At 71.4% G+C, this 112,184-nt stretch carries 101 protein-coding genes and 8 tRNA genes (1 of these 109 cut by a window edge); 51 read left to right on the forward strand and 58 right to left on the reverse strand.

Annotated features, from left to right (window positions below; all coding sequences use genetic code 11):
- Positions 1–31: 31 nt before the first annotated feature.
- Complete coding sequence (locus M503_RS0101610; RefSeq protein WP_028919501.1) at positions 32–934, reverse strand: M48 family metallopeptidase; 903 nt, start codon at positions 932–934, stop codon at positions 32–34.
- A 13-nt stretch (positions 935–947) separates the two neighbouring features.
- Positions 948–2,831: a formylglycine-generating enzyme family protein gene (locus M503_RS0101615; RefSeq protein WP_028919502.1), complete on the reverse strand. Its 1,884-nt coding sequence runs from the start codon at positions 2,829–2,831 to the stop codon at positions 948–950.
- A gap of 99 nt (positions 2,832–2,930) precedes the next feature.
- On the opposite strand from M503_RS0101615, the gene rnd reads away from it, so the two are divergent.
- The 7 genes from rnd (at position 2,931) to M503_RS0101650 (ending at position 8,456) form a co-directional block, all read left to right on the forward strand.
- Entirely contained in the window at positions 2,931–4,025 is a 1,095-nt protein-coding gene (rnd, locus tag M503_RS0101620; protein ID WP_028919503.1) for a ribonuclease D, read from the forward strand.
- A gap of 36 nt (positions 4,026–4,061) precedes the next feature.
- Positions 4,062–4,137 (forward strand) — tRNA-Ala (locus tag M503_RS0101625).
- Positions 4,138–4,443: 306 nt separating this feature from the next.
- Positions 4,444–5,457: an SGNH/GDSL hydrolase family protein gene (locus tag M503_RS15415; RefSeq protein ID WP_051414107.1), complete on the forward strand. Its 1,014-nt coding sequence runs from the start codon at positions 4,444–4,446 to the stop codon at positions 5,455–5,457.
- Between the two features lie 286 nt (positions 5,458–5,743).
- The gene (locus M503_RS0101635) at positions 5,744–6,499 is read left to right on the forward strand and encodes a hypothetical protein (protein ID WP_028919504.1); all 756 of its coding nucleotides are present in this window, start codon (positions 5,744–5,746) and stop codon (positions 6,497–6,499) included.
- A gap of 33 nt (positions 6,500–6,532) precedes the next feature.
- A complete protein-coding gene (locus tag M503_RS15420; RefSeq protein WP_037060160.1) occupies positions 6,533–7,366 on the forward strand; it encodes a hypothetical protein in 834 nt (277 codons plus the stop codon).
- A complete protein-coding gene (locus M503_RS17260) occupies positions 7,363–7,713 on the forward strand; it encodes a hypothetical protein (protein WP_028919505.1) in 351 nt (116 codons plus the stop codon). Before M503_RS15420 ends, M503_RS17260 begins: the two co-directional genes overlap by 4 nt.
- A gap of 38 nt (positions 7,714–7,751) precedes the next feature.
- Complete coding sequence (locus M503_RS0101650) at positions 7,752–8,456, forward strand: hypothetical protein (protein ID WP_028919506.1); 705 nt, start codon at positions 7,752–7,754, stop codon at positions 8,454–8,456.
- Between the two features lie 58 nt (positions 8,457–8,514).
- Here M503_RS0101650 and M503_RS15425 read toward each other — a convergent pair whose 3' ends face one another.
- The 3 genes from M503_RS15425 to M503_RS15430 form a co-directional block, all read right to left on the reverse strand.
- Entirely contained in the window at positions 8,515–9,201 is a 687-nt protein-coding gene (locus M503_RS15425; RefSeq protein ID WP_037060163.1) for a phosphatase PAP2 family protein, read from the reverse strand.
- On the reverse strand, positions 9,182–10,450 hold the full coding sequence (gene ispG, locus M503_RS0101660; protein ID WP_028919507.1) for a flavodoxin-dependent (E)-4-hydroxy-3-methylbut-2-enyl-diphosphate synthase: 1,269 nt from the start codon (positions 10,448–10,450) through the stop codon (positions 9,182–9,184). The genes M503_RS15425 and ispG overlap by 20 nt, the downstream gene beginning before the upstream one ends.
- Positions 10,451–10,517: 67 nt before the next feature.
- Complete coding sequence (locus M503_RS15430) at positions 10,518–13,424, reverse strand: bifunctional diguanylate cyclase/phosphodiesterase (RefSeq protein WP_037060165.1); 2,907 nt, start codon at positions 13,422–13,424, stop codon at positions 10,518–10,520.
- A gap of 197 nt (positions 13,425–13,621) precedes the next feature.
- Here M503_RS15430 and M503_RS0101670 point away from each other — a divergent pair, with 197 nt between their 5' ends.
- The 4 genes from M503_RS0101670 (at position 13,622) to M503_RS0101685 (ending at position 17,627) form a co-directional block, all read left to right on the forward strand.
- Positions 13,622–14,176, forward strand: a complete 555-nt coding sequence (locus tag M503_RS0101670; protein ID WP_028919508.1) for an RNA polymerase sigma factor — start codon at positions 13,622–13,624, stop codon at positions 14,174–14,176.
- Positions 14,173–15,201: a hypothetical protein gene (locus M503_RS0101675; protein ID WP_028919509.1), complete on the forward strand. Its 1,029-nt coding sequence runs from the start codon at positions 14,173–14,175 to the stop codon at positions 15,199–15,201. The genes M503_RS0101670 and M503_RS0101675 overlap by 4 nt, the downstream gene beginning before the upstream one ends.
- A gap of 63 nt (positions 15,202–15,264) precedes the next feature.
- Positions 15,265–15,870 carry an IMPACT family protein gene (locus M503_RS0101680; RefSeq protein WP_028919510.1) on the forward strand — a complete coding sequence of 202 codons (606 nt, stop codon included), beginning with the start codon at positions 15,265–15,267 and terminating at the stop codon, positions 15,868–15,870.
- Positions 15,870–17,627 carry an ABC transporter transmembrane domain-containing protein gene (locus M503_RS0101685; protein ID WP_028919511.1) on the forward strand — a complete coding sequence of 586 codons (1,758 nt, stop codon included), beginning with the start codon at positions 15,870–15,872 and terminating at the stop codon, positions 17,625–17,627. Before M503_RS0101680 ends, M503_RS0101685 begins: the two co-directional genes overlap by 1 nt.
- A 9-nt stretch (positions 17,628–17,636) precedes the next feature.
- Here the strand turns inward: M503_RS0101685 and M503_RS0101690 are convergent, their stop codons facing one another.
- Positions 17,637–19,268, reverse strand: coding sequence for an acyl-CoA dehydrogenase family protein (locus M503_RS0101690; protein WP_028919512.1), 1,632 nt, complete (start codon positions 19,266–19,268; stop codon positions 17,637–17,639).
- Positions 19,269–19,329: 61 nt separating this feature from the next.
- The gene (locus tag M503_RS0101695; protein WP_028919513.1) at positions 19,330–21,396 is read right to left on the reverse strand and encodes a GGDEF/EAL domain-containing response regulator; all 2,067 of its coding nucleotides are present in this window, start codon (positions 21,394–21,396) and stop codon (positions 19,330–19,332) included.
- 166 nt (positions 21,397–21,562) lie between these two features.
- On the opposite strand from M503_RS0101695, the gene M503_RS0101700 reads away from it, so the two are divergent.
- The 6 genes from M503_RS0101700 (at position 21,563) to M503_RS0101725 (ending at position 25,664) form a co-directional block, all read left to right on the forward strand.
- The gene (locus M503_RS0101700; RefSeq protein ID WP_028919514.1) at positions 21,563–22,072 is read left to right on the forward strand and encodes a CYTH domain-containing protein; all 510 of its coding nucleotides are present in this window, start codon (positions 21,563–21,565) and stop codon (positions 22,070–22,072) included.
- 48 nt (positions 22,073–22,120) lie between these two features.
- Complete coding sequence (locus M503_RS0101705) at positions 22,121–22,810, forward strand: DsbA family oxidoreductase (protein ID WP_028919515.1); 690 nt, start codon at positions 22,121–22,123, stop codon at positions 22,808–22,810.
- A gap of 126 nt (positions 22,811–22,936) precedes the next feature.
- Entirely contained in the window at positions 22,937–23,938 is a 1,002-nt protein-coding gene (gene nagZ / locus M503_RS0101710; RefSeq protein WP_028919516.1) for a beta-N-acetylhexosaminidase, read from the forward strand.
- Positions 23,939–23,986: 48 nt separating this feature from the next.
- Positions 23,987–24,571, forward strand: a complete 585-nt coding sequence (locus tag M503_RS0101715; RefSeq protein WP_024868020.1) for a hypoxanthine-guanine phosphoribosyltransferase — start codon at positions 23,987–23,989, stop codon at positions 24,569–24,571.
- The gene (locus M503_RS0101720; protein ID WP_028919517.1) at positions 24,568–25,317 is read left to right on the forward strand and encodes an S-methyl-5'-thioinosine phosphorylase; all 750 of its coding nucleotides are present in this window, start codon (positions 24,568–24,570) and stop codon (positions 25,315–25,317) included. The genes M503_RS0101715 and M503_RS0101720 overlap by 4 nt, the downstream gene beginning before the upstream one ends.
- Before the next feature lie 140 nt (positions 25,318–25,457).
- Positions 25,458–25,664, forward strand: coding sequence for a cold-shock protein (locus M503_RS0101725; protein WP_013535008.1), 207 nt, complete (start codon positions 25,458–25,460; stop codon positions 25,662–25,664).
- A gap of 89 nt (positions 25,665–25,753) precedes the next feature.
- Here M503_RS0101725 and M503_RS0101730 read toward each other — a convergent pair whose 3' ends face one another.
- From M503_RS0101730 to M503_RS0101755, 6 genes are all read right to left on the reverse strand, one after another.
- Complete coding sequence (locus M503_RS0101730) at positions 25,754–30,679, reverse strand: alpha-2-macroglobulin family protein (protein ID WP_028919518.1); 4,926 nt, start codon at positions 30,677–30,679, stop codon at positions 25,754–25,756.
- 121 nt (positions 30,680–30,800) lie between these two features.
- Positions 30,801–32,312 (reverse strand): ATP-binding protein, encoded by a 1,512-nt coding sequence (locus M503_RS0101735; RefSeq protein ID WP_028919519.1) that lies wholly within the window; start codon positions 32,310–32,312, stop codon positions 30,801–30,803.
- A 3-nt stretch (positions 32,313–32,315) separates the two neighbouring features.
- Entirely contained in the window at positions 32,316–32,756 is a 441-nt protein-coding gene (locus tag M503_RS0101740) for a response regulator (RefSeq protein ID WP_024868024.1), read from the reverse strand.
- 1 nt (position 32,757) lies between these two features.
- Positions 32,758–34,539: an ATP-binding protein gene (locus M503_RS15435; RefSeq protein WP_051414111.1), complete on the reverse strand. Its 1,782-nt coding sequence runs from the start codon at positions 34,537–34,539 to the stop codon at positions 32,758–32,760.
- Positions 34,540–34,765: 226 nt separating this feature from the next.
- Positions 34,766–34,840 (reverse strand) — tRNA-Val (locus M503_RS0101750).
- 139 nt (positions 34,841–34,979) lie between these two features.
- Complete coding sequence (locus M503_RS0101755) at positions 34,980–36,602, reverse strand: FMN-binding glutamate synthase family protein (RefSeq protein ID WP_028919520.1); 1,623 nt, start codon at positions 36,600–36,602, stop codon at positions 34,980–34,982.
- A gap of 104 nt (positions 36,603–36,706) precedes the next feature.
- Between M503_RS0101755 and M503_RS0101760 the strand changes: the two genes are divergently transcribed.
- Positions 36,707–36,790: transfer RNA gene (locus M503_RS0101760), tRNA-Leu, on the forward strand.
- A gap of 62 nt (positions 36,791–36,852) precedes the next feature.
- Positions 36,853–37,869 (forward strand): LacI family DNA-binding transcriptional regulator, encoded by a 1,017-nt coding sequence (locus M503_RS15440; RefSeq protein WP_037060175.1) that lies wholly within the window; start codon positions 36,853–36,855, stop codon positions 37,867–37,869.
- 62 nt (positions 37,870–37,931) lie between these two features.
- Here the strand turns inward: M503_RS15440 and M503_RS0101770 are convergent.
- The 14 genes from M503_RS0101770 to M503_RS0101835 all read right to left on the reverse strand — a co-directional run bounded on the left by M503_RS0101770 (position 37,932) and on the right by M503_RS0101835 (position 50,315).
- Positions 37,932–38,005 (reverse strand) — tRNA-Cys (locus M503_RS0101770).
- Positions 38,006–38,110: 105 nt separating this feature from the next.
- A tRNA-Gly gene (locus M503_RS0101775) sits at positions 38,111–38,186 on the reverse strand.
- A gap of 2 nt (positions 38,187–38,188) precedes the next feature.
- Positions 38,189–38,264 (reverse strand) — tRNA-Gly (locus tag M503_RS0101780).
- 121 nt (positions 38,265–38,385) lie between these two features.
- A tRNA-Gly gene (locus M503_RS0101785) sits at positions 38,386–38,461 on the reverse strand.
- Positions 38,462–38,498: 37 nt separating this feature from the next.
- Positions 38,499–39,140: a CDP-diacylglycerol--glycerol-3-phosphate 3-phosphatidyltransferase gene (pgsA, locus tag M503_RS0101790; RefSeq protein WP_024868028.1), complete on the reverse strand. Its 642-nt coding sequence runs from the start codon at positions 39,138–39,140 to the stop codon at positions 38,499–38,501.
- Between the two features lie 10 nt (positions 39,141–39,150).
- Entirely contained in the window at positions 39,151–41,013 is a 1,863-nt protein-coding gene (gene uvrC / locus M503_RS0101795) for an excinuclease ABC subunit UvrC (RefSeq protein ID WP_028919070.1), read from the reverse strand.
- A complete protein-coding gene (locus M503_RS0101800; RefSeq protein WP_028919069.1) occupies positions 41,010–42,425 on the reverse strand; it encodes a redoxin domain-containing protein in 1,416 nt (471 codons plus the stop codon). The genes uvrC and M503_RS0101800 overlap by 4 nt, the downstream gene beginning before the upstream one ends.
- A complete protein-coding gene (locus M503_RS0101805; protein WP_028919068.1) occupies positions 42,422–42,910 on the reverse strand; it encodes a low molecular weight protein-tyrosine-phosphatase in 489 nt (162 codons plus the stop codon). The genes M503_RS0101800 and M503_RS0101805 overlap by 4 nt, the downstream gene beginning before the upstream one ends.
- A 23-nt stretch (positions 42,911–42,933) precedes the next feature.
- Positions 42,934–43,713, reverse strand: coding sequence for a 3-deoxy-manno-octulosonate cytidylyltransferase (gene kdsB / locus M503_RS0101810; protein ID WP_081720912.1), 780 nt, complete (start codon positions 43,711–43,713; stop codon positions 42,934–42,936).
- A 104-nt stretch (positions 43,714–43,817) separates the two neighbouring features.
- Positions 43,818–44,822, reverse strand: a complete 1,005-nt coding sequence (gene lpxK / locus M503_RS0101815) for a tetraacyldisaccharide 4'-kinase (protein ID WP_028919066.1) — start codon at positions 44,820–44,822, stop codon at positions 43,818–43,820.
- Positions 44,823–44,889: 67 nt separating this feature from the next.
- On the reverse strand, positions 44,890–46,638 hold the full coding sequence (gene msbA, locus M503_RS0101820) for a lipid A export permease/ATP-binding protein MsbA (RefSeq protein WP_028919065.1): 1,749 nt from the start codon (positions 46,636–46,638) through the stop codon (positions 44,890–44,892).
- Positions 46,635–47,054, reverse strand: a complete 420-nt coding sequence (locus M503_RS0101825) for an ExbD/TolR family protein (protein ID WP_028919064.1) — start codon at positions 47,052–47,054, stop codon at positions 46,635–46,637. The genes msbA and M503_RS0101825 overlap by 4 nt, the downstream gene beginning before the upstream one ends.
- An 8-nt stretch (positions 47,055–47,062) precedes the next feature.
- Positions 47,063–47,758, reverse strand: a complete 696-nt coding sequence (locus M503_RS0101830) for a MotA/TolQ/ExbB proton channel family protein (protein ID WP_037060240.1) — start codon at positions 47,756–47,758, stop codon at positions 47,063–47,065.
- A gap of 259 nt (positions 47,759–48,017) precedes the next feature.
- Positions 48,018–50,315, reverse strand: coding sequence for a DNA internalization-related competence protein ComEC/Rec2 (locus tag M503_RS0101835; protein ID WP_028919062.1), 2,298 nt, complete (start codon positions 50,313–50,315; stop codon positions 48,018–48,020).
- Positions 50,316–50,783: 468 nt separating this feature from the next.
- On the opposite strand from M503_RS0101835, the gene M503_RS0101840 reads away from it, so the two are divergent.
- A complete protein-coding gene (locus M503_RS0101840; RefSeq protein WP_231472288.1) occupies positions 50,784–51,101 on the forward strand; it encodes a SelT/SelW/SelH family protein in 318 nt (105 codons plus the stop codon).
- 124 nt (positions 51,102–51,225) lie between these two features.
- Complete coding sequence (locus M503_RS16725; protein WP_051414115.1) at positions 51,226–51,489, forward strand: PspC domain-containing protein; 264 nt, start codon at positions 51,226–51,228, stop codon at positions 51,487–51,489.
- Positions 51,490–51,505: 16 nt separating this feature from the next.
- On the opposite strand, the gene lolD is transcribed toward M503_RS16725, so the two are convergent.
- From lolD to M503_RS0101870, 5 genes are all read right to left on the reverse strand, one after another.
- Positions 51,506–52,237 (reverse strand): lipoprotein-releasing ABC transporter ATP-binding protein LolD, encoded by a 732-nt coding sequence (gene lolD, locus M503_RS0101850; RefSeq protein WP_051414117.1) that lies wholly within the window; start codon positions 52,235–52,237, stop codon positions 51,506–51,508.
- Positions 52,230–53,471 (reverse strand): lipoprotein-releasing ABC transporter permease subunit, encoded by a 1,242-nt coding sequence (locus M503_RS0101855; protein WP_024868040.1) that lies wholly within the window; start codon positions 53,469–53,471, stop codon positions 52,230–52,232. Before M503_RS0101855 ends, lolD begins: the two co-directional genes overlap by 8 nt.
- Positions 53,472–53,516: 45 nt before the next feature.
- On the reverse strand, positions 53,517–53,966 hold the full coding sequence (locus tag M503_RS0101860) for a hypothetical protein (RefSeq protein ID WP_428992210.1): 450 nt from the start codon (positions 53,964–53,966) through the stop codon (positions 53,517–53,519).
- The gene (locus tag M503_RS0101865; protein WP_051414118.1) at positions 53,938–54,216 is read right to left on the reverse strand and encodes a succinate dehydrogenase assembly factor 2; all 279 of its coding nucleotides are present in this window, start codon (positions 54,214–54,216) and stop codon (positions 53,938–53,940) included. The genes M503_RS0101860 and M503_RS0101865 overlap by 29 nt, the downstream gene beginning before the upstream one ends.
- Before the next feature lie 91 nt (positions 54,217–54,307).
- Entirely contained in the window at positions 54,308–55,639 is a 1,332-nt protein-coding gene (locus tag M503_RS0101870) for an MFS transporter (protein ID WP_028928072.1), read from the reverse strand.
- Positions 55,640–55,814: 175 nt separating this feature from the next.
- Here M503_RS0101870 and cyoA point away from each other — a divergent pair, with 175 nt between their 5' ends.
- The 7 genes from cyoA to M503_RS0101905 are packed head-to-tail and all read left to right on the forward strand — an operon-like array spanning position 55,815 to position 62,714.
- Positions 55,815–56,870: a ubiquinol oxidase subunit II gene (gene cyoA / locus M503_RS15450; protein WP_028919056.1), complete on the forward strand. Its 1,056-nt coding sequence runs from the start codon at positions 55,815–55,817 to the stop codon at positions 56,868–56,870.
- 56 nt (positions 56,871–56,926) lie between these two features.
- A complete protein-coding gene (gene cyoB / locus M503_RS0101880) occupies positions 56,927–58,939 on the forward strand; it encodes a cytochrome o ubiquinol oxidase subunit I (RefSeq protein ID WP_028919055.1) in 2,013 nt (670 codons plus the stop codon).
- The gene (gene cyoC, locus M503_RS0101885) at positions 58,932–59,567 is read left to right on the forward strand and encodes a cytochrome o ubiquinol oxidase subunit III (RefSeq protein ID WP_028919054.1); all 636 of its coding nucleotides are present in this window, start codon (positions 58,932–58,934) and stop codon (positions 59,565–59,567) included. Before cyoB ends, cyoC begins: the two co-directional genes overlap by 8 nt.
- A complete protein-coding gene (gene cyoD / locus M503_RS0101890) occupies positions 59,564–59,980 on the forward strand; it encodes a cytochrome o ubiquinol oxidase subunit IV (protein ID WP_024868047.1) in 417 nt (138 codons plus the stop codon). The genes cyoC and cyoD overlap by 4 nt, the downstream gene beginning before the upstream one ends.
- Before the next feature lie 17 nt (positions 59,981–59,997).
- Positions 59,998–60,804 carry an SURF1 family protein gene (locus M503_RS15455; RefSeq protein ID WP_028919053.1) on the forward strand — a complete coding sequence of 269 codons (807 nt, stop codon included), beginning with the start codon at positions 59,998–60,000 and terminating at the stop codon, positions 60,802–60,804.
- A complete protein-coding gene (locus M503_RS15460; RefSeq protein WP_081720903.1) occupies positions 60,782–62,161 on the forward strand; it encodes an ATP-binding protein in 1,380 nt (459 codons plus the stop codon). The genes M503_RS15455 and M503_RS15460 overlap by 23 nt, the downstream gene beginning before the upstream one ends.
- Positions 62,154–62,714, forward strand: coding sequence for a response regulator transcription factor (locus M503_RS0101905; RefSeq protein ID WP_051414120.1), 561 nt, complete (start codon positions 62,154–62,156; stop codon positions 62,712–62,714). Before M503_RS15460 ends, M503_RS0101905 begins: the two co-directional genes overlap by 8 nt.
- A 586-nt stretch (positions 62,715–63,300) precedes the next feature.
- On the opposite strand, the gene M503_RS0101910 is transcribed toward M503_RS0101905, so the two are convergent.
- Genes M503_RS0101910 through M503_RS16975 form a run of 5 tightly spaced genes read right to left on the reverse strand, consistent with a single transcriptional unit; the run spans position 63,301 to position 66,933 of the window.
- Positions 63,301–64,086, reverse strand: coding sequence for a succinate dehydrogenase iron-sulfur subunit (locus tag M503_RS0101910; protein ID WP_028919051.1), 786 nt, complete (start codon positions 64,084–64,086; stop codon positions 63,301–63,303).
- 21 nt (positions 64,087–64,107) lie between these two features.
- On the reverse strand, positions 64,108–65,901 hold the full coding sequence (gene sdhA / locus M503_RS0101915; RefSeq protein WP_028919050.1) for a succinate dehydrogenase flavoprotein subunit: 1,794 nt from the start codon (positions 65,899–65,901) through the stop codon (positions 64,108–64,110).
- Positions 65,902–65,929: 28 nt separating this feature from the next.
- The gene (sdhD, locus tag M503_RS0101920) at positions 65,930–66,313 is read right to left on the reverse strand and encodes a succinate dehydrogenase, hydrophobic membrane anchor protein (protein ID WP_028919049.1); all 384 of its coding nucleotides are present in this window, start codon (positions 66,311–66,313) and stop codon (positions 65,930–65,932) included.
- A complete protein-coding gene (sdhC, locus tag M503_RS0101925; protein ID WP_028919048.1) occupies positions 66,310–66,702 on the reverse strand; it encodes a succinate dehydrogenase, cytochrome b556 subunit in 393 nt (130 codons plus the stop codon). Before sdhC ends, sdhD begins: the two co-directional genes overlap by 4 nt.
- Positions 66,703–66,759: 57 nt before the next feature.
- Positions 66,760–66,933 carry a DUF1674 domain-containing protein gene (locus M503_RS16975; RefSeq protein ID WP_081720904.1) on the reverse strand — a complete coding sequence of 58 codons (174 nt, stop codon included), beginning with the start codon at positions 66,931–66,933 and terminating at the stop codon, positions 66,760–66,762.
- An 82-nt stretch (positions 66,934–67,015) separates the two neighbouring features.
- Between M503_RS16975 and M503_RS15465 the strand changes: the two genes are divergently transcribed.
- A complete protein-coding gene (locus M503_RS15465) occupies positions 67,016–67,861 on the forward strand; it encodes a YgfZ/GcvT domain-containing protein (protein WP_028919047.1) in 846 nt (281 codons plus the stop codon).
- Between the two features lie 3 nt (positions 67,862–67,864).
- On the opposite strand, the gene M503_RS0101935 is transcribed toward M503_RS15465, so the two are convergent.
- Positions 67,865–68,938, reverse strand: coding sequence for an ABC transporter ATP-binding protein (locus M503_RS0101935; RefSeq protein ID WP_028919046.1), 1,074 nt, complete (start codon positions 68,936–68,938; stop codon positions 67,865–67,867).
- Positions 68,939–69,256: 318 nt separating this feature from the next.
- Between M503_RS0101935 and zwf the strand changes: the two genes are divergently transcribed.
- The 5 genes from zwf (at position 69,257) to eda (ending at position 75,251) form a co-directional block, all read left to right on the forward strand.
- On the forward strand, positions 69,257–70,699 hold the full coding sequence (gene zwf / locus M503_RS0101940; RefSeq protein ID WP_028919045.1) for a glucose-6-phosphate dehydrogenase: 1,443 nt from the start codon (positions 69,257–69,259) through the stop codon (positions 70,697–70,699).
- A 2-nt stretch (positions 70,700–70,701) separates the two neighbouring features.
- Positions 70,702–71,694 (forward strand): glucokinase, encoded by a 993-nt coding sequence (gene glk, locus M503_RS0101945; protein ID WP_155951942.1) that lies wholly within the window; start codon positions 70,702–70,704, stop codon positions 71,692–71,694.
- Positions 71,691–72,404, forward strand: coding sequence for a 6-phosphogluconolactonase (gene pgl, locus M503_RS0101950; protein ID WP_028919043.1), 714 nt, complete (start codon positions 71,691–71,693; stop codon positions 72,402–72,404). The genes glk and pgl overlap by 4 nt, the downstream gene beginning before the upstream one ends.
- 131 nt (positions 72,405–72,535) lie before the next feature.
- Complete coding sequence (gene edd, locus M503_RS0101955; protein ID WP_028919042.1) at positions 72,536–74,449, forward strand: phosphogluconate dehydratase; 1,914 nt, start codon at positions 72,536–72,538, stop codon at positions 74,447–74,449.
- Between the two features lie 142 nt (positions 74,450–74,591).
- Entirely contained in the window at positions 74,592–75,251 is a 660-nt protein-coding gene (gene eda / locus M503_RS0101960; RefSeq protein WP_028919041.1) for a bifunctional 4-hydroxy-2-oxoglutarate aldolase/2-dehydro-3-deoxy-phosphogluconate aldolase, read from the forward strand.
- Between the two features lie 540 nt (positions 75,252–75,791).
- Here eda and M503_RS0101965 read toward each other — a convergent pair.
- The 8 genes from M503_RS0101965 to M503_RS0102000 all read right to left on the reverse strand — a co-directional run bounded on the left by M503_RS0101965 (position 75,792) and on the right by M503_RS0102000 (position 88,554).
- Positions 75,792–76,463 (reverse strand): hypothetical protein, encoded by a 672-nt coding sequence (locus M503_RS0101965; protein WP_028919040.1) that lies wholly within the window; start codon positions 76,461–76,463, stop codon positions 75,792–75,794.
- A 70-nt stretch (positions 76,464–76,533) separates the two neighbouring features.
- A complete protein-coding gene (locus tag M503_RS0101970) occupies positions 76,534–79,710 on the reverse strand; it encodes a discoidin domain-containing protein (protein WP_051414143.1) in 3,177 nt (1,058 codons plus the stop codon).
- A gap of 10 nt (positions 79,711–79,720) precedes the next feature.
- On the reverse strand, positions 79,721–80,557 hold the full coding sequence (locus M503_RS0101975) for a carbohydrate ABC transporter permease (protein ID WP_028919038.1): 837 nt from the start codon (positions 80,555–80,557) through the stop codon (positions 79,721–79,723).
- Entirely contained in the window at positions 80,554–81,432 is an 879-nt protein-coding gene (locus tag M503_RS0101980) for a carbohydrate ABC transporter permease (RefSeq protein ID WP_028919037.1), read from the reverse strand. Before M503_RS0101980 ends, M503_RS0101975 begins: the two co-directional genes overlap by 4 nt.
- Positions 81,429–82,691 carry a sugar ABC transporter substrate-binding protein gene (locus tag M503_RS0101985; protein WP_155951947.1) on the reverse strand — a complete coding sequence of 421 codons (1,263 nt, stop codon included), beginning with the start codon at positions 82,689–82,691 and terminating at the stop codon, positions 81,429–81,431. Before M503_RS0101985 ends, M503_RS0101980 begins: the two co-directional genes overlap by 4 nt.
- A gap of 44 nt (positions 82,692–82,735) precedes the next feature.
- The gene (locus tag M503_RS0101990; RefSeq protein ID WP_428992201.1) at positions 82,736–84,331 is read right to left on the reverse strand and encodes a glucoamylase family protein; all 1,596 of its coding nucleotides are present in this window, start codon (positions 84,329–84,331) and stop codon (positions 82,736–82,738) included.
- A gap of 175 nt (positions 84,332–84,506) precedes the next feature.
- Positions 84,507–87,470, reverse strand: a complete 2,964-nt coding sequence (locus M503_RS0101995; protein ID WP_028919034.1) for a TonB-dependent receptor — start codon at positions 87,468–87,470, stop codon at positions 84,507–84,509.
- Between the two features lie 28 nt (positions 87,471–87,498).
- On the reverse strand, positions 87,499–88,554 hold the full coding sequence (locus M503_RS0102000) for a LacI family DNA-binding transcriptional regulator (RefSeq protein WP_028919033.1): 1,056 nt from the start codon (positions 88,552–88,554) through the stop codon (positions 87,499–87,501).
- Between the two features lie 581 nt (positions 88,555–89,135).
- Between M503_RS0102000 and M503_RS0102005 the strand changes: the two genes are divergently transcribed.
- The 3 genes from M503_RS0102005 to rluB are packed head-to-tail and all read left to right on the forward strand — an operon-like array spanning position 89,136 to position 92,524.
- Complete coding sequence (locus tag M503_RS0102005; RefSeq protein WP_028919032.1) at positions 89,136–90,050, forward strand: segregation and condensation protein A; 915 nt, start codon at positions 89,136–89,138, stop codon at positions 90,048–90,050.
- A gap of 45 nt (positions 90,051–90,095) precedes the next feature.
- The gene (gene scpB, locus M503_RS0102010) at positions 90,096–91,004 is read left to right on the forward strand and encodes an SMC-Scp complex subunit ScpB (protein WP_028919031.1); all 909 of its coding nucleotides are present in this window, start codon (positions 90,096–90,098) and stop codon (positions 91,002–91,004) included.
- Positions 91,004–92,524, forward strand: coding sequence for a 23S rRNA pseudouridine(2605) synthase RluB (rluB, locus tag M503_RS0102015; RefSeq protein ID WP_028919030.1), 1,521 nt, complete (start codon positions 91,004–91,006; stop codon positions 92,522–92,524). Before scpB ends, rluB begins: the two co-directional genes overlap by 1 nt.
- 118 nt (positions 92,525–92,642) lie before the next feature.
- Here the strand turns inward: rluB and M503_RS0102020 are convergent, their stop codons facing one another.
- The 4 genes from M503_RS0102020 to M503_RS0102035 all read right to left on the reverse strand — a co-directional run bounded on the left by M503_RS0102020 (position 92,643) and on the right by M503_RS0102035 (position 96,234).
- Positions 92,643–93,077, reverse strand: coding sequence for a hypothetical protein (locus M503_RS0102020; protein ID WP_028919029.1), 435 nt, complete (start codon positions 93,075–93,077; stop codon positions 92,643–92,645).
- A 753-nt stretch (positions 93,078–93,830) separates the two neighbouring features.
- Positions 93,831–94,631 carry an amidohydrolase gene (locus M503_RS0102025; protein ID WP_028919028.1) on the reverse strand — a complete coding sequence of 267 codons (801 nt, stop codon included), beginning with the start codon at positions 94,629–94,631 and terminating at the stop codon, positions 93,831–93,833.
- Between the two features lie 27 nt (positions 94,632–94,658).
- The gene (locus M503_RS0102030) at positions 94,659–95,057 is read right to left on the reverse strand and encodes a hypothetical protein (protein ID WP_028928073.1); all 399 of its coding nucleotides are present in this window, start codon (positions 95,055–95,057) and stop codon (positions 94,659–94,661) included.
- A 19-nt stretch (positions 95,058–95,076) separates the two neighbouring features.
- Positions 95,077–96,234: a pyridoxal phosphate-dependent aminotransferase gene (locus M503_RS0102035; protein ID WP_028919026.1), complete on the reverse strand. Its 1,158-nt coding sequence runs from the start codon at positions 96,232–96,234 to the stop codon at positions 95,077–95,079.
- Positions 96,235–96,438: 204 nt separating this feature from the next.
- Here M503_RS0102035 and M503_RS0102040 point away from each other — a divergent pair, with 204 nt between their 5' ends.
- The 14 genes from M503_RS0102040 (at position 96,439) to M503_RS0102105 (ending at position 106,643) form a co-directional block, all read left to right on the forward strand.
- Entirely contained in the window at positions 96,439–96,822 is a 384-nt protein-coding gene (locus M503_RS0102040; protein WP_231472289.1) for a DUF3293 domain-containing protein, read from the forward strand.
- A 269-nt stretch (positions 96,823–97,091) separates the two neighbouring features.
- On the forward strand, positions 97,092–97,730 hold the full coding sequence (gene ccmA / locus M503_RS0102045; RefSeq protein WP_028919024.1) for a heme ABC exporter ATP-binding protein CcmA: 639 nt from the start codon (positions 97,092–97,094) through the stop codon (positions 97,728–97,730).
- On the forward strand, positions 97,727–98,416 hold the full coding sequence (ccmB, locus tag M503_RS0102050) for a heme exporter protein CcmB (protein ID WP_028919023.1): 690 nt from the start codon (positions 97,727–97,729) through the stop codon (positions 98,414–98,416). Before ccmA ends, ccmB begins: the two co-directional genes overlap by 4 nt.
- Positions 98,417–98,858: 442 nt before the next feature.
- Positions 98,859–99,608: a heme ABC transporter permease gene (locus M503_RS0102055; RefSeq protein ID WP_028919022.1), complete on the forward strand. Its 750-nt coding sequence runs from the start codon at positions 98,859–98,861 to the stop codon at positions 99,606–99,608.
- The gene (gene ccmD, locus M503_RS0102060) at positions 99,605–99,781 is read left to right on the forward strand and encodes a heme exporter protein CcmD (protein ID WP_028919021.1); all 177 of its coding nucleotides are present in this window, start codon (positions 99,605–99,607) and stop codon (positions 99,779–99,781) included. Before M503_RS0102055 ends, ccmD begins: the two co-directional genes overlap by 4 nt.
- Positions 99,778–100,242, forward strand: a complete 465-nt coding sequence (gene ccmE / locus M503_RS0102065) for a cytochrome c maturation protein CcmE (RefSeq protein WP_028919020.1) — start codon at positions 99,778–99,780, stop codon at positions 100,240–100,242. The genes ccmD and ccmE overlap by 4 nt, the downstream gene beginning before the upstream one ends.
- A gap of 51 nt (positions 100,243–100,293) precedes the next feature.
- Complete coding sequence (locus tag M503_RS0102070) at positions 100,294–102,216, forward strand: heme lyase CcmF/NrfE family subunit (RefSeq protein WP_028919019.1); 1,923 nt, start codon at positions 100,294–100,296, stop codon at positions 102,214–102,216.
- Complete coding sequence (locus M503_RS0102075) at positions 102,213–102,800, forward strand: DsbE family thiol:disulfide interchange protein (RefSeq protein ID WP_037060188.1); 588 nt, start codon at positions 102,213–102,215, stop codon at positions 102,798–102,800. Before M503_RS0102070 ends, M503_RS0102075 begins: the two co-directional genes overlap by 4 nt.
- Entirely contained in the window at positions 102,797–103,255 is a 459-nt protein-coding gene (locus M503_RS0102080) for a cytochrome c-type biogenesis protein (RefSeq protein ID WP_028919017.1), read from the forward strand. Before M503_RS0102075 ends, M503_RS0102080 begins: the two co-directional genes overlap by 4 nt.
- Positions 103,249–104,283: a tetratricopeptide repeat protein gene (locus M503_RS0102085; protein WP_051414126.1), complete on the forward strand. Its 1,035-nt coding sequence runs from the start codon at positions 103,249–103,251 to the stop codon at positions 104,281–104,283. Before M503_RS0102080 ends, M503_RS0102085 begins: the two co-directional genes overlap by 7 nt.
- 58 nt (positions 104,284–104,341) lie before the next feature.
- On the forward strand, positions 104,342–105,484 hold the full coding sequence (gene metX / locus M503_RS0102090; protein ID WP_028919015.1) for a homoserine O-acetyltransferase MetX: 1,143 nt from the start codon (positions 104,342–104,344) through the stop codon (positions 105,482–105,484).
- A gap of 44 nt (positions 105,485–105,528) precedes the next feature.
- Entirely contained in the window at positions 105,529–106,137 is a 609-nt protein-coding gene (locus M503_RS0102095; RefSeq protein ID WP_231472290.1) for a cysteine dioxygenase family protein, read from the forward strand.
- A gap of 39 nt (positions 106,138–106,176) precedes the next feature.
- A tRNA-Leu gene (locus tag M503_RS0102100) sits at positions 106,177–106,262 on the forward strand.
- A gap of 96 nt (positions 106,263–106,358) precedes the next feature.
- Positions 106,359–106,643, forward strand: a complete 285-nt coding sequence (locus M503_RS0102105) for a DUF3247 family protein (RefSeq protein ID WP_028919013.1) — start codon at positions 106,359–106,361, stop codon at positions 106,641–106,643.
- A 69-nt stretch (positions 106,644–106,712) separates the two neighbouring features.
- Here the strand turns inward: M503_RS0102105 and M503_RS0102110 are convergent, their stop codons facing one another.
- From M503_RS0102110 to M503_RS0102145, 8 genes are all read right to left on the reverse strand, one after another.
- Positions 106,713–106,949, reverse strand: coding sequence for a hypothetical protein (locus tag M503_RS0102110; protein ID WP_028919012.1), 237 nt, complete (start codon positions 106,947–106,949; stop codon positions 106,713–106,715).
- A gap of 150 nt (positions 106,950–107,099) precedes the next feature.
- On the reverse strand, positions 107,100–107,576 hold the full coding sequence (locus M503_RS0102115) for a hypothetical protein (protein ID WP_428992209.1): 477 nt from the start codon (positions 107,574–107,576) through the stop codon (positions 107,100–107,102).
- Positions 107,573–107,782, reverse strand: coding sequence for a PspC domain-containing protein (locus M503_RS0102120; protein ID WP_028919010.1), 210 nt, complete (start codon positions 107,780–107,782; stop codon positions 107,573–107,575). The genes M503_RS0102115 and M503_RS0102120 overlap by 4 nt, the downstream gene beginning before the upstream one ends.
- Before the next feature lie 35 nt (positions 107,783–107,817).
- The gene (locus M503_RS0102125) at positions 107,818–108,228 is read right to left on the reverse strand and encodes a DUF5329 domain-containing protein (protein WP_051414127.1); all 411 of its coding nucleotides are present in this window, start codon (positions 108,226–108,228) and stop codon (positions 107,818–107,820) included.
- Positions 108,229–108,300: 72 nt separating this feature from the next.
- Positions 108,301–109,368, reverse strand: a complete 1,068-nt coding sequence (phaC, locus tag M503_RS0102130) for a class III poly(R)-hydroxyalkanoic acid synthase subunit PhaC (RefSeq protein ID WP_028919008.1) — start codon at positions 109,366–109,368, stop codon at positions 108,301–108,303.
- Entirely contained in the window at positions 109,365–110,921 is a 1,557-nt protein-coding gene (locus M503_RS16730; RefSeq protein WP_051414130.1) for a poly(R)-hydroxyalkanoic acid synthase subunit PhaE, read from the reverse strand. The genes phaC and M503_RS16730 overlap by 4 nt, the downstream gene beginning before the upstream one ends.
- A 58-nt stretch (positions 110,922–110,979) precedes the next feature.
- Entirely contained in the window at positions 110,980–111,594 is a 615-nt protein-coding gene (locus M503_RS0102140) for a CDP-alcohol phosphatidyltransferase family protein (protein ID WP_024869542.1), read from the reverse strand.
- 137 nt (positions 111,595–111,731) lie between these two features.
- On the reverse strand, positions 111,732–112,184 hold the 3' portion of the coding sequence (locus M503_RS0102145; protein WP_231472291.1) for a D-(-)-3-hydroxybutyrate oligomer hydrolase. Its footprint extends 1,383 nt past the window's final position; 453 of the gene's 1,836 nt are visible here — the last part of the coding sequence; the start codon falls outside the window, past its right edge; it ends in the stop codon at positions 111,732–111,734.

Below are 112,184 nucleotides of genomic sequence, written 5' to 3' on the forward strand. Positions count from 1 at the left end.
TCCCTCTCCCGGAGGGAGAGGGTGCAGCGGGCTACTGCCTGCAGAACTTCTCGCGGTACGCCTGTGCCTTGGGCATGAGCGACTGCAGGGTCTGGATGCGGGTGCCCGGGTTCGGGTGGGTCGAGGCGAACTCCGGCGGCGCCTGGCCGCCCGAGGCGCCGGACATGCGCTCCCACAGGCCGATCGCCTCGTTCGGGTCGTAGCAGGCCGCGGCGGCCAGCATCAGCCCGACCTCGTCGGCCTGGGTCTCGTGGGTGCGTGCATACGGCAGCAGGTAGCCGTAGCCCATCGCCGCCATCACCATCTGCTGCTGTTGCGGGTCCATGCCGCTGGCCGCGCCGGCCATCTGCCCGATCTGCGCCAGCTTCTGCTGGCTCATGCGCTGGGCGCCGTGGCGCAGCAGCGCGTGGGCGATCTCGTGGCCCATCACCACCGCCATCGCGTCCTGGGTCTGCGCCACCGGGATCAGTCCTGTATACACCGCCATCTTGCCGCCGGGCAGGCAGAAGGCGTTGGCCTGGTCGGACGGGATCACGTTGACGTCCCACTCGAACTGGCGCCAGTGCTCCGGCGCGGCCATGCCGTGCTCGGCGGCCAGTTCCGCGGTGACTTCCGGGACCTTGTCGATCAGCCGCTGGGCGATCGCGGTGATCTGCTGCGAGGTCCGGTCGGACTTCGGCAGCGGCCGCTCCTGCGAGAGGATCTCCTGGTAGGCCTGCAGGCCCATCGCCCGCTCCTGCTCGGGCCCGATCGAGCCGTCGATCAGCACGGTCTCGCCGGTGTACGGATCCTGGGTGCGGTTGGAGAAGTAGTAGCAGCCGCCGTAGACGAGGAAGCCCAGCAGGACCAGCCAGCGCAGGCCGCCCAGGCCGGAACCGCGGCGCCGCGGCGCCTGGCCCTGGCGCCCTGCCTGTCCGAACGGATCCTGTCGCATCGCCCCTCTCCTCTCAGATGCCGCGCACCAGGCGGAAGCCGACGCGCGCGCTGGTCATGTCCGAATCCATCGACGCCCGCCAGGCCGACCGGGTCTGCGCCGGCGACCCGGACCATACCCCGCCGCGGATCACGCGGGACCGGCAGCCCGGATTGAACCACGGCGCGCCATCGGCCGGCGCGCGCCGGTAGCTCGCGTGCCAGCAGTCGGCGACCCATTCGCTGACATTGCCGGCCAGGTCGTGAAGGCCCCATGCATTGGGCTTGAACCGGCCGGCCGGGGCCGGTCCCCAGTAGCCGTCGCCGAAACCGACGAAGGCGTTGTTCCAGGTGCGCCCGCTCGGCGAGACGTCGTTGGCCCCGGCGAAGTTGCCGCTGCCTTCCGGCGGGGTACCGTCGTCGCCCCAGGGATAACGGCCGTCGCCGCCGGCGCGCAGCGCGTATTCGAATTCCGCTTCGCTGGGCAGGCGGTAGTGGCGCCCGGTCTGCTGCGACAGCCAGGCCGCGTAGGCCTCCGCGTCGCGCACGCTGACATGCAGCACCGGGTCGTTGGGCGCGGCGGGCCTGCCGTCGTAGCCGGAGCGCCAGTCCACCCCGCTGCGGCGGACGAAGTTGCCGCTGCGTTCGTCGTAGACGATGGAGTTGCCGCGCCGGGTCGCGCGCGGACGCGCGCCGGCCTGGGCGACGAAGCGCCCGAACTCGGCCACGGTGACCTCGGTCAGCGACATGGCGAAGCCGCGGTCGAAGCGCACGTAGTGCGCCGGCTTCTCCGCTGCCGCGGCGCCCGGTTCGCTGTCCAGCGCGCCCATGCGGAAGCCGCCGTGCGGCACCACCACCATCTGTGGTCCGCGGCTGCCGTCGGCCAGCGCGTCGGTGAACACCTGCCCCGGCCGGAACACGCCGTAGTGGGTGGCCAGGTCGATGCGTTCGCGCAACTGCGCCGCGACCGGGTCGCCGGGCGCGGCGATGCGCAGGATGTCATCCAGCCGCATGCGCGCCTGGCGCAGGCCGCCGATGCCGCCATCGCCCAGGTCGCGCAGGGCGGCATCGCGCAGCGCGGCGATGCGCGCGGCACGCAGCGACTCCACCCGCTGGCGCGCATCGGCCACCGCGCCGGCGGCGTCCTCGCGCACCGCATGGGCATGGCCGAGCCAGCGCTCGGCCTCGGCGAAGTCGAAGCGGGAGGCGGCATCGCCGGCGCGGCGCAGCGCCGCGCTCTCCACCGCCGCACGTCCCTGCAGGGCGCGCGGATCGTCCGCGCGCAGCGCCAGCGCATCGCGGAACCAGGCCAGCGCCCCGTCGCCCTGTTCGCCGAGGCGGCCGGCGCGCAGGTCGTCCTCGCCGGCACGGTTGAGCCCGTCCAGCCGCCGCGCCAGTTCCACGTCGCGCTGCAGGGCGACCACGGCAGCGTCCCCGGCCGCGACCGCACGGGCGACTTCGGCCAGCTGCGAGGCCCGGGCCAGCGCATCCGGATCCTCCTCCGCGGCGGCCAGTGCCGCCCGCGCCTCCCGCAGCACCTGCGCCTGCGCGCGCTGCAGGCCGCGCCGGGCGGCGCGGTCCTTCGGATCGGAGCCGGCCAGGGCAAGGTAGATCGGCACCGCCGCCTGCGCGTCCTCGAACAGGCGGCCGTCTTCCAGTGCCCCGGCAGCCTGCGCGAGCAGGGCCGCGCGGTCGGCGCCCTCCAGCTCTACCTCAGGTGGGGTCCAGGCGCTGACCACGGCCTCGCTCTCGTCGCCGCGCACGGTCACGCTGGGCGACGCGCCCGGCGCCGGATCCGGGCCCGCTTCCGCGGCCCCGGGTGCCTGCGCGGGGGCCGGCGCGCCGGCTTCGGGCGCGCGGCCGCAGGCGGCGGCCAGCAGCAGCGTGGTCCACAGCAATGCCCGTATGCCCGTGCGCAAGATCCAGATCCCTCCGTTGAACCGTCCCAGCCGGTTTGACGTTAGGCTATCCCGCCCCCCAGGGGCAACGAAGCAACAGCCCCAGACCACGGAACCCACGTGTCAGAACCCCTCTGGATCGACCAGCCCGGCGAACTCCTGCGCCGGCTCCAGGATGCGCCGCCGCGCATCGGCCTGGATACCGAATTCATCCGCGAACGCACCTACTGGCCGCGCCTGGCGCTGGTGCAGATGGCGGTCGGCGACGACATCCTGCTGGTCGACCCGCTGGTCCCCGGCATGGCCGAGGCGCTGGCCGCCTGGCTCGATGCCCCGCACGTGCTCAAGGTGATGCACAGCGCCAGCGAGGACCTGATCGCGCTGCGCTGCACCTGCGGCACCCTGCCGAAGCCGATGTTCGACACCCAGGTCGCCGCCGCGATCGCCGGCATGGGCGCAGGCATGGGCTACCAGAAGCTGGTCGAACAGATCACCGGCGTGACCCTGCCCAAGGGCGAGACCCGCTCGGACTGGCTGCGCCGCCCGCTCAGCGCCGCCCAGCTCGAGTACGCCGCCGACGACGTGCGCCACCTCGACGCGCTGTACGCGGCCACCTCCGGCCGGCTGCGCGAACTCGACCGCGAGGACTGGCTGGCCGAGGACGTCGAGCGCGCGCTGGCTACCGCCAGCCGCGACGAAGGCGAAACCTGGCCGCACCTGTCGCTGCGCTCGGCGCAGTTCCTCGACGCCCCCGGCCAACGCCGCCTGCTGCGCCTGCTGCGCTGGCGCGAGCGCCATGCCCGCGAGCACGACCTGCCGCGCAGCTGGGTGCTGGACAACGAACTGGCGGTGCTGCTGTCGCGCGATCCGCCGGCCGACGCGCGCGCCCTGCAGCAACGCCTCGACGCCATGCCGAAGGCGCCGCGCAAGCTGGCCAGCGCGCTGTGGCAGGCCATCTCCACCCCGCTGGCCGACGAGGACGCGATGCCCGCGCCCGCCGGCGACCCGGACCGCAACGCGCTGCGGCGCCTGCAGGACGCCGTGGCCAGGCGCAGCGCCGAGCTGTCACTGCCAGACGGCGTGCTCGCCTCGCGCCGCCACCTGGAGTCGCTGCTCGACGGCGGGCAGTGGCCGCCGGCGCTGCAGGGCTGGCGCCGGCGCGAACTTGAACCGGCGTTGTCCCCCCTGTTGGCAGGCGGCTCCGGGTCGGGCTAGAATTGCGTCCTCGCACAGGTTCGCCGATGCGACCGTGGGGCCATAGCTCAGCTGGGAGAGCGCGTCGTTCGCAATGACGAGGTCGGGAGTTCGATCCTCCCTGGCTCCACCAAATACCAGAAGGCCCGGGCATTGCCCGGGCCTTTGTCTTTTCCGGCTCCCGCACCACGCAGACACGGGCGCCGCCGATGCAGGATGATGCGGCGGTCACCGGCCACGCCCTGCCCGCATGAAGCCCCTCCTCCTCGCGCTGCTGCTTGGTATCGCGGCGGCCCCCGCCGCACCGGCACGGGTTGATTCGCCGCAGTCCGGACCGGTTGCCCGGACAAGGCCAGAGGCCGCATCCGCGGCTGTCCTTTCGACATGCACGGATTCCGGGTGTGCAGCTCTTGCCCGGGCTACGGAGGCTGCGGCGCCTGTGCACACCGGCAGTCGCGTGCTGCGCGACGGCGCCGGGTATGTGTACCAGTGGCCCGGTCTCTATTTCGAAACCGCGTTCCATGGCCAGGCGATCGCCTTCGCGATCGGGCCGGGCGAAGTGATCCTGCACGTGCGCGTCGACGGGGAACCCGTGGCCACGCTGGCCAGCCCCGCGCCCGGCGTGTACCGCGTGGACGGACTGGCCGATGCACCGCATACCGTACGCATCGATATCGCGACCGAACACCAGGCCGGGCCGAAGCGCTTCGACGGCTTCCTGCTGCCGCCGGGCAGCCGCGCCCCGTCCCTGCCCCGGCGCGAAGCGAGGATCGAGTTCGTCGGCGACTCGCACACCGTCGGCTACGGCAACCTCTCCGCTACGCGCGACTGCAGCGAGGCGGAAGTCTGGCAACGCACCGACAACACCCGCGCCTTCGGCCCGCTGCTGGCCCGCCACTACGGCGCCGACTACCGGATCAGCGCGATCTCCGGCCGCGGCGTGGTGCGCAACTACGCTGGCGGGGCGGGCCGCACGCTGCCGCAGGCCTGGCCCTACGTGCTGCTGGACGGCGACGCGGTCGCGGACGACGACTGGGATCCGCAGGCGATCGTGGTCGCGCTGGGCACCAACGACTTCTCCACGCCGCTGCACCCGGGCGAACGCTGGCCCGACGCGGAAGCCCTGCGTGCGGACTTCATCGCCCGCTACGCCGGCTTCCTGCGTGCGTTGCGCGCGCGGCATCCGCACGCCTACCTGCTGGTGTGGGCCACCGCGCTGCACGAGGGCCGGATCAGCGCGGCGGCCCAGGCTGCCGTCGCGGAGCTGCGCGATTCGGGCGAGACGCGGATCGGCTTCGTCGAGGTCGACGGCCTGGACATGGGCGGCTGCCACTTCCATCCATCGCTCGCCGACCACGCACGTATCGCCAGCCTGCTGATGGCCCACCTCGACGCGCATGCCGGTCCGTGGACGGCCGTGCCCGACCCCGGAAGCTCCGGCCCGGACCGGTGAGCCTCCCCGGATGACCCGGCTTCCGGTCGTCGGCAATCGCGCTGCACCCCCCATCGAATCCGGCCCTGCCTGGGTCCGGTGGCGCGCGCTCGCGCCGTAGCCGGGCCGGTGGCCGGACGCCGCCCGCATTCGCAGAGCCGCATCCGGGGCGCAGCACCCTTTGCAAATCAACGAATTGCAATCCGTTTGAATTTGGTTTGCGAGTCGTGGGGACAGGTTTGCCCTGCCCGCCGCAGCTTCTCCGACCAGACGCCAGCACACGGCGCCACGGAACGGGGGACCCGGCATGCGGGGCAGGATCATCCACTACAGCGATCGCGACGGACGCGGCCTGATCGCCGCCGGCAACCGCCAGTTCCCGTTCGCGATCCGGCAGTGGCACAGCGGGATCGCCCCCGCGGTGAACCAGGTCGTCGAGCTGACCCTGGCCGGCGACGCGCTGCAGTCGGTGGCCCTGGTGCCGGGCCACGTGCGGGTCCGGGAGCGTGCCAGGCAACTGGCCAGGACGCTGGCGGATGCCCTCGGCCGATCCACGCCCGATGCCGGCGGCGTCCCGACGCCGGCCGTGGCACGCGGCCCAGACGCACGGCTGCTGGCCGCCTATGCGCTGTTCGCCCTGTCCGCGCTGCTGCTGCCCTTCGTTTCGGTCGCTGCCGCATCCGGAGCAGGCGTCCGCAGCTTCACCCTGTTTGGACTGGCCGGAGCCTCGCCGGCACCTGGCGTACCCGTGTCCGGTGCGTACCTGCCGGTGCTGGCGATGCTCTCGTTCGCGCTGCCGCTGGCCTGGCGCAGCCGCGCCGCCTGGCTGGCCCTGCTGCTGCCGCTGCTGGCCACGCTCAAACCCCTCTTCGACATCTTCGGCGCCACCGCCCGCGCGACCCGTGCCATGGGCGATGTCCCGGGTACGGATCCCGGCCAGCAGGTCGCGGACCCGCTGGCCGCCCTGCCCTGCATCGGCACAGGCGCCTGGGCCTGCCTGCTGGCGGCGCTGTTCATCGCGTTCGCCGGCCTGAAACGCGCCTTCCCTGTCCACCGCCCCTGAGCCCCAACCGACCGCTTCACCCAAGGAGGAACCATGAAGACGAAACAGCTGTCCCTCGCCCTGCTGGCCGCGCTGGCCCTGGTCGCCTGCGGAAAGCGGGAAGGCAAGCCCGCGGCCGGTGCCGCGGACGCCACGCCCGGCGAACAGCCGGAGCAAGCGGGAGCGCCGGCCACCGCCGCCGCGGCCAGGCCCGCGCTGCCGCAGCCGGATGCCTCGCGCCCGCTGTCGGCCTACCCGGAGCTCAAGAGCGGCAACCAGGTGATGTTCCATTACGTCGCCGCGTCGAAGCTGCCGCCGGACTTCGCCAAGCTCGCCGAGGCGTACTCCCAGGAGTACCGCCGCACCAGCGACAGCTTCCGCCGGAACGACCTGCTGCAGGCGATCACGCCGCAGCTGGAGGCGCAGATCGCCGCCGCCCAGGCCAATCCCTACGGCTGGATGGAAGTGTCCGACGCCGACCTGGGGCCGTACGACTTCGCCCGCAAGGGTTTCCCCGTCGGCGAGTTCAGCGATTCGCGCCACCGCTACTTCTACGACAACAGCGCCTACACCCTGGGCTGGGCCAACTACGCGCAGCTGGCCTTCGTGCCGGTGCCCGAGGAAGCGCTCGCCCGCCAGATCGAGGCCATGCGCGGCAACTACGGGAACAAGCCGCGGCTGAAGGTGTACTTCTTCGCCCAGTCCGCCGACCTCAACAACCAGCGGGTCGAGGCGCTGGTCACCCGCGTGCAGGTCACCGACAAGGCCAAGCGGGTGCTGGTGGAGTACGGGCCCGACGGCAGCGTGTCGGCGCAGGCGGCGAAGAAGGACGAGGAGTGCTACGACGCCGCCGCGTGCGCCGCCGCGCTGTTCGGAGGTGCGCCGTGAACCAGGTCGCCAGCCAGGAGCGCCCGCCGCAGGACGGCGAGGCCCTCGTCGCCCACGAACTCGCCCTGCGCCGCGCGCGCCGCGAGGCCGCCGAGCGCGATACGCGCGGGATTTCCACCACGTTCAAGGTGCTGACCGGGATCCTCCTCGCCGGCTCGCTCGTCCCGGTGATCGGCATCTTCTCCCTGCTCGCCGGGATCTTCACCGGCGCGATCGGCGCGCTCGTCCTGTTCCTCAAGGGCAACGGCGGCGGCGCGGTCAGGCAGCTGCTGCTGACCGTGCTCGGCGCACTGGCCGGCGTCGTCGCCTGGGCGGTCGTCACCTTCGTGCTGCTGGTCGCGGCCTGAATCCACGTGCGCGCCCTTCCACGAACCGGAGAACCACGATGAATTCCAAGACCGCCCGTCGCGGCCTGCTGTTCCTGGCGCTGGCCGCCACCCTTCCCGCGCACGCGCAGACCGCGGCCCAGCTGAAGCAGGAGAACGAACGCCTGCGCCAGGAACTGCAGGCGCTGCAGTCGAAGTGCGCGGCCACCGACCAGCACGCCGGCGCCCGCTGGAAGCACGACGCCCTCGAAGCGCGCCTGGACGCCCTCCGCGTCGGCTTCGACAGCCGGCATTCGCGGGCCACCGTCACCGCGACGATCACCCTGCGCAACACCGGCACCACGCCGCTGGTCCTCAACTACCAGTTCGGCTCCTGGATGGCGACCGACAGCCACGGCTACCGGTACGAAACGCACCTGGAGCTGGACTCGCGCTACGGCACGGTCAAGGGCATCCCGGTGGCCAGCAGCAGCCGGGCCGACACCTCGGCGGTGATCATGCCTGGCGGCACGCGCACGGTGACCATCGCCGCGCGGCGCACCATGGCGCGGGGGCAGACGCCGGGCGACGCCTTCGACCTCAATGCCACCTTCGTGCAGTTCGAGGACCTGGGCCAGGGCCGCATCCGCAAGGTCCGCGATTTCCCGGTCGCCTTCACCAACGTCGGCGCGAGTTCGGGCGGTTCCTCCGCGCTTTCCGGCGGCAAGGCCCCGGCCCTGCTCGACAGGGCGGCCGACAAGCTGCTCGACCGCTTCGGCCGCTAGGTATCAGAAGCCGCGCCCGGTGCAACGCATCGGGCACGGCGCCCATCCAGCGGTGGCGCTAGTGGCGCCGCCGCCACGGCCGGCGCGCGCGGAACAGCACCAGGTAGACCCCGGAGGCCCAGGCCAGGCCGGCGGCCCAGCCGCCGAGCACGTCGGACGGGTAATGCACGCCCAGGTACATGCGCGACACCCCGACCATGCCGGTGAACAGCGCCGCCAGCAGCAGCACCGGCCAGCGCCAGCGCGTGTGCCAGGCCAGCAGCACCACGACCGCGGCCAGCGTCGCCGAACCCATGGCGTGGCCGCTGGGGAAACTGAAGGTGGTTTCCGGCGCGATCGAATCCCACAGCGAGGGACGCTCGCGCTGGAAGAACTGCTTGGTGCCCAGGTTCAGCAGCGCCGAACCGATGAAGGACACGCTGGCGAACGCCGCCTCGCGCCAGCGCCGCGCCAGCAGCAGGCCCAGGGCGATGGCGATGTCCAGCGGCACCACGCCGTAGCGATAGCCGGCCAGGCTGAACCAGACGAACACCCGGTCCAGCAGCGGCGAGGTCCATGCGTGCACGCGCAGCAGCAGCGCGTCGTCGAAGACCAGCGCCTCCATTTCATGGATCTCGTCGGCCAGCTCGGCGAACAGCCACAGCGGCAGCAGCAGGCCGACGAACAGCAGCGCCAGCCGGCGCCAGCGGCCGCGCAGCGCGGCAAGGACCGACCGGGCCTGCGGCTCAGCCGGCCTTCCGTGCATAGCGCGTGTCGACGTACTCGTCGATCAGGGCCACGAACTCGGCGGCGATGTTCTCGCCCTTGAGCGTGACCTTCTTCTCGCCGTCGACGAACACCGGTGCCGAGGGCGCCTCGCCGGTGCCCGGCAGGGAAATGCCGATGTTGGCGTGGCGCGATTCGCCCGGGCCGTTGACCACGCAGCCCATCACCGCCAGCGACAGGTTCTCCGCGCCCGGGTGCGAGATGCGCCATTCCGGCATCTTCGCCCGCACGTGCTCCTGCACGGTCTTGGCCAGCTCCTGGAAGAAGGTGCTGGTGGTGCGGCCGCAACCCGGGCAGGCGGTGACCATCGGGGTGAAGGCGCGCTGGCCGGTGGTCTGCAGCAGTTCCTGCGCCACCACCACCTCGGCGGTGCGCGGCTGGCCCGGTTCCGGGGTCAGCGAGATGCGGATGGTGTCGCCGATGCCTTCCTGCAGCAGCACCGCCAGCGCCGCGCTGGAGGCGACGATGCCCTTGCTGCCGATGCCGGCTTCGGTCAGGCCCAGGTGCAGGGCGTAGTCGCTGCGCGAGGCCAGGTCGCGGTACACCGCGATCAGTTCCTGCACGCCGCTGACCTTGCAGCTGAGCACGATGCGGTCGGCGGGCAGGCCCAGTTCCACCGCGCGGTCGGCCGAATCCAGCGCCGAGCGGATCAGCGCCTCGCGCAGCACCCGCCCGGCGTCCCAGGGCTCGGCGCGCTGGCTGTTCTCGTCCATCAGCCGCGCGGCCAGGGCCTGGTCCAGCGAGCCCCAGTTGGCGCCGATCCGCACCGGCTTGCCGTACTCGATCGCCTTCTCGATGATCGAGGCGAACTGGGTGTCCTTCTTCTTGCCGAAGCCGACGTTGCCGGGGTTGATCCGGTACTTGGCCAGGGCCTCGGCGCAGGCCGGCTCGGCGGCCAGCAGCTGGTGGCCGTTGTAGTGGAAGTCGCCGATCAGGGGCACGTCGACGCCCATCATCAGCAGCTTCTCGCGGATCCGCGGGATCGCCGCCGCCGCCTCCGGCGTGTTCACGGTCAGGCGCACCAGCTCCGAACCGGCGCGCCACAGCTCGGCCACCTGCTTCACCGAGGACGCCACGTCCGCGGTGTCGGTATTGGTCATCGACTGCACCACCACCGGCGCGCCGCCACCGACGGCGATGCCGCCGACCATGACCTTGCGGGTGGAACGGCGCGGCCAGGGGCCGATCGAGGCGGGGGGCGTGGGCTGGGTGACGGCGTCGTGCTGCATGTGCGCATTCTAGACGCCCGCGGGCAACGGCGCCCGAACCGCGGGCCCGAAGGGCCGCTCCGGCGGCTCAGCCCTGGCGGCGCGGCGAGGGCCGGCCGAGCAGGAAGCCCTGCCCGCAGCGGCAGCCCAGCTCGGCGAGGATGTCGCGCTGGGCGGCGGTTTCCACGCCTTCGCCCACCGTCTCGATGCCGAGGGTGCCGGCCAGGGCCAGGATCGCGCGGACCAGGGCCAGGCTCTCCTGGCGGCCGCCATCGGCGTCCAGGCCCGCGACGAAGCTGCGGTCGATCTTCAGGCCAGAGATCGGGAAGCGGTGCAGGTAGGACAGCGCCGAGAAACCGGTGCCGAAGTCGTCCAGCAGGGCCAGCACGCCGTGCTCGCGCAGGGTGTTGAGGATGCGCAGGGTGCGCGGCGCGTCGTCGAGCAGCGCGACCTCGGTGATCTCCACCCGCAGCCGCGCCGGGTCGGCGTCGACCGCGTGCAGCAGGCCGAGCAGGCGGTCGGCGAAGTCCGGCGAGCGGAAATGCCGCGGCGAGACGTTCACCGAGACATAGCCGGAACCGTCGCGGGCCAGTTCGCTGATCACCTGCTCGTACAGCTGCCAGTCGACCTGCTCGATCAGCCCGCTCTCCTCGCCCAGGGCGATGAATTCGGCCGGTGGCAGCAGGCCACGGCGCTCGTGCTGCCAGCGCAGCAGCGCCTCGTGGCCGACCACCACGCCGTCCTCCAGGCGCACGATCGGCTGGTAGTACGGCAGGAAGTCGCGGTTCTTGATCGCCCGGCGCAGGTCCGCCTCCAGGTCCAGGCTGCGCACCGCCTGCTCGCGCATCGCCTCGTCGAAGATCGCGTAGCAGTCGCGGCCCTCGTTCTTGGCGCGGTACATCGCAGCGTCGGCGTCGCGCAGCAGTTCCTCGCCGGACTCGTAGCGCGGGTGCCACAGGGCGATGCCCATGCTCGCCGAGGGGAACAGCTCGCGCCCGGCCACCCACAGCGGGCGGCCGATCAGGGCCAGCAGCCGCGGCGCCAGGTCGCGCACGCTGTCGCCGCCGTCCGGGCAGCTGACCAGGATCGCGAACTCGTCGCCGCCGAGGCGCGCGACCACGTCGTCGGCGCGCATCGCCGAAACGATCCGCTTGGCCACCCCGACCAGCAGCTCGTCGCCGGCGGCGTGGCCGATGGAGTCGTTGACCAGCTTGAACCGGTCCAGGTCCAGGAACAGCACCGCGAACGGCATGCCGTCGCCGTGGCGCGCGCGGCCGATCGCGCTGGCCATGCAGTCCAGCAGGCAGGCGCGGTTCGGCAGGCCGGTCAGCGCGTCGTGCAGGGCCTGGTGGGTGAGCCGCTGTTCGGCGCGGACGCGCTCGGCGATCTGCGCGACCAGCTGCTCGTTGGCCTTCTCCAGCTCCTTGGTGCGCTCGATCACGCGGCGCTCCAGCTCGGCGTGGGCGGCGCGCAGGCGTTCCTGGGCGCGCTGCCGGGCCAGGCCGTTGCTGATGTTGTGGGCGACGAACGCGAGCAGGCGCTGGTCGTCGGTGGTGAAGCGGATCCCCGGGGTGTAGCTCTGCACCACGATCACGCCGACGACCTCGCCGTCGCGGTGCAGCGGCACGCCCAGCCAGCTGTAGGCACGGATCCCGTACTCGTGGACCTCGCCGGCGGCGACCAGGCGGTCGATGCTGTCGCGGTCGGCCAGCAGCGCCTCGCGCTTGCGCAGCACGTATTCGGTCAAGCCATTGCTGAGCCGGCGGGTCGGGCGATGGTCGCCGTTCTCGTCGACCGAGTACTCGAACTCGATCGACTGCTGGTCCTCGGTGAACAGCGCGATGTAGAAGTTGCGCGCGTAGATCAGCTCGTCGACCGCGGCGTGGACCTTGGCGTAGTACTGGTCCAGCGAGTCCGAGCTCATCGCCATCTCGGTGATGCGGAACAGCGCGTGCTGCAGGCGCTCGGCGCGCTGGCGCTCGACCACCTCGTCCTGCAGCTCGCGGTTGGCGTACTGCAGCTCGATCGTGCGCTCGCGCACGCGCCGCTCCAGCTCGGCCTGGGCCTGGCGCCGGTCCAGCGTGGTCAGCACGTGCTGGGCGACGTAGCCCAGCAGGGCGCGGTCCTCGTCGGTATAGCTGGCCGGGCGGTCGTAGCTCTGCACCACGATCGCGCCGCAGACCTTGTCGCCGCGCTTCATCGGCACGCCCAGCCAGTCCTGGCTGTCCGGGCCCTGCGCCTCGCTGTACTGGATCTGCAGGGTGCGCCGGATCAGGGTGGACGGTCCGCGCAGCGCGTTGCCGTGGCGCAGCAGGGCGAAGGTGAGGCTGTTGGGCATCTCGCGTTCGGTCCACTCCTGCTCCGGGTCGGGCTGGTAGTCGTCGACCCCGTCGGCGAAATAGATGAAGCGGACCGACTCGCGCTCCTCGTCGTAGGTGACGATGTAGCAGTTGGGCGCGTACATCAGCGAGCCGATGATGTCGTGCAGGCGCTTGAGCATCTCGCCCATCTCGACCTCGGCGCTGGCCAGCTCGGCGATCTCGAACAGCGCCTGCTGCAGGCGGCGCGAGGTCTCCAGGCGTTCCATCCGCGCCCGCGCGCGGGCCGAGTCCATCGCCGAATCCAGCAGGGCGCGGGCGCTGGCCATCCATGCGGTGGACCTGGAACGCTCCATCGCCGCCGGCAGCTTGGCCAGCAGGCACAGGCGCGCGTCTTCCTCGTCGCTCCACGACAGTGCCAGCGTGTCCGGCCCGGCCTCCAGCGGCGAGACCCCGGCTAGCGCCAGTTCCATCCGCTGGGTGGCCCCGGCCAGCGCCGGCGGTTCGGTCAGCACGTGGGTGCCGAGCACGGCGTCGGACCAGCCCAGCACGACCTCGGCGTCGTCCGGCAACTGCGCGTGCAGCACCGCGAGCGCGCGCAACAGCGGCGCGCGCGCGATCGGATACGCCTGCAGCACCGTTCCCGGCGCGTCTTCGGCTGTGCTGGCCTGGCTCATTCAGGTCCGGTCCGGGAACCCCGGCCCCCAGCATAACGTTCCAGCGGCAACTTGCGCGCGGTGGACCCCGTCGCGCCTTCCTGCGCGTTTGTCCCCGCATGGAACAGGCCCGCCTTCCCCTGCCCCACCCATCGCGGCGACGCCGCGGGCATGCGCCGGCGCTTGCGCCCCGCGCCGCGTCCCGTAGTCTGGTCGCCATGGAGCAGCCAGCCGCCGCCGAAGACGAAGTCCTGATGCTGGCCTGGGCCGGCGGCGACGCGGCCGCGTTCGAGGCGCTGTACCGGCGCCACCGCGATCCGCTGTTCCGCTTCCTGCTTGGCCAGCTGCGCGACCGGCCGCTGGCCGAGGAGATCTACCAGGACGTATGGCAGCGGGTGATCGCCGCGCGCAGCGGCTGGAAGCCCGAGGCTGCCTTCGCCACCTGGTTGTACCGGATTGCCCATAACCGCCTGAACGATCATTGGCGCGCGCAGCGGCATCGGCCGCCGGTGCCGCTGGACGCCGACCTGCGCACCGCCGCCCTTGCCGATCCCGACGATCCGGAGGGCCTGGCCGGCCGCGACGAGGAGCGCGAGCGGCTGCAGCAGGCGCTGGACGAGCTGCCGGACGAGCAGCGAGAAGCCGTGCTGCTGCGCCTGCAGCAGGAACTGAGCCTGGAAGAGATCGGCCGGATCACGGGGAGCGGCCGGGAAACGGTCAAGTCGCGGCTGCGCTACGCGCTGGACAAGCTGCGCGCGAGGTTGAACCCATGAACGGCCGACACGAACCCCTGGATCCGGAAGAGCGCGCCCTGGCGCGCCTGCTGGCGGACTCCGAACCGGGCGAAGCCCCGTCGGAGCTGCTGGACGCGCGCATCCTGGCCGCGGCGCGCGACGCGCTGCGCCAACCCGCGCCCGCCCCCACGCCCGCGGGCGGCACGCAACGGCATTCGCGGCGTCCGCTGCGACGCTGGCCGGTGGCGGTGGGCCTGGCCGCCACGGTGACCCTGGCGGTGGGCGTGGCCTGGCAGCTGCGCGAGCCGCCACGGCCCGCCGCCGCGCCCGCGCCGGCGGCGGAAGCCGACGCGGCCGCGGAAGCCGCCGGCGGCGATGCCACGGTCACGGCGCTGCGTTCCCTGCCCATGCCGGCGGACACTCCGCCCCCCACCGAGGCGCCCGTCGCCAGCGAAGAAGCCGATGCCGAACGCCGTGCCGCGGTGGCCGCCGCCAGCGAGCGCGCCGCGCAGCGCCAGGAAGAGGCCGCGCGTCAGGCCGAAGCCGAGGCCGCCGCTGCCGCGGCGCGCGAACAGGCCCACCGGGCCGCGACCGCCGCCGCGCGCCAGCGCGCTTCGGAACGGGCGGAGAAAGCGGCGCGCCAGGCGGCACAGGCCGCCCCTGCCCCTGCCCCTGCCCCTGCCCCTGCCCCTGCGGCCGCGCCGGCGCCTGCCGCGGCCGATCTCTACCAGGAACCCTCCCCGCCGCCGCCCCCGCCGCCGGCACCGGCGGCCGATGCCGGCGCGATGGCCGCACCCGCGGCACAGCTGCCGCCCGCCAGCAAGGTGCGCGAGGCGCAGGCCGCGCGCCAGGCGACCGCCTTCGCCCGGGAACCGGGGCTGTCCGCCGCCGACGTCGCCACGCTGGAGGCCGACGCCACGCTACCGGCCGACCGGTGGCTGCCGCGCATCCGCGAACATCGCGACGACGGCAACGACGCACTGGCGAAGGCCAGCCTGCAGCGCTTCGTGCGCGCCCATCCCGACATCGCCATCCCGGAGGACCTGAGGGCGCTGCTCGACTGACGCCGGCATGCGCACCAGGTTGCGCACCGGGTCTTCCGGAGCCGCCGGCTACAATGTCGGCAGATGACCGATACCCTCGCCGCCCCGGCCCGCCACCTCCTCGAAGTACGGCACAGCCGCTTCCTCGCCCAGGCCACTGCCGTCAGCTCGGCGGTCGCGGCGCTGGATTTCATCGCCCAGGTGTCCGATCCGGACGCGACCCACAACTGCTGGGCCTGGCGGATCGGCCAGGACTACCGTTCCAGCGACGACGGCGAACCGGCCGGCACCGCCGGCCGCCCGATCCTCGCCGCGATCGACGGCCAGGGCTACGACCGCGTGGTCGTGGTGGTCACCCGCTGGTTCGGCGGGATCAAGCTCGGCGCCGGCGGCCTGGTCCGCGCCTACGGCGGCGCGGCGGCCGAATGCCTGCGCCTGGCCGAGCGCCAGCCGCTGGTGGCGATGGTCGCCCTTGAACTGGCCTGCCCCTTCGAGGAGCTCGGCACGGTGCACAGCGCCCTGCACGCGCACGCGGCGGAGAAAACCGGCGAACGCTTCGAGGCCGACGGCGCGCACCTGAGCCTGCGCCTCCCGGCGACCGAAGCGCCGGCGCTGCAGGCGCGCCTGCGCGATGCCACCCGCGACCGCGTGCGCTTCACGGTCGGCGAAACCACCACGGAGGCCGGCTGATGTCGGAACAGAAGGAAAGCCGCCTGCGCCGCATCGGCAGCCTGGGCACGCTGTGGCCGTTCGTGCGCCAGCACCTGGGCCTGTTCGGTGCCTGGCTGGTCGCACTGGCGGTGTCCTCCACCGCCACGCTGAGCCTGCCGGTGGCGGTGCGTTACATGATCGACCACGGCTTCGGCGGCGGCAGCCAGATCAACCGCGCCTTCGGCCTGCTGTTCGTGGTCGCGGTGGTGCTGGCAGTGGCCACCGCCGCGCGCTTCTTCTTCGTGTCGCTGCTGGGCGAGAAGGTCGTGGCCGACCTGCGCGAGCGCCTGTACGCGCACCTGATCGGCCTGGATCCGGCCTTCCACGACCGCAGCCGCAGCGGCGAACTGGTCTCGCGCCTGTCCGCCGACAGCGAGCTGCTGCGCAGCGTGATCGGCACGACCATGTCGGTGGCCCTGCGCAGCACCGTCACCGTGATCGGCTCGCTGGTGATGCTGTTCGTGACCAGCCCGCACCTGGCGGCCTACTCGCTGGTCGGCATCCCGCTGTCGGTGCTGCCGATCGTGCTGGGCGCGCGGCGCCTGGAGAAGGCCTCGCGCGCCAGCCAGGACCGCGTCGCCGACGCCCACGCCCTGGCCGCCGAGACCCTCGGCGCGGTGCGCACGGTGCAGGCCTATGCCCGCGAACCCTACGAGCGCGGCCGCTTCAGTTCGGCGCTGCAGGTGGCCGTGGCCACCGCGCGGCGCCGCATCGGCGCGCAGGCGGCGGTGACCGCCGCGGCCATCGTGCTGGTGTTCGGCGCGATCGTGCTGGTGCTGTGGTCCGGCGCCCACGACGTGATCGAAGGCACGATGAGCGCCGGCACCCTGGGCCAGTTCGTGCTGTACGCGCTGATCGGCGGCGGCTCGGTCGGCGCCCTAGCCGAGGTCTGGAACGAGCTGCAGCGCGCCGCCGGCGGCATGGGCCGCATCTCCGAGCTGCTGCAGGAACAGCCGCAGGTGGCCGCGCCGGCCTCGCCGGTGGCGCTGCCGGTGCCGCTGCGCGGCGAAATCCGCTTCGAGCAGGTGCTGTTCCATTACCCGGAGCGTCCCGAGGCGCCGGCACTCAACGGCTTCGACCTGCACGTGCGCCCCGGCGAGACGGTGGCCCTCGTGGGGCCTTCCGGCGCCGGCAAGAGCACGGTGCTGTCGCTGCTGCTGCGTTTCCACGATCCGCAGTCCGGCAGCGTGCGCATCGACGGCATCGACCTGCGCGACACCGACCCGGCGCAGCTGCGCAGCCAGGTGGCGCTGGTGCCGCAGCACCCGGTGCTGTTCGCCACCAGCGCGATGGACAACATCCGCTACGGCCGCCTCGACGCCAGCGACGAGGAGGTGCGTGCCGCCGCCCGCGCCGCCGAGGCCGACGGTTTCATCGAGGCGCTGCCGCAGGGCTACCACAGCGAACTGGGCGAGCGCGGCACGCGCCTGTCCGGCGGCCAGCAGCAGCGCGTGGCGATCGCCCGCGCCCTGCTCAAGGACGCGCCGGTGCTGCTGCTGGACGAGGCCACCAGCGCGCTGGACGCGCAGAGCGAGCGCGCCGTGCAGCACGCCCTGGAGAACCTGATGCGCGGGCGCACCACCCTCGTCGTGGCGCACCGCCTGGCGACGGTGCTGCGCGCCGACCGCATCGTGGTGATGGACCAGGGTCGGATCGTCGCCGAAGGCACCCACGGGCAGCTGCTGGCCCAGGGCGGCCTGTACGCGGAACTGGCGCGGCTGCAGTTCCTCGACTGAGGCGCCGGCTCAGGCCGGCAGCGCGCGCGCCAGGATCGCCGCGAAGTCCAGGTCCGGCGGCAGCGTGCCCATCGCCAGGCCGTGCCCGCCGCCGAGGCGGCTGCGCAGGAAGGCTTCGGCCAGCGGACTGCCGTTGGCCACCAGCACGCTGCCCTGCAGCAGCAGGGCCAGCCGTTCCACCAGCAGGCGCGCCTGCGGTTCGAGCGTATCGCGCGCGGCCAGCTGGCCCCGCAGGTGCGTGGCGGCCTGCTCCAGCAACGGATGGCGCCGGGCAGTCTGTTCGAGCTCGGCCTGCAGCGCCTGCGCCGCGGCCGGCTCGCGGGCCAGCGCGCGCAGCACGTCCAGGCACTGGATATTGCCGCTGCCTTCCCAGATCGAGTTGAGCGGCGCCTGCCGGTACAGCCGCGGCAGGATCGACTCCTCGACATAGCCCGCGCCGCCCAGGCATTCCTGGGCCTCGTTGACCAGCGACGGCGCGCGGCGGCACAGCCAGTACTTGCCGACCGCGGTGGCGACGCGGGCGAAGGCCGCGGCCTGCGGATCGGCCGGCGCGGCATCGACCGCCGCGGCCACGCGCAGGGCGAAGGCAGTGGCCGCCTCCGATTCCAGCGCCAGGTCGGCCAGCACGTTGGCCATCAGCGGGTGCTCGACCAGCCGGCTTCCGAAGGCGACGCGGTGCCGGGCGTGGTGCAGCGCCTGGGCCAGGGCCATGCGCACCTCGGCGGCGGCGCCGAGCATGCAGTCCAGCCGGGTCAGCATCACCATCTCGATGATGGTGGCCACGCCGCGGCCTTCCGCGCCGACGCGCCAGGCCCGCGCGCCGCAGAACTCGACCTCGCTGGAGGCATTGGCCCAGTCGCCGAGCTTGTCCTTCAGCCGCATCAGCCGGAACGCATTCTTCGTCCCGTCCTCCAGCCGCCGCGGCAGCAGGAAGCAGGTCAGCCCGCCCGGCGCCTGCGCCAGCACCAGGAAGCCGTCGCTCATCGGCGCGGAGAAAAACCACTTGTGCCCGACCAGCCGCCAGGCCTCGCCGTCCGGCGTGGCGGTGGTGGCGTTGCTGCGCACGTCCGAGCCGCCCTGCTTCTCGGTCATGCCCATGCCGAGGGTCAGGCCGTCCTTGGCCAGCGCCGGGATGTCGCGCGGGTCATAGACAGGCGCGGACGCCTTTTCCGCCCACGCACGCAGCGCCGGTTCGCGCGCCAGCACGGGCACCGCGGCGTGGGTCATGGTCAGCGGGCAGCTGGTGCCGGCCTCGGCCTGGTGGTGCAGGTAGCTGAGCGCGGCGCGGGCCACGTGCGCGCCCGGTCCCGGTTCATGCCAGGACAGGCCGGCCACGCCGTGCGCCTTGGCCAGCTCCATCAGCCGGTGGTAGGCCGGATGGAACTCGACCGTGTCGATGCGGCGGCCGTTGCGGTCGTGCGTGCGCAGCCGCGGGCGGTCGCGGTTGGCGTCGAAGCCGAGCCGGTACAGCTCGTCGCCGGCCAGGCGGCCGTAGGCCTGCAGGCGGCCGGCGTATCCCTCAGCGCCCGCGGCGGCGACCGCCTCGCGCAGCGCGACATCGTCCGCCCACAGGTCCCGCGGCTCGAACGGCGGCGGGACGTTGTCGACGACATGGGTTTCGAATGGCGGCAACGCGTGCATGGCCGGCTCCGGCTGGAGGGCTGGCGCGTGGTGGCGGGGCGGCGTGCGGCCGCCCCCGCGCTCAGCCGAACTCGAAATTCATCTGCGCGCCGACCGGCGCGACGAAGTCGCCCGAGACGAAGTCCACGCCGGCGCTGAACAGCTGGCTCATCGCCTGCGCGTCGTCGACCTGCGCGGCGAGCGTGGTGATGCCCTCCTCGCGGGCGCGCGCGGTGATCTCGCGGACCTTGTCCTGGGCCTCGCCCGGCTTGCCGATCTCGTCGGTCAGGCCGGGGTCGATCTTGACGAAGGCCGGCTTGAAGTGGGTCAGCAGCTGGAACGAATCCAGCCCCGAACCGAACTGCTCCAGGCCTACGCGGCAGCCCAGCGGCGCCACCGCCTGGAGGAACTGCTGGGCGTTGCGCAGGTGGGTGAACACCTTCGCCTCCGGCGCCTCCATCCACAGCCGCTCGCCGGGGACGCCATGGGCCGCCAGCTCGCGCTTGACCAGCGCGGCCAGGCCCGGGGTGCCGAACGATGGCGCGCTGACCCGCACCAGCAACCGGGTCTGGCGGCCGGTGCGCTCGCGCTCGGCCAGCACCGCGATCGCGCGGCGCACCACCCACTGGTCGATCTCGCCGAGCAGGCCATGCTCCTCGGCGATGCCGAGGAAGTCGGCCGGGCTGACCAGCTCGCCGTTGGCGTCCACCCGCAGGTGCGCCTCGTACAACTCGCCCGGCTCGCCCTGCAGGTTCATCACCGGCTGCCAGTGCAGGACGAAGCCCTCGCCGGACAGCGCCTCGCGGATCCGCGCCACCCAGCGGGCGATGCGCTCCTCCTCGGCGCGGTCGGCCGCGCCCGGGTCGAACACCTGCACGCTGTTGCCGCCCAGTTCCGCGGCGGCGCCCAGGCACTGGTTCGCTCTGGCCAGGATCTGCGGCACGCTGGCGATCTTCTCGCCGACCTGCACGCCGCCGATGCTGGCGGTCACCGCCACCGAACGGTCGCCGACGCTGACCACGTGGGTGGCGATCGCCTCGCGCAGCGCGTCGGCCACCGCCCTGGTGCGGGCGTGGTTGCCTTCCAGCAGCAGGGCGAAGCTGTGCTCGCCGAAGCGCGCGGCCTTGACGTCGCCGCCGACCGAATCGCGCACCCGCGCGGCCAGTGCCGCGATCAGCGCGTCGGCCGAGTCCAGGCCGATGTCCGGCAGCAGGCGCGCGTAATGGTCCGGCTCCAGCAGCAGGAAGCCGTACTGGCCGCCGTCGCGGCCGACCACCGCCACCGCGTCCTCGAGCATGCGCAGGAAGGTCGGGCGGTTGAGCAGGCCGGTGACCTGGTCGCGCTGGCGCAGCTCCTCGACCTCGCGCGCCAGCTCCGGGTCCACTTCCTCGCGGCGGCGGAACACCACCTGCACGCAGGACTCGCCCTCGTAGGTGGCGGTAGCGAACTCCATCTTCGCCGGGAAGGTGCTGCCGTCGACGTGGCGCGCCTCCATCAGGTATTCGGCCGGCGGCGGCTCGCCCTTGGACAGGGACTTGAGCAGCTGCTTGAAGCCCTCGATGTGCTGCGGGCCGACCAGGTCCAGCAGCGACATGCCTTCCACCTCGTCGAACGACTCGAACCCGAACATCTCCAGGTAGGCGTCGTTGGCGCGGATGTGCATGCCTTCGTGGATGTAGGCGATCGGATCGCGCGAGGAGGCGATCAACGAGTCGCAGCGGCGCTCGGTCTCGCGCAGCTGGGCCTCGAGCCGGCGCAGGCTGCGGCGGGCCTCCAGGTCGGCCCACTCGCGCCGGACCGTCTCCAGCAGGTGTTCCGGGCGGTGCTTGAGCACCAGCGCGCGGGCGCCGCCGCCGAGCGTGCCCAGCACCGCGGCGTCGTCGATCCGGTCGACCAGCAGCAGCAGCGGCAGGTCCTTGCCGCTGGCGGCGACCTGGGCGCGGACATGGTCCAGCGGCATCGAGCGGGACTCGGCGGCCAGCACCAGGTCGATCGGCTGGCTGGCGACCATGTGTTCGAGTTCGGCGGCAGTGGCCGGCCGCAGGGGGCGCACCGCGATGCCGCCGTTGCGCAGGGTACTGACGATCGCTTCGGCATCCTCCACGCGGTCGTCGACGATGAGCAGGCGCATCGCGCTGTCTTTCTGCATTCGGGGAACCGGGGATGTGTGGAAGTCGGGGGATGCCGGGTTTAATACACGATGCCCGGAACAGCGTCCATGACCGGGCGCAATGACAGCCCGGCGCGTGGCAACCGGGCGCCGGCCGCGTAGCATGTGCCCGCCCCGCTTCCGGGGTGCGAGGCCGGAGGCGGCAGTGGGCATCGAGATCGAGCGCAAGTTCCTGGTCGCCGGCGACGGCTGGCGCAGCGCGGCCGAACGGGTCCAGCCGATGGCCCAGGGCTACCTCAACGACCTGGCGGTCGTCGCCGGCGGCGCGCAGAAGGCCTCGGTGCGGGTCCGGATCGAGGGCGAACAGGCCTTCCTCAACCTCAAGTCGCGCCAGCTGGGGCATACCCGGCAGGAGTTCGACTACCCGATCCCGGTCGAGGACGCCCGCCAGCTGCTCGGCCTGTGCGTAGGCGGGCTCATCGAGAAGAACCGCCACTACGTGCGCCACGAGGGGCATCTGTGGGAGGTGGACGAGTTCCTCGGCGACAACGCCGGGCTGGTGGTCGCCGAACTGGAACTCGGGTCGGCCGACGAGGCCTACGTCCGCCCGGACTGGCTGGGCGCCGAGGTCACCGACGAACCGCGCTACTACAACCTGGCGCTGGCCGCGCATCCGTATTCGCGCTGGACGCCGGCCGAACGCGGCGAAGCCTGAGCGGCGCCCGGCCTTGCGCCGGGCCTGCGCACGCCCCATCTTCCGGCGATGCGCATCGATATCTGGTCCGACGTGGTCTGCCCCTGGTGCTGGATCGGCAAGCACCGCTTCCAGCGTGGCGTGGAGCTGCTGGGCGACGCCGCCCCGCCCCTCGAGATCCACTGGCATCCGTTCCAGCTCGACCCGGACGCCGGCACCGAGCCGGTACCGCTGCTGGAGGCGTACACGGTGAAGTTCGGCGGCCGCGAGCGCGCGCAGGAGCTGCTGTCGCACACCCAGGCCACCGCACAGGGCGAGGGCCTGCCGATGGACTTCGGCCGCGGCCAGGTGCGGGTCAGCACCCTGCCCGCGCACCGGCTGATGTGGCTGGCCGCGCGCGAAGGCGATGCGCAGGCGGTGGCCGAGGCGCTGTTCCGCGCCCACTTCGCCGAAGGCCGCAACCTCGCCGCCACCGCCACCCTGGTCGCCGCCGGTGCCGCCGGCGGGCTGCCGGCCGCGCGGGTCGAGGAGTTCCTGGCCGGCGACGAGGGCCTGGCCGAGGTCCGCGCCCAGGTCGCCCAGGCCCATGCCATGGGCATCCGCGCCGTGCCGACCTTCGTGATCGACGGCCGCCTCGCCGTCCAGGGCGGGCAGCCGCCGGAAGTGTTCGCCGGCGCCCTGCGCCAGGCGCTGGGCGACCGCGGCGGTGCCGCCGGCAGCGGCGGCGCGGCCTGCGGCCCGGACGGCTGCGAGGTCTAGCCGCCGCACCTCCCGCGGCAACGCCCACCCCGCCCGCTTGCGGCGTCAACCGGGCGTCCACAGCCGTCGGGCGCATCTGCGACAATGCCCCGGCGCGCGGACCGCGCGCGAACGGAGTTCCCCCGCATGCTCGTGATCGGCGTCGCCGGCACCGAACTGACCGCGCAGGAGCGCGACTGGCTGCAGCACGATGCCGTGGCCGGCGTGATCCTGTTCAAGCGCAACTTCGCCTCGCGCGACCAGGTGGCCGAACTGTCGGCCGCGATCCGCGCCGCCGCGCCGCGCCCGCAGCTGGTCTGCGTGGACCAGGAAGGCGGCCGCGTGCAGCGCTTCCGCGACGGCTACACCGCACTGCCGCCGCTGCAGAGCTTCGACGCGCTGTACCGCCAGGACCCCGATGCGGCGCTGAAACTGGCCGAGGAACACGCCTGGCTGATGGCCAGCGAGATCCGCGCCAGCGGCGTGGACCTGAGCTTCGCCCCGGTGGTCGACCTGGCCCGCGGCAACCGCGCGATCGCCGACCGCGCCTTCAGCGACGACCCGCAGGTGGTCGCCGCATTCACCCGCGCCTACGTGCGCGGCATGCACAGCGTCGGCATGGCCGCCACGCTCAAGCATTTCCCCGGCCACGGCACCGTGCTCGAGGACACCCACTTCGACGACGCGGTCGACCCGCGCCCGCTGGAGGTGCTGCGCGCCGAGGACCTGGTCCCGTTCGCCGCCGGCATCGAGGCCGGCGCCGATGCGGTGATGATGGCGCACGTCGCCTACCCGGCCATCGCCCCGGAACCGGCCGGCTACTCGCGCTTCTGGATCGAAGAGGTGCTGCGCGGCGAGATGGGATTCCGCGGCGTGGTCTTCTCCGACGACATCGGCATGGCCGCGGCGTTCTCCGCCGGCGGGGTGAAGTCGCGCATCGACGCGCACCTGGGCGCCGGCTGCGACGTGGTCCTGGTCTGCCATCCCGAGCTGGTCGAGGAATCGCTGCGCGCGGTCGAAGGGCGCCGCCTCAACACCGCCGCGCTGACCGGCCTGATCGGCCGCGGCGCGCTGGGCTGGGACGGCCTGCTGGCCGACGCGCGCTACGGCCAGGCGCAGTCGCGCCTGCCCCGCTCCATGCTCGCCTGAGCCACGTTTTTGCTGCCTTTTTCCCCTGTTTTCCGGTAGTCTCCCCTGATGTCCGAGCTCCTGATCGCCGAAGTCCTAGAGAAATCCGACCTGCTGGTCGACCGTCCCACGATCGACGCCGCCATCGCGCGCATGGCCGACGAGATCGCCCGCGACTACATCGGCGAAGTACCGCCGCATCGCCTGGGCGACAGCTTCATCCCGGTGTTCCTCACCGTGATGCACGGCGCCCTGCCCTTCGCCGGGCAGCTGGCCCTGGAACTGGGCGCGCGCGGCCTCGACCTGCAGTTCGATTACCTGCATGCCACCCGCTACCGCGGCCAGAACCAGGGCGGCGAGCTGGTGTGGAAGCACCGCCCCGCCACCGCGCTGTTCGGCCGCCGCGTGCTGATCGCCGACGACATCCTCGACGAGGGCTACACCCTGGCCGAGGTGCGCCGCTGGTGCATCGAGCAGGGCGCCACCGACGTGCGCATCGCCGCGCTGACGGTCAAGGACCACGACCGCTGCGTCGAGGGCCTGTGCGCCAACTACGTCGGCCTGCACCTGCCCGACCGCTACGTGTTCGGCTTCGGCATGGACTACTACGAGCAGGGCCGCAACCTGCCGGGCATCTACGCGCTGAAGGAGTGAGCGCGATGGACATCGCCCTGGCGGTGATCGGCGGCACCGGCGTATATCGCCTGGCCGCGCTGGAAGACGTGGAGGCGCGCCATTTCGACACGCCCTACGGCGCGCCCTCCGGCCCGCTGCGCATCGGCCGCCTCGGCGAGGCCCGCGTCGCCTTCCTCGCCCGCCACGGCGAAGGCCACGCACTGCCGCCGCACCGGGTGAACTACCGCGCCAACCTGCACGCGCTCAGGCAGGCCGGCGTACGCCGCGTGCTCGCGCTGAATACCGTCGGCGGCATCACCGAACGCTTCGGCCCGCGCGTGCTGGCCTGCCCGGACCAGCTGATCGACTACACCTGGGGCCGCGAGTCCACCTTCTGGGACGGCGAAGGCGAAGCCCTGCACGTGGACTTCGGCCATCCCTACAGCACGATGTTCCGGCACAAGGTGCTGGCCGCGGCGAAGGTCACCGGCGTGCGCGTGGTCGACGGCGGCTGCTACGGCGCCACCCAGGGTCCGCGCCTGGAGACGAACGCCGAGATCGCGCGGATGCGCCGCGACGGCTGCGACCTGGTCGGCATGACCGGCATGCCCGAAGCCGGCCTGGCGCGCGAGCTGGGACTGGAATACGCCTGCCTGGCGATCGTCGCCAACTGGGCCGCCGGCTGCGGCGACGCGCAGGAAATCACCCTGGCCGAAGTGCTCGACAACGTGGCCGCCGCCTCGGCCGGCCTGCCGGAACTGGTCGCGGAGCTGGCGCGCGGTTGACCCGCGGTGTCATCCGTTGGCTCCGTCAACCTTTGCAGCCGATACCACCGCAAGCGATTGTCAGCCGCGCCAAGGCTCCGCATACTCCGCGGCGCGGCAGCCGCCGCGCAATCCGTCAATCGCAAGGACTACGCAGCATCATGGCCAACGGTACCGTCAAGTGGTTCAACGACGCCAAGGGATTCGGCTTCATTTCGCCGGAAGATGGCAGCGCTGATGTTTTCGCCCATTTTTCCGCGATCAATGCCAAGGGCTTCCGTTCCCTCCGGGAAGGACAGCGGGTGAGCTACGAGGTCACCCAGGGCCCGAAGGGCGCGCAGGCATCGAACATTACCCCGCTCGACTGATCCTTCGGACGGTCGCGGCGTATGGGCCCCGCCACATGGCGGGGCTTTTTTTGCGCGCCACGGCAGCCATGCCGTAGCGCGCATCCGGACTACGGCGGCGTCACCGTGATCGAAGCCGGGGTCGCCTTGCCGGTGCCGCGCAGGGTCGGCTGGTACATGTCCTCGACCTGCGGCGGCGGCACCGCGTAGGTGCCCGGCGTGACCGCGCGGACCAGGTAGTACAGCCGCGCCTTGCCGCCCTGCCCCAGCGACAGCGCCGCCACGTAGCGGTCGTCGCGGTATTCCTCGTGGCGCAGTTCGGCCTGGCCGGCGCGGTCGGACAGGGCTACGCCCTCGATCTGCACGCCGTCCCACTGGCTGGCGTCGCCGAGGTTGAGGTTCTCCGCCTCCAGGCCCGCCGGCAGCAGGTCGGTCACCAGCGCGTCGGGCATCGGCCGGTCGGCTTCCACGGTCAGCCGCGCCACCAGCGCCTGGCCTTCGCGCAGCGCACCACCCTTCCACGGCGTGCCGTCGGGGAGGAACCACTCGCGGACGATGGAGGCGTGGCGGGTGTCCTCCGCCGGCGCGCTGCGCGGGATGCCGGCCACCTCGATGCTGGCGTAGAACGGGCCGCCTTCCGGCTCGAAGCGCACGCCGCGCGCCAGCGTCGCCTGGTCGAGGCTGCGCGCGAACGCCACCGCCGGTTCCACCTCCGTGGTGCTGCCACCGGCGTGGTAGCGGCCGGCGACCTTGCGCCCGTCACCCGCTTCCAGCGCCTTGCCCATACGCGCCAGCGCCATCTGCTCCTGCGTGCTCAGCCACAGCCGGCCTTCGCGGTCGCGCCGTGCCTGCAGCGCCCGCGCCAGCTCCACGGCGCGTGCGTCGTAGCGGGCCTCGGCGCGGCCGCGCTCGTGCAGCAGGGCGACCATCAGCGCATCGTCGCGGATACGGCTGCCGTAGTCGCCCAGCCACAGCGGACGCTGTTCCGGATCGCGGGCGAAGCCTTCGGCGATCGCCGCCTCGCCGCGGCGCGTATCGCCCTGCAGGGCCAGCGCCAGGCCCAGGTGCACCAGCGGCAGGCCGGTGAGGCTGCGCGTGCGCTCCTGGTCGTGCATCGCCCGCAGCGTGCCCAGCGGCGCGCGGTTGACCCGCGCCAGCACGTAGCCGGCGTAGGCGCGGTTGGCGAAGCGCAGGTGCTCGCGGTGTTCGCGCCCGTAGAACTGCGGCCCGCCGGACAGCAGGTCCTCGGCGAGGCGGTCCAGCGCCTTCTGCAGCACCGCCTCGGGCACGGCGAAGCCGGCCTCGCGCGCGTCCAGCAGGAAGTCGGCGATGTACGGCGTCAGCGCCGGTTCGCCGCCGCCATCGCCGCCCCACAACGAGAAGTGGCCGCTGCCGGTCTGCATCGCCGCCAGTCGCCCGAACGCGCCTTCCAGGCGCGCGCGCCGCGTCTTCGCCTCCAGTCCCGGCACGCCCAGCCGCGCGGCCGTGACCCCATCCATCAGCAGTGCCGCATAGCCCTTGCTGGTGGTCTGCTCGGCGCAGCCATAGGGATAGTCGAGCAGGCCTTGCAGCGCGCTGGCGAACGGCAGCGGCGGCGTCGCGGTGATGCGCAGGCGCACGTCCACGGTCTCCGGGATCAGGCCTTCGGCCAGCGCCGGATCCAGCGCCAGCGGCGTGCCGGCTTCCAGCACGCGGGTCTGCACGCGCAGCACGCCCGGCCAGGCCGCGCGCACCGGCAGCTCGTAGTGGCGGTCCACCGAGTAGCCGCCGCCATCCACGCGCACCCGCACCCTGGCCACGGTATTGCCCGGCAGGGCCTGCAGCGGGAACTCCAGCGTGGCCTTTTCGCCTTCGCCCAGGCGCAGCGTGCGCTGGCCTTCGCTGACCGCGAGCGGGCCCTCGCCTTCCACGCGCACCCGGAACCCGCCGGCGGCGCCGCTGAAGTTCTGCACGTCCAGGCTCACCGCGCCGCGATCGCCGGGCGCCAGCACGCGCGGCATCGCCGCCTCGGCCACCACCGGCGCGCGCACCAGCACCTCGGTGTCGCGCTTGCCGTAGCGGTCGTCCGACCAGACCAGCGCCGACAGCCGCAACGTGCCGTTGAAGTCCGGCAGCGGCAGGCGGACGCGGGCATTGCCCTGCGCGTCCAGCTGCACCGGGCCGGAGAACAGGTCCACGGTCTGCACGCGTGCGGTCGGGCGCCGCGCCTGCGGCAGCGCCTCCAGGGCGATGTCGCCGCCGAAGCGCAGGCGTGCGGTGCCGCCGGCGAAGGCTTCGATCACCCGCCCGTAGACGTCGTAGGCATCGGTGGCCAAGCGGCGCTGCGCGAAGAAGTGCGAGGCCGCGTCCGGCACCGGGAAGCGGGTGATGTTGAGGATGCCCACGTCCACCGCCGAGACCGCCAGGTGCGCACTCTGGCCGGCCAGCTGCGGCACGCTCACCGTGACCGGCAGTTCGGTCTGCGGACGCGCCTGCGCCGGCGCCTTCATGCCAACGGCGACACGGCGCTCGTCGCGGCGCATCGGCACGTGGACCACGCCCACGGCGCGCGCCGGCGTCACCTGGCGCGTCGCCGAGCCGCCGCGGAACACCAGCGCGGTCACGTAGACGTCGTGGCGCTCCCAGTCGGCGGTGACCGGGATGCGGAAGGTGCCGCTGGCCTTGCCCTCGCTGCCCTTCAGCTCGATGTCGTGCACGTAGAGCAGGCGGTCGCTCTCGACCAGCAGGACGCCACGGCCGGCGTGCGGCGGGGTGACCGTCACTTCCAGGGTGTCGCCGGCACGGTAGCCGGTGCGGTCCAGGGCCAGCTTGACCTTGTCCGGGCGCGCGTCCGGACCGCGGTTGTCGTCGTTCCAGCTCCAGCCGGCGTGGAAGGGATAGCGCATGGTCAGGCCGGTCGCCGGGTCGACCACGTCGATGCGGTACTCGCCCCACTCCACCGGGAAGGCGAAGGAGACCGCACCGCTGCCCGCATCGAGGGTGCGGGTTTCCACCGTCTGGAAGCGGCGGGTGAAGTCGTAGTCCCAGCCGCGGGCGTCGTCGAAGCGCCAGTGGTAATCGCGCAGCTCGCGGACCAGGCTGACCTTCAACCCCTTTGCCGGCTGCGCCTTCCCGGACGCGTCCACGCGCACCAGTTCGAAGCGCGCGTCGGCGTTGGCGCCGGCGCCGTCCTCCGGATCGAACAGCGGGCGCAGGCCGACCAGCACCGGCGCCGGCCACAGCACGCGCTGCAGGCTGCGGTTCACCGGACGGCCGCCGCTCTCGTGCACGCTGCCGGCGACGGTCACCCGCACCGGCGTCTTCGCCTTCGCCGCCTCTTCCGGCAGCGCCAGGCTGGCCTTGAGCCGGCCCTGCGCGTCGAAACTGGTGTCGAGCACCTCGCGCGGTTCGCGCGGCAGGTCCACGGTGGGATCGCCGAAGGCATAGCCCGGCAGGCCGTCCAGCGGCTCGCGCGCTACCGCCAGTGCGAGCTTGGCGGTGAAGCGGTTGCCGGCGGCGGGCGCGCCGTACAGGTAGGCGGCCTCGGCCTGCAGTTCCAGCGCCTGCCCCGGGGCCAGCGTTTCCTGCGCCGCGAGCTCCAGCTTCATCCGCTCCGGCAGGAACTCCTCGATGCGCAGGGCCATGCCCTCGACCGCCTGCTTCGCCGCCGGATCGGCGCGGAACTCGACCTGCCAGCGCCCGGTGGGCGCGTCGGCGGGGATTTCCTGCTCGAAGGCGTAGTAGCCCTGCGGACCCGGTTCCAGCCGGGTCTCGCGGAAGGTGCGGCCGTCCGGCTGCTTCAGGCGCAGGAACAGCGGCTGCGCGGCCTCGCCGGACGCGGCCAGCGGCTTGCCGTCGGCGTCGCGCAGCAGCGCCGAGACGCGCACGGTTTCTCCGGGCCGGTACAGGTCGCGGCCGGACCAGGCGAACACGTCGAACGCGGCCTGCGGCCGGCCGCCGACGGCGAACTCGGACAGGTCCAGCGCCGGCTGGTTGAACGGCAGCAGCGAGAGGTCGCGCCCGCGCCGTGCCACCAGCACCTGGCCGGCGTCCAGTCTGTAGTCGAGCAAGGCATTGCCATTGCCGTCGGTGGCCGACTTCAGCAGCGCCTCGCCCTTCGCATCGAGCACCCGCAGTTCGACGCCTTTCAGCGGCTCGCCGTCGCGCAGCGAGGCCGCGTGCACGTACAGGGTGTCGCGGTAGGCGCGCGCGTGCAGGCCGATGTCGCTGACGGTGAAGAAGGCGGTGTCGTGCTGGTCGGAGTAGCGGCCGACCCGGCGCAGGATGGCGAAGTACAGGCCCGGCTGCTGCAGCTCGGCGATGTCCTGCACCGGCAGGTAGTTGAGCACGCGCTCGTTGCGCTCGCCGCCGAGCACGAAGCGGTTGAGGTAGACCGGCTCGGCCAGCTCGCGCAGCGGCACGCCTTCGCCGTAGTCCTGGTCCAGTTCCCAGCCGCCGCGGCGCCCGCCGCGCTGGAACTGGGTGAAGAAGCGCGGCAGCTGCGCCTCGCGCACGCGCAGGAACTCCACGTCCACTTCATCCACGTTCACCGACACCACCGGCAGGCCGCGGCTCTCGCGCGCCGGCAGCACGCTGCCCTGCGAGGCGAAGCCGGCCACTGGCTCCAGTTCGCCGGTGTGGATGGTCCGGACCAGCGGCTGGCCGAGGGTGGAACCGTCGGCGGCCAGCAGCCCGGCCGGCACGGTCACGGTGTAGTCGCGGGCGGGCTCGACGAAGGGATAGCGCAGCGTGGTGCCGTCGTCGGACAGCGACCAGCCGCTGTCCGCTTCACCGGCGGGCTCGACCTTCAGCAGCGCATCGAAATCCTGGGTGCCGACCAGCGGCCGCGAGAACTCCAGCGCCAAAGCCAGGCGCCCGCCTTCCTGGTCGGGCCAGGCGCGGACCAGGCCGAAGCCTTCGATCGTGGCGCGGGTGGCCTGCAGCTTCTCGCCACCGGCCTCGGGCAGCTGCCCGCCCGGATCCGGCCGGCAACCCACCAGGGGCAAGGCCAGCAGCGCCAGCAGCAACCAGGCCAGTCCGCGTCCATGCCCTGCCATCGACCGCTGCTTCGCCGCCATGCCCCACACTCCCCGTCGCGTTGCCGGCGAGTATAGGCACGGCCTGGCGGCGGCCACAGGCCGGGCGGCCGCCACCGCGACCGCCCGCGACAGGATCGCTTCAGCTGCGCCCGGCGAGGGCGTTGGCGACGGCCTCGAACAGCCGGCCCATGTCCAGCGGCCGGCGCAGGCGCTGCAGCGGCATGGATGCCGGCACCAGCGACGCGTCGAACGGGGCGTTCTCGTCGTCGATCACGATCGCCGGACCGGTGTAGCCGGAGCCGTGCATCGTCGCCAGCAGGTCCTCGGCGGGGAACAGGGTGATGCCGCTGTCGACCACCACCACCGCCGGGGTGCCGGTCTCGGCCCAGCGCCGCAGCGCCGCGGCGCCGTCGACCGCCAGGTCCGGAACGTAGCCCTGGCTGGCCAGGGCGTTGCCGACCAGCGACAGGCGCGAGCTTTCGCGGAACACCAGCAGGATGTGCTCGCCCTTGCCGGACACCGGCACCGGCTGCGCCTCCGGCGCGACTTCCTCGGTCTCCACCGGCGCCGGCAGCCACAGGTGGAAGCGCGTCCCCTGCCCCGGCGCACTGTGGCACTCGATGTGCCCGCCCAGGCCGTCGACGATGCGCTTGCACGAGACCAGGCCCAGGCCGGTGCCGCTGCTCTTGGTGGTGAAGAACGGGGTGAACAGCTGCGCCAGCGTCGCCTCGTCCATGCCCGTGCCGCTATCGGCCACCACCAGCAGCACGCCGCCGTCGGCTTCCTCGGCGGCCAGTTCCAGGCGGCCGCCGTCGGGCATGGCCTGGATGGCGTTGAGGCAGAGGTTGAGCAGGCACTGCTGCAGCTCGGTGAAGTTGGCGTCCAGCACCAGGCCGGGATTGGGCTGGCGCACTTCCAGGACCACCTTGCGCGGCAGGCTGCCCTTGAGCAGCAGCTGCACCGCGTGCAGCAGCTGGGCCAGTTCGAAGCGCTCGCTGGCCCGGCGCGAGCCGCGCACGAACGCCAGCATCGACTCGGCCATCTCGTGCCCGCGCCGCCCGCATTCGGCGACCACCGAGGCCAGCTGGTGCAGGCGCGGGTCGTCGCTGCGCTGGGCGATCAGGTCCGGCACGATCAGCAGCGGCTGCAGGATGTTGCGCAGGTCGTGGCTGAGGCCGGCGGCCAGCAGCGACAGGCTCTCCAGGCGCTGGCTGCGCATCAGCTCGGCTTCGGCGCGCGCGCGCTCGGCCTCGGTGCGCGCCTCGCGCAGGGCGCGGTCCACCGCCGCCGGCAGGCGCGCGTTGCTGTGCTTGAGGATGTAGTCGTTGGCGCCCTCGTGCAGCGCCTGCACTGCCACGTCCTCGCCCATGGTCCCGGAGACGAAGATGAAGGGCAGCCGCGGCGAATGCTCGCGGACGATGCGCAGGGCCTCGTGCCCGCTGAAACCGGGCATGGCCAGGTCCGACAGCACGATGTCGGGGTGGAACGAGTCCAGCGCGTCGCGCAGGGATGCCTCGTCGTCCACGCGCAGGAAGTCCGCGCGCAGGCCGGCGTCCTCCAGCTGCATCTGCAGCAGCTCCGCGTCCTCCGGCGAGTCCTCGACGAACAGGACCCGGAAGCGCTGGTCACGGCTGATGGCGCGCAGCGGCATGGCTCAGCCTTCGCCGGGGGCTTCGTTGATCACGGCCCAGAACTGGCCGAGGGTCTTGACCGCGCCGAAGAACTGGTCCACGTCCACCGGCTTGACCACGTAGGCGTTCACCCCCAGGTCCCAGCTGCGCACCAGGTCGCTCTCCTCGCGCGAGGACGACAGGATCACCACCGGCATGCGCTTGAACCTGCCGTCGGCGCGGATCTTCTGCAGGACCTCCAGCCCGTCCATGCGCGGCATGTTGATGTCCAGCAGCAGCACCGCCGGCAGTTCGTCGCTGCGATCGGCGAAGCGGCCGGTGCGCTGCAGGTACTCCATCACCTCCACGCCGTCCTCGACGTGCACGATGGGATTGGCGAGGTTGGCGTCGCGCAGGGCGTCGATCGCCATCTCGGCGTCGGCTGCGCTGTCTTCTGCCAGCAGGATGGTGCGGATCGCGCTCATGTCAGGTTCCGTGGAAGGACGTGTTGAAGGTAGTGTCGGCGGCGGGGAGGACGAAATGGAAGGTGGCGCCCTCGCCCGGGGCCGACTCTGCCCAGACGCGGCCGCCGTGGCGCTCGACCACCCGGCGCACGCTGGCCAGGCCGATGCCGGTGCCGGGGTAGTCGCTGGCCTTGTGCAGGCGCTGGAACACCCCGAACAGCTTGCCGGCGTAGTCCATGCTGAAGCCAACGCCGTTGTCGCGCACGCTGAAGTGGTGCTCGCCCTGGTCGGTGGTCCGGCAGCCCACCTCGATCACCGCCGGCTCGCTGCGCACGGAATACTTGACCGCGTTGCCGAGCAGGTTGAGCCAGACCTGGCGCATCATGTTCTCGTCGGCCACCACCACCGGCAGCGGTGCGATGCGCCATTCGATCCGGTGCGCCGAAGCGCCCTCCTCGATGTCCGACTGCTGGTTGGCGTCCAGCACCGCGCGGGTGTCCTGGACCAGGGACTGCATGTCCACCGCCTGCAGCTTCATCGCGTTGCGGCCCAGGCGCGAGTACACCAGCAGGTCGTCGATCAGGGTCGACATGCGCCGGGCGGAACTGGAGATCACGTCCAGGTAGTGCCGGGTACGCTCGTCCTGGGCCTCGCCCAGGTGGCGGGCCAGCTTGTCGGCGAAGCCGGCCACGTGGCGCAGCGGCGCGCGCAGGTCGTGCGAGACCGAGTAGCTGAAGGCTTCCAGTTCGCGGTTGACCTCGGTGACCTGGGCGATCTTGCCTTCCAGCTGCCGGTTGAGGTCGCCGATGCGCTGCTGCGCGGCCTTCTGCGCGGTGATGTCGCTGACCGTCACCAGGGCGACGTCGTCCTCGCGGTCGGGCACCTGCATGCGCCGCGCGTTGACCAGCATGGTCCGGGTCAGCCCGTCCGCGGTGCGCTGCACGTGTTCGTAGTCCCACAGCTCGCGGCCGCGGTTGATGACGTCGGCCAGGCGCTGCCGGACCACCGGGTCCTGCCAGGCGCCGTGCCCGATCTCCGTCAGCCGGCCCTCGACCGTGTCCTTGCCCTCTTCCGCATAGAGCTCGGCGAAGGCGGCGTTGTGCATCACCACCTTCAGCTCCGAATCGATCAGCACGATCGGCTCGCGCACCGTCTGCATCACCGCCAGGGCGCGTTCGCTGGCCCGGCGCAGTTCGCGCTCGGAGGCGCCGCGGCGCTGTTCCATGCGGTACAGCAGGAAGATCACCCCGCCCATCAGCGCCAGCTGCGCGAGCAGGCCGGCAACAACCGCCCAGCGCGCCTGCCGGCGCCGTTTCTCGGCGTAGGCGGTACGTTCGGCCAGCAGTTCGCTCTCCCTGCGCAGGAAGTCGTCGAACAGGTCGCGCACCTGGTAGCGGCCGTACAGCTCGTCGACCAGCCGCAGGTACTCCTCCCGGGTGACGCCGGCCGCCATCTGGTTGGCGATGTCCACGCGGCGCTGGATCAGCGTCTGCAGGCTGCCGGCCAGGACCTGCTGGGTCGGGTTGTCGCGACTCAGCCGGACCAGTTCATCCAGGCTGCCGTCGATCTTGGCCAGGGTGGTGTCGAGGCGCGAACGCAGGGTCGGGCTGGCAGAGCCGGCGCCCATCGCGATGGCGACCGAGTCGGCCTCGCGGATCAGCGCTTCCAGCTCGTGCGCCGCGGCCTCCACTTCATGGGTGTGGCGGACCCAGTGGCTGGCTTCCTCGCTGTTGGCGGTCCACTGCCGCACCAGCAGGAACGGCAGGAGCAGGATCAGGACCACCGCCGAAACCAGCAGCGGCATCCGCCAGCGGACGTAGGATCTGGTGACGCTGTCCTGCAGCAAGCTTTCCCCCTTGATCGTTGCCGTGCGGCATCCGCACGGACCCGCCGGGGCGGTCCGTCCCCGGATGATGCGGCCGGCGCCACCGATTGTTAAGAGGAGGATGACGAGGCCGCGTGGAGGCGCCGTCGACCCGGTAGCCCGGAAACGGAAAACGCCGGCTGCAAGGCCGGCCTTTCCTGGTATCTGGTGGGCGGTGCAGGGATCGAACCTGCGACCCTTGCCGTGTGAAGGCAATGCTCTACCGCTGAGCTAACCGCCCGGAGGGGTGAATCGTCCGCACCAGTGGGTGCGGGCTGCGCATGTTAAAGAAAGGTCGCGATCCGGTCAACGCTCGGATGCATCCCTCGTGCAGAAAATCGCCCGGCGCAGGCCGCGCCCGGGAGCGCCGCCCGGCCGCGTCAGCCGGTCTTGGTCCGCCGCAGCGCATCCACCCGGGCCGGCGGTGCGAAGGCGTCGCTGCGCGCCTCGGCCCAGAAATCGCGGAACACCGCGTGTTCCGGGATGCCGCGCAGCAGCTCGCCCGGCCGCAGGTAGCGGTACAGCGAGGCCAGCGAACGGATCTCCACGGGGGAGACCCGGCGCAGGATGTGCTCCGGCCCCAGCTCGGAGGGGTGGTCCAGACCGGCCGCGCACAGCAGGTCGCGCAGCGCCCGCACGGTGTTGTCGTGGAACTGGTGGACGCGGGTCGCCTTGTCGGCCGGGTCCAGGTTCTTCCAGCGACGTGGATCCTGGGTGGCGATGCCGGTCGGGCAGCGGTCGGTATGGCAGCTCAGCGACTGGATGCAGCCCAGCGCGAACATGAAGCCGCGCCCGGCGTTGCACCAGTCCGCGCCCATCGCCAGGGTGCGGGCGATGTCGAAGGCGCTGGTGATCTTGCCGGCGGCCGCCACCCGCACCCGGTCGCGCAGGTCGACCCCGACCAGGGTGTTGTGGACCAGCAGCAGCGCCTCGTGCATCGGCAGGCCGATGTGGTCGATGAACTCGGCCGGCGCCGCGCCCGTGCCGCCCTCGGCGCCGTCGACCACGATGAAGTCCGGCAGGATCCCGCTCTCGACCATGGCCTTGGCGATGCCGAAGAACTCCCAGGGATGGCCGATGGCGAGCTTGAAGCCGACCGGCTTGCCGCCGGACAGCTCGCGCAGCCGGGCGACGAATTCCAGCAGCCCCAGCGGCGTATCGAAGGCCGCATGGCTCGCCGGCGAGACACAGTCCACGCCCATCGGCACGCCGCGCGTCACCGCGATCTCGGCGCTGACCTTGGCCGCCGGCAGCACCCCGCCATGGCCGGGCTTGGCGCCCTGCGAGAGCTTGACCTCGATCATCCGCACCTGCGGTCGCGAAGCCTGTTCGGCGAAACGCAGCGGGTCGAAGCGCCCTTCCGCATCGCGGCAGCCGAAATAGCCCGAGCCGATCTCCCACACCAGGTCGCCGCCGTTCTCCAGGTGGTAGGGCGAGATCGAGCCCTCGCCGGTGTCGTGGTAGAACCCGCCGCGGCGCGCGCCCTCGTTGAGCGCGCGGATCGCGTTCGCCGACAGCGAACCGAAGCTCATCGCCGAGATGTTGAACACGCTGGCCTGGTACGGCTGCGCGGTATCCGGGCCGACCAGCACGCGGAAGTCGTGGTCGTCGATCCTGGTCGGGGCCAGCGAGTGGTTGATCCACTCGTAGTCCACCGCGTAGGCGTCCTGCAGCGTGCCGAACGGGACCACGTCCATTACGTTCTTGGCGCGCCGGTACACCAGCGAGCGCTGCTGGCGCGAGAACGGCGCCGCATCGGTGTCGCTCTCGATGAAGTACTGGCGCATTTCCGGCCCGACCGATTCCAGCCCGTAGCGGAAGTGGGCCAGGATCGGGTAGTTGCGCCGCAGCGTGCTGCGGGTCTGCAGCAGGTCCCAGCTGCCGAGCACGACCAGCGCCGCAGCGGTGCCCACGCCCCACCACCACCCCGGCCAGCGCAGGGCCAGCGGCAGCGAGGCCAGCAGCAGGACCCAGCTGCCGATGTAGGCCGAATAGCGGTACATGCGTCCTCCCGGTCGCGTCGCGGCGTGCCGGCAGTCTAGCCGCCGGCGCATGCCGGGGGCACCGCAGCCACGGCGGCGCGTCGGTGGCACAATGCGCGGGCCGCGCCCGGGTGGTGAAACTGGTAGACACAGGGGACTTAAAATCCCCCAGCCGCAAGGCTATGCGGGTTCGAGCCCCGCCCCGGGCATGCCTTCGCGGCCGGCGCTATGATGCGCCCGACCGCGGTCGCCTCGCGGACAGGGGGACAGCATGCGCGCCAGGATCGAGGACGTCGCCGCTGCGGCCGGCGTATCGATGAAGACCGTCTCGCGGGTGTTCAACCGCGAACCCAACGTGCGCGAGGAAACCCGGCTGAAGGTCGAGGAGGCCGCGCGCCAGCTGCGCTACCGGCCCAATTCCTCCGCCCGCAGCCTCGCCGGGCGCCGCTCGTACCTGGTCTCGCTGCTGTACGACAACCCCTCCTCCAACTACGTGATGGAGATCATCGAGGGCGTGCTGGCGGCGTGCGAGCAGGCGCATTACGGCCTGACGCTGCGCCCGGTCGACTTCAGCCGCCGCGGCCACGTCGAATCGGTCGAGGCGCTGATCAACCAGTACCGCCCCGACGGCCTGGTGCTGACCCCTCCCCTCACCGACGACATGCCGCTGCTGCGCCGCCTGCGCGAGCTGGACGTGCGCTACGCCGGCATCTCCGCCAAGCGCAACAACGCGCGCATCGGCGCCAGCCTGGACGAACGCGGCGCGGTCGCCGACATGATGGCGCACGTGGTCGCGCTGGGGCACCGCCGCATCGGCCACATCACCGGCCACCGCGCCCACGCCGGTCGCGCCTGGCGCCTGGCCGGCTACCTCGACGGGCTGCGCGCCGCCGGCCTCGAGGCCGATCCGGCGCTGGTGGTCGAGGGCGAGTTCTCGTTCGAATCCGGCATCGCCGGCGCGCGCCAGCTGCTCGACCTGGACGATCCGCCGACCGCGATCTTCGGCGCCAACGACGACACCGCCTGCGGCGTGCTCTACGAGGCCGCCGCACGCGGGCTGTCGGTACCGGAGGACCTGTCGGTGTTCGGCTTCGACGACACGCCGATGTCGCGCCAGGTCTGGCCCAGCCTCAGCACCATCCGCCAGCCCAGCCGCGAGATGGGCCGCATCGCCGCACGCCAGCTGCTGGACGAGATCAGCGGCCACGGCCAGGGCCACGTGGTGCGCGTGCCCTACCAGCTGCAGATCCGCCATTCGACCGGGCCGGTACCGAAGAAGCGGCGCTGAGTGCGGCTGCGGTCTCGTGGGCCCGGAAACGACAAACCCCCGCCGGTGGCGGGGGTCGAAGATGGAGGCCTGGGTCGGAATTGAACCGGCGTACGCGGATTTGCAGTCCGCTGCATAACCACTCTGCCACCAGGCCGGTGACTGCGAGCGGAGTGTAAACCTTGGCTCCCCGCCCGCCAAAACCCGGCGCCTGGGGCGCCGCTCCCGGCCGCACGGCAGGCCGGGGACCGGGTTCCAGGATTGGAGCGGGAAACGAGGCTCGAACTCGCGACCTCAACCTTGGCAAGGTTGCGCTCTACCAACTGAGCTATTCCCGCNTTGGAGCGGGAAACGAGGCTCGAACTCGCGACCTCAACCTTGGCAAGGTTGCGCTCTACCAACTGAGCTATTCCCGCGTTGAATTGTCGTGGCCCCTCCCCGGGGCCCTGGCCGCCTGGGCCAGAAAACAAAACCCCGTCTCCGGGGCCTTGTTCCAGGTCCCGGCCAGCGCCGTGGCGCCGTCGGGTCCTGCGTGTTTGGAGCGGGAAACGAGGCTCGAACTCGCGACCTCAACCTTGGCAAGGTTGCGCTCTACCAACTGAGCTATTCCCGCTTGGGAGACGCGCATTTTAGGGTTTTTCACGATGCTGTCAACTACCGCCGCGACGTTTTTCCTCCTTCGCGCGCGTCGCCGCGGCCTGCTCGTCCTCGCGCAGCGCCGGCCATGCCGCGTGCAGGTACTGCGCGCCCGACCACAGCGTCAGCACCGCGGCGGCGGCCAGCAGCCAGTCGCCGATGTGGAATACCGGCGCGCCCATCCAGATGTCGGTGCCCGGCTGCAGCGGATGGCGCGGATTGATCGAGTACAGCAGGCACGACAGCGCCACCATCTGCGCCACGGTCTTGATCTTGCCGATCATCGCCACCTTCACGGTGGCGCGCTGGCCCAGCTCGGCCATCCACTCGCGCAGCGCCGACACGGCGATCTCGCGGCCGACGATCACCGAGGCCCAGAACGCCATCCACGGGGTCGGATGCCCCTGCACGATCAGGAACAGGGCCACGGCGACCATCAGCTTGTCCGCCACCGGGTCGAGGAAAGCGCCGAACGCCGAATACTGGTGGTAGCGGCGCGCGATCCAGCCGTCGAGCCAGTCGGTCACCGCCGCCAGGATGAACACGGTCGCCGAGGCGAAATTGGTCCACTTGTACGGCAGGTAGAAGACCGCCACCAGCACCGGGATCAGCACGATCCGGAGCAGGGTCAGCCAGGTCGGGACGGTCAACTTCATCGAAACGCTTCTATCCGGGATCGGGGGCGGCCAGCCCGTGCAGGGTAGCGTAGATGCGCGCGGCGAGCGCGGCATTGATGCCTTCCACGCGCGCGATCTCTTCCTCGCCGGCGGCCTTGAGGCCGGCCAGGCCGCCGAAATGGCGCAGCAGCGCCGCACGCCGGCGCGGGCCGATGCCGGGGATGTCCTCCAGCCGGCTGGTGGTGCGCGCCTTCTGGCGGCGGCCGCGATGGCCGGTGATGGCGAAGCGGTGCGCCTCGTCGCGCACCTGCTGGATGAACTGCAGCGCCGGCGAGGCCGCGCCGGGGCGGACCTCGCGGCCGTCGGCGAGGACCAGGGTCTCGTCGCCGGCGCGGCGCTGCTCGCCCTTGGACACGCCGACCAGCATTACCCCTTCCACGCCCAGGTCGGCCAGCGCCTCGCGCGCCTGCCGCAGCTGGCCGGCGCCGCCATCGATCAGCAGCACGTCCGGCAGGATCGCATTGGCTGCCTGCCCCGCCGCCTCGGCCTCCAGCGCGCGGCGGAAGCGGCGCTCGATCGCCTGGCGCATCGCCGCGTAGTCGTCGCCCGGATCGATCCCGGTGATGTTGTAGCGGCGGTACTGGTTGCGCACCGGGCCGGCCGGGTCGAACACCACGCACGAGGCCACCGTGGCCTCGCCCAGGGTGTGGCTGATGTCGAAACACTCGATCCGCGACGGCACCTCGGCCAGGCCGAGCAGGTCGCGCAGGCCTTCGCTGCGCGCCTGCTGCGCGCCCCGGCTGGCGACCTCGGTGGCCAGCGCCATCTGCGCGTTGCGCCGGGCCAGGTCCAGGTAGCCGGCGCGCTCGCCGCGCACGCTGGATTTCAGCACCACCTTGCGCCCGGCCGCCTCGGCCAGCGCCACTTCGATCAGGTCCGCCTCGGGGATGGCGCGGTCGAGCACGATCTCCGCCGGCGGCGGCTGTTCGGCGTAGTACTGCGAGACGAACGCGGCCAACACTTCTTCGGCGCTGTCCTCGCCATTTGTACGCGGGAAGAACGCGCGCGTGCCGAGGTTGCGGCCGTCGCGGAACGCCAGCAGCAGCACGCAGGCGGCGCTGCCCTGCATGGCCACGGCCAGCACGTCCAGGTTGGCGGCATGGCCGTCGACGTACTGCCGCGCCTGCAGCCCGCGCAGGGTCGCCAGCAGGTCGCGCAGGCGCGCGGCCTCCTCGAACTCGAGCTTCGCGCTGGCCGCCTCCATGGCTGCGGCCAGCTCTTCGCCCAGCTCGTCGCTGCGGCCTTCCAGGAACAGCGAGGCGCGGCGCACCGACTCGGCGTAATCGGCCGCTTCGACCAGGGCCACGCACGGCGCGCTGCAGCGGCCGATCTGGTACTGCAGGCACGGCCGGCTGCGGTTGCGGAACACGCTGTCCTCGCAGCTGCGCAGGCGGAACAGCTTGAACATCAGGTCCATCGTCTCGCGCACCGCGCCGGCGCTGGCATAGGGCCCGAAGTAGCGGCCCGGCATCGCGCGCGGACCGCGGTGGAAGGCCAGCCGCGGCCACTGCTCCTGGGTGAGCAGCACGTAGGGATAGCTCTTGTCGTCGCGCAGCGAGACGTTGTAGCGCGGCGAAAGCGACTTGATCAGCTGGTTTTCCAGCAGCAGCGCCTCGGCCTCGGTGCGGGTGACCGTGACCTCCATGCGCGCGATCTGCGCCACCATCGAATGGATGCGCGCGGTCTTGGGCGTGTTGCTGAAGTAACTGGCAACCCGCCGCTTCAGCGCCCCCGCCTTGCCGACGTAGAGCAGGCTGCCGTCGGCGGCGTACATGCGGTATACGCCGGGCGCGGTGCTCAGCTGGGCGACGAAGGCCTTGCCATCGAACTCCGGTACCGCGGGAACGCTCATTCGCTGATCGACACGTCGTCCAGTGCGCCGCTGGCGATGTCGTAGCGCAGCACGCTGTGCGCGTCGGTCTCGGCGATCCACACCGCGCCGGCGGCGATGGACAGGGCCGTCGGGCCGTGCAGGCGGCGCGGCAGCACCACCGTGCTCAGCTCGCCGCCGCCCAGGCGCAGGGTGCGCAGCATGCCGTTGCCGCTGTCGGCGACCCACAGCAGCGGCGCGTCGGCGCTCAGCGCGATGCCCAGCGGATGCTGCAGCTGGGCGACCGAGCGCGGGCCGTCGGCATCGCCGTACAGCCACACGCCCTGCCCGACCAGGGTCTGGACCAGGTCGCTGCGCAGCTGCAGCGAACGCACCGCCGAACCCAGCGCGTCGCAGACGTAGAGCACCTGCTGCACGGTGGCCAGGCCGGCCGGCTGCGCGAACGCGGCCATCGCCGCGTTGCCGTCGCGCACGTCCAGGCGCCCGGAGCCGGCGCGCAGGCGCAACTCGTGGCGGCCCAGGTCGTAGCTCCAGATGCGGTTGTCGCCGGCGCTGGCGATGTAGACCTGGGTGCCGGACACGGCCAGGGCCACCGGATGGTTCAGCGGGCTGCGCGCGTTCTCGTTGACCGGGCCTTCGACCGGGTCGCCGGCGCGGCCGGTGCCGCACAGGGTGTCGACGTGGCCGGTGCGCAGGGTGATCCGGCGCAACGCATGGTTGCCGGTGTCGGCGATGTAGAGGAACTCGCGCTCCAGGGCCAGGCCCTGCGGCCGGTTGAAGGCGACGTGGTCGCCGGGGCCGTCCATGAAGTCGGCGGTGCCGAGGCCGAACTGGCGCAGCACGCGGCCATGGTGGTTGCACTCGAGGATGCGGTGGTGGCCACTGTCGGCGATGAACAGGCGGTCGGCGCTGGCCGCCACGCCGGCCGGGAACAGCAGCGGCAGGCGCGGCTCGGGGGCCGACTCGGCGAACACGGCCAGGTCGTCGTCCAACGGCCGCGGCAGGCCTTCGACCAGGGCGAACAGCGCCTTCTCCAGGTCGCCGCCGAGGCCGACGAAGCGTTCGCGCTCGTTGCCTTCGGCATCGATGAGGACCAGGGTCGGCCAGGATTCGATGCCGTAGCGCTGCCAGGCCACCCAGTCGGCGTCCAGCAGCACCGGCGTGGACACGCCCAGCCGGCGCACCAGCTTGAGCGAGCGCTGCGGCACCCGTTCGCTGTCGAAGCGCGGCACCTGCACGACCAGCATCTGGATCCGTCCGGGATTGCGCGCCTGCCATTGCGACAGCTCGGCCAGGCGCTGCGCGCACCAGGCCGAGGCGGCGTTGACGAAGGCGAGGACGACCGGACGCCCGCGCAGGTCATGCAGCGAGCTCGCCGGGGCGTTGAGCCACGGCAGTCCGCCGGGCAGTTCCTGGAGGGTGGCCGCGTTCATGGGTCGATTATGCCCAACCCTTGGCCCGTGGACAGCCGTTCGACGACCGCCTGTGCCGCGCTATCGACCAGTCGCCAGACATGCTCGAAGTCGTCCTCCCCGCCGTAATAGGGATCGGGCACCGCCCTGCCCCGGCCCAGGCCGGCCCAGTCCAGCAGCAGGGCGGCCCGGTCGCGGGCCGGTTCCGGGGCCAGCCGGCGCACGTCGCGCAGGTTGTCGGTATCGGCGCACAGCAGCCAGTCGAACTCCCCGAAATCGCTGGCGCGGATCTGGCGCGCGCGCAGGCCGGCGATGTCCACGCCGTGGCGCCGCGCACAGGCGATCGCGCGGCGGTCCGGCGGCTCGCCGGCATGCCAGCCGCCGGTGCCGGCCGAATCGACCCGTACGCGCCCGGCCAGCGGCGAGGCCTCGATGCGCGCGCGCAGCGCGCCCTCGGCCAGCGGCGAACGGCAGATGTTGCCCAGGCAGACCACCAGCAGGTTCAGCCGGGGGCCCTCCGCGACCCCCCTCATGCGCCCAGGGCGCGCAGCCGCGCCTCGGCCCGCTCGAGGTCTTCGGGCGTATCCACGCCGGGCGGGAACGGCTCCGGCGCCAGCGACACGGCGATGCGGTGGCCGGCCTCGAGCACGCGCAGCTGCTCCAGCGACTCGACCCGCTCCAGCACGCCCGGCGGCATCCGCGAGAAGGTCTGCAGGAAGCCGGCGCGGTAGGCGTAGATGCCGATGTGGCGCAGCCAGTGGCCGCCTCCGGGCAGGACGCTGCGGTCGCGGGCGAAGGCGTCGCGCGGCCACGGCAGCGGCGCGCGGCTGAAGTACAGCGCATCACCCGACGCGGCGCGGACCAGCTTCACCGTATTGGGGTCGAACAGGGTCTCCACGTCGGCCACCGGCTCGGCCAGGGTGGCCATGGGCGCTTCGCTGTCGACCAGGGTGCGCGCTACCTCGCGGATCCCGCCCGGCGGCGCGAACGGCTCGTCGCCCTGCAGGTTCACCACCACGGTCTCGTCGTCCCAGCCGGCGATTGCGGCGCACTCGGCGAGGCGGTCGGTGCCGGAAGCGTGGTCGGGCGAGGTCATCGCCACGCGCACGCCGGCGATGCCGTCCACCGCCTCGGCCACGCGCGCATCGTCGGTGGCCAGCCACACCTCGCGCGCGCCGGCAGCCAGCGCGCGCCGCGCCACGTGCAGCACCAGCGGCTCGCCGCCGAGCAGTCGCAGCGGCTTGCCCGGCAGGCGGCTGGCGGCATGGCGCGCGGGGATCGCGACCACGAAATCCAGGGAAGGCTCCATCACATCCTCCATGTCGTGCCCGGCATTGTAGGCGCCCCCGGCGCCCCTGCCTGGCAATGCGCCGGGGATGCGTCCAGCGCGTACCTGCTGCCACGACGTCCGGCTCAGCCGGGCCGGCCCAGCCGTTCCAGCAGCGCGACCCAGAACGCGGCCGGCAGCTCGGCCTCGACCGGCACCATGAAGCAGCGCGCGTCGGCGAAACCCGCGCACTTCACCGCGTCCTTCTCGGTCATCAGCACCGGCAGGTCGTTGCCGAACTGCAGGTCTTCGGGCGTGTAGGCGTGGTGGTCGGGGAAGGCATGCGGGACCACGCCCATGCCCAGCCCGCGCAGCATCTCGAAGAAGCGCTGCGGATTGCCGATGCCTGCGACGGCGTGCACGCGCAGGCCGGCGAAGGAAGCCAGCGGCCGCGAGCGCCCGCCGGCCATCGGCACGGCGGTGGTGGCCTGCAGCTGCATCGGCCACTCGCCGAAGCCGGTGCCGCTGCCGCCGGCGCCGTGGCCGAGGTTGACCACGCGGAAGTCGCACAGGCGGGCGCGCGAGGCCGGCTCGCGCAGCGGCCCGGCCGGCAGCATGCGACCGTTGCCGTAGCGGCGCGCGCCGTCCACCACCTCGATCTCCAGGTCGCGGCCCAGGCGGTAGTGCTGCAGGCCGTCGTCGCAGACCACGATGTCGCAGCCGGCTTCGACCAGGGCCTTCGCCGCGGCATGGCGGTCGCGGTCGACCCGCACGGGCACGGCAAGGCGCCGGGCCATCAGCACCGGTTCGTCGCCGCCCTCGGCGGCGCCGGTGCTGGCGGTGACCCAGGCCGGCGTGTCCTGGTCCCGGCGGCCGTAACCGCGGCTGGCCACGCCCGGCCGCCAGCCGGCATCGCGCAGTTTCTGCACGACGGCAATCGTCAGCGGGGTCTTGCCGGCGCCGCCGGCGGCGAGGTTGCCGATCACCACCACCGGTGCCTCGACCCGGCGCCGGCGCAGCAGGCCGCTGCGGTACAGCCAGCCGCGCAGGGCCACGACCCGCGCGTACACGGGCGCCAGCGCGCGCGCCCACAACGGCACCGGCACGTCGTCGAACCACCATGCGGGCGTGGCGGGGGCGCCGCGACTCATGCCCGCCTCCTCCGCATCGCCACCTTGCAACCTGCTTCCACTCCTGCCTCCCTGCCCGGTGCAAGCCTCATCCGCCGTGACGCTCCCGGAACTGCATGCCGTGCAGGTGCGCGTACAGCCCACCGGCGGCCATCAACTGGGCATGGCTGCCCTGCTCCACCAGCCGCCCCTGGTCCAGCACCAGCACCTGGTCGGCGTGTTCGATCGTCGACAGCCGGTGCGCGATCACCAGGGTGGTGCGCTCCGGCATCAGGCGCTGCAGTGCATCCTGCACCAGGCGCTCGGATTCGTTGTCGAGGGCGGCGGTGGCCTCGTCGAGGATCAGGATCGGCGCGTCGCGCAGGATCGCGCGGGCGATCGCCAGGCGCTGGCGCTGGCCGCCGGACAGCAGCGCGCCGTTCTCGCCGATCGGCGTGTCCAGGCCCTGCGGCAGCCGTTCGATGAACTCCCATGCGTTCGCCGCCTCGGCCGCGGCGCGGATCGCCTCGCGGTCGGCCGGCGCGCCGTAGGCGATGTTGGCGGCGACGGTGTCGTCGAACAGCATCACCTTCTGCCCGACCAGGGCGATCTGCCGGCGCAGGTCGGCCAGCCGGTACTCGGCCAGCGGCACGCCGTCGAGGGTGATGCGGCCGCTGCTGGGTTCGTAGAAGCGCGGCACCAGCCGCACCAGGCTGGTCTTGCCGGAGCCGGAACGGCCGACGATGGCGGTGACCGTCCCCGGACGGGCGACGAAGCTGACGTCGTCCAGGGCGAAGCCGGGCTGGTCGCGGTAGCGCAGGCTGACGCGTTCGAACGCCAGCTCGCCGCGCGCGCGGGCGATCGGGCGGGTGCCGGTATCGGCCTCTTCCTCGCTGTCGATGATCTGGAACAGGCGTTCGGCCGCGGATACGCCGCGCGCCACCGCGGTCTGCACGCTGGTCACCCGGCGCAGCGAGGGGATGATCGCCATCATCGCGGTCATCAGCATGACGAAGTCGCCGGCGTCGAGCCGGCCCTGCAGCGCCTCGCGGGCGGCCACCCAGACGATCGCCGCCAGTGCCAGCGCCGCCAGCAGCTGGACCATCGCCGAGGCGCCGGCGCGGGTGCTCTCGACCTTCATGTTGAGGCCGAGGATGCGGTTGGCCAGGCCGGCGTAGCGGCCGGTCTCCAGCAACTGCGCGCCGTGGATCTTCACGTCCTGCTGCGCGGCCAGCGACTGCTCGGCGCTGGCGGCCATGCGGCCCATGCCGTCCTGGATGCCGCCGCTGATGCGGCGGTAGCGCTTGCCCACGTACCACACGATCACGCCGATCAGCGGGGTGATCAGCAGCATGGCGATCGTCACCTTGACGCTGGCCCACAGCATCAGCCCGAGCAGGCCGACGATGGTCAGGCTGTCGGTGACCAGGGTCTTCAGCGCCTCGGAACTGGCCTGGGTCACCTGTTCGGTGTCGAAGTTCAGGCGGCTGACCATCACCGGGGTGGATTCGCTGTCGAAGTGCGCCGACGGCAGGCGCAGGTACTTGGCCAGCACCTGCTCGCGCAGGTCGCGGACCACGCTGCGGCCGGTACGGGCCATGCCGTAGTCGGTGACGAAGGTGGCCAGGCTGCGCAGCACGAACAGGCCGACGATGGCCAGCGGCAGGAACACCGCGTCCTCGGCGGTGGGCTGCACGAAGTTGTTGGTCAGCGGCTTCATCAGGCGCACGAAGCTGGCGCCGGCGATCGCCTCCACGGCCATGCCGACGAGCGCGGCGCCCAGGAACATCCAGTACGCGCGGGTGTAGCCGAGGAGGCGCCGGTAGATCGGCCAGACCGGTTGCCGGGTGCGACTCAAGACTGCGGCTCCGGGGCTGTTGCTATGGCGATGCGGCGGAAACCCAGCTGGGCCAGCGCATCCTGGGCGGTGACCACCGCCTGGTACGGGGTGCGTGCGTCGGCGCGCAGCATCACCGGCAGTTCGCGGTCGTCGCCGGCGGCGGCGGCGATCGCCTGCTTCACCGCCTCCACGTCGGTACGCAGTACCTCCTGTTCGCCGACGAAGTAGCGGCCGTCGGCGTTGACCAGGATGCTGAGGGTCTTCGGCGGCGCGGGCTGCTGGGCGCTGGCCACCGGCAGCTGCAGCTGCAGGGTCGAACGCACGTCGAAGGTGGTGGTGATCACGAAGAAGACGATCAGCACCAGGACGACGTCGATCAGCGGGACAAGGTCGATGCCCGGCTCGTCGTAGGCGCGCTGGTCGCGGATACGCATGGCAGGCCTCAGCTGCGGGCCGGCGCCGGACGGGCGGCAGCGGCCGCGCGGGCGGCCGCCTGCGCCGCGGCCAGCTGGGCCGGGCTCACCGGCGCCTGCGGGCGGGCGCTGTCCAGCGCGTCCAGCAGCGCCGTCGCCTCCTGCTCCATCTCGATCACGTAGCCGGCGATGCGGCTGCGGAAATAGCGGTGGAAGACCAGCGCCGGCACCGCCACGATCATGCCGGTGGCGGTGCACACCAGCGCCTTGCCGATGCCGCCGGCCAGCTGGTTCACGTCGCCCAGGCCGTGGTCGAGGATGCCCAGGAACATCTGGATCATGCCGACCACGGTGCCCAGCAGGCCCAGCAGCGGGCCGGCCGAGGCGATCGTGCCCAGCGCGCTGAGGTAGCGCTCCATGCGGAACACCAGGTGGCGGCCGGTGTCCTCGATGCGCTCGCGGATCACGTCACGCGGGCGGTTGCGCACGTCCAGGGCAGCCGCCAGCAGCGCGCCCAGCGGCGAGTTGCGGCGCAGGGATTCGATGTGGGCCGGGTCCAGCTGGCCGCGCGTGGCCCAGTTGCGGACCTCCTCGCCCAGCCGCGGCGGCATGACCTCGGCGCGGCGCAGGCTCCACAGCCGCTCCAGCACGATCGCCAGGGCCGCCACGCCCAGCAGCAGCAACGGCAGCATCGGCCATCCACCGGCCTTGACCAGCTCCCACACCTGAACCACCTCCGGCCACAGCCGCATTACGTCAGCCGTAAGGATGACTGCAAAGCCTGTCCCGGCGCCAGCCCGGCCCTTCCGGAGCGCGGCAGGGCTCACGTTGCGGGGGTTCTCCAGCGCGTGTCCCAGCGCCGCTGGAGCAGGACTTCGGGGGCCGCTCCTCTCCCTGCCCCTCTACCGCAGCGAGAGGGGAAACGTGCGACACCGCCGGCGCCGCGCCCCCGTGGGCGACGGGGCTCCTTCCTCCCATGGCGCGTTACTGCAGGCGCTGCCGGTCCCAGGCTCGCCCCCGCCACGCCCGGCGTTCGCGTACCGCCAGCCCGTCGGCGCCCAGCCAGACCCGGATCGCGCCGGACTGCGGCGTGGCCAGCACTTCGGCACCGTGCCGGCGCCAGCGCTGTACCACCTCCTCGCGCGGGTGCCCGAAGCGGTTGCCGTGCCCGGCCGCCACCAGCGCCAGCCGCGCCCCGGTGGCGGCAACGAAGCGCGGGGACGAGGAACCGGCGCTGCCGTGATGCGCCACGACCACCACCTCCGCGCGCACCTGTTCGGGCTGGCGCAGCAGCCGTGCCTCCACCACTTCGCCGATGTCCCCCGGCAGCAGCACCGCCCCGTGTGCCGAGGCCACGCGCAGCACGCAGCTGGCCTCGTTGCGCAGGTACGGGAAATGCGCCGGCGGATGCAGGAACGAGAACGACACCCCGTCCCAGTGCCACGACTCGCCCGCCCGGCAGGGACGCTCCGCCTCCACCTCCAGCGGCGCACCCTCCGGCGCACGCGAGGAGGCGACGGGTACCAGCCGCCGCACCGCCTCCCAGCCGCCGGCGTGGTCGCGGTCGGCATGGCTGATCACCACCGCGTCCAGGCGGCCGATGCCGAGGACGCGCAGCGCCGGCAGCACCGCACGCTCGCCGGCATCCCAGCCGTCGCGCGCGGCCGGTCCGGCGTCGTAGAGCAGTACGTGCCCCGCAGTGCGCACGATCACGGCCAGGCCCTGGCCCACGTCCAGCACATGCAGCTCCAGCTCGCCGTGGCGCGGCAGCTCGCGCGGCGGATGCAGCAGCGGCAGCCACAGCAGCAACGCCAGCCCGCGCCCCGGCAGGCCGCGCGGCAGCAACAGCCAGAACGCCCCCAGCAGGGCCAGCGGCAGGGCCAGGTCGCGGGCTTCGGGCAACCACCACAGCGCGAACGGGCTGGCCGCCAGTTGCCCGAACAGCTCCCAGCTCGGGTCGAAGCACCACGCCGCCGCGCGCCAGGCCCAGCCGCCCCACCCCGCCTGCGCGGCTTCAAGCGCCGTCCCCAGCAACGACAGCGGCACCACCACCAGGCTCCACCACGGGATCGCGACCAGGTTGGCCAGCGGCCCGGCCAGCGAGGCCTGGTTGAACAGCACCACGCCCAGCGGCAGCAGGCCGAGGGTGGCCACGCCCTGCGCCGAGAGGAACTCGCGAGCCAGACTGCGCCTTCCCGCCTGCGGCGGCAGGCACCACAGCAGCCAGGCCACGCCGGCGAAGCTCAGCCAGAAGCCGGCCTGCAACACCGCAAGCGGATCGGCCAGCGCGATCGCCAGCAAGGCCATGCCCAGCACCTGGCCGCTGCCCAGCGGCCGGCGCGCCAGCCGCGCCAGCGCCACCACCACGATCATCAGCAGGGTCCGCACCGTCGGCAGGGCGAAGCCGGCCACCGCGGCGTAGATCGCCGCACCCGCCACCGCGCCGACGGCCGCCGCCTGCGCCCGCGGCAACCGGCGCCCCAGCCCCGGCAGCAGCCACCAGGCCGCCAGCGCCAGCCATGCGCCGAAACCCGCCACCAGCCCGACATGGAAGCCCGAGATCGCGATCAGGTGGGTCAGCCCGACCGCACGCAGCCGCTCCCAGTCCGCGTCCTCCAGCGCGCGGGTGTCGCCCAGCGCCAGCGCCCGTACGAAGCGCGACGACTCCGCGGGCACGGCCGCGGCGATCCGCTCCGACATCGACTCGCGCCAGGCGTCGATCCCGCGCGCTGGGGACCGCTCGCGTGCGTCCTCCGGCAGGCGCACCAGTCCGGTCGCGGCGATGCGCTGGGCCAGCGCGTGGCGTTCCATGTCGAAGCCGCCGGGGTTGGACAGCCCGCGCGGTGCGCGCAGGCGCACGCGCAGCTGCCAGTTGGCGCCGGCGTGCAGCCCCATGCGCGGCCCCGGCTCCAGTGCATCGAAATCGTCGTACCAGGCCAGTTGCAGCAGGCGCCCGCGCAGCGGCCCAGGCGCGTCCGCGTCGACCCGCAGGCGGAAGCGCGTGCGCCGCGCCTCATGCTCCGGCAGGCCGACGATGCGGCCGCTCAGTTCCACCTCCCGCCCTTCCCAGCCCGCCGGCAGCTGCGCGTCCAGCACCCAGCCGGCGTGCAGTCCGGTCCAGCCCAGCGCCAGCAGGCAGGCGCCCAGCGCGCGTCCCCGCCATGGCCGCAGCCACGCGACCAGGCCGACCGCCACCGCCAGCAGGTTCACGCCCGCCGGGGCGAACGCCGGCAGGAACAGGCAGGCCACCGCGCCGAGCAGGGCGCCCGCCGCGCAGGCCATGCCCAGCGGATGCGGCGCCGCGGCGGCCGGTTGCGCCAGCGCGGCGAACGCGCCGGCGAAGGTGCCGCGTGGCGTGGGTGCCGCTCTCAGCGCCATGCGTACGGACCCCACCGCACTGGTCGCCGGACCGCCGCGCCCTCGCGCCGGGTGTGGCGCGTCGGGAAACGGCCACATCCATGGACGGGCCGACACGCTGTTGCAGGCGACGCCGCTTCGCGCCCGCACCCCAGCGGGCAGCAGGCGCTTCGCGCAGCCTGCGTGCCCGCCACCGCTCCTCGCGCAAGGCGAAGCCGTTCCACCCCCTTCCCACCGCATCCCGCGGTCCTGGCCATGGCGCGTCCCTGCTCCCGGCTACCCCGCCAGCGTGACGCTCCGGTCCTGGCAGCACCATCGGCGGACTGCGTGCCTGCGCGTAGGAATTGCCCGCGGCATACTCGCCGCACGACCGGCGCACGCCGCGGAGCCCCAGTGACTGCCGAGCCCCCCACCATCGCCAGCGCCCGCATCGAGATCCGCTACTGCACCCAGTGCCGCTGGCTGCTGCGCGCGGCATGGATGGCGCAGGAACTGCTGACGACCTTCGAGGCGGAGATCGCCTCGCTCGCGCTCGTGCCCGGCACCGGCGGCGTGTTCGAGGTGCGGGTTGACGGCGTGCCGGTATGGGAGCGCGTGGCCGACGGCGGTTTCCCCGGAATCGGCGAGCTCAAGCGCAGGGTGCGCGACCGGATCGCGCCGGAACGCGCGCTCGGCCACGTCGACCGTGTCGCGCGCGAGGGGCGCGACTGAGCCGCGGCCGCACCATCGGAGTTTCCTGACGTAAACGGCCGCGATCGGCCGATAGCCCGCGCCCGACCACCGCGCGAGCCTGTACGGGCTCCCTGCCCTGGCAGGTATCCGTGAGGACGCGACGATGATCGATTGCGCTGCTGACCGCTGGAATCTCGCCGACCTGCGCAAGTCGGCGCGGGACATGTGGCTGGCCGGTATCTGCGGCGGCCTGGGCGAACACACGCCGGTGCCAGCCTGGATATGGCGCGCGCTGTTCCTCGCCGCGGCGATCTGGGGCGGTGGCGGCCTGCTGCTCTACCTGGTGCTGTGGCTGCTGATGCCGGCCGGACGCCTGGAGCCCGACGTCCCCGCCACGCATGGCGGCGAGGGACTCCCGACGCGCTGACGCCCCGCGCGCGCGCCTATTCGGCGACCGGCAACTCGCCCGGGGCCAGTTCGCGCAGCTTGCCCTCGTGCAGCTCCAGCACCCGGTCCAGGCGCCGTGCCAGGCGGCGGTCGTGGGTCACCAGGACCAGGCTGGTGCGCTGCGCGCGGTTGAGCTCGAGCATCAGCGCGAACACGTGGGCGGCGGTCTTCTCGTCGAGGTTGCCGGTGGGCTCGTCGCCCAGCACGCAGGCCGGGCGGTTGACCAGGGCACGGGCCACGGCGGCGCGCTGGCGCTCGCCGCCGGAGAGCTCGCCGGGCTTGTGGCCGAGGCGGTGGCCGAGGCCGACCGCTTCCAGCAGTTCCTTCGCGCGCCGCGAGGCTTCCTCCACTTCGCCGCCGGACAGCAGCACCGGCATCATCACGTTCTCCAGCGCGGTGAATTCCGGCAGCAGGTGGTGGAACTGGTAGACGAAGCCGAGCGCGCGGTTGCGCAGGCGGCCGCGCTGCGCATCGGACAGGTCGGACATCTTCTGCCCGGCGACATAGACCTCGCCGGCGCTGGGCGTGTCGAGGCCGCCGAGCAGGTGAAGCAGCGTGCTCTTGCCGGCACCGGAAGCGCCGACGATGGCCACGGTCTCGCCGGCGGCCACCCGCAGGTCCAGGCCGTCGAACACGTGGGTGCGCAGGTTGCCTTCGGCGTAGGTCTTGCCCAGGCCTTCGGCGCGCAGCGCCTCGGTCACCGTCTCCATGGCAACGGTCTCATTCATAGCGCAGGGCCTCCGCCGGCTGGGTACGGGCCGCGCGCCAGGCCGGGTACAGCGTCGCGAGGAAGCTCATCACCAGCGCCACCACCAGGGTGGCGACCACGTCGCCGGTCTGCATGTCGGTCGGCAGGCCGGTGATGTAGTACACGTCCTCCGGCAGCAGGGTGATGTTGAACAGCGCCTCGATGCCGTCGAGGATCCGTTCCAGGTTCCAGGTCAGGGTGACGCCGCCGACGAGACCGAGCACGGTGCCGATGATGCCGATCAGCGTGCCCTGCACCATGAACACCTGCATCACCCCGCCCGGGGTCAGGCCCAGGGTGCGCAGGATGGCGATGTCGGCCTGCTTGTCGGTGACCAGCATCACCTGCGAGTTCACCAGGGTGAAAGCGCCCATCAGGATGATCAGCGACAGCAGGATGCCCATCACCGTCTTTTCCATCTTCAGCGACTGGTACAGGTTGGCGTTGTCGCGGGTCCAGTCGCTGACCCGGTAGAAGCCCGGCAGCTTCAGCGCCAGGTCGCGGGCCACGTCGAAGGACTGGTTCATGTCGTGCAGCATCAGCCGCACGCCGCTGGCGCCGTCCATGCGCAGCACGCGCTGCAGGTCGCCCATGTGGACGATGGCCAGGCCGCGGTCGATCTCGTTGTGCCCGGCCGAGAACAGGCCGGTCACGGTGAAGCGCTTGTAGCGCGGCATCGCGCCCATCGGCGAGCCCTGGAACTCCGGCAGCATCACCGTGACCTGGTCGCCGACGTCCACGCCCAGCCACAGCGCCAGCTCCTGGCCCAGCAGGATGCCGTAGCTGCCCTCCTGCAGGGTTTCGGCCGAGCCGCGGGTCATCTTCTGCGCCAGCACCGAAACCTTGTCCTCGTACTCGGGCAGCACGCCGCGCACCAGCGCCGGCTGCTTGCGCGGGCCGGAGAGCAGCGCCTCGGTCTCGATGAACGGGGCCGCGCCGGCCACCCGCGGATCCGCAACGGCCAGGTCCCAGGCATGCTTCCAGTCGGCCATCGGCTCGCCGTCGGCGACGACCGTGGCGTGGGCGGCGAACTGCAGCAGGCGGTCGCGGATTTCCTTCTGGAAGCCGCTCATCACCGCCATGGTGGTGATCAGCACGGTCACGCCCAGGGCGATGCCGAGGATCGAGGCCAGCGAGATGAAGGAGATGAAGCCGTTGCGGCGTTTGGCCCGCAGGTAACGCAGGCCGATGGCCACGGGAACGGGTTTGAACATGGTGACGGGGTTTTCCGCTGCCGGCTCTCCCCGGCGCTCGAGGCGCTATGGTGCCATCGGCCGCGTGGAGGACGAAACGACACGCGCCGCCATGGCCAGCCGCAGTTCACGCCGGCGCGCCGCCGGCAGGGTGTCCGGCCACCAGGCCAGGCGTACGCGACGCCCCTCCCGGTCGAGCGCGTCGAGGAAGGCCAACGGCCCGCGCCAGCGGACCTGGCAGTCCTCCAGGGGCTGGCCGTCGAGGCTGTCGAGGCAGGGCGCACCGGGCTGCCGCGGCGCCGGGCCCAGGACCAGCTGCCGCGGCGCCCTGCCCGCCTCGCGCCGGGCCAGCTGCAGGCCACGCGCGGCGGCGGCCAGGGCCAGCGGCCAGGCCAGCGGGCGCGGCAGCTCCGAACCCAGCACCGCCAGCGGCGCCAGCACGGTCAACAGCAGCAGCGCCGCCAGCAGCCAGCGCGAAGGGCGCCACTCAAGCCGGCAGGGCGCGGATCCTGGCAATGAGGTCGGACAGCTCCGCATCCGGACAGGCCTCGTAGCCCATGAACCAGCGCCAGAGCCTATCGTCCTCGCAATCCAGCAGCCGTCGGAAAACGCCGCGTTCGGCGTCGGAAGCAGTCGCGTAGGCGTGGTTGAGCCAGCGTTCGAACAGCTGGTCCAGTTCGCGCATGCCGCGCCGGCAGCGCCAGCGCAGGCGGCGCAGCTCCGTGTCGACGGGAAGCTCCGCCGGATTCGGGTGTGCGTTGTCCATGCGGCGTATTGTCGCCGGCCGCGCCGGCGGCCGGTAGCCATGCAGTCCGGGAAGCGCCCCGGCCGGCACGCGGCCGGCCGGACCAGCGGTCTCAGACGGCGGTGGCCTCGCGCTGCCTGAGCCAGCGGTTGACGCCCAGCGCGGCCAGGGTCGCCACCGCGCCGGACAGCAGGTACAGGCCCACGTAAGGCAGGCCGAAGTTCGCGCACAGGTACAGCGCCACCAGCGGGGCGAAGGCCGCGCCGATCAGCCAGGCCAGGTCGGTGGTCAGGGCGGCGCCGGTGTAGCGGTAGCGCGCGCCGAAGTTGCGGGTCACCGCGCCGGAGGCCTGGCCGTAGGAGAGGCCCAGCAGCAGGAAGCCCAGCAGCAGGAACACCTGCTGCGCGACCGGTCCGCCGTTGAGCAGGGTCGGGGCGAAGCCGCTGAACACGCCGATCGCCACCGCGGTCGAGGCCAGGGTCTGCACCCGGCCCAGGCGGTCGGCGATCAGGCCGGAGGCCAGCACGCCGCCGATCGCCAGGAAGCCGCCGGCCACCTGCAGCATCAGGAAGCGGCTGATGGTCTGCCCGGTGAACAGCTGCGCCCAGGAGATCGGGAAGATGGTGACGATGTGGAACATCGCGTAGCTGGCCAGGGCGGCGAAGGCGCCGATGACCACGTGCCTGCCCTTCTCCCGGAACAGCTCGCCCACCGGCACCGGGTCCAGGTCGCGCTGTTCCATCTGCTGCTCGTACTCGTGGGTCACCACCAGGCGCAGGCGCGAGAACAGCGCCACCACGTTGATGGCCATGGCCGCGAAGAACGGATAGCGCCACCCCCAGTCGTAGAAGTCGGCGTTGGACAGGCTCGAGTACAGGAAGGCGAACAGCGAGGCGGCGACGATGAAGCCGACCGGCGCCCCCAGCTGGCCGAGCATGGCGTACCAGCCGCGGCGGTGCTTGGGCGTGTTCAGCGCCAGCAGCGACGGCAGGCCGTCCCAGGACCCGCCCAGGGCCACGCCCTGGCTGCTGCGGAACAGCGCCAGCAGGACGATGGCCGCGGCCCCCAAGGTCTCGTATCCGGGCAGGAAGGCCATGCCGGCGGTGCTGGTGCCCAGCAGGAACAGGGCCACGGTGAGCTTGGTGCCGCGGCTCCAGCGGTCCTGGATCCACAGGAACAGGATCGTGCCCAGCGGCCGGAAGATGAACGCCAGGGCGAACACCGCGAACGACATCAGGGTCGCCTGCAGCGGCTCGGCGAAGGGGAAGAACACCTTCGGGAACACCAGCGCCGAGGCGATGCCGTAGACGAAGAAGTCGAAGTATTCGGAGGTGCGGCCGATGATGACGCCGACGGCGATCTCGCCGGGGGCGACCTGGGCATGCGCCCCGGCATCCTGGCCGTGGACGGAGACGGTACTGCTGGACGCGGTGATCGAGGACATCGGTCGTGCTGTACTGGGGCCTGTCCCCGACACTACACCGGAACGCGTCGCCGGTGTGCATCCGCTGCCCACGATCCGCGACGGCGGGCAATAGGACAAAACGCCCAATCGATCCCTTCACGGGGCGGGAGTACAGTGTCCGGCGCTGTATCCCCCCGCAGCTCCCCCTATTCAGATGTCCATCTCCAAGACCCTGCGCCGCCTGCTGATGGCCGCCGGCCTGGCCCTGCCATTGGCCGGATGCAACACGATCCTGCTCAACGCTCCGGGCGACGTCGCCCGGCAGCAGGGCAACCTGATCATCGTCTCCACCCTGCTGATGCTGATCATCATCGTCCCGGTGATCTCGCTGACGCTGTTCTTCGCCTGGCGCTACCGGGCGAGCAACACCAGGGCCACCTACAAGCCGGACTGGGACCACTCCCTCCAGCTGGAGCTGGTGATCTGGGCCTGCCCGCTGCTGATCATCATCGCCCTGGGCGCGATCACCTGGATCACCACCCACACCCTGGACCCGTACCGTCCGCTCGACCGCATCGCCGAGAACAAACCAGTCCCGGCCGGCGTGGAGCCGCTGGAGGTCCAGGTGGTGTCGCTGGACTGGAAGTGGCTGTTCGTCTACCCCGAACAGGGCATCGCCACGGTCAACGAACTCGCCGCCCCGGTCGACCGTCCGATCCGCTTCAAGCTCACCTCCTCGACGGTGATGAATGCGTTCTACGTCCCGGCGCTGGCCGGCATGATCTACACCATGCCGGGCATGCAGACCGAGCTGAACGCGGTCATCAGCGACGCGGGCGAGTACGAGGGCTTCTCCTCGAACTACAGCGGCGCCGGCTTCTCCGGCATGCGCTTCCGCTTCCACGCCCTCGACGAAGCCGGTTTCGACAGATGGGTGCAGCAGGTCCGCGGCGGCGACCGCCTCGACCGCGACGCCTACCTGGAACTGGAAAAGCCCAGCGAACGCGAGCCGGTGCGCCATTTCGGCAACGTCGAGGAGGGCCTGTACGACGCCATCCTCAACCGCTGCGTCGACCCGCGCCGGATGTGCATGCACGAGATGATGGCCATCGACGCCGGCAAAGGCCCGGGCCGCACCGGCATCGAAGGCCTGGAAGCGCGCAACCGCGGCGACCTGCGCGGCCGCCCCTACGTGCAGTCGGCCATGTGCGCCGCCGGCGACGCCCCGGCCGCCGGCCTGAACACCTCGCTGTCCCGCCTCGCTCCCTGAGCACGCGCCTGCCGCCATCCTCCCCGGTGGCGGCCTGACGACGGAATTCCCCGAACATGTCCTCCCCCCATTCCACTTCCGCCCCGTACAACCCGCTCACCGGCTACCTGGGCTGGGAATCGTTCCCGCTGCATGACCCGGTGATCCTCTCGGCCTTCGTCGGCACCGTGGTCGCCGGCCTGGCCGTGCTCGCGCTGATCACGAAATACAGGCTGTGGGGCACCCTGTGGCGCGACTGGTTCACCAGCATCGACCACAAGAAGATCGGCATCATGTACATGGTGCTGGGCCTGGTGATGCTGCTGCGCGGCTTCTCCGACGCGATCATGATGCGCGCGCAGCAGGCGATCGCCTTCGGCGACAACATGGGCTACCTGCCGCCGCACCACTACGACCAGGTGTTCACCGCCCACGGCGTGATCATGATCTTCTTCGTGGCCATGCCGCTGGTCACGGGCCTGATGAACTACCTGGTGCCGCTGCAGATCGGCACCCGCGACGTCGCCTTCCCGTTCCTCAACAACTTCAGCTTCTGGATGACCACCGCCGGCGCGGTGCTGATCATGCTGTCGCTGTTCGTGGGCGAGTTCGCCAAGACCGGCTGGCTGGCCTACCCGCCGCTGTCGGGCATCGACTACAGCCCCGACGTGGGCGTGGACTACTACATCTGGGCCTTGCAGATCGCAGGCCTGGGCACGTTGCTGTCGGGCGTCAACCTGATCGTGACCATCGTCAAGATGCGCGCGCCGGGCATGACCCTGATGCGCATGCCGGTGTTCACCTGGACCGCGCTGTGCACCAACGTGCTGATCGTGATCAGCTTCCCGGTGCTGACCGCGGTGCTGGCGCTGCTGGCCCTGGATCGTTACGTGGGGACGAACTTCTTCACGAACGACCTCGGCGGCAACCCGATGATGTACGTGAACCTGATCTGGATCTGGGGCCACCCGGAGGTCTACATCCTGATCCTGCCGGTGTTCGGCGTGTTCTCCGAGATCGTGCCCGCCCTGACCGGCAAGCGCCTGTTCGGCTACACCTCGATGGTGTACGCCACCGTGGTGATCACCGTGCTGTCCTACCTGGTGTGGCTGCACCACTTCTTCACCATGGGCTCGGGCGCGAGCGTCAACTCGTTCTTCGGCATCACCACGATGATCATCTCGATCCCGACGGGCGCGAAGATCTTCAACTGGCTGTTCACCATGTACCGCGGCCGCATCCGCTTCGAGGTGCCGATGCTGTGGACGGTGGGCTTCATGGTCACCTTCGTGGTGGGCGGCATGACCGGCGTGCTGCTGGCCGTCCCGCCGGCCGACTTCGTCCTGCATAACAGCCTGTTCCTGATCGCGCACTTCCACAACGTGATCATCGGCGGCGTGGTGTTCGGCCTGTTCGCCGGCATGACCTTCTGGTTCCCGAAGGCGTTCGGCTTCAAGCTCGACCCGTTCTGGGGCAAGGTCTCGTTCTGGTTCTGGCTGGCGGGCTACTGGATCGCCTTCACCCCGCTCTACGTGCTGGGCCTGATGGGCGTGACCCGCCGCGTGAGCCACTTCACCGACCCGTCGCTGCAGATCTGGTTCCAGGTCGCCGCGCTCGGCGCCGTCCTGATCGCCATCGGCATAGCCGCGTTCCTGGTCTGCATCTTCGTCAGCTTCCGCAGGCGCGAGCAGCTGCGCGACGTGACCGGCGACCCGTGGAACGCCCGCAGCCTGGAGTGGTCCACCTCCTCGCCGCCGCCGGAGTACAACTTCGCCTTCACCCCGGTCGTGCACGACAACGACGCGTGGTGGGACATGAAGCAGCGCGGCTTCAAGCGCCCGCTGTCCGGGTTCCTGCCGATCCACATGCCGAAGAACACCGCCGCCGGCGTGGTCCTGGCCGGACTGAGCACGGTGATGGGCTTCGCCCTGGTCTGGCACATCTGGTGGCTGGCCGCACTGTCCTTCGCCGCGACCGTGATCGCCGCCATCGTCCATACCTTCAACTACAACCGCGACTACCACATCCCGGCCGAAACCGTGGCCGCGACCGAGGAAGCGCGCACCCGCCTGCTGGAATCCCATGTCTGACGCCATCGCCCTGAACGCGGCCGGCAACGCCGAGCCGCCCCGGTTCTACGACCTGGCCGGGGAACACCACCCGCAGCAGGGCACCCTGCTCGGGTTCTGGATCTACCTGATGAGCGACCTGCTCATCTTCGCCAGCCTGTTCGCCGTGTACGGCGTGCTCGGCCGCAGCTACGCCGCCGGCCCGACCGGCGCGGACCTGTTCGACCTGAAGCTGGTGGCGGTCAACACCGCCATGCTGCTGTTCTCGTCGATCACCTACGGCTTCGCCATGCTGGCGATGCAGCGCCGGCACGTGCCGGGCGTGCTGGCCTGGCTGGCGGTGACCGGCCTGTTCGGCCTGGCCTTCCTCGGGATCGAGCTGTACGAGTTCCAGCACATGATCCACGCCGGCGCCGGTCCGCAGCGCAGCGCGTTCCTGTCGTCGTTCTTCGCCCTGGTCGGCACCCATGGCCTGCACGTGACCTTCGGCATCATCTGGCTGGTGGTGCTGATGGTGCAGGTGGGCCGCTTCGGCCTGCACGCGGCCAACCAGCGCCGCCTGCTGTGCCTGTCGATGTTCTGGCATTTCCTCGACGTCGTCTGGATCGGCGTCTTCACCTACGTCTACCTGATGGGAGTGCTGCCATGAGCCATCCCCACGACCCGCACGCCACCTACGGACACGACGAGCACGGCGGCGAGCACGGCCCGCACACCGAACACGTCGAGGCCGCGCACGGCTCGATGCGCGACTACGTCACCGGCTTCATCCTGTCGGTGATCCTGACCGCGATCCCGTTCTGGCTGGTCATGGGCGACGTCATCAGCGACTCCGGCACCACCGCACTGGTGATCCTCGGCTTCGCCGCGGTCCAGATCGTCGTGCACATGGTCTACTTCCTGCACATGAACCCGCGCTCGGAAGGCGGCTGGAACATGCTGGCGCTGATCTTCACCACGGTCTTCGTGGTCATCATCCTGGCCGGCTCGCTGTGGGTCATGTTCCACATGAACGCGAACATGATGCCGATGTCGCCGCACGAGGCGCGGATCCAGCCCTGACGGGCTCCGCGGCCGCCATGGCGACCGGAACGCACGCGAGGGAGGGCGACCTGCCCTCCCCGCGCGGCCCGCTGGCACTGGCGGTGCTGGCCCTCGCCTTCGCCGCCGGCCTGGTGCTGTTCACCGCGCTGGGCACCTGGCAGGTGCAGCGCCTGCACTGGAAGCACGACCTGGTCGCCCGGGTGGATGCACGCATCCATGCCGCGCCGGTGCCGGCGCCGGACGCGGCGGAATGGGCCGCCAGCACCCCGAAGGACCAGGAGTACCGCCGCGTGCAGGTGCGCGGCGAATGGCTGCCCGGCCGCGACACCCTCGTCCAGGCGGTGACCGAAGCCGGCGCCGGACGCTGGCTGCTGCGCCCGCTGCGCCGCGACGACGGCAGCGTGGTCCTGGTCAACCTGGGTTTCGTGCCCGAGGACTGGAAGGCCGGCGCGCCCGCAGCGGGCCCGGTCGAAGTGACCGGCCTGCTCCGCCTCTCCGAACCGGCTGGCGGCTTCCTGCGCAGGAACGCACCGGCGGATGACCGCTGGTTCTCGCGCGACGTGGAAGCGATCGCCGCCCGCCACGGCCTGGCGCCGGTGGCGCCGTGGTTCCTCGATGCGGACGCGGAGTCGGCCGCCCAGGCCGGCACGCCCTGGCCGCGCGGCGGGCTGACAGTGGTACGGTTCCGCGACAACCACCTGGGCTATGCGCTGACCTGGTTCGCGCTGGCCCTGCTGGTGGCTTTCGGGGCCTGGCGCTTCGCACTGGAGGAGGTGCGCGTCCGGCGCCGCTGGCGCCAGCGCAGCACGGAGCCCCTGGATGCCGCCGACGGAAGCCCTTAGCCCCGCCGCCAAGCGCAACGCCAACGCGCTGGAATCGGCGCGCACGGACACCACCCGCGGCGCGGGCGTGCGCAGCATGCAGCAGCTGATCCAGCTGCGCTGGATCGCCCTGCTCGGCCAGGTCGCCACCATCATCTTCGTGCACTACGGCCTGGGCATCCGCCTGCCGCTGGCGAACATGCTCGGCGTGGCCGCCTGCCTGGCGGTATTCAACCTGGCCAGCCTGCTGTACTGGCGGCCGCGCCAGGACGTCGGCGACCCCGCCCTGCTGGCGGCGCTGCTGGTCGACGTGGCCGCGCTGACCGCGCAGCTGCATCTCAGCGGCGGCATCACCAACCCGTTCGTGTTCCTGTTCCTGCTGCAGGTGGCGGTGGGCGCGGTGCTGCTGCCGGCCTGGGCCAGCTGGGTGGTGGTGGCGGCCAGCAGCGTCGGGGTGATGGGGCTGGTGGTGGTGCCGGGCCCCGTGCGGATCGCCGCCGACCCGTCGCAGGGCATGGCCGATCCCTACCTGCAGGGCCTGCTGATCTGCTTCCTGCTGACCGCGGTGCTGGCGGCGCTGTTCATCGGCCGCATCGCCCGGATCCTCCGCGTGCGCGATGCGCGCCTGGCCGACCTGCGCCAGCAGGCCGCCGAGGAGGAACACATCGTGCGCATGGGCCTGCTCGCTTCAGGCGCGGCGCACGAGCTGGGCACGCCGCTGGCGACGCTGTCGGTGCTGCTGGGCGACTGGCGGCGGATGGAGCCGTTCACCTCGGATCCGGACCTGCTGCAGGACCTGGAGGAGATGCAGACCCAGCTGGTCCGCTGCAAGTCGATCGTCACCGGCATCCTGCTTTCGGCCGGCGATGCGCGCGGGGAAGCACCGGCGCACACCACCCTCGCCGCCTTCCTTGACGAGCTGGTCAGCGAGTTCACAGCCACGCGCCCGGTGCAGACGCTGGACTACCGGCGCCACCTGCAGCAGGACATCCCGATCGTCTCCGACTCGGGCCTGAAGCAGATGATCAACAACATCCTCGACAACGCGCTGGAGGCCTCGCCGGCGTGGGTCGGGATGGAGGTGAGCCTGCAGGGCGAGGACGACGACACGCTGGTGCTGAAGGTGAGCGACGCCGGAACGGGCTTCACCGGGGAGACGCTGGCCAACTTCGGCAAGCCCTACAATTCGAGCAAGGGACGGCCGGGCGGTGGCCTGGGCCTGTTCCTGTCGCTCAACGTGGCCCGCAGCCTGGGTGGCCGCCTGAGCGCGGCCAACCGCGTGCCACGCGGCGCCGAAGTGGTGCTGGAACTGCCGCTGTCCTCGCTGGCGCTGCCGCAGGACGGGGGCGCCGACCCGGAGGATGCCGACGATGAATGACCCGACCCCCGCCCCGCCGCAGCAGCCACGCCGGCTGCTGGTCGTCGAGGACGATGCGGCCTTCGCGCGCACGCTGATCCGTTCGTTCGAGCGGCGCGGCTACGAAGTCCGGCATGCGTCGGGCAAGGCGGAGCTCGAAGCGGCGCTGGAAGGTTTCGAGCCGGGCTATGCGGTGGTCGACCTGAAGCTGGCCGGCGGCAGTTCGGGCCTGGAATGCGTGCAGCAGCTGCATGCGCACGATCCGGACATGCTGATCGTGGTGCTGACCGGCTACGCGAGCATCGCCACGGCGGTGGAGGCGATCAAGCTGGGCGCGTGCCATTACCTGGCCAAGCCTTCCAACACCGACGACATCGAGGCGGCCTTCGGCAAGGCCGAAGGCGATGCGCACGTGGGCCTGGGCCAGCGGCCGACGTCGATCAAGACGCTGGAATGGGAACGCATCCACGAGGTGCTGGCGGAGACCGGCTTCAACGTCTCCGAGACCGCGCGCCGCCTGGGCATGCACCGCCGCACCCTCGCCCGCAAGCTCGGCAAGCAGCAGGTCAAGTAGCGGCCCCGTAGCCCGGATAAGGGAAGCGCATCCGGGACCTGGCCGCGCCGCCACCTGCGATGGTGGCAGCGACGGCAACAGCGACGGCAACGACGGAAGCAACGGCAACCGCAACGCAGCTGCATTGACGGGCGCCGGATGCGCCGGGCGTGCGGGGCCTGGGTACTCATGTCCCCCGGTGCCGGCCTGCGGCCGGCACCTCCTCCTTTACTTCGCACCCAGGCCCCGCACACCCGACGCTCTGCGCGTCGCTGGCGCTCGCTGGCGAGCAACGACAACGGCAACAGCAACAGCAACAGCAACAACAGCGAGAGCAAAGACTCGGAGACCGAGCCCGGTTTCGCACCGCTGGAGCACCCGGCACCGGCACGGTGTGCGGGCCTCCGGGGCGAAGTAAAGGAGGAGGCATTCGCCGCAGGCGGATGCCGGGGGACATGAGTCACGGAGGGCCGCACGCCGGGCCGGGGCCCTTCCGGTCGCGACGCCGGTCGGAACCTGGAACTCCAAACCTGCCCTGCCCTGATCCCCGGAAAAAACAAAGGCCCGGAAAACCGGGCCTATGTTTCGAACCATGCTGGAAGCGGGATCAGGAACGACGTTCCATCATCAGCTTCTTGATCTCCGCGATCGCCAGGGCCGGGTTCAGGCCCTTCGGGCAGGTGCGGGCGCAGTTCATGATGGTGTGGCAGCGATACAGCTTGAACGGATCCTCGAGGTCGTCCAGACGCGCACCGGTGTCCTCGTCGCGCGAGTCGATGATCCAGCGGTAGGCCTGCAGCAGGATCGCCGGGCCCAGGTAGCGCTCGCCGTTCCACCAGTAGCTCGGGCAGCTGGTCGAACAGCAGGCGCACAGGATGCACTCGTACAGGCCGTCGAGCTTCTTGCGGTCTTCCGGCGACTGCAGGCGCTCGCGGTCCGGCGGCGGCGGGGTCTGGGTGCGGATCCAGGGCTTGATCGACGCGTACTGCGCGTAGAAGTGGGTCAGGTCCGGGACCAGGTCCTTGACCACGTTCATGTGCGGCAGCGGGTAGATCGGGACCTCGTCCTTCTTGCAGTCGCCGATCGCCTTGGTGCAGGCCAGCGTGTTCGTGCCGTCGATGTTCATCGCGCACGAACCGCAGATGCCCTCGCGGCAGGAACGGCGGAAGGTCAGGGTCGGGTCGATCTCGTTCTTGATCTTGATCAGCGCGTCCAGGACCATCGGGCCGCACTTGTCGAGGTCGATCTCGTAGGTGTCGGTCCGCGGGTTGGCGCCGTCGTCCGGGTTCCAGCGATACACCTTGAAGATGCGCACGTTCTTCGCACCGGTCGGCGCGGCGAAGTGCTTGCCCTTGGTGATGCGGGAATTCTTGGGGAGTGCAAACTCTGCCATTGGTCTTTCTCTCGCCCTGGCTCAGTACACGCGTGGCTTGGGCGGCACCACATCCACATCCTTGCTCAGGGTGTACATGTGCACCGGACGGTAGTCGAAGCTGGTCTTGCCGGTCTGGGCATCGACCGTGACCAGGGTGTGCTTCTGCCAGTTGGCGTCGTCGCGCTCCGGATAGTCCTCGTGCGCGTGGGCGCCGCGGCTTTCCTTGCGCTGTTCGGCCGAGTTGATCGTGGCGACGGCGTTGAGCAGCAGGTTGTGCAGCTCGTAGGTCTCGATCAGGTCGGAGTTCCAGACCAGCGAACGGTCGGAGACCTTGACGTCCTCGAAGCTGGCGAAGATGTCGGCCATCTTCTCGCAGCCTTCCTTGAGCGTCTTGCTGGTGCGGAACACCGCCGCGTCGGCCTGCATGGTGCGCTGCATCCGGTCGCGGATGACCGCGGTCGGGGTGCCGCCGTTGGCGTTGCGCAGCTTGTCGAGCTGGGACAGCGCCTTCTCGCAGGCGTCGGAAGCCAGCGGCTTGTGCGGCGCGCCCTTCCTGATGGTCTCGGCGCAGCGGTTGGCCACGGCGCGGCCGAACACGACCAGGTCGAGCAGCGAGTTGGAACCCAGGCGGTTGGCGCCGTGCACCGACACGCAGGCCGCCTCGCCGATCGCGTACAGGCCCGGCACGACCGCATCCGGGTCGTCGCCGACCTTGCGCACCACTTCGCCGTGGTAGTTGGTCGGGATGCCGCCCATGTTGTAGTGCACGGTCGGGATCACCGGGATCGGCTGCTTGGTCACGTCCACGCCGGCGAAGATGTGGGCGCTCTCGGCGATGCCGGGCAGCTTCTCGTTGATGACTTCCGGGCCCAGGTGGGTCAGGTCGAGCAGGATGTGGTCCTTGTGCTCGCCGACGCCGCGGCCTTCGCGGATCTCGATGGTCATCGAACGCGACACCACGTCGCGCGAGGCCAGGTCCTTGTAGTGCGGCGCGTAGCGCTCCATGAAGCGCTCGCCGTTGGCGTTGCGCAGGATGCCGCCTTCGCCGCGGACGCCCTCGGTGATCAGGCAGCCGGCGCCGTAGATGCCGGTCGGATGGAACTGCACGAACTCCATGTCCTGCATCGGCAGGCCGGCGCGCATCACCAGGCCGCCGCCGTCGCCGGTGCAGGTGTGGGCGGAGGTGGCGCTGAAGTAGGCGCGGCCGTAGCCGCCGGTCGCCAGGACCACGCCGTGGGCGCGGAACAGGTGCAGCGAGCCTTCGGCCATGTCCAGGGCGAGCACGCCGCGGCAGACACCCTCTTCGTCGAAGATCAGGTCCAGCGCGAAGTACTCGATCATGAAACGCGCGTTGTGCGCCAGCGACTGCTGGTACAGCGTGTGCAGCATGGCGTGGCCGGTGCGGTCGGCCGCGGCGCAGGTGCGCTGCGCCGGCGGGCCCTCGCCGTAGCGGGTGGTCATGCCGCCGAACGGGCGCTGGTAGATCTTGCCTTCCTCGGTGCGCGAGAACGGCACCCCGTAGTGCTCGAGCTCGATGATCGCCGGGATCGCCTCGCGGCACATGTACTCGATGGCGTCCTGGTCGCCCAGCCAGTCCGAGCCCTTGATGGTGTCGTAGAAGTGGTAGCGCCAGTCGTCCTCGCCCATGTTGCCCAGCGCGGCGGAGATGCCGCCCTGCGCGGCGACCGTGTGCGAGCGGGTCGGGAAGACCTTGGTCAGGCACACCGTCTGCAGGCCCTTCTGGGCCAGGCCGAAGGTGGCGCGCAGGCCGGCGCCACCGGCGCCGACGACGACCATGTCGTACTTGTGTTCGGTGATCTTGTAGGCGGACATCGGGTCTGTGTTCCTTGGCAGCCGGCGGTCAGTGGGCCAGCGCGATGCGGGCCACGGCGAAGATGCTGACGATCGCGCCGAGCACCGCGATGAACTTCACGCCGGTCTGCAACACCAGGGCCAGCAGCGAATGATGGATGTAGTCCTCGAGCACGACCTGCAGGCCGAGCTGCGCGTGCCAGAACGTGGCGACCAGGAAGCCGACCAGCAGCACGGCGTTCCACGGACGCGAAACGGCGTCGGTGGCGGCCAGGTAGTCGCTGCCGACAAGGCCCAGGACGAACCAGACGAACCACAGGCCGAGGATGACCAGCGCGGTGGCGGTCAGGCGCTGGTGGATGAAGTGCTCCGTGCCGGTCTTGGCCGAGCCCCAGCCACGCACGTTCTTCAGGGGGGTACGGTAGCGGTTCATGCGGCACCTCCGTTCAGCGCGCAAACCCAGACCAGGGCGGTGATCACCAGGCTGCCAATGATCGACAGCCAGCTGCTGCGCACGAAGGCCGGGATGCTGAAGCCGATGGCGAAGTCCTGGACGACATGGCGGATGCCGTTGCACAGGTGGTAGGCGAAGGCCCAGCTCCACCCGAACAGGAACAGCTTGCCGTACCAGGCGCCGGCGATGCCGGTGAAGCAGGCCCAGGATTCGGGACCGATCATCAGGGACAGCAGGCCGGCGGCGATGACCAGGGCGCCGGCGGCCAGCACGACGCCGGTGGCGCGGTGCAGGATCGAGGTCACCATCTGGACCTGCCAGCGGTACACCTGCAGATGCGGTGACAGGGGGCGTTCGCGACTGCTCATGCGCTGGTATGTCTCGGCTGTGCGGCCGTCATGGCCGCGTGGCTTGTAGGCGCCGCGTCAGAAATCGACGCAGCGTCCGTTCTTTTCCCAGTCCCCGTAGCGGGTAGGCTCCGGACCCTCGCGCCCGCCGATCTCGCGCGGCAACGCCGGCGTGGCGCCATCGCTGGACGACTGCGTTCCACGTTCCCCGGGCTTTTCCGTCTCGGGAACGTCTGGGCTTTGGCCTATCATGGGACTCCTTGCAACGCACAAAATTTTAAGCCCCGGGTCACCGGCTGACAACCGGCACGCCCACCATCCTTTGGTATCCCCCTTGATTCCCGCGGACTTTTTCGCACTCGAAGAGCATACGGTACTCGCCCTCGATGGACCGGAGGCGCTCGTGTTCGCGCAGGCGCAGTTCGCCAACGACGTGACTGCGCTGTCACCGGGGCAATGGCAGTGGAATGCCTGGCTCAACGCCAAGGGGCGCGTGATCGCCGTGTTCGCGCTGCTGCGCTGCGGCGATGCGCTGCGCCTGGTGCTGCCCGACCACGGCGCCGCGGAACTGGGCGACGCGCTGCGCCGCTTCGTCTTCCGCCGCAAGGTGACGGTCGCGCCGCGCCCGGATCTCCGCGTGTCCGGCGCCTTCACCTCCCCGGCCACCGCTTCCGGCGCCCGGCTGGCCGGCGACGAAGCCGGCGGCCTGGAGCTGGATTACGGCACCTCCGCCCTGCCCCGTACCCTGCGCATCGGCCCGGCGACCGCGCCTGCGGACGCCGCCGCGCGTGAGGCCTGGGCTGTGGCCGACCTGCGCCTGGGCCTGCCGCGCCTGCCCGCTTCGCAACGCGAGCAGTGGACGCCGCAGCAGCTGGCGCTGGACCGGTTGCATGCCTACAGCGTGAAGAAGGGCTGCTATCCGGGCCAGGAAATCGTGGCCCGCACCCATTTCCTGGGGAAGGCGAAGCGCGAGCCGCTGCTGCTGCACGTCCCGGCAGGCGTGGACGCCGGCGCGGAAGTGCAGCAGTCCGGTCGCGTCATTGGCCAGGTGGCCAGCGTTGCCGGCGGCGGATCGCGGCTGGCGCTGGCGGTGCTGCCGCTGGAGCGCGGGGACGCGCCGCTGGAAGTGGCCGGCGTGACCACCACGGTCGAATCCTTCGTCGAAGGCCTGGGGCGCTGAGCCTCAGGCGGCCAGCCGCGCGCCGCCCACCGGATCGAAGAAGTGCAGGTGCGCCGGGTCGGCGCGCAGGCGCAGGGTGCTGCCGGGCGCGGGCAGCGCCTGCGGCGGCAGCCGCGAAACCAGCGTGCGGCCATCGAAATCCAGGTGCAGGTAGGCCTCGCTGCCGACCGCCTCGACCACGTCCACCCGCGCCTGCAGCCCCTCCTCCGCCGGCAGCAGGTGCTCAGGGCGAACGCCCAGCGCCACCCGCCGGCCCAGCCAGGACGGTGGTACTTCCGCGCCCGGCAGCGGCACCTGGCCCTGGTCCAGCACCAGGCGCAGGCCGTCGGCGGCCTGCAGCTCGCCTTCGAGCACGTTCATCGCCGGGCTGCCGAGGAAGCCGGCCACGAACAGGTTGGCCGGACGCTCGTACAGCGCCATCGGCGTATCGATCTGCTGCACCTTGCCTGCGTCGAGCACGACGATGCGCTGGCCGAGGGTCATCGCCTCGACCTGGTCGTGGGTCACGTAGACCATGGTCGCGCCCAGCCGCTGGTGCAGGCGCGCGATCTCGGTACGGGTGGAATGGCGCAGCTTGGCGTCGAGGTTGGACAGCGGCTCGTCGAGCAGGAACACCGCCGGCTCGCGCACCAGCGCCCGGCCCAGGGCCACGCGCTGGCGCTGTCCACCGGACATCTCGCGCGGCTTCTTGCCGAGCATGTCCTGCAGGCACAGCATCGCCGCCGCCTCCCCGACCCTCCGCTCCACCTCCGCGCGCGGCAGGCCGCGCAGTTTCAGGCCGAAAGCCAGGTTCTCGGCCACGCTCATGTGCGGGTACAGGGCGTAGCTCTGGAACACCATGGCGATATCGCGGTCCTTCGGGGCCACGTCGTTCACCACGCGGTCGCCGATCCTGAGGGTGCCGGAGGTGATCTCCTCCAGCCCGGCGATCATCCGCAGCAGGGTCGACTTGCCGCAGCCCGACGGCCCGACCAGGACCATCAGCTCGCCGTCGGCGATGTCGAAGGTGGCGCCGTCCACGGCCACCTGGCCGTTGTCGTAGACCTTGCGCACCCGGTCCAGCTGCAAGCCCGCCATCACACCTCCGGAGAATACGTATGCGGCCACGGTATACGGTGTCCGCGCACGGCGGGATGATGTCACGCTGTGCCGGCGATGGCGACCGCCGGCACCGGGTCCACGACCGTGCGCCGCGGCATGGAAACAACCGTTTCCACGGAGACGTTCCTGACCACTGGACAAGACGCGCGCCGCACGGCGATATTCCATTGGTTTGCGCGCGCCCGCGCGTGCGCCACGCCCTCCCCCCACCGCATTCGCGCGCCCGCCCAGGCGGACGCCGCAGCCCCAAGAGAACCCCCGGACCCGATGTCGAACGCCACGGAAGCCCACCGGATGCATGACACCCTGCTGCTGTTCGGCGCCACTGGCGACTTGGCCCAGCGCTACCTGTTCCCCTCGCTGCTGCGCCTGCAGGGCGACGGCCTGCTGCCACCGGACTTCCGCGTGCGCGCCCTGGCGCTGTCGCCGCACGACACCGGGAAATTCCGGCAGATCCTGCGCGAGCGCTTCGCCAGCCTGTCGCACTACACGCCCACGCCGGAGCAGGTCGAGGAGTTCCTCTCCCGCGTGGACTACCGCTCGGTGGACATGCGCACGCCGGCCTCGGTCGCCGAGGCGGTGGCCGACTGCGTCGACCGCCCCTGCGTGAGCTACCTGTCGATCCCGCCGGGCCTGTACATCAGCACCTGCGAAGGCCTGGCCCTGGGCGGCGCGTTCAAGGCGCCGAACCGGCTGATGCTGGAGAAGCCGATCGGCCACGACCTGGCCTCGGCGCGCGAGATCAACGCCACCATCGGCGGGCTGATCGACGAGGACCGGATCTTCCGCATCGACCATTACCTCGGCAAGGCGGCGGTGCAGAACCTGCTGGCCCTGCGCTTCGGCAACACCCTGCTGGAGGCGGTGTGGAACCGCAACTACATCGATTCGGTCAGCATCCTGGTCTCCGAGACCGAGGGCGTGGACGGGCGCAATTCCTATTACGCCCGCTCCGGCGCGCTGCGCGACATGGTCCAGAGCCACATCCTGCAGCTGCTGTGCCTGGTGGCGATGGAACCGCCGGCCTCGCTGGCCGCCGACCGCATCCGCGACGAGAAGGTCAAGGTGCTGCGCGCCCTGCGCCCGTTCACCGCCGCCGAAGCGCAACGCCACAGCGTGCGCGCCCGCTACATCGCGGGGACGATCGAGGGCCAGCCGGTGCAGGCCTACATGCCTCCGGATGACAGCGATGTCGAAACCTTCGTCGGCGTCACCGCGCACATCGACAACTGGCGCTGGGCCGGGGTGCCGTTCCACCTGGCCACCGGCAAGCGCATGGCCGAGCGCTCCACCGTGGTGACGGTGACGCTGAAGCCGGTGACCCACTGGCTGTTCGAGCGCCCCGACGGCGCGCACGCGGCGCCCAACCGCCTCACCTTCCGCCTGCAGCCGCAGGAGGACATCGAGCTGGGCCTGATGAGCAGCCTGGCCGGCCCGGAATGGGGCACGCTGGAACTGCATCCGCTGGAGCTGGAACTGTCCTCGCAGACCGGACAGAACCGCCGCATCGCCTACGAACGCCTGTTCCTCGATGCCATGCACGGCAACCACGCGCTGTTCGTGCGCAACGACGAGGTCGAGGCCGCCTGGGCCTGGATCGACAGCGTGGTCGAGGGCTGGAAGGCCGGCGACGTGCCGCTGGAGTACTACCCCGCCGGCACCTGGGGTCCACGCGAGGCGCTGCCGTTCCTGCCGGCGCAGTTCGACGCGGTCGGTCCGCGGCGCGAGGCCTGCTGAGCATGGCCGGCCACCTGCTGATCGCCGACATCGGCGGCACCAACGCACGCTTCGCCCTGGCCGATCCGGACGCCAGCGTGCCGCTGCTGGACGACAGCGTGCGCGAGTTCGCCGTCGCCGATTTCCCGTCGCTGGCCGATGCCGCCCGTCACTACCTGGACCAGGCCGGCGCCGAAGCGCGGCGCGGCGTGTTCGCCGTGGCCGGGCGCGTCGACGGCGACGAGGCGCGGATCACCAACCACCCGTGGGTGATCTCGCGTACCCGCACCCGCGACATGCTCGGTTTCGAGCAGGTGCATCTGATCAACGACTTCGCCGCGCAGGCGATGGCGATCAGCCTGTTCCGCGCCGAGGACGTGGTGCCGATCGGCGGCACCGGCTGGACCCCTGCCCCGCTGAGCGAACCGCGCACCTACGCCGTGCTCGGCCCGGGCACCGGCCTGGGCGTGGGCGGGCTGATGATCCGCGACGGCCGCTGCTATCCGCTGGAGACCGAAGGCGGCCACGTCAGCTTCCCGCCCGGCACGCCGGAAGAGACCCGCATCCTCGAGATCCTCTCCGCGCAGTTCGGCCGCGTCTCCAACGAACGCCTGATCTGCGGCCCCGGCCTGGTCAACATCCACCGCGCCCTGTGCGAGATCGCCGGCGTCGACCCCGGGCTGCTGGAACCGAAGGACATCACTGCCCGCGCCGCCGCCGGCGACGCCCTGGGCATGCGCGCGGTGGACGTGTTCTGCGCGGTGTTCGGCGCCATTTCCGGCGACCTGGTGCTGACCCTCGGCGCCTGGGACGGCGTGTTCCTCACTGGCGGGCTGGTGCCGAAGATGCTCGATTCGCTGCGCCACTCCGGCTTCCGCCAGCGCTTCGAGTACAAGGGCCGGTTCTCGCCGAACATGGCCCGCGTGCCCTCGCTGGCGGTGATGCACCCGCGCGCCGGACTGCTCGGCGCGGCGGCCTACGCGGTCGACCTGCTGAAGCGCGAGGTGGCGGCATGAAGCCGGACCCGCGCGTCGAGTGGTTCGAACACCGCGACGCCGAGGCGTGGATCCACGCCGTGGCCGCGGACATGGAACGCATCCTCGCGGTCGAGCTGGCGATCCGCGGCGCCGCGCGCATGCTGCTGTCCGGCGGCACCACGCCGGCGCCGGTCTACGAGCAGGTCGCGGTCGCGCCGCTGGACTGGCAGAAGGTCACCGTCGGTCTGGTCGACGAACGCTGGCTGTCGCCGCGCGACAGCGCCAGCAACGCCCGCCTGGTGCGCGAGAGCCTGCTGGAACGCGCCGACGTCGGCCATTTCGAACCGCTGGTGCGCGAGGGCCTGACCCTGGCCGAATCGGTGCACGCGGCCAACCTCGAGGCCGGCCACGCCGCCGACGCCTGCCTGGCGGTGCTGGGCATGGGCAACGACGGCCACACCGCCTCGCTGTTCCCCGGCTCGGCCGACCTGGAGCGCGTGCTGGCCAGCGACCAGCCCTACGCCGCCCTCGATGCCACCGGTTGCCCGGTGGCCGGCGAATGGCCGCTGCGCATCACCCTCACCCCGGCCGGCCTGGCGCATACCCGCCACCGCCTGCTGCTGCTGCGCGGCGAGGCCAAGCGCGAGGTGTTCGAACGCGCGCTCGCCGGCGACGACGTGCGCGAGCTGCCGATCCGCGTGGCGCTGGGCATCGGCATCGAGCCGCTGCGGGTGCACTGGTGCCCCTGAGCTGCGCCGCCGCGCGGCGCGCAGGCCGCGGTTCAACGCGACTCCTGCATGCTGTGCGTGGAATCGCCCCCGGCTCCTGCCCGGAATGACCCCGCAGGCCTTTCCCCCACGGTTTCCACTGCCCCAAGCCCATGAACCTGCATCCCCAGATCGAAGCGGTCACCGAGCGCATCCGCAGGCGCAGCGCGCCCTCCCGCGCCGCCTACCTGGCCGGCATCGAGCAGGCCGTGCGCAACGGCCCCAACCGCACCCCGCTCAGCTGCGCCAACCTGGCCCATGTGTTCGCCGCCTGCGGCGAGCACGACAAGGCCCGCCTGCGCGGCGCGGCCACGCCCAACCTGGGCATCATCACCGCGTACAACGACATGCTCTCGGCGCACCAGCCGTACGAGCACTATCCCGAGCGCATCCGCGCCCTCGCCCGCAGCCTCGGCGCCACCGCCCAGGTCGCCGGCGGCGTGCCGGCGATGTGCGACGGCGTCACCCAGGGCCGCCCGGGCATGGAGCTGTCGCTGTTCTCGCGCGACGTGATCGCCCAGGGCACGGCCGTGGGCCTGAGCCACGACGCCTTCGACGCGGCGCTGTACCTGGGCATCTGCGACAAGATCGTGCCGGGCCTGCTGATCGGCGCGCTGGCCTTCGGCCACCTGCCGGCGCTGTTCGTGCCGGCCGGGCCGATGCCGCCGGGCATTCCCAACAAGAAGAAGGCCGAGGTGCGCGAGCGCTACGCCGCCGGCGAGGCCACCCGCGAGGAGCTGCTGGAAGTGGAGGCGCAGTCCTACCACTCGCCGGGCACCTGCACCTTCTACGGCACCGCCAACTCCAACCAGGTGCTGCTGGAGGCGATGGGCGTGCAGCTGCCGGGCAGCTCCTTCGTCAACCCGGGCACGCCGCTGCGCGAGGCGCTGGACGAGGAAGCGGTGCGCCGCGTGCTGCAGATGACTGCGCTGGGCGACGACTACCGTCCGCTGGGCCGGCTGATCGACGAGCGCGCCATCGTCAACGCCATCGTCGCACTGATGGCCACCGGCGGCTCGACCAACCACACCATCCACTGGATCGCCGTGGCCCGCGCCGCCGGCATCGTCCTGACCTGGGACGACATGGACCAGATCTCGCAGGTGGTGCCGCTGCTGGCGCGCGTGTATCCCAACGGCGAGGCCGACGTGAACCGCTTCCAGGCCGCCGGCGGCGTGCCCTTCGTGTTCCGCGAGCTGCTCGAAGCCGGCCTGATGCACGACCTCGCCACCGTGGTGCCGGAAGGCATGCGCGCCTACACCCGGGAGCCGCGGCTGGAGAACGGCGTGCTGGCCTCCGCCCCGTCGGCGACGGTGTCGGCGGACGAGACCGTGGTGCGCACCGTGGCCGCGCCGTTCGAGGCCCAGGGCGGCCTGCGCCTGCTCCGCGGCAACATCGGCCGCGGCCTGATCAAGCTGTCGGCGGTGAAGCCCGAATACCGCTTCATCGAGGCCCAGGCGGTGGTCGTGGACGCGCCGCAGAAGCTCAACAAGCTGCATGCCGCCGGCGTGCTGCCGCGCGACTTCGTCGCCGTGGTCACCTACCAGGGCCCGCGCGCCAACGGCATGCCGGAGCTGCATTCGCTGGCGCCGCTGCTGGGCATGCTGCAGAACCAGGGGCGCAAGGTCGCGCTGGTCACCGACGGCCGCCTCTCCGGCGCCTCCGGCAAGATCCCGGCGGCGATCCACGTGACGCCGGAAGCGGCGCGTGGCGGCGCGATCGGCAAGGTCCGCGACGGCGACATCGTCCGCCTCGACAGCGAGGCCGGCACCCTCCAGGTACTTGTCGATCCGCAGGAGTTCGCCGCGCGCGAAGTGGCGCCGAACACCAGCCCGGTCGCCCACGACCTGGGCCGCAACCTGTTCGCCTTCAACCGTGCCAACGTCGGCCCGGCCGACCAGGGCGCGCTGTCGATCTCCTGCGGCCCGCCGGCGCACGACGGCAGCGCCTGGGACTACGACGCCGAGTACGAACTCGGCTGCGACAGCGAAGCCGCGCTGGCGCCGCACGATTCGAAGGACGCCTGAGTCCGCGCGTGGCGCGCCGCCTGCCGGCGCGCCTTCGCCGGCAGCGACCGCACGTTGATGGATGCAGCCGCAACCGGCGTCCGTCCCTGCAATGCAGCCGGGTAGAATCGCCCTACCCTCGCATCCTGGAGTTCCACGCCCCATGAGCATCGCCGACACCCAGTCCCAGGCCGAACAGCTGCTGCGCAGGTCCGGCATCCTGCCGGTCGTCACCGCCGACAGCGTCGACGAGGCGCGCAAGCTGTCCGCCGCGCTGCTCAAGGGCGGGCTGACCGCGATCGAGCTGACCCTGCGCACGCCGGCCGCGCTCGATGCGCTGGTCGCGCTGAAGAAGGAGCTGCCGGGTATTGCCGTGGGCATGGGCACGGTGCTCACCGTCGAGCAGATGCAGAAGTGCATCGAGCTGGGTGCCGACTTCCTGGTTACCCCCGGCACTCCGCCGGAGCTGGCCGATGCGCTGGCCAAGGCGCCGATCCCGGTCGTGCCGGGCGGCGCCACGCCGACCGAATTCCTGTCGCTGATGGCGCGCGGCTTCCGCGTGTGCAAGCTGTTCCCGGCCACCGCGGTTGGCGGCATCACCATGCTCAAGGGCCTGGCCGGCCCGCTGGCCGACCTCAGGATCTGCCCCACCGGCGGCATCACCGAAGACACCGCGGCCGAGTTCCTCTCCCAGCCCAACGTGGTCTGCGTCGGCGGCTCCTGGATGGTGCCGAAGAACTGGCTCAAGGCCGGTGAATGGGACAAGGTCGAGGCCAGCGCCGCCAAGGCGGCGGGCATCGTCGCTTCGGTCCGCGCCCGCTGACGCAAAGCCCCTCTCCCACCGGGAGAGGGGTTGGGGAGAGGGTCGGTGTGCCGGTGCCGCCATATCCCCACGCGCACTCCTTCCCGCAGGAGGTCGCGACACCTCGTGCTGATCCATGTGCTTATGGCCACCGCCCCGGATGCGCTTCGCTTATCCGGGCTACAAGGGTCGGATAAGGCCGCGGGCCGCATCCGGGGTGCCATGGCTGGCTACGTATGAGGCACCAGCCTGGAGCCCCTCTCCCACCGGGAGAGGGGAGCAAGAACGAAGCCGCGAGCCAAACATGCCGAAAGACGCGGTAGCGCGGGGGTATGCCGCAAGCAGCACATGACGTGCTGCGTTCGCGCGTTGGAGCAGGACGCGGAACCGCGCGATGCGGCATACCCCGTGCTGCCGCGGCTCCGTCCGAAGCCGATGCCCCAAACGCTGTTGCTGTTGCTGTTGCGTAACCCGGAAAGGTCGCACCGCATCCGGGCGACTGCCTGCCATTCCTGGCCAAGCGCGTGTCGCACATCCCCGGATGCGCTGCGCTTATCCGGGCTACGGATCGAGCGAGAGGAGCAGGCGCTGGGCGCGCCAGACCCAGGCCTGGAGCAGATACCAGAAGGCCAGCAGCAGGCCGAGCTGCCATTCGAGTGCGTTCTCCAGCCGGTCCTGACGATCACGGTCCTGCATCAGCGCGTCGGCAACGACGTTGACCGCGCCCAGCAGCAGCATCGCAATGCAGACCGCCAGCATCGCTCCCCATGGGATGCGCTGCAGTGACCGCACGCTTCCACGCCAGCGTCGCAGGAACAGGAGCTGCGCCAGGTAACCGCAGCCGAAGAACACCGTGATGCCGTAGCGGCGCAGGAATCCGTAGGCCGCGCCTTCGGTGCCGAGGAAGACAGCGTAGACGCCCAGCGCCACCGCGGCCGCGGCACCCAGGGCCGCCAGCAGGCGCGACGGTGCGCCTGCACCAACCCAGCGCGAAGCCAGCCACCAGTGCGCCGCCAGCAGCACCGCGCATGGCAGCACCAGCAGCCGGAACAGGTGGTTGCCCAGTCCGTGCCGTGCCGCCCGGCTGATCGAGGTGCAGCCGTCCCAGTACGGATTGCAGGGCTCGATGTAGCCGGCGCGCAGCGACAGCCACCAGGCCAGGTGCGCGGCCACGAGCAGCAACAGCGCGATCGCCAGCGGGAAGGTCCACAAACGGATGGCCACCTGCGCCATGCCACCTCCAGTCACGCAGCGGGACGCCCGCTGCGACGCCTGCTCGATCGCCAGTGGGCCGCCCTGCCGGTTACGGCGTGTCGCCCACCTCGATCCGCACCTTCGCTCCCGGCCGGTAGATGCGCAGCTCGCCGTTCGACCACTTCGCCGGGCGGCCATCGATGGTCGTGGCGCCCGGCGGGCCCGGATACGGCCAAGGCAGCACCAGCCCGCCACGCGGGATCCCGCTGCCCTCGTCCACCTGCAGCTCGAGCCAGCGCCCGTCGCGGCGCAGCGAATAGCCCAGGCGGCCATGCGGCGTGTACAGCCCCTCGACCGCCATGCCCTCGCCTTCGAACCAGGCCACCGGCACGCCCGCGGCCAGCACCAGGCTGTCGTCGCGCTCGCGCGCATAGGCGAACATGTCCAGCGCCGAGCGCAGGAAGTCCGAGGCCACCCATGCGTGCGGCAGGTCGCCGACGAAGAACGGCTTGCGCTGCGTCGAGGACACCACCTCGGCCCACTGGTTCCAGTGCTTCGGCGCGCGGTCGGCGAAGAAGTACTCCACCACTTCCCACGCCCGCTCGCGCCAGCCCAGGCGGACGAAGGCGGCGACGTTGCGCCACTCGTACGGCGTGTAGTCCTTCCATTCGCGCTGGCCGTCGCGGCGCTGCACGAACTCGCGCCAGTAACGCTCGAAGGTGTTCTCCAGCAGGTCGCGCGGCAGCCAGTCCTGCTCGCCGCCGGGCGCCAGCGCGATCGTGGTCGAGGTCGGGTCGAAGTCGCCCAGCTCGGCCGCGCCGGGCAGGTAGTCGATACCGTGGCGGCGCGTCGCCGCGCGCAGCGAGGCGGCCAGGTCGGCGCGGAACTGGTCGCGCGCGGCGGCCATGCGCCGGGCGTCGGCATCGCGCCCCAGCGCCTGCGCGATCTCCACCGCGTCCTTGTAACCGCGCAGCGCCCAGAAGTTGTCCCAGTACGAGTGCATCGGCTTGGCCGAATAGCCCTCGTGGCTGATCGACACAGGCATCATCCCGTAGAACGCCGGGTCGAGCCCGCGATTGGCCTCGGTGCGCTCGCTGGCGCGCAGCTCCTCCATGTAGGCGAACGCGCCTTCCACGTGCGGCCACATCGTCTCCAGGAAGGCGCGGTCGCCGGTGTAGCGCCAGTACTCGGCGATGTTGAAGATCAGCTCGCCATGGCTGTCGTTCTCCGGCACCGGGTCGCTGCCGCGGTCATCGACGCAGCACGGCACCTTGCCGTTGTCGAACTGGAACGGCGCGTACCACTCCAGGTAGTCGCGCACCACCTCGGGCCGGCCCAGCCGCAGCAGGCCTTCGGAGATCATCGCGCCGTCCCGGATCCAGCTGCGCGAATAGGAGCGCGTGCCCGGCTGCAGCCGCGCACCGACCCGCGAGACCAGCATATGCGCCAGCGCGGTATGCACGGTATCCGCGAAGGCCTGACCCTCCGCCGGCAGGCGCAGCCGGACCTGGCCCAGCAGGTCGCGCCAGTACGCCTCTGCCTCTGTCGTCGCGCGCTTGGCATCGAAACCCTCCGGCAACCGCGCTGCACCGGACAGTGGTGCCACCAGCGCGACTTCGCGCGATTCGCCCGGGGCCAGCCGCCAGCGGTACAGCAGCATGCCCGAGGCCAGGCCGGTGGGATCGTCCACTTCGGTCGCCGCGGGGATGTCGTCGCCCGCCAGCCGCATCACCTCCAGCCCCGCATCGAAGGGCGTGGCGAAGCCTGCATCCGGCGCCTGCGCCGCGAACACCCGGGGACGTCCGTCCACCGCCACGGTGCTTCCGTTGATCGCCAGCTGCCTGATCGGGCTCACGCCGCCGATGGTGTTGAGGAACTGGCTCGGCGGGTTGACCTGCAGCGGCCGCACCGCCAACGCCAGCACGAGATCGCGCGGCTGCGGATGCGGATTGGTCAGGCGGTAGCGCGCCACCAGCTGCGACTCCTCTGCCGTACCCCGGGCGAAAGCGAGCACCTCCAGCAGCGGCTTCGCGCCCGCGGCCGCCTCCGGCAGTGTCCAGGTCACGTGCGGCATCGGCAGTCCGCCGTCCGGCAGGCCCTGCCCGGTGCGCACGTCGGCCCAGCTGAGCAACCGGCCGTCGTCGACCACGAACGGCTCGATGCTGAAGCCGCCGCGCGCTACTTCGACCGCGCCGTCCTCGCCGATGAGGCCCTGCTCCACCCCGCCATCGATGCCGACGATGGTCCAGTACGGCTGTTCGCCGCTGAACCCGCGCGGCAGCCAGCCGCGCGGCAGGTCGGCGGCCACCGCCTTGATGAAGTCGTTCGGATGCGCGGAGAAGGCCAGCGGCTGCACCTGCGCCTCGGCCAGCGCGTAGCGCACTCCCTCGAGCACCAGGGCAATACGCCGCGCCTCGGTTTCGGGCAATGCGATCCAGTCGGTCTTGCCAAGTCCCTGGTCGACGCGGCGCACCTCGCGCCAACTGCCGCCGGGCAGGTCTTCCAGCTCGATGCGGTAGCGCGCCGGCCGCCGCCCTGCATCGGCCCAGTGCAGCCGCAGCCCGCCGAACTCGCGCACTTCGCCCAGGTCCAGCACCAGCCGCTGGCTGCCGCGGGCCTCCCAGGCAGTGGCCAGGTCGCCATCGATCGCACGGCCGGCGGTGGCCTGCGAGCTGCTCGCCTCGACCGCCACCGCCTTGGGCGGCGTCACCGGATCCGGCGGCAGCACTTCCAGCGCCAGCTGGTCGAAGCACACCGAACCGGCGCCGCCGGCGTTGTTGTAGATGGTGAACTCGACCTTGGCGCTGCGTCGCAGGACCTTGTCGGGGTCCGGTCCCCAGGCCTTGTCGATATGGCGCTTGCGGTAACGGACCCCGGTCCACTCCGCCGGGAAGGCGAAGCGCGGCCGGTTCACCCACCACACGTTGTCGCCGCTGGCGTCGACCAGCTTGAACTGCAGGTCGTTGGCCGGCGAATCGCCGCGCAGCTGGAAGCTGAAGCGGTAGTTCTCCGGGAACTCCAGCGGCAGGTCGCGCTGGATGCCGACGTAGCCGGACACGCCGTTGAAGTCGTAGTCCAGGCACAGCGCGCCGCCCTCGACGCCCTCGATCCGGCGGATCGAACCGCTGACCTGGTTGGAGGTGACCACGCGCCACGGCGTCGGGTCCTCGAAGCCGTCGAGGACTTGCGGCTGGGCCTGCGCCGCAGGCGGGGCGAACGCCGCGGCCAGCAGCAGCGCCCAGCCGGTCCCGCACACCGCGCCATCCACGCCCGTCCGCACCGCCATCACCGCCACCTCAACCCTTGACGCTGCCCAGCAGCAGGCCCTGTATGTAGTAACGCTGCAGCACCAGGAACAGCAGCAGCACCGGCAGCACGGTCACCACCGCGCCGGCCATCATCATCTCCACGTCCATGATGTGCTCGCGCGACAGCGAGGCCAACGCCACCGGCAGCGTGTAGTGCTCCTGGTCGGTCAGCACGATCAGCGGCCACATGAAGTCGTTCCACGCCGCCATGAAGGTGAAGATGGCCAGGGTCACCAGCACCGGCTTGAGCATGGGCAGGACGATGCGGAAGAAGATCCGCCACTCCCCCGCCCCGTCGATCCGCGCCGCTTCCAGCAGTTCGTCGGGGATCGAGCGCGCGTACTGGCGCACCAGGAAGATGCCGAACACGCTGGCCAGCGCCGGCGCCACCACGCCGCCGTAGCTGTTCACCAGGCCCAGCTGCTTCATCATCAGGAACAGCGGCAGCATCGCCACCTGCGCCGGGATCACCAGCGCCGCCAGCAGCAGCTGGAACACCCGCTCGCGGCCGGCGAAGCGCAGCTTGGCGAAGGCGTAGCCGGCCAGGGTGTTGAACAGCAGCGAGCCCAGGGTGATCGCCGAGGACACCAGCAGGCTGTTGGCGAAGTTCCGGGCCATGCCGGTGCGCGCGAACATCTCGCGGTAGCTGTCGAAGCTGGCCTGCGACGGCAGCAGCGGCGGCGGGAAGCGGCTGGCCTCGCCGGCCGGCATGAACGACACCGCCACCATCCACAGCAGTGGCGCCAGGCTGACCACGGCCAGCGCCAGCAGCGCGCCGTTGACCAGCAGCCCGTGCCAGCGCGACTGCCCGACCTCGCGGCTCATACCAGCTCCTTCCGGCGGCCCAGCCGCAGCAGCAGCGTGGTCACGCCGAGGATGATCAGGAACAGCAGGAACGCCACCGCCGAGGCGCGGCCCAGGTTCCACCACTTGAAGCCTTCCTCGAACATGAAGTACAGCACGCTGACCGTGCTCTGCAGCGGGTCGCCGCGGGTCATCACGTAGGGCTCGGCGAACAGCTGGAAGTAGCCGGACACGGTGATCACCCCGACCACCAGCAGCACCGGCCCGAGCTGCGGCAGGGTGATGTGCAGGAACTGCTTCCAGCGCGAGGCGCCGTCGATCCGCGCCGCCTCGTACAGGTCGCGCGGGATCGCCTGCAGCCCGGCGAGGAAGATCACCATGTTGTATCCGAAGTTCTTCCACACCGCGAACAGGATGATGGTCGGCATCGCCCAGCGCGGGTCGCCCAGCCAGTCGACCGGGCCGATGCCCGCGTGGCCCAGCGCCCAGTTCACCAGGCCGTAGCTGGTGTGGAACAGGTAGCGCCAGATCACCGCAACCGCCACCAGGGTGGTCACCACCGGGGCGAACAGCGCGGTGCGGAACAAGGCCCGGAAGCGCGCGGCCGGCGCGTTGAGCAGCAGCGCCGCGCCCAGCGAGACGGCGATCGATAGCGGCACGCCGACCACCACGAAGTAAGTGGTGTTCCACAGCGCCTTCCAGAACATCGGCGTGCGCAGCAGCTCCAGGTAGTTGTCCAGGGCGACGAAGCGCAGGTCGCCCATGTCGGCCAGGGCGTAGAGGTCGAAGTCGGTCAGGCTCAGCGCCAGCGCCGACAGCACCGGCAGGCCGAAGAACAGGCCGATCACCAGCAGTGCCGGCGCGGCGAACACCCATCCGGCCAGGGACGGCTTCATGGCGTGCTCCCTGCCGCGGCGGCCGCACGATCGCGTTCGCGCAGCCAGCGGCGTTTCTCGAGGATCGCGTCGACCCGCTCGTCCAGCTCGCGCAGCGCCTGGTCCTGCGACTGCCCGCCGCGGACCACGCGTTCGCTGGCGATGCGCATTTCCTGGGCGATGCGTTCCCACTCCAGCACCCGCGGCGCCGGGCGCACCCGCTCCAGCTGGTCACGGAACGCGCGCGACAGCTCGTCACCAGCCAGCTCCGGGTGCTCCCAGGTGCTGCGCCGCGGCGGCAGGTCGCCGATCAGGGCGTGGAAGCGCTGCTGGATGTCCGGCCGCGACAGGAACTCGACGAGCTTCCAGGCCTGTTCCTTGCGCGGCGAGTCGCGGAACACCACCAGGCTGGTGCCGCCGGCGATGCCGGCGCCCGGGCCGTCGGGACCGGGCAGCGGCATCGTGCCCCACTGGCCTGCCAGCGCCGGCGGCTGGCGCTTGCGGAACTCGCGGATGTTCCAGGGCCCGGACAGGTAGAACGCGTAGAAGCCGTTGAAGAACTCGTCCCAGACGTTGGAGATCTGGGTCTCGGACATCTTCGGCGCCCAGCCCTGCTCGAACGTGTTGGCGTAGAACGCCATCGCCCGGCGGAAACCGGGGCTCTGGAAGTTGCCGCGGGTATCGTCGTCGCGCAGCAGCGGATCGTCCTGCTGCAGGCCCAGCGACAGCAGCTGCTCGAACTCGTTGACCGGCATCAGGATCGCATAGCGGTCCGGGCCGACGTGGCGCTTCACCGCGGCCATCGCCTGTTCCCACTCGGCCCAGTCGCGCGGGTTCTCCGCCACGCCGGCCTCGCGCAGCAGGTCGCGGCGGTAGAACAGCAGGCGCGTGTCCACGTACCAGGGGATGCCGATCAGCTCCCCGTCGATCACGCTGGTTTCCCACACGCCGGGGAAGTAGTCGGCCTGCTCGACCACCGCCGAGGCGTCGACCGAGGCCTGCAGCGGTTCCAGCACGCCCAGCGCGGCGAACTCCGGCAGCCAGGTATTGCCGAGCTGGCACACGTCCGGCAGCGCCTCGGCGGCGAAGGCGGTCAGCAGCTTCTCGTGCGCCGCCGACCACGGCACCTGCTGGATCTCCACCTTGATGCCGCTCTCGCGCTCGAACTCGGGCAGCAGCGTCGCCACCACCTCGGCCTCGCGACCCATCGCCCAGAAACGCAGCGGCTCGTCCTGCTGGTGGCCGCAGCCGGCCAGCAGCAGCGATGCCAGCATCACCATCACGGCGACGCCCGGCAGTGCCCGCAACCGGCGCATGCGCCCGCTCACTCTGGCGGCTGCGCCCGGTTGCTGGCGGGCTGGTCGTGCTGCTTCTGCGCCTCGGCGGCCGCCGCGCGCGACTCGGCCACGCCCAGCGCGCGGGCAGCCGCGGAACCCGGCGCGGCATCGTCCACCGGCACGGCTTCCTCGTCCTCCGGGGCCAGCCAGCCGCCGCGGAAGCCGGCGCGCTCCAGGCCGCGACGGATGTACGGGTTCTTCTTCATCACCGACCAGACGAACTCGTTCCGGTAGTTGGCGATCATCGCCAGGATCGGGCCCTGGTCGATGCCGATGTAGTCGCTGGCGACCCAGCCCTTGCCCGGCACCAGGCGACCGGTCTTCAGCGGGATGTCGAACTCGAAGCTGGGATTGAACGAATCCAGGAAGCCGTAGCTGGAGTACAGGTAGTCGCCGTAGCGGCGGTGCATCTCCTCGGTGGCCGGGATCACCACCTCCGGCGCGAACACGATCGAGGAGATCGCCGCGGTCGGGACGATGGTGCCGTCGTCGAAGTTCTCGCGCAGGCCGGCGCCGCGCGAGGAATAGTGGCGGAACTCGCGCTCCTCGCCGCGGTAGATCTGGCGGGTGTTCTGCGGGCCGTCGCCGGCGGTCAGGCCCCACACGTTCTCGCCGTAGTCCTTCCACTTCATCGGGTTGGCGATGGCGTATTCGCGCTGGGCCAGGGCGGCGCGGCGGCTGTTGAGGAAGTAGTCGATCCCGCGCGCCCGCATGTACTGGTCCTGGATGTCGCGGAAGTCGATCCAGACGTGGCTGTACTGGTGGCCGAACAGCGGCCCGAACGACAGGTACTCCTGGCCGTAGTACACGCCCCAGTCGTGGTCGTAGGTGCGGGTCCACACCGTCCACGCGTCCGGGTCCACCGGGTGGGTGGGCGAGCCGAGCGCCAGCACGTACAGCAGCATGGCCTCGTTGTAGCCCATCCAGTCGTGCTCGATGAAGCCGCTCTCGGGGAACCAGCCCATCGAGATCAGCGGCTTGCGCTGCTGCAGCCAGGTCCACTCCACCTTGCGGTAGAGCTGGTCGGCCAGGCGCCGGATCTCGCGCTCGCGCGGGTCGTCGCCCTCGTAATACGACTGCGCGAACAGCACGCCCATCATCAGCAGCGCGGTGTCCACGCTCGACAGTTCCACCCAGCTGTCGTAGCGGTGGCCCTGCTGCATGTCCAGGAAGTGGTAGTAGAAGCCGTGGTAGCCGCCGCGCCCGGTGCGCTGCGGGCCCTGCGGGATGTCGCGCAGGAAGCGCAGCGTGGTAAGGGTGCGGTCGACTGCCTGGGTGCGGCTGATCCAGCCGTTCTCGATGCCGATCGGGTACGCGGTCAGGGCGAAGCCGATCGAGGCGATGCTGGCGAACGGCCGCGACGGGTAGCGGTCCGGGGTCAGGCCGTTCTGTTCGTTGGTGACGTCCCAGAAGAACTGGAAGGTGCGCTTCTCGATGTCGCGGAACAGCGGCGGCAGTTCCGGCCGCGGCGGGCGCTCGGGCAGCACCGGCTCGATCAGGATCACGTCGGGCTTCGGCGGCGGCGGCGCGGCGGGCGGCGGTGGCGGCTCACGGCCACAGGCGGCCAGCAGCCACATTGCCATGGCCAGTCCCGCCGCGATTCCCAGTTGCCGCCATTTCACCCTTGCGCCCTCGATGCCACGCCACTCCCCCGCCCTGCCAGGTTGTCCGCCACGCCGCGGACCGGCGGCGGCGGGAAACGCGACGACCGTCCCCGGCGGGAGAGGTGGCCGGGGGCGGCCGCCGCGCTTTTCGCGCTCACCAGTCGATGCCGATGCCCAGCTTGAACGTCCGGGTCGGGAAGGCGATGGCGTTCGGCGTGCCCCAGAGCGGATTCTGCGGCTCGCCGGCGCCACCGCGCCAGTCCTCGTACCCGGAGTAGTTCGACCAGTTGAACACGTTCAGCACGTCGAAGCGGATCCGCAGGGCGATATTGCTGCCGGTGTCGAACACCTTCTCCATCGCCAGGTCCAGCTGTTTGAAGTCCTCCTTCGGGGTGTAGGCGTCGAAGTGGCAGAACGCCCAGGCCGAGACGTTGCAGTTCTGGTAGTAGCGCGGGGTCGCGTCGGACCACACGCCCTTGCCGGAGAAGGTCAGGCCCCACGGGCCATCCCAGATGCCCGTCAGCACCACCCGGTTCTCCGGGACCTTGCCGGGGAACCAGCCGTAGTCCTCGATGAACTCGGCGTTGAACGCGCCCGGCCACCCGTCGATCGGGCTGTTCTGCTCCGAATCGGTCCAGGTGTAGGCCAGCGTCGCGCCCCAGCCGGAGTTGCGCGTGTACGGCTTCTCCAGCTTGACGTACACCGACCTGGTCCGGGTCTCCAGCGCGTTCTGCGCCAGGATCAGGTTGGAGAACGGGGCGAAGCCGATGCCCCACGGCGGCGGATCGCTGGCGCCCGGCGGATCCGGCGGGAAGAACAGCCCGTCGTCGCGGCGGTTGCCCAGCAGGAAGGCGATGCCGTCATGGCTGCGCACGTACGAGTACATCACCTCGGTGTTCCAGTCGTGCCCCCACACCTCGAACATGTTGCGCATGCCCAGGCTGTACTGGTCCGAGTACGGCACCTCGAGGTTGTTGTTGTTGAGGAAGATCTCGCGGCTGCCGGCCACCGAGGACGCGCGCAGGAACTCCGGGTCGAAGTAGCGCGGATCCCATTCGCGGCAGGTCGCGCTGGTGGCGGTGTCGCACGGGTGCAGCGGAGTGTTGAAGTCGTAGGTGTACTGGCCCCAGCTGCCCTTGGAGATCTCGTTCTGCAGGAAATCGAACAGGTTGCGGTCGTAGGAACGGCCGGCGCCGCCGAAGACCACGTGGCGCTGGTCGGCGTTGATGTCGTACGAGAAGCCGAAGCGCGGCGCCCAGTTGTTGCGGTCCGGGTCGCGGTTGCCGCCGGTGCTGATGTAGTCGTTGATGTCGATGCCCGAGTTGGGCAGGTTGGCGTTGGAGTTCTGCAGCGCGGTGACCACCTCGGCCGGGGTCACGTAGTCCTCGTAGCTGGGCGTGCTCTCCCCGTCCCAGCGCACGCCCAGGTTCAGGGTCAGGCGTTCGTTGACCTCCCAGTCGTCCTGGATGTACAGGCCCAGCTGCTTGTTGCCCGAGGTGACCGTGCCGTCGCCGTAGCCGGCCACCGGCGCGCCGAACTCGACGTGGGTCGGCACGCTCAGGCTCTCGTGGATGTCGTAATAGAACTGCGGGTTGTACTTGTTCTGCTCCAGCGTCTCCAGGTCGACCCGCTTGTACTTGATGCCCATCTTCACGGTATGGCCGGAGAAGCCGGTAAAGGTCAGGTCGTCCTGGAACGACCAGCCCTTCTGGCCCTTGTCCTGGTAGTTGTCGCCGCCGCCGCTGCGGACGATGGTGTCCCACCAGTTGCCGTCGCTGAGGAAGTAGCCGGGCTCGAACCGCGCCGGCTGCGGGCTCCAGAACGCGTCCTCCCAGGTGACGTGCGCGTCGTTGAGCCAGTCGCCGAAGGTCCACTGCCAGCGCAGGTCGACGCGGGTCTCCTCGTTGGTGTTGAGGGTCGCGGCCGGCGGCAGGCGCTGCCCTTCGACCTGGATGGTCTCGCTCTCGTCGCGGTACTTGCCGGTCAGCTCGAAGTAGTGGTTCTCGCCGATCGCCCAGTCGATCTTGGCGAAGTACAGGTCTTCCTTGAACGGCGAGGTGTAGGTACCGGTGCCGTACTGCGCCTGCAGGTCGGCCGGCAGGTCGCCGACGCCAAAGCCACGGCCCAGGTTGAAGGTGCGCGGGCTGCTGAACTCCTTGGCCTCGTAGGCGACGAAGAAGTGCGCCACGTCGGGGATGATCGGGCCGCCGAAGGAGACGCCGTACTGCTCCTGCTTGCTCACCGCCTTGGTCGCGCCCTCGCGCTCCTCGAAGCGGCTGCGCGAGCGCCAGCCGGTGTGGGTGCGGTCCCAGAAGAAGCTGCCCTCGAACTCGTTGCTGCCCGAGCGCGTCGCCGCGACCACCGCGGCGCTGCTGAGCTGGTCGTACTCGGCCTTGTAGTTCTGGGTGATGACCTTGTACTCGCCGATCGCCGACTGCGGGAACGGGTTGCCGCGGCTGGTGTCCTGGCCGCTGATGCCGCCGGTGGTGACGTAGTTCTTCTGGCCGACGCCGTCGATGAACACGTTGACCGCGTTGGCGTTCTGGGCGCCCGAGCGCAGCCGGGTGTTGCCGCTGGCGTCGGTGATGAACTGCACGCCCGGCACGGTGTCGGCGAAGGCGAGGAAGTTGCGGCTGTTCTGCGGCAGCGACTCGATCTGCTTGTTGCTGATGTAGGTGGCGACCTCGGAGGTGCGCGTCTCCACCGCGGTGCCGACGACCTGCACCGCATCCAGGGTGGTGGCTTCGCCCGGCGTGGCGGTCTCGGCCACGCCGCCCACGCCCAGGTCCAGGGTCGCGGTCTGGCCGACCTGGACGGTGATCTCGCGGCTGGTCGCCTGGCCGGCGGCCTGCACTTCGATGCGGTAGGTACCGGGCGGCAGGCCAGCGACGGCGTAGTTGCCGCCGGCGCCCACGCGCGCGGTGCGGCGCAGGCCGGTGGTGGTGTTGACCACGGTCACCACCGCGTCGGTGGCGGGCGCCGAATCGGCCATGACGTGGCCGCGGATGGTGGCGCCGGTGCTCTGGGCCATCGCCGGTGCCGCGCCCAGCGCGATGCAGGTGGCCAGCGCCACGGTAAGAAGGCTTCGAGCAGGTCTGCTCTCTCGCTTGCCATTCATGTTGCGTCCCTCCCAGGATGGTGCAGCGTCAGGATTTCTTCTTCTGTCTGCCGGGCGTCGTGGCGGCGGTTCGCGGACCACCGCTGGACTGGCGCACGACCAGTTCCGGCAGCAGCACGTGGCGTTCGTCGGTGGCCGCTTCGTCGCTCTCGATCTGGGCCAGCAACCGCTTCAATGCGTTGGCGCCAAGCTCGGTGATACTCACCCGCATCGTCGTCAATGACGGGTGAACGAAGCGCGCCAAAGGAATGTCGTCGAAGCCCGCGAGGGCGACGTCGCGCGGCACTTCCAGGCCGGCCTGCGCGAACGCGTAGAGACAGCCCAGCGCCATCATGTCGTTGGCCGCGAAAACCGCGTCCGGACGTTGCGCCGGATCGCCGGCGGCGATCGCGCTGCCGGCGCGGAAACCGGAGGCCTCGTCGAAGTCGCCGGCGAACTCGCTGCCGCGTGCGCCCGCATGCGCGGCGATCGCGTCGCGGAAGCCGCGCAGGCGTTCGCGTGCGTCGTGGTTGAGCTCCGGTCCGCCGATGAAGGCGATATGGCGATGGCCGAGCGACAGCAGGTGTCCGGTCATCGCCATCGCGCCGGCGTGGTTCTCGATCTCGAAGACCGGCCAGGCCGGCTCGGGCAGCTGGGTGCTGATCAGCACCACCGGCAGCGGCTGCGGCAGGTTCTCGGCGAGGAAGCCAGGCTGCTCGGCATACGGCGACATCACCAGCAGGCCGTCGACCCGCCCGCGCATCGCGCGCAGCGCCGCGGCCTGTTCTTCCGGGTCGCCGTGGTAGCTGGACAGCAGCAGGTGGCGGCCGGAGGCGCGGGCCACCGAGTCGATGCCGCGGATCAGTTCGGAGAAGAACTCGCCGTGCAGGTCCGGCAGGACCACGCCGATGGTCTGGGTGCTGCGGCTGCTGAGGCTGCGCGCCGCCGCGTGCGGGCTGTAGCGCAGCCGCCGCGCGACCTCGAACACCAGCTGGCGGACCGGCTCGGCCACGTTGGTGTGGCCGTTGAGCGCGCGCGACACGGTGGCCACCGAGACATTGGCCTCGCGCGCGACGTCGCGGATCGTGACCGCCTGGCGCCCCATCCGTTCCTCTCCGGTCGTACTTTCGGTCGACGGCCGCGAATGTAACCGCTTACAGGACACTTGCAAAGAGCTTGCGCGCACGGATTAGCCTAATGCCTACAGGCACATAGAACGTGAATCTGATATTGCAGCGCAGCAATGCCGCACGTGCAGCATACATATGTCTCCACGGAATGCCCGATGCCACCCGACCTGGCAGGTGGATTCGATGTACGGCGCCCGTCCGGGCCGCCACGCGGGCGTTCCGGCCTGCTGGACAGCACCCGGCCCGGCGCGTACCCTTGGCTCACACGTTGGCCGGAAGCAGCGGCCCGCCGGCAAGGGAACACCAGGGGACAGCCCGTCACATAGGGATATTCCGGGCACCTGCCACTCCCGGCGACCGATCGCTGCCCCTCCCCGCCACACGCAGACGACCTCCCCGGCTATCGGCCACCGCCCTCCTGCGGTGCCGGGCCTGACTTGATGTGCACGTATCGAAGGCGCCGTCCCCGGCTGTTCCCGGCGACGTCCGCCACCGCAGGCGCGGCACGCCCCGTATGGCGTCGCCCGTTTTCCGTTCCGGGCTGGCTTCCGAGCAGATGAGTTCCGAACCCGCGCAAGACGCGACCCCGACAACGCAGGCGCCCACCGCCCCGCAGCAGCAGGAGATGCCGCTGGCGGTCGTGCATGGGCAGCCGCTGCTGCAGATCCCGCAGGACCTGTACATCCCGCCGGACGCGCTGGAAGTCATCCTCGACGCCTTCGAAGGTCCGCTGGACCTGCTGCTGTACCTGATCCGCCGCCAGAACCTGGACATCCTGGACATCCCCGTCGCCGAGATCACCCGGCAGTACGTGGACTACATCAACGTGATGCAGGACCTGCGCTTCGAACTGGCCGCCGAGTACCTGGTCATGGCCGCGATCCTGGCCGAGATCAAGTCGCGCATGCTGCTGCCGCGGCCGCCGGCGGAGGAAGGCCAGGAGGAGGACCCGCGCGCCGAGCTGGTCCGCCGCCTGCAGGAGTACGAGCGCTTCAAGCAGGCCGCCGAGGACCTGGACGCCCTGCCCCGCCTCGACCGCGACACCACCCCGGTGCAGGCCTTCGTCCCGGACCGCGCCGTGGTCAAGCTGCCGCCGCCGGTCGACCTGCGCGAAATGCTGCTGGCCCTGCACGACGTGCTCAAGCGCGCCGAGCTGTTCAGCGGCCACCACATCAAGCGCGAGGCGCTGAGCGTCCGCCAGCGCATGGGCGAAGTGCTGCAGCGCTTGGACGACGGCCAGTTCCACCGCTTCGAGGCGCTGTTCAGCGCCGAGGAAGGCCGCCTCGGCGTGCTGGTCACCTTCCTCTCCCTGCTGGAGCTGGCCAAGGAACAGCTGCTGGACATCGTCCAGGACGCCCCGCTGGCGCCGATCTACGTGCGCTCGCTGGCGGTCGGCAACACCAACGAACCGCTGCAGTTCCACAGCGAGTTCGACGACGGCGACGCCGCCAACGAGCCGGCCGCGGGCTGAGCCCGCGAACCCTGCCATCCCCATCCACCAGAACCTGCGAGATCCATGGACCAGGCGCTGATCACCCGCATCGTCGAGGCCGCCCTGCTGGCCGCCAACCAGCCGCTGGCGCTGGCCCAGCTGCACGGGCTCTTCCCCGAGGACGACCCGGCCCCGCCGGGCAGCGTCGAGGCGGCGCTGGAGCACCTGCGCGAGGCCTGCGCCGACCGCGGCATCGAGCTGGTCGAGGTCGCCTCCGGCTTCCGCTTCCAGGTCAAGGCCGACGTGCACCCCTGGGTGGCGCGGCTGTGGACCGAACGCAAGACCCGCTACACCCGCGCCACCCTCGAGACCCTGGCGCTGATCGCCTACCGCCAGCCGATCACCCGCGGCGAGATCGAGCAGGTCCGCGGCGTGGCGGTCAGCAGCAACATCATCCAGGCGCTGGAAGAGCGCGAGTGGATCCGCGTCGTCGGCCACCGCGACGTGCCGGGCCGCCCGGCGCTGTACGGCACCACCAAGGCGTTCCTGGACTACTTCGGGCTCAAGCGCCTGGACGAACTGCCGCCGCTGTCGGAACTGAAGGACATCGGCGAACTGGAACCGCAGCTGCCGCTGGATCCGGACGCGGCCCCGGCCCCGGCTGGCGTCGCCAACGACGACGCGCCCGCCGGACCTGGCGAAGCGGCGAACGATGCACCGGCCGGCGAAGGCGCGGACGACGCGACTGCCGCCGGTGCCGGTGAAGCGGCCGGCGACACCGGCAGCGATGCCAGCGAAGACACGCAGGACGGCGACGAAGCCGTCTCCAACGAATCCACCGGCGACCGCGCCGGCGATGACGAACAGGAAGAGCCCGCGGACGCCGACGACGGCGATGCCGGCGAGCCCGCCTCCACACCGCCCGAAGCCGAGCAGGCCGAAGGTCCCGCAACACAGGCCGACGATGAAACGTCCGGCCGGAGCACCAACTGATGAACGCACCTACCCCCCGCAAGCCCCTCGGCAAGCTGTCGCTCAAGCGCGGCGAAGAAGCCGCCGCCGCGCCCGCCGCGAAGATCGAGGAGCGCCTGCACAAGGTCCTGGCCCAGGCCGGGCTCGGCTCGCGCCGCGCGCTCGAACAGCGCATCGCCGACGGCCTGGTCAAGGTCAACGGCGAGACCGCCCAGGTCGGCCAGAGCATCCGCAGCGGCGACCGCGTCGAACTGGACGGCAAGGCCTTCGTCGCCTCCGCCCTGACCGAGCCGGCGCGTGTGCTGGTCTACAACAAGCCCGAAGGCGAAGTGACCACCCGCGAGGATCCCGAAGGCCGCCCGACCATCTTCGAATCGCTGCCGCGCCTGAAGGGTGCGCGCTGGATCGCGATCGGCCGCCTCGACATCAACACCACCGGCCTGCTGCTGCTGACCACCGACGGCGAGATCGCCAACGCGATGATGCATCCGTCGCACGAGGTCGAGCGCGAGTACGTGGTGCGCGTGCGCGCCCCGGAAGGCCAGGAGAACGTGCCGGACAACATCGTCGACCGCCTCGCCCGCGGCGTCGCCCTGGAGGACGGCCCGGCCAGGTTCGAGCAGATCGAGCGCATCGGCGGCACCGACTCCCACGACTGGTTCAAGGTCGTGGTCAAGGAAGGCCGCAACCGCGAAGTGCGCCGCCTGTGGGAATCGCAGGGCTGCCAGGTCAGCCGCCTCAAGCGCACCCGCTACGGCGACATCAGCCTGCCGCGCGAACTGCTGCGCGGCCACTCGCAGGAGCTGCCGGCCGAGCAGGTCGAGGCGCTGCGCAAGTCGCTGCAGCTGGAAGACGCCGGCAGCTCGACCCTGACCCTGCTGCCGGTGATCGGCCAGCGTCGCGCCGCCAAGGCCACCGTGCACGTCGGCAGCGGCCGCGGCACCGGCCAGGCCTACGTCAACGGCCACAACACCGCCGATGAAGGCCGCGAGCTGCGCCGCTTCGACCACGTCCGCGAGGACCGCCGTGGCGGCCGCGGCGGCAAGAAGCCGCACGGCGGCCTGACCGTCAGCGGCGAGCAGGCGGCCAAGCAGTCGCAGAAGCCGTTCAAGCAGCGCAAGCAGAAGGGCGCGCTGAAGCCGCTGCCGGAAGGCAATCCGGCCGCGTTCCGTACCTGGTACGTGCCCGAAGGCGTCAGCACCGGCCCCAGCGGCCATCGCAACGCCGGCCCGGGCGGCGGCGGCAAGCGCTTCGGCAAGGGTGGTGGCGGCGGTGGCGGCCAGGGCCAAGGCCAGGGCCAGAACGCGCGCAAGGCCGCGCGTCCGTACGGCCATCCGGGCAATGCCCCGCACTTCCCGTCCGACCACGCCACCCCGGGCAGCCAGGCGCCCGGCGGCAACCGCGGCCCGCGCGGCGCGGCGCGGCCGGGCGGCAACCGCCCCGGCGGCCAGCGTCCGGGTGGCGGTGGCCCGCGTCCGGGCGGTCGCCCCGGCGGCGGCGCCCCGCGCGGCGGCAACCGCGGTCCGCGCGGCCAGGGTTGAGTTTCCGCCCAGGCACGAACGCAGAACGGCCCGACGCGAGTCGGGCCGTTCCTGTTCTGGCTTCCGGATTTACGGGCGAAAGGACCTGCGCCCGCAGGTCCGCATCAGCCTGCGCGGATCAGCGCGGCTCGATCACGAACTTGCCGAAGGCCACGCCGATGTCCCAGCCCTTGCCGGTACCGGCCAGCGCCAGCGACACCTCGCCCTTGGTCATCACCTGGGCCTTGCTCGACTTCACCGCGCCGGCGTGCGCCTCGGCCGCGGCGTAGGTACCCAGCGTCTCGCGGATGCTGTGCACCCCGGAGAACTCGCCCACGCCGTTCTCGATCCGCGACTTGCCGAAGGTGATGCCGCCGCCCTTGGCGCTGACCTTCACCGGCATGCTCGTGCCGTTGTCGCAGGTGACCGTGCCGCTGCCCTGCTGGGTCTTGTAGAACGCCGACCACCCGGACATCGTGAAGTGCAGCTTGCAGTCGACATCGCCAGCCGCCTGCGCGGCCGGCGCGATCGCCAGCGCCAGCAGGCCGGCAACCAGGACTCGGGGGAATCGCATCATGTGTGCTCTCCGTGACGTGCCGGCACCACACCGGCGGGATGGCCGGCCGAGCATATAGCACGCGCATGTCGTGGCCCCATGCAGAACGGCATGGCCAGGTCGGTGACGGTTCAGGCGCCGGATAGCCCCTCCTGCCGCCGTGGTGGAGGCGACGTTTTTGCGCGCCACTGGCACGCACGTCGCTGAATGCCCGCGTCCTATGACGGGCACCGGGGCGCGGAGCGGGGCCGGGAATGGGTAGGCATTCCGACGTCACCGGGATCCCGACCCTCACCCCTAACCCCTTTCCCGGCGGGAGAGGGGGACACAGAACGGAGCCACGACCCTAAAGCGCCGAAAAGACGCGGTAGTGCGGGGGTATGGCGCAGCAGCACATGGATGTGCTGCGTTCGCGAACGCGGTGCGAGCGGTGAGTCGGCTGGCGCGTGGCGACGCGCCAATCCTCGCCAGCGCGCCAGTTCATTCCCGGCGCGGATGGCGGAACCGCGCGATGCGGCATACCCCCGCGCTGCCGCGGCTCCGTCCGAAGCCAGCCAACGGAAAGACACTCTTCCACCTAGCGGGTCGCGGTGGTGCGGGAGGTGGCTGGCGCGTGGCGACGCGCCAGACGTCGCCAGCGCCCCAGTTCATTCCCAGCGCCCCGGCGCTACCGCGGCTCCGTCCGAAGCCGAGCACATCGACACTTCGGCTCACCAGGCGTTGCTGGCCCCCCTACCCTCACCCCTGCCCCTCTCCCGGCGGGAGAGGGGTTCACCCCCGCAGCTCGAACGCGTCGGCGTCCAGCATCGCCGGGAAATGCTCGCGGTGCGCCGCCAGGGCGGCCGCCGAGATCGTCGAAGTGGCCACCTGCTCGCGCCCGTGCAGCTCCACCTGCGGCTGGCCGAGGAAATCGATCACCGCGCTGTCGCCGTCGTAGGCCAGGCCGTTGCCGTCGGTCCCGATCCGGTTCACCGCCGCCACGTAGCACAGGTTCTCGATCGCCCGCGCCCGCAGCAGCGTCTTCCACGCATGCGCCCGCGGCGCCGGCCAGTTGGCCACGAAGATCTGCAGGTCGAAGTCCAGCGCCCCTTCCCGCTCCACGCCGTAGCGGTTGCGGCAGAACACCGGGAAACGCAGGTCGTAGCAGACCTGCGGATTGATCCGCCAGCCCTTCCATTCCAGCACGAGGCGCTCGCGCCCCGCCGCATAGCGCTTGTGCTCGCCCGCGTAACGGAACAGGTGGCGCTTGTCGTACCACTGCAGCCCGCCGTCCGGCGTAGCCCACAGCAGGCGGTTGAACACGCCCTCCGGCGTGCGCAACTGCACGCTGCCGGTCACCGCCGCATCCAGCGCCTTCGCCTGCGCGCGGATCCACTCCACCGTCGGCCCCTCCATGCCCTCGGCGCGATCGATGGCGTCGTTGGAGAAACCGCTGGTGAAGGTCTCCGGCAGGATCACCAGGTCGGTCGTGCCGGCCAGCGGCGCGAGCAGCGCACCGTAGTAGGCGCGGTTGGCCGCCGGGTCATGCCAGCGGGTGTCGCCCTGGACGAGGGAGATGCGAAGGTCGTTCATTCGTTGGTTGAACCTCTGGTGAGGGTGCTATGTGTTATCCGGCTTGCGGATGCCTTCGTCCCCGCCGGCTCGATCGCTGTCAGCCGTGCCTGCATCGGCGCCACCACCGGCACCCCGCTGGTTTCGGGTCCGCCGCCTCCGGAGGACCAGTTGCCATGTCGCCAGGCCCGCGGCGACTGCCACGATTGCAGCGGCGACCGGGCGCGGCAGCAGATGCAGGGTCAGGAACATCGTGTTGAGCGAGACAAGCAGCGGGACCGCCAGTGCCAGGAACATTTCCAGGCGCGACATCATGGACGGGAAGCCGAACAGCCGCCCCGACAACAGGCGCGGCGCGAACCGCATCACCACGAGCCCAAGCAGGCTCGCCAGGGCCACAAGGCCCATGGCCGCGGCAAAGACCTTGTCCGACAGACTGGGTTCCACCGTCGCCCTCTCCTCGCGATCAGAGTCCCTTCAACCGCTCGATCGCCGCGTCCAGCGTGGCCTGGTTCTTGGCGAAGCACAGCCGCGCCAGGCGCTGGCCCGGCGGCGGGTTCTCGTAGAACGGCGACAGCGGGATCGCCGCCACGCCCTTCTCCACGGTCAGCCACTTCACGAACTCGTGGTCCGGCAGGTCGCTGACTTCCGAGTAGTCGACCAGCTGGAAGTAGCCGCCCGGTACTGGCAGCGGCTTCAGCCGCGTGCCCAGCAGCTGCTCGCGGAAGTGGTCGCGCTTGGCCTGGTAGAACGCGCCCAGCTGCTCGTCGTGCCCGGGCTCGTCGCGGATCATCGCCGCGAACGCGTGCTGCGCCGGGGCGAAGGTGCAGAACACGTTGTACTGGTGGACCTTGCGGAACTCCGCGGTCAGCGCCGGCGGCGCGATCGCGTAGCCGACCTTCCAGCCGGTGCAGTGGTAGGTCTTGCCGAAGCTGGACACCACGAAAGCGCGCTCGCGCAGCTCGGGCCAGCGCAGCACCGATTCGTGGCGGCGGCCGTCGAACACGATGTGCTCGTAGACCTCGTCGGAGACCAGCAGGATCCCGGTGCCGCGCAGCAGCTCGGAGAGCGCCTGCATGTCGTCGGCCGAGAACATCGCCCCGGACGGGTTGTGCGGGCTGTTGATCATCAGCAGCCGGGTCTTCGGGGTGATCGCCGCGCGCACGCGCCCCCAGTCGACCGCGAAGGTCGCCGGATCCAGTGGCACGTGCACCGCGCGCGCGCCAGCCAGGTCGATCGCCGGTTCGTAGCAGTCGTAGGCCGGGTCGAGCACGATCACTTCCTCGCCCGGGCGCACCACCGCGTGGATCGCGTTGAAGATCGCCTCGGTGGCGCCGCTGGTGACGGTGACCTCGCTGTCCGCATCGACCTGCGCGCCGTAGCAGCGCAGCGCCTTGCCGGCGATGGCCTGGCGCAGCGCCGGGATGCCGGTCATCGGCGCGTACTGGTTGTGGCCTTCGCGCATGGCCCTGTCGAGCTCGTCGACCAGCCGCTGCGGCACCGCGAAGTCCGGGAAGCCCTGGCCGAGGTTGACCGCACCGTGCTCGGCCGCCAGCTGCGACATCACGGTGAAGATGGTGGTGCCCACCCGGGGCAGCTTGGTCGGCGGGGTCTGCAGCGGCATCGTGTTCGACGGAATACGTTGGGAGGGCCGAGTGTACGCAATGCCGCCGGGCGGGGATGATGAGGCATGGCGCACAAGTACATTCCAGGCATGAGACCGGGCGTCGGCACCCAACCTGCGACCGCCCCGCCGACGGGGACCGGGGCGCTGCTGGAGGCATACCTGGCGGCCCGCTACGAAGTGCGCGGACCTGCGGGTCCGTTAGTGCTGCGGATTGGCGAGGCGCCGCCGCCGGCGCTGGCCGAAGCGCTGCCGGCCCGCAGCTGGACGCTGGTCACGGCCTGGAATCCCGGCTCCCGGCCGCGCGACGACGCCTCGAACCGCCTGGCCGACGCCGCCCTGCAGGCGGACCTGGACGCCCTGGGCCTGCGCCGTCTGCCGGCCAGCAACAGCGACGGCGGCGGCCAATGGCACGAGCCCGGCTGGCTGGTCGCCGACCTGGGCACCGCCGGCGCCGATACCCTCGCCCGCCGCTACAGCCAGGCCGGGATCCTGCACTGGCCAGCCGGCGAGGCGGTGCGGCTGCGGATGTATATGGCGCGGCCCGCGGGTGTAGCCGGTTCGCCATGGGTGGATTGGGTGGAGTGACGTACCGCCCTCTCCCCACGGGGTGAGCGACGTGTTTGCGCGCCATTGGCGCGCACGTCGCCGAACGCCCGCGCCCCGTGGACGTGGCCGGGGCGCGGAGCGGGGATTGGGGAGAGGGTCGGCATGCCGACGGCGCGGGGAGTCCTGCCCTCTCCCCCTGCGCCTCTCCCGGTGGGAGAGGGGTGATGACGCCGCTACCCGACACCGCCGCTCCGGGCAATGCGCCCGGGCAAGCCTTCGCCGCGATGCCACCGCTACAATGCGCGGCGATGACCGACACCGCTTCCGTCCCGCTGCTGGCCGCCCATGGCCTGGCGTTCGCCCGCAACGAGGAGCCGGTGTTCGGCCCGCTGGACTTTGCCGTCGACGCCGGCGAGGCGCTGCTTGTCCAGGGCAGCAACGGCTCCGGCAAGACCACCTTGCTGCGCGTACTCGCCGGCCTGCTGCGGCCGGACGCCGGCCGCATCGAGATCGAAGGCCGCCCCGCCGATCCGGCCCGCCGCGCCCACGCCATCGCCTACCTCGGCCACCTGCCCGCGCTGAAGGGCGAGCTGACCGTGCTGGAGAACCTGCACTTCCTGTGCGGCCTGCACGGCAAGCGCCCGAACCAGCATCGGGAAGACGCCCTGGCCATCACCGGCATGGCCGGCTATGAGGACGCTCCGGCGCGGCAGCTGTCGGCCGGGCAGAAGAAGCGCGTCACCCTCGCCCGCATGTGGCTGTCGCCGGCGCCGCTGTGGCTGCTCGACGAGCCCTACGCCAACCTCGACCTGGACGGCATCAACCTGGTCAACCGCATGGTCTCCGCTCACCTGCGCGACGGCGGCGCCACCCTGCTCACCACCCACGGCGCCTACGCCGCCCCGCCGGTGCGCACCCGCATGCTCGAACTGGGAGGCGCCGCGTGAGCGCCACGCCCGGCCTGGTGCAGGCGGCCCGCGCCCTGCTCCTGCGCGACCTGCGCCTGGTCTGGCGCCGCCGCGGCGATGCCCTGCAGCCGGCGCTGTTCGCGCTGCTGGTGGTGGTGATGTTCGGCCTGGCCCTGGGCGGCGAGAAGAAGGTGCTGGAGGACTTCGTTGCCCCGCACGCGATCTGGGTGGCGGTGCTGCTGGCCGGCCTGCTTTCGCTGGACAGCCTGTTCCGCGGCGACGCCGAGGACGGTTCGCTCGAGCAGTGGATCCTCGCCCCGGTGCCGCTGGCCTGGCTGGTCGCGGTGCGCACCTTCGGCCACTGGCTGGCCACCGCGGTGCCGCTGCTGCTGGTGGTGCCGGTGCTGGGCGAGTTCCTTTACCTGCCGCGCGCGCAACTGCCGATGCTGATGCTGACCCTGCTGCTGGGCACGCCGGTGCTGAGCCTGCTCGGCGCGGTGGTCGCGGCGCTGACCGTGGGGCTGAAGCGTTCCGGCATCCTGGTCGCGCTGCTGGCCCTGCCGCTGTACGTGCCGGTGCTGGTGTTCGGCGCCGGCAGCGTGGCCGCCAGCGCCCAAGGGCTGGATGCCAGCGGTTCGCTGCTGCTGATGGCGGCGATGCTGGTCGCCTCCGCCGTGCTGGCCCCGCTGGCCGCCGCCGCCGCGATCCGCATCGCCCAGGGCTGACCCGCGATCCCCTGTAGAGCCGGACCTGGCCGGCTCCCACGCATGGCGACGCCGCCACCGCAGAAAGGCAGCGGGGCAAGCCCCGCTCTACAAGGGGCAGCAATGCCGATCCCGACGACGACGGCACCTCCGGTAGAGCCGGACCTGGCCGGCTCCCACGCATGGTGGTGCCGCCACGGTTGAAAGGCAGCCCCCCGCTCCACGACGACCGCGTGGCCTGACGCCGCTGGACCTTGCGCGCGATCAATACCCGCACCCGCCGGCAAGGCGATTATGGAGAACGTGGGATTATGCGATCCTCCCCCGCCCCGCAAGGGGTCGGACACTCTGACCCACCTGTTCCCTTGGCCCGGGGGTCCGAGTCTGGAAAAATGCCCCATTCGAGCCTGTCCGGTGGCCCCAGGGCCGCCGGTGCCCAACGCGAGCTGATGCGAACTTCCCCATGAACCCGGTGATCCGCTGGTTCCACCTCCTCGGCTCACCGCCGTACTTCGACCGCTTCGCGGCGCGCTGGGCCCCGTGGTGCTGGGGCGCGGCGCTGCTGACCCTGGCCGTCGGCGCCTGGCTGGCCCTGTTCCACGTCCCCGCCGACTACCAGCAGGGCGACAGCGCCCGCATCCTCTACATCCACGTGCCCTCGGCGTGGATGAGCATGTTCGTGTTCGGGCTGATGGCGCTGTACGCGGCCATCGGCCTGGTCTGGCGGATCAAGCTGTGCGAGATCCTGGCCATGTCCTGCGCGCCGATCGGCGCCGGCTTCACCGTGATCACCCTGGCCACCGGGTCGATCTGGGGCAAGCCGATGTGGGGCACCTGGTGGGACTGGGATCCGCGCCTGACCACCGAGCTGATCCTGCTGTTCCTGTACCTGGGCGTGATCGGCCTGTACCACGCCGGCGACGACCGCCGCGCCTCCGCGCGCGCCGCCGGCCTGCTGGCCATCGTCGGCGTCGCCCTGCTGCCGGTGATCCGCTACTCGGTCGAGTGGTGGGAGTCCCTGCACCAGGGCCAGACCATCCGCGTGTTCGGCCAGTCCAGCATGGACGCCAGCATGATGGCGCCGCTGTGGTGGATGGTGATCGGGACCAAGTTCTGGTTCGCCGGTTCGCTGCTCGCGCGCGCCCGCGCCGACAACCTGCGCCGCGAGGCCGGCAAGGACTGGGTGCGCAAGCTGGCCGGGGAAGGCGCATGAGCTACCTGCCCTACGTGATCGGCGCCTACGCGGTGTTCGCGCTGGTGTTCCTGTGGGATTTCCTGGCGCCGCGCCTGCAGGTGCGGCGCGAACTGCGTGCCGCGCGCCTGCGTGCGCGGCGCGAACGCAAGCCGGCCGCCAGCAGCGGTGCGGCCACGGAGTTGAATCGATGAATCCGGTCCGCCGCCGCCGGCTGCTGTTCGTGGCCGTGCTGGTGCTCGCCTCGGGCGTGGCCACCGCGCTGGTCGCCCTGGCCCTGCAGCGCAATGTCGCCTACCTGTACACCCCGGCCGAAGTGCTGCGCGGCGAGGCCGGCGACCACGCCCGCTTCCGCCTCGGCGGCATGGTCGAGAAGGGTTCGTTCGAGCGCGCGCCCGGCTCGATGGACGCCCGCTTCAAGGTCACCGACGGCGATGCGCAGCTGCCGGTGGTCTATACCGGCATCCTCCCCGACCTGTTCCGCGAAGGCCAGGCGGTGGTCGCCACCGGGCGCATGCAGGACGGCGTGTTCGTCGCCGAGAACGTGCTGGCCAAGCACGACGAGACCTACATGCCCAAGGAAGTGGCCGACAAGATGGGCGTCGCCCACCAGAAGCACGACGTGCAGGTGCCGGCGGCGGAGGCCACGCCTTGACCGCGCCGCGCGGTGGCGCGGACCGCCACGCGGGCGTGCATGGAGGCGACCATGCTTCCTGAACTCGGCCAGGTCCTGCTGGTCCTGGCGCTGCTGGTGGCCCTGCTGCAGGCAGTGCTGCCGATCGCCGGCGCCCAGCGCGGCAACGCCGCGTGGATGGCGGTGGCACGTCCGGCCAGCTTCGCCCAGCTGGCCCTGGTGGCCGGCGCCTTCGCGCTGCTGACGTACGCCTTCGTCAGCCAGGACTTCTCGGTCCGCTACGTGGCGACCAACTCCAACTCGCTGCTGCCACTGGTCTACCGCTACACCGCGGTGTGGGGCTCGCACGAGGGCTCGCTGCTGCTGTGGACCCTGGTGCTGGCCTGCTGGAACGGCGCGGTGGCGCTGTTCTCGCGGCGCCTGCCGGAGCCGGTGATGGCGCGCGTGCTCGGTGTGATGGGCATCGTCGCCTTCGGCTTCCTCGCCTTCCTGATCTTCACCTCCAACCCGTTCGAGCGGCTGATCCCCGCCGCGGCCGAGGGCCGCGACCTCAATCCGCTGCTGCAGGACCCGGGGATGATCATCCACCCGCCGATGCAGTACGTCGGCTGGGCCGGGTTCTCGGTGCCGTTCGCCTTCGCCATCGCCGCGCTGCTGGACGGACGCATCGATGCGCGCTGGCTGCGCTGGACCCGGCCGTGGACCAACATCGCCTGGGCCTTCCTCAGCGTGGGCATCGCCTTGGGCAGCTGGTGGGCGTACTACGAGCTGGGCTGGGGCGGCTGGTGGTTCTGGGACCCGGTGGAGAACGCGGCGTTCATGCCGTGGCTGGTCGGCGCGGCGCTGATCCACTCGCAGGCGGTGACCGAGAAGCGCGGCAGCTTCGCCGGCTGGACCCTGCTGCTGGCGATCGCCGCATTCTCGCTGTCGCTGATGGGTACCTTCCTAGTGCGCTCGGGCGTGCTGACCAGCGTGCACGCATTCGCCTCCGATCCGGCGCGCGGCCTGTTCATCCTGGTGTTCCTGGGCCTGGTGATCGGCGGCTCGCTGCTGCTGTACGCGCTGCGCGCCGGCCGCCTCGAAGCCGGCGCCGGGTTCCAGCCGGCCTCGCGCGAGACCCTGCTGCTGCTCAACAACCTGCTGCTGGCCAGCGCCTGCGCGATGATCCTGCTGGGCACGCTGTACCCGCTGCTGGCCGACGCGCTGGACCTGGGCAAGATCTCGGTCGGCCCGCCCTACTTCGGCCTGCTGTTCTTCGTGCTGATGGCGCCGCTGGTGGCGCTGGTGCCGTTCGGGCCGCTGGCGCGCTGGCAGCGCGACCAGGCCTCGCGGGTGGTGGCGATGCTGCTGCCGTGGCTGCTGGTGGCGCTGGCGGCGGGCGTGGTCGCCTTCTTCATGGCACCGCAGGGCGCGTGGAAGAGCGCGTTCGGCGTGGCCGGCGCGGCCTGGGTGATCCTCGGCACGGCACGCTTCGTGTGGAGCCGGCTGGGCAACGGCGGGCGCATGACCCCGGAGATGTGGGGCATGGTCCTGGCCCACGTCGGCATCGGCGTGTTCCTCGCCGGCGCGCTGCTGGTGGAAGCGCAGAACGTGCAGCGCGAGGTCGCGCTGCGCCCGGGCGAGTCGCTGCAGGTCGGCCGCCATGAATTCGTGTTCCAGGGCGTGGACCAGTTGCGCGGACCGAACTACCTGGCCGACCGCGGCCACGTGCTGGTCAGGCGCGGCGGCAGCGAGCTGACCCTGCTGCACCCGGAGAAGCGCGCCTACGCCAGCGGCGGCCAGGTGATGACCGAGGCCGGCATCCGCCCGGGCCTGTTCGGCGACGTCTACGTAGCCCTGGGCGAGTCGCTGGGTGACGGCGCCTGGGCGGTGCGCGTGCACATCAAACCTTTCGTGCGCTGGATCTGGGCCGGCGCGTTCCTGATGGCGCTGGGTGGCCTGGTCACCGCGACCGACCGCCGCTTCCGCCGCATTCCGCAGGAGAAATCCCCATGACCACCCCGAACCGCGAACCGGCCCCGCAGCAGGGCCTGCCCGTCGTCGCCGTGGTGATCGGCGCGCTGTTCTTCGTCGGCCTGGTCGGGCTGATGCTGTACGGCGTGATGCGCTCCGGCGACGCCGAGCGCGACGTGCTGCCCTCGGCGCTGATCGACCGGCCGGCGCCGGAGTTCACCCTGCCGATCCTGCACGACCCGTCGGTCCAAGTCGGCTCGGCCGAACTGCGCGGCGCGCCCTACCTGCTCAACGTCTGGGGCAGCTGGTGCGCGGCCTGCCGCGACGAGCACCCGGTGCTGACGAAGTTCGCCGAGACCCGCCGCGTGCGCGTGGTCGGCTACAACTGGAAGGACGAACCGGCCGACGCGCTGCGCTGGCTGGAGCAGTTCGGGAACCCGTTCTTCGTCGTCCTCGCCGACCAGGACGGCCGCTACGCGCTGGACTGGGGCGTGGCCGGTGCGCCGGAGACCTTCCTGGTCGACGGCAACGGCATCGTCCGCTGGAAGCACACCGGCCCGCTGACCGAGCAGATCGTGGCCGAGCGCCTGCTGCCGGCGCTGGAACAGGTGGAGCGCCAGCAATGACCCGCTTCGCGCGCGCCCTGCTGCTCGGGCTGGCGCTGGCCCTGCCGGTGGCGGGCGTGCATGCGCAGCCGGCCGGCAACCCGGCGCCGCTGCAGTTCGCCGACGCCGCCGAGGAAGCGCGCTTCCACGCGCTGACTTCCGAGTTGCGCTGCGTGATGTGCCAGAACCAGTCGCTGGCCGATTCCAACGCGCAGATCGCCCAGGACATGCGCCGCGAAGTGCTGGCGCTGATGCGACAGGGCCGCAGCGACGCGGAGATCAAGCAGTTCCTCGTCGACCGCTACGGCGAGTTCGTGCTGTACCGGCCCGAAGTGGGCGCGCACACCTGGCTGCTGTGGTTCGGCCCGGGCCTGGTGCTGATGCTGGGCGCCGGCGTGGTCTGGCACGTGGTCCGCCGCCGCGCGCGGCAGGCGCCGCCTCCGGCCGGCGGCGACGATGGAGAACAGGAATGGTGATTCCGCCGACCGCGCTGTTCGCGGCCGTGGCCACGCTGCTGACCTTCGGCGTGCTGGCGTGGGTGCTGCGCCCGCTGTGGCGCACGCGCCGCACCTGGATCGCCGGCGTGCTAGCCCTGGGCCTGGCGACGCTGGCGCTGTACCGCGTGGTCGGCACCCCGGCGGCGCTGGACGCCCCGGTCTTCGAGGCGCCGGAAAGCCTGGAGGAAGCGGTCAGGCAGCTGGAAGCCGAACTGCAGCGCAACCCCGCGCAGCCGGACGGCTGGGCCCTGCTGGCCCGCTCGCAGGCGGCGATGGGCAACCCGGTCGCGGCGCGCAACGCCTACGCCCGCGCGGTGGAGCTGGCGCCGGACGAGCCCGGCCTGCTGGTCGACGCCGCCGAGTCGCGTGCCCTTGCCGATCCGCAGCGCCACTTCGACGACCAGGCCGTGGCCTGGCTGCATCGGGCGCTGGAGCTCGAACCGGCGCACCAGCGCGCCACCTGGTTCCTGGGCGTGGCCCAGCGCCAGGCGCGGCAGCCGGCCGAAGCGGCGAAGACCTGGGAATCGCTGCTGGGCGTGGTCGACGCGGCCACCGCACGCAGCCTGCGCGTGCAGATCGACGAGGCCCGCGCCGAAGCCGGCCTGCCGCCGCTGCCGGCCAGTGCCGAAGGCGCCGCGGCCACGCCCGCCGGCGCGCATGCCCTGACGGTCAAGGTCGCGCTGGATCCGTCCTTTGCCGAGCGCGTGCGCCTGCGCGGCGACGCCACCGTGTTCGTGATCGCGCGCCTGCCCGACGGCCCGCCGATGCCGGTGGCGGTGGAACGCCATGCACTGCAGGACCTGCCGCTGGAAGTGGTGCTGGACGACGGCGATAGTCCGATGCCCACGCAGAAGCTTTCGGCGCTGCAGGAAGTGGAAGTGCTGGCGCGGATCTCCGCCAGCGGCAGCGCCGCCCGCGGCGAAGGCGACCTGGAATCGGCACCGGTGCGCGTGGCCCTGCCCGCCTCCGGTCCGGTCGAACTGGTCCTGGGCGCGCCCGCGCCCTGACCCTGGCCACGACCCGACGATGGGGCGTGGCGGCCGATGCCGGTAAACTCCGGCCCCTATGGTCGCCTTCCCCCACGAATTCATTCCGCCGGGCACGCAGTTCCACACCCTGCCCTCGCCCTTCCCGATGAAGCGCGGGGGCGTCCTGCACGGCGCCCGCGTGGCCTACGAGACCTGGGGCACGCTCGCCCCCGGCAAGGACAACGCGCTGCTGATCCTCACCGGCCTGTCGCCGGACGCGCACGCCGCCTCCAGCGCCGCCGACCCGACCCCGGGCTGGTGGGAGAACATGGTCGGTCCGGGCAAGCCGATCGACACCGACCGCTGGTTCGTGGTCTGCGTGAACTCGCTGGGCAGCTGCAAGGGCTCCACCGGCCCGGCCTCGGTGGATCCGTCCACCGGCCAGCCCTACCGCCTCGCCTTCCCGGAACTGTCGGTGGAGGACATCGGCGACGCCGCGGCCGAGGTCGTGCGCGGCCTCGGCATCGGGCAACTGGCCTGCGTGGTCGGCAACTCGATGGGTGGCATGGTCGCCCTGGCCCTGCTGCTGCGCCATCCGGGCATCGCCCGCGCGCACATCAACATCTCCGGCAGCGCCCGCGCCCTGCCGTTCTCGATCGCCGTGCGCTCGCTGCAGCGCGAGGCGATCCGCCTGGACCCGAACTGGAACAACGGCGAGTACGACGACGCCACCTACCCCGAATCGGGCATGCGCATCGCCCGCAAGCTGGGCGTGATCACCTACCGCTCGGCGCTGGAATGGGATGGCCGCTTCGGCCGCGTGCGCCTGGACGAGGCCATCCCGGTGGCCGGCGCCGGCGAAGAGGATCCGTTCGGGCTGGAGTTCCAGGTCGAGAGCTACCTGGAAGGCCACGCGCGCCGCTTCGTGCGCCGCTACGACCCCAACTGCTACCTCTACCTCAGCCGCTCGATGGACTGGTTCGACCTGGCCGAGTACGCCGGCGGCGACGTGCTGGCCGGGCTGGCGAAGATCAAGGTCGAGCGCGCCCTCGCCATCGGCGCCAGCACCGACATCCTGTTCCCGGTGCAGCAGCAGCAGGAGGTCGCCGAGGGCCTGGGCCGCGGCGGCGCGCAGACACAGTTCCTCGGCATGGACTCGCCGCAGGGGCACGACGCCTTCCTGGTCGACTTCGACCGCTTCGGGCCGGCCGTACGCGGCTTCCTCGACGGCCTGATGTGAGCGGTTTCACAAGAAACACTTTTCTAACGGCCGCGGGACTACCCTTGACGCCTATTCAGGAAGAGGCCGCCCGCGTGGAATTCCCCGGCAAGCCGAAGCTCGTCAGCACCCTGGACGCTGCCGTCCGGCTGCAGGACGAAGCCGCCATCACCGCCGCGCTGCGCGAAGCGCTGGTCGCGCTCTTCCACGACCCGGAAGTGCAGCTGCCGGCCGGCGTGCTGCAGCCGATCCACGACCACTACGCCCGCCGCGAGCTGTACGTCAGCCCGGAACTGGGCTACAGCGTGGTCGCCATGACCTGGGGTCCCGGCCAGGGCACGCAAGTGCACGACCACGACCATTCCTGGTGCGTGGAAAGCGTGTGGCAGGGTCGCCTGGCGATCACGCAGTTCGAACCGGCCGAGCGCGACGGCGACCGCTGGCGCTTCGACGCCATGGGTACGATCGAGGCCAGTCCCGGCACCGCCGGCAGCCTGATCCCGCCGCACGAGTACCACGCCCTCCGCAACGCCTGCGACGCGTCCGTCGCCGTATCGGTGCACGTCTACCAGCGCCCGCTGGCGCGCTGCCGGGTCTTCGTCCCCGAGGAACCGGGCGCCGCCGAAGGCTGGATGCGCCGCGAGGAACGCGTGCTGGCCACCGACGCAGCCTGATAGCCGGCCCCTGCCCCGGCGGCTATACTCCACGCCCTTGCCGAAGTGGCGGAATGGTAGACGCAGCGGACTCAAAATCCGCCGGCCTTAGAACCGTGTGGGTTCGAGTCCCACCTTCGGCACCAGAACACAGGCCCGCGCAAGCGGGCCTTCGTGTTTCACGCGACGACGTCCGCGGCTGTTCCATCCTGATCGCATCGCCCGACACGCGGAGCACAGGCATGAACGAACAACCCGACCGCCTACTGGTCGACGAAACCGACATCGCGCGGCTGACGCGGCTGGTCAAGGAACTGGACGACGAGGAACAGGTGCGGCTGACGCTGGACGACGGCACGGTCGTCGAGGGCGTGGTGGCGGTGCGGCCTACCGTGCAGCTGTTCCGCGACGACGCGGGCTCGGGCATGAACGCGCTGCTGCGGCTCGACACGCTCGAGGGCGATATGCCGCCGCGTTATCTGTGGCTGGACCGCGTGGTGGAAGTCTTCCGCCTGGGCAGCGACTGAGGCACCAGCGAAGACGCGCGGGAATCCCGCGCGTCGATCGCATGCGTTAAGAGGGTTGCGACCGCGTCGTCACGCGGCGGCGGGTTCGCCATCGAAGTGGCGGCTCACCAGGCCGGCGAGGATCTCCTCGCACAGCGATTCCAGCGCCATGATCCGCACCGTGCCGTAACAGGCCAGGCGGACGAAACGCTCGACGTAGATCTCGCAGCCATGCTCGACGGTTTCCAGCATGGTCTTGGTGAATCCATTGGGGACATGACCGCGGGTGCCATCCTTGCTGCCACCCACGTAAAGAACGATGCTCATTCGGCCGTTTCCTCTTGTTCTGTACTGCCCTTCGGTCGATGCCGTGCAGTGTGCGCGGCGCGCCGTTAGAAGGTCGTATAGAACGTGGCAACCAGGCGTTGCCGAGGCGCGTCGCGCAGGTTGCGATTGGCTGACCGGTGCAGCCTGGGTTCAGGCCAGCGGCGGCTTCGACCACGGCCACCAGCCGCGGCCGGACATCGCGTAACGGTCGGCCGCGCGTTCGAACGGATTGCGCACCGAGATGCCGCCGCAGAGGAAGTACAGCGGCACGAACAGCGGGCCCAGCAGCATGTACTGGTAGACGTGCGCGCGTTCGTGGTCGCCCAGCCGCACCGGCGGATGCGAGCAGCGGCCGGCGCGGTGTTCGTAGGTGATGCACGAGACGTCCAGGTCCTTGCCGGTGGCGAGGATCACGTTGCCCAGGGTCATCGCCCCGCCCGGCCCCCATGGCCAGCGCACGAATACCAGCGCGCGGTCGCGCCGACCCAGGCGCAGGCGCGCACCGGCCGGCATCGCGGCAAGGCCGGCGAGCAGCCCGGCGATGCTCCAGGGCAAGGCCCACAGGATGCCCAGCAGCATCCCGGTAGCGCGCAGCCAGGCCGGCAGCGCGTGGGTACACGTGTTCAATCGGCCTCGTCCGGGATCAGCAGCCACAGCAGCAGGTAGACGAGGATGCCGGGGAAGGCCGCCGACAGTACCGACACGACCACGTAGATGATCCGCAGCCAGGTGGAACTCCAGCCGTAGCGGTGGGCGATGCCGCCCATCACGCCTGCGATCATGCGGTCGCTGAGCGACCGGGAAAGGCCGGTGGTGGGATTGCTGGCATTCATGCGCTGGCTCCTTGTAGGGGGCTGGCGCGGCCAGTCTAGCGCGGCTGCGTTGCGGACTGGTGATCGGCCCGCAGGTCGCGCAGCTGTGCGCGGAACCACTCGCCGGCGTCGCGCTCCGGCTGCCCGGCGCAGGCGACCCTGTAGGGACGGCCGGTGAGACTGCTGCGGCTGGCGGCGCGCTCGATGAACGCCTCGGCGTCGCCGGACATGCCGCGGCGCCGCGCCCAGTCGTACTTGCGCTGCAGGTGGGCCTGCGCCTCGGCGGCGTCGTGCCAGCGGCCGTTGCGCTGGAAGCGGCAGGCCGACTCGCCCATGCGGGCGATCAGGGCCTGGATTTCGGCGGAAGCGTCGCCTGTGGGAGCCCCCTCCCCTGCACGCGCGCCGGGGGCATGCAGCGCCAGCAGGAGCACGGCCGGAAACCAGGCGCGGGCGTGGAAGCGTGGCATGGGAAGGTGCGTTCGCGGTCGATTCTGTTGGGCGCGCGCATGGCCGGCGGCGAGGCCCGGACAGGCGCAGGCTCAGCGCTCGGCGAGCCAGCGGTGGATGGTGGCCGGCACCTCGCGCTGGGCGCGGCTGGACACGTAGATGCCGATGTGGCCGCCCTTGAAGCCCAGCTCGGTGTAGTCGTCGCTGCCGACCAGGCTGGCCAGCGCGCGCGAGGCCGCCGGCGGCACCAGGTGGTCCTGCTCGGCGTAGATGTTCAGCACCGGCATGTCGACGAAACCCAGGTCCACCTTCTGCCCGCCGATGCTGGCGGTGCCGTTGACGAAGGCGTTGCCCTGGTAGAACTGCTTGATGAAGTCGCGGAACGCCTCGCCGGCCTGGTCGGGCGAGTCGAAGATCCACTTCTCCATGCGCAGGAAGTCCTCGAGCGCCTTCGGGTTCCCGAAGGTGTCGACCATGCCCACGTACTTCTGCAGGTTCAGCCGGAACGGCTTGAGCATCAGGTAGCTGGCGTTCATCAGGTCGGCCGGGACGTTGCCCAGCGCGTCGACGAACAGGTCCACGTCCAGGTCGCGTACCCAGCCGGACAGCATGTTGTCCGGGGTCTGGAAGTCGACCGGGGTGACCATGGTGACCAGGTTGCGCACCTTCTCCGGGTGCAGCGCCGAGTAGCACAGCGAGAACGAACCGCCCTGGCACACGCCGAGCAGGTTGATCGGGCCGCCGGAGACCTCGACCAGGTGGTCGACCGCGCCGTCGATGAAGCGGTTGATGTAGTCGTCCAGGGTCAGGTAGCGGTCGGAACGGTCCGGGTAGCCCCAGTCGATCACATACACGTCCTGGCCCAGCGCCAGCAGGCCTTTCACCAGCGAGCGGTCGTGCTGCAGGTCGACCATGTACGGGCGGTTGACCAGCGCGTAGACGATCAGCAGCGGCGGGCCTTTCGTCGCCGTCGTGCCCTCGCCCACGAAGCGGTACAGCACGGTCTTGCCGTCGCGCCAGACTTCCTCGCGTTCGGTGGCGCCGTAGTCCACGTCGGCCACCTCCCCGAGCACGCGCACGCCGTCGGCCAGGTGCTTCTGGAACTCCCAGGCTTCGCGCGCGAGGTCCAGCGGATCGAACTGCAACGGGCCGGGACTCATCGGCTACCTCCGCGCTTGCCGCTGGAGGTGGCTGCCAGGTTGCGGCTGACCCAGTCCTTGATCGAGACAACCTTGGCCGCGGGCGCGGCTTCGGCGGCCGCGCGCCGGGCCGGCCTGGCGGCGGTCTTGCCGGTGGCCGGCGCAGTTCCCGCGGGTTTGGCGCTTGCCTTGCCGCGCGTCGCAGCGGCCGCTGTGCGCTTGCTCGCGGACCTGGCAGCTGTCGCCTTGCCGGTTGCCGTCCTGGTGTCGGCTGCTTTGGCCGCAGCAGCAGGCTTCGCCGGGCGCGGCGGCGCCTTGCGTGCGGCCGGCTTCGCCACCGCCTGCCGGGTAGCGGCGCCCGCTTCGGCCGCGACGATGGCCTGCGCCTTCGGCCGGGCCTTTGCCGCCGCCGGCGACTTTGAAGCGGGCTTCGGCTGCGCAGCAGTCTTTGGCGCGGCCTTGGCAGGGGCCTTCAGCGAGGCGCCGCTGGCGACGGTCTCGGAAACGGCGCGCCTGGCAGTCGTCTTCTTCGCCACCGTCGCCGCCTTCCGCACCTTGCCCGGGGCTCGGGCCTTGCGCTTGCCCGCCTTTGCAGGCGCTGGCTTCGCGTCGGCGATGGCAGCCGTTGCTGGCTCCTTCGCCGCCGCCTTCGCCGGTGCTTGCTGACGTGCAGGCTTCGCAACCGGCACCTTGCCCTTCGCCTGCTCCGGCGCCTGCGAGGCCGGCTTCGCCGCCCCGCGCCGCGCCGCGTGCAGCGCGCGCTCCAGGTCGGCGACCTTGCGCGCCAGCGCATCCACTTCGGTGCGGCCGGGCAGGCCCAGCAGGCTGGCGAACTGCTCGGCCTCGCGTTGCAGGCCCAGGCGCAGCCGCATCAACGCATTGGTCATCTCGCCATAGGCGCGGCGGTACTCGTCCGACAGCGCCAGCTCGGCCCAGGCTTCCTCGGCCGCATCGATCCACAGGTCGAACAGCGCCCGCGCCGATTCCAGGCTGCGGCCGTTCCTCTCGCAGCCCTCGAGCATCCGCTCGAAGCGCGCGAACGCCTCCTGCCCCACCTTCGACAGCAGCGCGTTGAACGCGTCGTTGCGCTCTTCCCATTCCTGCCATGCGAGGGCCAGCGCCTGCAGGCGCTCCTGGTGCTCGCGCGCCGGGCCGAAGGTCGGCCGCTGCAACCATTCGGCGTTCTGCTGGCGCAGCGGCCGCAGCAGCGCTTCCAGCATCGGCCGCACCTGCTCGATCCATTGCCCGCCAGCCAGGCCGCCGTGCATCGCGCGCAGCGTGGCCACGAACGGCTCCGTGCCCTCGCCGCCCATCAGGTTGCGCCACGCCGCGGCCACGTCCGCGGCACTGCCGCCGCCGCTGAAGTCGGAGGCCAGGCGCTGCATGCGCTGGTACCAGTCGAAGGCGGTCGGATCCAGGTGGCCGAGGCCCGGCGGCATCGCCGCGCCCGGTCCCGCCAGTCCCCAGCCGTCGAAGGTGCCGCTGCGGCCAAGCAGCTCGTTCCAGGTGTTCCAGTACTGCCGGGCCAGCGAGTCGAAGTCGCCCTGGAAAGGTGGGAACGGTGCGTTGGCCATGGACCCTCCGGTATGCCCGGTCGATTCTAGCGCCGCCGGGCGGTACGCGGGGGCCGCGTCAGGGCTTCGGAATGCGCAGGGTCTTGCTGATCATCAGCGAACCGGACAGGGCGAACATCAGCACCAGCGGGTGCAGCTGCCATGGCCCGAGCTGCCAGCGCCCGCCCCACAGCTCCGCGCCGATGTTGCCGGTGGCCGCGGCGATGGCCAGCACCACCACCAGCAGCAGGCTGGTCGGGATCGGCGTGCCCTCGAAGAACCTGACCTTGTCGCCGCCGCCGGACAGCTGTTCGGCGGTGACGTTGTAGCGGGCCAGGCGGCTCACCCCGCAGCAGACGAAGTACGACAGCACCAGCCAGTCCCAGCCGCCCTGCATGCCGCAGGCGTAGGCCAGCGCGGCCGGGGCCACGCCGAAGGAGATCACGTCGGCCAGCGAGTCCAGCTCGCGGCCCAGGGTCGACGCGGACTTGCGCCAGCGCGCCACGCGTCCGTCCAGGGCGTCGAAGACGAAGGCCAGCGGGACCAGGGCCATGCCCAGCAGCAGGTCGCGCACGTGGCCGTCCTGCAGGAAGCGCATCGCCGCGAAGACCGCGCCGGTGCCGCAGAAGGCGTTGGCCAGGGTGAACCAGTCGGCGAGCTGGAACTCGCGCAGCATCGAGAAGTGACGGTTCATGCGGTCGGCCATGGTCGGGAGCCGACAGGATAACGGTCCGCGGGTGTACGCATGGTGGCGGGCCGGCTGTGCGTGGCGGGGCCCCAAGGGCGGATGCGGGAACGCCGGCCCCCAGCGGGCCGGCGTCCCGTGGCCAGTCAGCGCGGCAACGCCAGCTGGCCCTCATCCACCGCCCCGGCGCCACGGCCACGGGCTTCGATCACCGCGTCGGCAGGCAGCGCGGCCTTGCCGTCGAGGTAGGCATCGACGCGATCCAGCGCCGCGTACACGAACGGCAGCATCGGTGCGTAGCGCGCGCCGTAGGCCGGGAAGGCCAGGAAGGCGTCGAAGTGCTCGCCGTTGCGCACCTGCCAGTAGCGCACCTGGTCGCGGCCGGCGGCACGGGCGGCGGCGACGTACGGCGCGCTGGTGAAGGCCGGCGGCACCAGGCCGTCGTCGGTGCCGTGCACCACCAGCACCGGCAGGCCGGCGCGCGGCATCGCGGCGCGGGTTTCGGCGATGCCGGCGCGGACCCGGTCGGCGTCGGCGCCCTGCCCCGTGTAGAGGTCGCGCAGGCACTGCAGGCCCGGCAGGGTGAAGTCCGGCGGCGC

Source organism: Pseudoxanthomonas suwonensis J47, from assembly GCF_000513955.1.
Taxonomy (GTDB): domain Bacteria; phylum Pseudomonadota; class Gammaproteobacteria; order Xanthomonadales; family Xanthomonadaceae; genus Pseudoxanthomonas; species Pseudoxanthomonas suwonensis_C.

What these genes read in the sequence shown, in the direction of transcription:
- M503_RS0101610 (WP_028919501.1), bottom strand. Translation starts at nt 934, where the DNA reads ATGCGACAGGATCCGTTCGGACAGGCAGGGCGCCAGGGCCAGGCGCCG.
- M503_RS0101635 (WP_028919504.1), top strand. Translation starts at nt 5,744, where the DNA reads ATGCGGGGCAGGATCATCCACTACAGCGATCGCGACGGACGCGGCCTG.
- M503_RS15420 (WP_037060160.1), top strand. Translation starts at nt 6,533, where the DNA reads ATGAAGACGAAACAGCTGTCCCTCGCCCTGCTGGCCGCGCTGGCCCTG.
- M503_RS0101650 (WP_028919506.1), top strand. Translation starts at nt 7,752, where the DNA reads ATGAATTCCAAGACCGCCCGTCGCGGCCTGCTGTTCCTGGCGCTGGCC.
- M503_RS15425 (WP_037060163.1), bottom strand. Translation starts at nt 9,201, where the DNA reads ATGCACGGAAGGCCGGCTGAGCCGCAGGCCCGGTCGGTCCTTGCCGCG.
- ispG (WP_028919507.1), bottom strand. Translation starts at nt 10,450, where the DNA reads ATGCAGCACGACGCCGTCACCCAGCCCACGCCCCCCGCCTCGATCGGC.
- M503_RS15430 (WP_037060165.1), bottom strand. Translation starts at nt 13,424, where the DNA reads ATGAGCCAGGCCAGCACAGCCGAAGACGCGCCGGGAACGGTGCTGCAG.
- M503_RS0101670 (WP_028919508.1), top strand. Translation starts at nt 13,622, where the DNA reads ATGGAGCAGCCAGCCGCCGCCGAAGACGAAGTCCTGATGCTGGCCTGG.
- M503_RS0101675 (WP_028919509.1), top strand. Translation starts at nt 14,173, where the DNA reads ATGAACGGCCGACACGAACCCCTGGATCCGGAAGAGCGCGCCCTGGCG.
- M503_RS0101680 (WP_028919510.1), top strand. Translation starts at nt 15,265, where the DNA reads ATGACCGATACCCTCGCCGCCCCGGCCCGCCACCTCCTCGAAGTACGG.
- M503_RS0101685 (WP_028919511.1), top strand. Translation starts at nt 15,870, where the DNA reads ATGTCGGAACAGAAGGAAAGCCGCCTGCGCCGCATCGGCAGCCTGGGC.
- M503_RS0101690 (WP_028919512.1), bottom strand. Translation starts at nt 19,268, where the DNA reads ATGCACGCGTTGCCGCCATTCGAAACCCATGTCGTCGACAACGTCCCG.
- M503_RS0101695 (WP_028919513.1), bottom strand. Translation starts at nt 21,396, where the DNA reads ATGCAGAAAGACAGCGCGATGCGCCTGCTCATCGTCGACGACCGCGTG.
- M503_RS0101705 (WP_028919515.1), top strand. Translation starts at nt 22,121, where the DNA reads ATGCGCATCGATATCTGGTCCGACGTGGTCTGCCCCTGGTGCTGGATC.
- nagZ (WP_028919516.1), top strand. Translation starts at nt 22,937, where the DNA reads ATGCTCGTGATCGGCGTCGCCGGCACCGAACTGACCGCGCAGGAGCGC.
- M503_RS0101715 (WP_024868020.1), top strand. Translation starts at nt 23,987, where the DNA reads ATGTCCGAGCTCCTGATCGCCGAAGTCCTAGAGAAATCCGACCTGCTG.
- M503_RS0101725 (WP_013535008.1), top strand. Translation starts at nt 25,458, where the DNA reads ATGGCCAACGGTACCGTCAAGTGGTTCAACGACGCCAAGGGATTCGGC.
- M503_RS0101730 (WP_028919518.1), bottom strand. Translation starts at nt 30,679, where the DNA reads ATGGCAGGGCATGGACGCGGACTGGCCTGGTTGCTGCTGGCGCTGCTG.
- M503_RS0101735 (WP_028919519.1), bottom strand. Translation starts at nt 32,312, where the DNA reads ATGCCGCTGCGCGCCATCAGCCGTGACCAGCGCTTCCGGGTCCTGTTC.
- M503_RS0101740 (WP_024868024.1), bottom strand. Translation starts at nt 32,756, where the DNA reads ATGAGCGCGATCCGCACCATCCTGCTGGCAGAAGACAGCGCAGCCGAC.
- M503_RS15435 (WP_051414111.1), bottom strand. Translation starts at nt 34,539, where the DNA reads ATGCCGCTGCTGGTTTCGGCGGTGGTCCTGATCCTGCTCCTGCCGTTC.
- M503_RS0101755 (WP_028919520.1), bottom strand. Translation starts at nt 36,602, where the DNA reads ATGTACCGCTATTCGGCCTACATCGGCAGCTGGGTCCTGCTGCTGGCC.
- M503_RS15440 (WP_037060175.1), top strand. Translation starts at nt 36,853, where the DNA reads ATGCGCGCCAGGATCGAGGACGTCGCCGCTGCGGCCGGCGTATCGATG.
- pgsA (WP_024868028.1), bottom strand. Translation starts at nt 39,140, where the DNA reads ATGAAGTTGACCGTCCCGACCTGGCTGACCCTGCTCCGGATCGTGCTG.
- uvrC (WP_028919070.1), bottom strand. Translation starts at nt 41,013, where the DNA reads ATGAGCGTTCCCGCGGTACCGGAGTTCGATGGCAAGGCCTTCGTCGCC.
- M503_RS0101800 (WP_028919069.1), bottom strand. Translation starts at nt 42,425, where the DNA reads ATGAACGCGGCCACCCTCCAGGAACTGCCCGGCGGACTGCCGTGGCTC.
- kdsB (WP_081720912.1), bottom strand. Translation starts at nt 43,713, where the DNA reads ATGGAGCCTTCCCTGGATTTCGTGGTCGCGATCCCCGCGCGCCATGCC.
- lpxK (WP_028919066.1), bottom strand. Translation starts at nt 44,822, where the DNA reads ATGAGTCGCGGCGCCCCCGCCACGCCCGCATGGTGGTTCGACGACGTG.
- M503_RS0101825 (WP_028919064.1), bottom strand. Translation starts at nt 47,054, where the DNA reads ATGCGTATCCGCGACCAGCGCGCCTACGACGAGCCGGGCATCGACCTT.
- M503_RS0101835 (WP_028919062.1), bottom strand. Translation starts at nt 50,315, where the DNA reads ATGGCCTGCGCGGCGGGCGCCCTGCTCGGCGCGGTGGCCTGCCTGTTC.
- M503_RS16725 (WP_051414115.1), top strand. Translation starts at nt 51,226, where the DNA reads ATGATCGATTGCGCTGCTGACCGCTGGAATCTCGCCGACCTGCGCAAG.
- lolD (WP_051414117.1), bottom strand. Translation starts at nt 52,237, where the DNA reads ATGAATGAGACCGTTGCCATGGAGACGGTGACCGAGGCGCTGCGCGCC.
- M503_RS0101855 (WP_024868040.1), bottom strand. Translation starts at nt 53,471, where the DNA reads ATGTTCAAACCCGTTCCCGTGGCCATCGGCCTGCGTTACCTGCGGGCC.
- M503_RS0101865 (WP_051414118.1), bottom strand. Translation starts at nt 54,216, where the DNA reads ATGGACAACGCACACCCGAATCCGGCGGAGCTTCCCGTCGACACGGAG.
- M503_RS0101870 (WP_028928072.1), bottom strand. Translation starts at nt 55,639, where the DNA reads ATGTCCTCGATCACCGCGTCCAGCAGTACCGTCTCCGTCCACGGCCAG.
- cyoA (WP_028919056.1), top strand. Translation starts at nt 55,815, where the DNA reads ATGTCCATCTCCAAGACCCTGCGCCGCCTGCTGATGGCCGCCGGCCTG.
- cyoB (WP_028919055.1), top strand. Translation starts at nt 56,927, where the DNA reads ATGTCCTCCCCCCATTCCACTTCCGCCCCGTACAACCCGCTCACCGGC.
- cyoC (WP_028919054.1), top strand. Translation starts at nt 58,932, where the DNA reads ATGTCTGACGCCATCGCCCTGAACGCGGCCGGCAACGCCGAGCCGCCC.
- cyoD (WP_024868047.1), top strand. Translation starts at nt 59,564, where the DNA reads ATGAGCCATCCCCACGACCCGCACGCCACCTACGGACACGACGAGCAC.
- M503_RS15455 (WP_028919053.1), top strand. Translation starts at nt 59,998, where the DNA reads ATGGCGACCGGAACGCACGCGAGGGAGGGCGACCTGCCCTCCCCGCGC.
- M503_RS15460 (WP_081720903.1), top strand. Translation starts at nt 60,782, where the DNA reads ATGCCGCCGACGGAAGCCCTTAGCCCCGCCGCCAAGCGCAACGCCAAC.
- M503_RS0101905 (WP_051414120.1), top strand. Translation starts at nt 62,154, where the DNA reads ATGAATGACCCGACCCCCGCCCCGCCGCAGCAGCCACGCCGGCTGCTG.
- M503_RS0101910 (WP_028919051.1), bottom strand. Translation starts at nt 64,086, where the DNA reads ATGGCAGAGTTTGCACTCCCCAAGAATTCCCGCATCACCAAGGGCAAG.
- sdhA (WP_028919050.1), bottom strand. Translation starts at nt 65,901, where the DNA reads ATGTCCGCCTACAAGATCACCGAACACAAGTACGACATGGTCGTCGTC.
- sdhD (WP_028919049.1), bottom strand. Translation starts at nt 66,313, where the DNA reads ATGAACCGCTACCGTACCCCCCTGAAGAACGTGCGTGGCTGGGGCTCG.
- sdhC (WP_028919048.1), bottom strand. Translation starts at nt 66,702, where the DNA reads ATGAGCAGTCGCGAACGCCCCCTGTCACCGCATCTGCAGGTGTACCGC.
- M503_RS16975 (WP_081720904.1), bottom strand. Translation starts at nt 66,933, where the DNA reads ATGATAGGCCAAAGCCCAGACGTTCCCGAGACGGAAAAGCCCGGGGAA.
- M503_RS0101935 (WP_028919046.1), bottom strand. Translation starts at nt 68,938, where the DNA reads ATGGCGGGCTTGCAGCTGGACCGGGTGCGCAAGGTCTACGACAACGGC.
- zwf (WP_028919045.1), top strand. Translation starts at nt 69,257, where the DNA reads ATGCATGACACCCTGCTGCTGTTCGGCGCCACTGGCGACTTGGCCCAG.
- glk (WP_155951942.1), top strand. Translation starts at nt 70,702, where the DNA reads ATGGCCGGCCACCTGCTGATCGCCGACATCGGCGGCACCAACGCACGC.
- pgl (WP_028919043.1), top strand. Translation starts at nt 71,691, where the DNA reads ATGAAGCCGGACCCGCGCGTCGAGTGGTTCGAACACCGCGACGCCGAG.
- edd (WP_028919042.1), top strand. Translation starts at nt 72,536, where the DNA reads ATGAACCTGCATCCCCAGATCGAAGCGGTCACCGAGCGCATCCGCAGG.
- eda (WP_028919041.1), top strand. Translation starts at nt 74,592, where the DNA reads ATGAGCATCGCCGACACCCAGTCCCAGGCCGAACAGCTGCTGCGCAGG.
- M503_RS0101965 (WP_028919040.1), bottom strand. Translation starts at nt 76,463, where the DNA reads ATGGCGCAGGTGGCCATCCGTTTGTGGACCTTCCCGCTGGCGATCGCG.
- M503_RS0101970 (WP_051414143.1), bottom strand. Translation starts at nt 79,710, where the DNA reads ATGGCGGTGCGGACGGGCGTGGATGGCGCGGTGTGCGGGACCGGCTGG.
- M503_RS0101975 (WP_028919038.1), bottom strand. Translation starts at nt 80,557, where the DNA reads ATGAGCCGCGAGGTCGGGCAGTCGCGCTGGCACGGGCTGCTGGTCAAC.
- M503_RS0101980 (WP_028919037.1), bottom strand. Translation starts at nt 81,432, where the DNA reads ATGAAGCCGTCCCTGGCCGGATGGGTGTTCGCCGCGCCGGCACTGCTG.
- M503_RS0101985 (WP_155951947.1), bottom strand. Translation starts at nt 82,691, where the DNA reads ATGGTGATGCTGGCATCGCTGCTGCTGGCCGGCTGCGGCCACCAGCAG.
- M503_RS0101990 (WP_428992201.1), bottom strand. Translation starts at nt 84,331, where the DNA reads ATGGCAATGTGGCTGCTGGCCGCCTGTGGCCGTGAGCCGCCACCGCCG.
- M503_RS0101995 (WP_028919034.1), bottom strand. Translation starts at nt 87,470, where the DNA reads ATGAATGGCAAGCGAGAGAGCAGACCTGCTCGAAGCCTTCTTACCGTG.
- M503_RS0102000 (WP_028919033.1), bottom strand. Translation starts at nt 88,554, where the DNA reads ATGGGGCGCCAGGCGGTCACGATCCGCGACGTCGCGCGCGAGGCCAAT.
- M503_RS0102005 (WP_028919032.1), top strand. Translation starts at nt 89,136, where the DNA reads ATGAGTTCCGAACCCGCGCAAGACGCGACCCCGACAACGCAGGCGCCC.
- scpB (WP_028919031.1), top strand. Translation starts at nt 90,096, where the DNA reads ATGGACCAGGCGCTGATCACCCGCATCGTCGAGGCCGCCCTGCTGGCC.
- rluB (WP_028919030.1), top strand. Translation starts at nt 91,004, where the DNA reads ATGAACGCACCTACCCCCCGCAAGCCCCTCGGCAAGCTGTCGCTCAAG.
- M503_RS0102020 (WP_028919029.1), bottom strand. Translation starts at nt 93,077, where the DNA reads ATGCGATTCCCCCGAGTCCTGGTTGCCGGCCTGCTGGCGCTGGCGATC.
- M503_RS0102025 (WP_028919028.1), bottom strand. Translation starts at nt 94,631, where the DNA reads ATGAACGACCTTCGCATCTCCCTCGTCCAGGGCGACACCCGCTGGCAT.
- M503_RS0102035 (WP_028919026.1), bottom strand. Translation starts at nt 96,234, where the DNA reads ATGCCGCTGCAGACCCCGCCGACCAAGCTGCCCCGGGTGGGCACCACC.
- ccmA (WP_028919024.1), top strand. Translation starts at nt 97,092, where the DNA reads ATGACCGACACCGCTTCCGTCCCGCTGCTGGCCGCCCATGGCCTGGCG.
- M503_RS0102055 (WP_028919022.1), top strand. Translation starts at nt 98,859, where the DNA reads ATGAACCCGGTGATCCGCTGGTTCCACCTCCTCGGCTCACCGCCGTAC.
- ccmD (WP_028919021.1), top strand. Translation starts at nt 99,605, where the DNA reads ATGAGCTACCTGCCCTACGTGATCGGCGCCTACGCGGTGTTCGCGCTG.
- ccmE (WP_028919020.1), top strand. Translation starts at nt 99,778, where the DNA reads ATGAATCCGGTCCGCCGCCGCCGGCTGCTGTTCGTGGCCGTGCTGGTG.
- M503_RS0102070 (WP_028919019.1), top strand. Translation starts at nt 100,294, where the DNA reads ATGCTTCCTGAACTCGGCCAGGTCCTGCTGGTCCTGGCGCTGCTGGTG.
- M503_RS0102075 (WP_037060188.1), top strand. Translation starts at nt 102,213, where the DNA reads ATGACCACCCCGAACCGCGAACCGGCCCCGCAGCAGGGCCTGCCCGTC.
- M503_RS0102080 (WP_028919017.1), top strand. Translation starts at nt 102,797, where the DNA reads ATGACCCGCTTCGCGCGCGCCCTGCTGCTCGGGCTGGCGCTGGCCCTG.
- M503_RS0102085 (WP_051414126.1), top strand. Translation starts at nt 103,249, where the DNA reads ATGGTGATTCCGCCGACCGCGCTGTTCGCGGCCGTGGCCACGCTGCTG.
- metX (WP_028919015.1), top strand. Translation starts at nt 104,342, where the DNA reads ATGGTCGCCTTCCCCCACGAATTCATTCCGCCGGGCACGCAGTTCCAC.
- M503_RS0102105 (WP_028919013.1), top strand. Translation starts at nt 106,359, where the DNA reads ATGAACGAACAACCCGACCGCCTACTGGTCGACGAAACCGACATCGCG.
- M503_RS0102110 (WP_028919012.1), bottom strand. Translation starts at nt 106,949, where the DNA reads ATGAGCATCGTTCTTTACGTGGGTGGCAGCAAGGATGGCACCCGCGGT.
- M503_RS0102120 (WP_028919010.1), bottom strand. Translation starts at nt 107,782, where the DNA reads ATGAATGCCAGCAATCCCACCACCGGCCTTTCCCGGTCGCTCAGCGAC.
- M503_RS0102125 (WP_051414127.1), bottom strand. Translation starts at nt 108,228, where the DNA reads ATGCCACGCTTCCACGCCCGCGCCTGGTTTCCGGCCGTGCTCCTGCTG.
- phaC (WP_028919008.1), bottom strand. Translation starts at nt 109,368, where the DNA reads ATGAGTCCCGGCCCGTTGCAGTTCGATCCGCTGGACCTCGCGCGCGAA.
- M503_RS16730 (WP_051414130.1), bottom strand. Translation starts at nt 110,921, where the DNA reads ATGGCCAACGCACCGTTCCCACCTTTCCAGGGCGACTTCGACTCGCTG.
- M503_RS0102140 (WP_024869542.1), bottom strand. Translation starts at nt 111,594, where the DNA reads ATGAACCGTCACTTCTCGATGCTGCGCGAGTTCCAGCTCGCCGACTGG.